The organism is Mesorhizobium sp. ISC11 (assembly GCF_037162595.1).
GTDB classification, from domain to species: Bacteria; Pseudomonadota; Alphaproteobacteria; order Rhizobiales; family Rhizobiaceae; genus Mesorhizobium; species Mesorhizobium ciceri.
In genome coordinates, this window is sequence record NZ_JAVSPW010000001.1 from 4855914 (window position 1) to 4966647 (window position 110734).

General features: G+C 64.0%; 113 protein-coding genes and 2 pseudogenes (2 of these 115 only partly in view). 69 read left to right on the plus strand and 46 right to left on the minus strand.

What is annotated here, in order from left to right; translation table 11 throughout:
- Both rimM and trmD read left to right on the plus strand, forming a co-directional pair.
- Positions 1–240, plus strand: the end of a protein-coding gene (rimM, locus tag RPF88_RS23575) for a ribosome maturation factor RimM (RefSeq protein ID WP_024504980.1). 360 nt of this gene lie to the left of the window's left edge; 240 of the gene's 600 nt are visible here — the last part of the coding sequence; its start codon lies beyond the left edge, outside the window; the stop codon is at positions 238–240.
- Positions 237–938 (plus strand): tRNA (guanosine(37)-N1)-methyltransferase TrmD, encoded by a 702-nt coding sequence (gene trmD, locus RPF88_RS23580; RefSeq protein ID WP_063173360.1) that lies wholly within the window; start codon positions 237–239, stop codon positions 936–938. Before rimM ends, trmD begins: the two co-directional genes overlap by 4 nt.
- Here the strand turns inward: trmD and RPF88_RS23585 are convergent.
- On the minus strand, positions 920–1672 hold the full coding sequence (locus RPF88_RS23585) for a sulfite exporter TauE/SafE family protein (RefSeq protein WP_027163293.1): 753 nt from the start codon (positions 1670–1672) through the stop codon (positions 920–922). The genes trmD and RPF88_RS23585 overlap by 19 nt on opposite strands.
- A 329-nt stretch (positions 1673–2001) precedes the next feature.
- Here RPF88_RS23585 and rplS point away from each other — a divergent pair, with 329 nt between their 5' ends.
- The 7 genes from rplS (at position 2002) to leuC (ending at position 8040) form a co-directional block, all read left to right on the plus strand.
- Positions 2002–2553, plus strand: coding sequence for a 50S ribosomal protein L19 (gene rplS, locus RPF88_RS23590; RefSeq protein WP_013528861.1), 552 nt, complete (start codon positions 2002–2004; stop codon positions 2551–2553).
- 154 nt (positions 2554–2707) lie between these two features.
- A complete protein-coding gene (locus RPF88_RS23595; RefSeq protein WP_013528862.1) occupies positions 2708–3121 on the plus strand; it encodes an organic hydroperoxide resistance protein in 414 nt (137 codons plus the stop codon).
- On the plus strand, positions 3118–3627 hold the full coding sequence (locus tag RPF88_RS23600; protein ID WP_013528863.1) for a MarR family winged helix-turn-helix transcriptional regulator: 510 nt from the start codon (positions 3118–3120) through the stop codon (positions 3625–3627). Before RPF88_RS23595 ends, RPF88_RS23600 begins: the two co-directional genes overlap by 4 nt.
- Before the next feature lie 177 nt (positions 3628–3804).
- Positions 3805–4602 (plus strand): transporter substrate-binding domain-containing protein, encoded by a 798-nt coding sequence (locus RPF88_RS23605; RefSeq protein WP_013528864.1) that lies wholly within the window; start codon positions 3805–3807, stop codon positions 4600–4602.
- A gap of 201 nt (positions 4603–4803) precedes the next feature.
- Complete coding sequence (locus RPF88_RS23610; RefSeq protein WP_027163295.1) at positions 4804–5613, plus strand: amino acid ABC transporter permease; 810 nt, start codon at positions 4804–4806, stop codon at positions 5611–5613.
- Between the two features lie 54 nt (positions 5614–5667).
- Positions 5668–6303: a class I SAM-dependent DNA methyltransferase gene (locus RPF88_RS23615; protein WP_063173356.1), complete on the plus strand. Its 636-nt coding sequence runs from the start codon at positions 5668–5670 to the stop codon at positions 6301–6303.
- A 327-nt stretch (positions 6304–6630) separates the two neighbouring features.
- Entirely contained in the window at positions 6631–8040 is a 1410-nt protein-coding gene (gene leuC, locus RPF88_RS23620) for a 3-isopropylmalate dehydratase large subunit (RefSeq protein ID WP_063169533.1), read from the plus strand.
- A gap of 38 nt (positions 8041–8078) precedes the next feature.
- Here the strand turns inward: leuC and RPF88_RS23625 are convergent, their stop codons facing one another.
- The gene (locus tag RPF88_RS23625) at positions 8079–8396 is read right to left on the minus strand and encodes a hypothetical protein (protein WP_013528869.1); all 318 of its coding nucleotides are present in this window, start codon (positions 8394–8396) and stop codon (positions 8079–8081) included.
- 159 nt (positions 8397–8555) lie between these two features.
- Between RPF88_RS23625 and RPF88_RS23630 the strand changes: the two genes are divergently transcribed.
- Both RPF88_RS23630 and RPF88_RS23635 read left to right on the plus strand, forming a co-directional pair.
- Positions 8556–9752 carry a GGDEF domain-containing protein gene (locus RPF88_RS23630; RefSeq protein WP_337123300.1) on the plus strand — a complete coding sequence of 399 codons (1197 nt, stop codon included), beginning with the start codon at positions 8556–8558 and terminating at the stop codon, positions 9750–9752.
- A gap of 73 nt (positions 9753–9825) precedes the next feature.
- On the plus strand, positions 9826–11034 hold the full coding sequence (locus RPF88_RS23635) for a GGDEF domain-containing protein (RefSeq protein ID WP_027163299.1): 1209 nt from the start codon (positions 9826–9828) through the stop codon (positions 11032–11034).
- Here RPF88_RS23635 and RPF88_RS23640 read toward each other — a convergent pair.
- A complete protein-coding gene (locus tag RPF88_RS23640) occupies positions 11018–11380 on the minus strand; it encodes a hypothetical protein (RefSeq protein WP_024504989.1) in 363 nt (120 codons plus the stop codon). The two genes, RPF88_RS23635 and RPF88_RS23640, sit on opposite strands and share 17 nt — an antisense overlap.
- A gap of 261 nt (positions 11381–11641) precedes the next feature.
- Between RPF88_RS23640 and RPF88_RS23645 the strand changes: the two genes are divergently transcribed.
- The 6 genes from RPF88_RS23645 to RPF88_RS23670 all read left to right on the plus strand — a co-directional run bounded on the left by RPF88_RS23645 (position 11642) and on the right by RPF88_RS23670 (position 16455).
- Positions 11642–12082, plus strand: coding sequence for a hypothetical protein (locus RPF88_RS23645; RefSeq protein ID WP_337123301.1), 441 nt, complete (start codon positions 11642–11644; stop codon positions 12080–12082).
- A gap of 261 nt (positions 12083–12343) precedes the next feature.
- The gene (gene sdhC, locus RPF88_RS23650; RefSeq protein WP_013528874.1) at positions 12344–12763 is read left to right on the plus strand and encodes a succinate dehydrogenase, cytochrome b556 subunit; all 420 of its coding nucleotides are present in this window, start codon (positions 12344–12346) and stop codon (positions 12761–12763) included.
- 2 nt (positions 12764–12765) lie between these two features.
- Positions 12766–13161 (plus strand): succinate dehydrogenase, hydrophobic membrane anchor protein, encoded by a 396-nt coding sequence (gene sdhD, locus RPF88_RS23655; protein ID WP_013528875.1) that lies wholly within the window; start codon positions 12766–12768, stop codon positions 13159–13161.
- A 1-nt stretch (position 13162) separates the two neighbouring features.
- Positions 13163–14998 (plus strand): succinate dehydrogenase flavoprotein subunit, encoded by a 1836-nt coding sequence (sdhA, locus tag RPF88_RS23660; protein ID WP_064992607.1) that lies wholly within the window; start codon positions 13163–13165, stop codon positions 14996–14998.
- Between the two features lie 9 nt (positions 14999–15007).
- Positions 15008–15787 carry a succinate dehydrogenase iron-sulfur subunit gene (locus RPF88_RS23665; RefSeq protein ID WP_013528877.1) on the plus strand — a complete coding sequence of 260 codons (780 nt, stop codon included), beginning with the start codon at positions 15008–15010 and terminating at the stop codon, positions 15785–15787.
- Between the two features lie 32 nt (positions 15788–15819).
- Positions 15820–16455, plus strand: coding sequence for a YceH family protein (locus tag RPF88_RS23670; RefSeq protein WP_024504993.1), 636 nt, complete (start codon positions 15820–15822; stop codon positions 16453–16455).
- 2 nt (positions 16456–16457) lie between these two features.
- On the opposite strand, the gene RPF88_RS23675 is transcribed toward RPF88_RS23670, so the two are convergent.
- Entirely contained in the window at positions 16458–16997 is a 540-nt protein-coding gene (locus tag RPF88_RS23675; RefSeq protein ID WP_013528879.1) for a hypothetical protein, read from the minus strand.
- Positions 16991–17344 carry a hypothetical protein gene (locus RPF88_RS23680; RefSeq protein ID WP_013528880.1) on the minus strand — a complete coding sequence of 118 codons (354 nt, stop codon included), beginning with the start codon at positions 17342–17344 and terminating at the stop codon, positions 16991–16993. Before RPF88_RS23680 ends, RPF88_RS23675 begins: the two co-directional genes overlap by 7 nt.
- Positions 17345–17668: 324 nt before the next feature.
- Between RPF88_RS23680 and RPF88_RS23685 the strand changes: the two genes are divergently transcribed.
- Entirely contained in the window at positions 17669–18646 is a 978-nt protein-coding gene (locus tag RPF88_RS23685; protein WP_337123302.1) for a helix-turn-helix transcriptional regulator, read from the plus strand.
- Between the two features lie 62 nt (positions 18647–18708).
- On the opposite strand, the gene RPF88_RS23690 is transcribed toward RPF88_RS23685, so the two are convergent.
- The gene (locus tag RPF88_RS23690; protein WP_013528883.1) at positions 18709–19134 is read right to left on the minus strand and encodes an OsmC family protein; all 426 of its coding nucleotides are present in this window, start codon (positions 19132–19134) and stop codon (positions 18709–18711) included.
- Positions 19135–19352: 218 nt separating this feature from the next.
- Between RPF88_RS23690 and RPF88_RS23695 the strand changes: the two genes are divergently transcribed.
- The 3 genes from RPF88_RS23695 to RPF88_RS23705 all read left to right on the plus strand — a co-directional run bounded on the left by RPF88_RS23695 (position 19353) and on the right by RPF88_RS23705 (position 20596).
- Positions 19353–19574, plus strand: coding sequence for a hypothetical protein (locus RPF88_RS23695; protein ID WP_013528884.1), 222 nt, complete (start codon positions 19353–19355; stop codon positions 19572–19574).
- Positions 19571–19927, plus strand: coding sequence for a YciI family protein (locus RPF88_RS23700; protein ID WP_013528885.1), 357 nt, complete (start codon positions 19571–19573; stop codon positions 19925–19927). Before RPF88_RS23695 ends, RPF88_RS23700 begins: the two co-directional genes overlap by 4 nt.
- A gap of 141 nt (positions 19928–20068) precedes the next feature.
- On the plus strand, positions 20069–20596 hold the full coding sequence (locus tag RPF88_RS23705; RefSeq protein WP_013528886.1) for a hypothetical protein: 528 nt from the start codon (positions 20069–20071) through the stop codon (positions 20594–20596).
- A gap of 10 nt (positions 20597–20606) precedes the next feature.
- Here the strand turns inward: RPF88_RS23705 and RPF88_RS23710 are convergent, their stop codons facing one another.
- Positions 20607–21866: a ubiquinone biosynthesis hydroxylase gene (locus RPF88_RS23710; protein ID WP_164920002.1), complete on the minus strand. Its 1260-nt coding sequence runs from the start codon at positions 21864–21866 to the stop codon at positions 20607–20609.
- Positions 21867–21962: 96 nt separating this feature from the next.
- Between RPF88_RS23710 and tesB the strand changes: the two genes are divergently transcribed.
- The 7 genes from tesB (at position 21963) to RPF88_RS23745 (ending at position 30131) form a co-directional block, all read left to right on the plus strand.
- Positions 21963–22838, plus strand: coding sequence for an acyl-CoA thioesterase II (gene tesB / locus RPF88_RS23715; RefSeq protein ID WP_013528888.1), 876 nt, complete (start codon positions 21963–21965; stop codon positions 22836–22838).
- A gap of 217 nt (positions 22839–23055) precedes the next feature.
- Positions 23056–23394 (plus strand): P-II family nitrogen regulator, encoded by a 339-nt coding sequence (locus RPF88_RS23720; protein WP_013528889.1) that lies wholly within the window; start codon positions 23056–23058, stop codon positions 23392–23394.
- A gap of 31 nt (positions 23395–23425) precedes the next feature.
- Positions 23426–24781 carry an ammonium transporter gene (locus tag RPF88_RS23725; RefSeq protein WP_013528890.1) on the plus strand — a complete coding sequence of 452 codons (1356 nt, stop codon included), beginning with the start codon at positions 23426–23428 and terminating at the stop codon, positions 24779–24781.
- A 325-nt stretch (positions 24782–25106) separates the two neighbouring features.
- A complete protein-coding gene (locus RPF88_RS23730) occupies positions 25107–25382 on the plus strand; it encodes a hypothetical protein (RefSeq protein ID WP_013528891.1) in 276 nt (91 codons plus the stop codon).
- A gap of 259 nt (positions 25383–25641) precedes the next feature.
- On the plus strand, positions 25642–28317 hold the full coding sequence (locus RPF88_RS23735; protein WP_337123303.1) for a DNA translocase FtsK: 2676 nt from the start codon (positions 25642–25644) through the stop codon (positions 28315–28317).
- Between the two features lie 151 nt (positions 28318–28468).
- Complete coding sequence (locus RPF88_RS23740) at positions 28469–29152, plus strand: outer-membrane lipoprotein carrier protein LolA (RefSeq protein ID WP_013528893.1); 684 nt, start codon at positions 28469–28471, stop codon at positions 29150–29152.
- 172 nt (positions 29153–29324) lie between these two features.
- A complete protein-coding gene (locus RPF88_RS23745) occupies positions 29325–30131 on the plus strand; it encodes an exodeoxyribonuclease III (protein ID WP_013528894.1) in 807 nt (268 codons plus the stop codon).
- A 28-nt stretch (positions 30132–30159) separates the two neighbouring features.
- On the opposite strand, the gene RPF88_RS23750 is transcribed toward RPF88_RS23745, so the two are convergent.
- The 5 genes from RPF88_RS23750 to RPF88_RS23770 form a co-directional block, all read right to left on the minus strand.
- Positions 30160–30834, minus strand: coding sequence for a hypothetical protein (locus RPF88_RS23750; RefSeq protein WP_063169523.1), 675 nt, complete (start codon positions 30832–30834; stop codon positions 30160–30162).
- A gap of 267 nt (positions 30835–31101) precedes the next feature.
- Positions 31102–32184, minus strand: a complete 1083-nt coding sequence (locus RPF88_RS23755; RefSeq protein WP_337123304.1) for a glycosyltransferase family 9 protein — start codon at positions 32182–32184, stop codon at positions 31102–31104.
- 104 nt (positions 32185–32288) lie between these two features.
- Entirely contained in the window at positions 32289–32801 is a 513-nt protein-coding gene (locus tag RPF88_RS23760; protein ID WP_337123305.1) for a GNAT family N-acetyltransferase, read from the minus strand.
- Between the two features lie 7 nt (positions 32802–32808).
- The gene (locus RPF88_RS23765) at positions 32809–33264 is read right to left on the minus strand and encodes a Crp/Fnr family transcriptional regulator (protein WP_337123306.1); all 456 of its coding nucleotides are present in this window, start codon (positions 33262–33264) and stop codon (positions 32809–32811) included.
- 121 nt (positions 33265–33385) lie between these two features.
- A complete protein-coding gene (locus RPF88_RS23770; protein ID WP_013528898.1) occupies positions 33386–34069 on the minus strand; it encodes a response regulator transcription factor in 684 nt (227 codons plus the stop codon).
- 144 nt (positions 34070–34213) lie between these two features.
- On the opposite strand from RPF88_RS23770, the gene RPF88_RS23775 reads away from it, so the two are divergent.
- Positions 34214–34750, plus strand: a complete 537-nt coding sequence (locus RPF88_RS23775; protein WP_174299076.1) for a L,D-transpeptidase family protein — start codon at positions 34214–34216, stop codon at positions 34748–34750.
- 72 nt (positions 34751–34822) lie between these two features.
- On the opposite strand, the gene RPF88_RS23780 is transcribed toward RPF88_RS23775, so the two are convergent.
- Positions 34823–35089, minus strand: coding sequence for a hypothetical protein (locus RPF88_RS23780; protein WP_013528900.1), 267 nt, complete (start codon positions 35087–35089; stop codon positions 34823–34825).
- 130 nt (positions 35090–35219) lie between these two features.
- Between RPF88_RS23780 and gcvA the strand changes: the two genes are divergently transcribed.
- Positions 35220–36155: a transcriptional regulator GcvA gene (gcvA, locus tag RPF88_RS23785; RefSeq protein ID WP_337123307.1), complete on the plus strand. Its 936-nt coding sequence runs from the start codon at positions 35220–35222 to the stop codon at positions 36153–36155.
- Between the two features lie 95 nt (positions 36156–36250).
- The gene (locus RPF88_RS23790; protein WP_337123308.1) at positions 36251–36556 is read left to right on the plus strand and encodes a hypothetical protein; all 306 of its coding nucleotides are present in this window, start codon (positions 36251–36253) and stop codon (positions 36554–36556) included.
- A gap of 17 nt (positions 36557–36573) precedes the next feature.
- Here the strand turns inward: RPF88_RS23790 and RPF88_RS23795 are convergent, their stop codons facing one another.
- Entirely contained in the window at positions 36574–37068 is a 495-nt protein-coding gene (locus tag RPF88_RS23795; protein ID WP_337123309.1) for a hypothetical protein, read from the minus strand.
- A gap of 468 nt (positions 37069–37536) precedes the next feature.
- Positions 37537–38486, minus strand: a pseudogene (locus tag RPF88_RS23800) (IS1595 family transposase).
- 103 nt (positions 38487–38589) lie between these two features.
- On the opposite strand from RPF88_RS23800, the gene RPF88_RS23805 reads away from it, so the two are divergent.
- Together RPF88_RS23805 and RPF88_RS23810 are read left to right on the plus strand one after the other, a co-directional pair.
- The gene (locus RPF88_RS23805) at positions 38590–38829 is read left to right on the plus strand and encodes a DUF6471 domain-containing protein (protein ID WP_337123310.1); all 240 of its coding nucleotides are present in this window, start codon (positions 38590–38592) and stop codon (positions 38827–38829) included.
- Positions 38787–39695 carry a hypothetical protein gene (locus RPF88_RS23810; protein WP_337123311.1) on the plus strand — a complete coding sequence of 303 codons (909 nt, stop codon included), beginning with the start codon at positions 38787–38789 and terminating at the stop codon, positions 39693–39695. The genes RPF88_RS23805 and RPF88_RS23810 overlap by 43 nt, the downstream gene beginning before the upstream one ends.
- A gap of 203 nt (positions 39696–39898) precedes the next feature.
- Here the strand turns inward: RPF88_RS23810 and RPF88_RS23815 are convergent, their stop codons facing one another.
- The 6 genes from RPF88_RS23815 to tsaD are packed head-to-tail and all read right to left on the minus strand — an operon-like array spanning position 39899 to position 43915.
- A complete protein-coding gene (locus RPF88_RS23815) occupies positions 39899–40315 on the minus strand; it encodes a DUF1761 domain-containing protein (protein WP_337123312.1) in 417 nt (138 codons plus the stop codon).
- A gap of 51 nt (positions 40316–40366) precedes the next feature.
- On the minus strand, positions 40367–41065 hold the full coding sequence (locus RPF88_RS23820) for a class I SAM-dependent methyltransferase (protein WP_174299057.1): 699 nt from the start codon (positions 41063–41065) through the stop codon (positions 40367–40369).
- Positions 41020–41445, minus strand: a complete 426-nt coding sequence (locus RPF88_RS23825; RefSeq protein WP_024503045.1) for an EVE domain-containing protein — start codon at positions 41443–41445, stop codon at positions 41020–41022. The genes RPF88_RS23820 and RPF88_RS23825 overlap by 46 nt, the downstream gene beginning before the upstream one ends.
- A 38-nt stretch (positions 41446–41483) precedes the next feature.
- Positions 41484–41780, minus strand: a complete 297-nt coding sequence (locus tag RPF88_RS23830; RefSeq protein WP_024503044.1) for a YciI-like protein — start codon at positions 41778–41780, stop codon at positions 41484–41486.
- Positions 41781–41810: 30 nt separating this feature from the next.
- On the minus strand, positions 41811–42833 hold the full coding sequence (locus RPF88_RS23835) for an NAD(P)H-dependent glycerol-3-phosphate dehydrogenase (RefSeq protein WP_337123313.1): 1023 nt from the start codon (positions 42831–42833) through the stop codon (positions 41811–41813).
- Positions 42830–43915 carry a tRNA (adenosine(37)-N6)-threonylcarbamoyltransferase complex transferase subunit TsaD gene (tsaD, locus tag RPF88_RS23840; RefSeq protein WP_198327618.1) on the minus strand — a complete coding sequence of 362 codons (1086 nt, stop codon included), beginning with the start codon at positions 43913–43915 and terminating at the stop codon, positions 42830–42832. The genes RPF88_RS23835 and tsaD overlap by 4 nt, the downstream gene beginning before the upstream one ends.
- Positions 43916–44016: 101 nt before the next feature.
- Between tsaD and hemC the strand changes: the two genes are divergently transcribed.
- The 6 genes from hemC (at position 44017) to RPF88_RS23870 (ending at position 50103) form a co-directional block, all read left to right on the plus strand.
- Positions 44017–44943 (plus strand): hydroxymethylbilane synthase, encoded by a 927-nt coding sequence (gene hemC / locus RPF88_RS23845; protein ID WP_337123314.1) that lies wholly within the window; start codon positions 44017–44019, stop codon positions 44941–44943.
- A 1-nt stretch (position 44944) separates the two neighbouring features.
- Positions 44945–45661, plus strand: coding sequence for a uroporphyrinogen-III synthase (locus RPF88_RS23850; protein WP_337123315.1), 717 nt, complete (start codon positions 44945–44947; stop codon positions 45659–45661).
- Between the two features lie 109 nt (positions 45662–45770).
- Complete coding sequence (locus tag RPF88_RS23855) at positions 45771–47243, plus strand: COG4223 family protein (protein ID WP_337123316.1); 1473 nt, start codon at positions 45771–45773, stop codon at positions 47241–47243.
- Between the two features lie 10 nt (positions 47244–47253).
- Complete coding sequence (locus tag RPF88_RS23860) at positions 47254–48858, plus strand: heme biosynthesis protein HemY (protein WP_337123317.1); 1605 nt, start codon at positions 47254–47256, stop codon at positions 48856–48858.
- A 36-nt stretch (positions 48859–48894) separates the two neighbouring features.
- Positions 48895–49374, plus strand: coding sequence for a tellurite resistance TerB family protein (locus RPF88_RS23865; protein WP_013528912.1), 480 nt, complete (start codon positions 48895–48897; stop codon positions 49372–49374).
- A gap of 15 nt (positions 49375–49389) precedes the next feature.
- Positions 49390–50103 carry a glutamine amidotransferase gene (locus RPF88_RS23870; RefSeq protein WP_013528913.1) on the plus strand — a complete coding sequence of 238 codons (714 nt, stop codon included), beginning with the start codon at positions 49390–49392 and terminating at the stop codon, positions 50101–50103.
- Positions 50104–50203: 100 nt separating this feature from the next.
- On the opposite strand, the gene RPF88_RS23875 is transcribed toward RPF88_RS23870, so the two are convergent.
- The 8 genes from RPF88_RS23875 to RPF88_RS23910 form a co-directional block, all read right to left on the minus strand.
- On the minus strand, positions 50204–50512 hold the full coding sequence (locus RPF88_RS23875) for an NIPSNAP family protein (RefSeq protein WP_013528914.1): 309 nt from the start codon (positions 50510–50512) through the stop codon (positions 50204–50206).
- 51 nt (positions 50513–50563) lie between these two features.
- Positions 50564–51802 carry an MFS transporter gene (locus RPF88_RS23880; protein WP_013528915.1) on the minus strand — a complete coding sequence of 413 codons (1239 nt, stop codon included), beginning with the start codon at positions 51800–51802 and terminating at the stop codon, positions 50564–50566.
- A gap of 162 nt (positions 51803–51964) precedes the next feature.
- Positions 51965–53065: a pyridoxal phosphate-dependent aminotransferase gene (locus RPF88_RS23885; protein WP_337123318.1), complete on the minus strand. Its 1101-nt coding sequence runs from the start codon at positions 53063–53065 to the stop codon at positions 51965–51967.
- Between the two features lie 222 nt (positions 53066–53287).
- On the minus strand, positions 53288–53749 hold the full coding sequence (locus RPF88_RS23890) for a MucR family transcriptional regulator (RefSeq protein ID WP_013528917.1): 462 nt from the start codon (positions 53747–53749) through the stop codon (positions 53288–53290).
- A 216-nt stretch (positions 53750–53965) separates the two neighbouring features.
- On the minus strand, positions 53966–54685 hold the full coding sequence (locus RPF88_RS23895; protein WP_013528918.1) for an ROK family protein: 720 nt from the start codon (positions 54683–54685) through the stop codon (positions 53966–53968).
- Between the two features lie 13 nt (positions 54686–54698).
- Positions 54699–56075 (minus strand): glucose-6-phosphate dehydrogenase, encoded by a 1377-nt coding sequence (zwf, locus tag RPF88_RS23900; protein WP_013528919.1) that lies wholly within the window; start codon positions 56073–56075, stop codon positions 54699–54701.
- Positions 56076–56097: 22 nt separating this feature from the next.
- Positions 56098–57111, minus strand: a complete 1014-nt coding sequence (gnd, locus tag RPF88_RS23905) for a phosphogluconate dehydrogenase (NAD(+)-dependent, decarboxylating) (protein ID WP_063169509.1) — start codon at positions 57109–57111, stop codon at positions 56098–56100.
- A 34-nt stretch (positions 57112–57145) separates the two neighbouring features.
- The gene (locus RPF88_RS23910) at positions 57146–59566 is read right to left on the minus strand and encodes a glucan 1,4-alpha-glucosidase (RefSeq protein WP_337123319.1); all 2421 of its coding nucleotides are present in this window, start codon (positions 59564–59566) and stop codon (positions 57146–57148) included.
- Between the two features lie 323 nt (positions 59567–59889).
- Here RPF88_RS23910 and RPF88_RS23915 point away from each other — a divergent pair, with 323 nt between their 5' ends.
- The 9 genes and pseudogenes from RPF88_RS23915 to RPF88_RS23955 all read left to right on the plus strand — a co-directional run bounded on the left by RPF88_RS23915 (position 59890) and on the right by RPF88_RS23955 (position 70823).
- Positions 59890–61170 (plus strand): sensor histidine kinase, encoded by a 1281-nt coding sequence (locus RPF88_RS23915; protein WP_013528922.1) that lies wholly within the window; start codon positions 59890–59892, stop codon positions 61168–61170.
- Positions 61170–61892 (plus strand): response regulator transcription factor, encoded by a 723-nt coding sequence (locus RPF88_RS23920; RefSeq protein WP_337123320.1) that lies wholly within the window; start codon positions 61170–61172, stop codon positions 61890–61892. The genes RPF88_RS23915 and RPF88_RS23920 overlap by 1 nt, the downstream gene beginning before the upstream one ends.
- A 114-nt stretch (positions 61893–62006) precedes the next feature.
- Positions 62007–62975 (plus strand): YihY/virulence factor BrkB family protein, encoded by a 969-nt coding sequence (locus RPF88_RS23925; RefSeq protein ID WP_245268590.1) that lies wholly within the window; start codon positions 62007–62009, stop codon positions 62973–62975.
- Positions 62976–63170: 195 nt separating this feature from the next.
- A complete protein-coding gene (locus RPF88_RS23930; RefSeq protein ID WP_127367201.1) occupies positions 63171–64061 on the plus strand; it encodes an SMP-30/gluconolactonase/LRE family protein in 891 nt (296 codons plus the stop codon).
- 93 nt (positions 64062–64154) lie between these two features.
- Entirely contained in the window at positions 64155–65168 is a 1014-nt protein-coding gene (locus tag RPF88_RS23935; RefSeq protein ID WP_127371241.1) for an ABC transporter substrate-binding protein, read from the plus strand.
- A gap of 49 nt (positions 65169–65217) precedes the next feature.
- The gene (locus RPF88_RS23940) at positions 65218–66687 is read left to right on the plus strand and encodes a sugar ABC transporter ATP-binding protein (protein WP_127371240.1); all 1470 of its coding nucleotides are present in this window, start codon (positions 65218–65220) and stop codon (positions 66685–66687) included.
- A 1-nt stretch (position 66688) separates the two neighbouring features.
- On the plus strand, positions 66689–67669 hold the full coding sequence (locus RPF88_RS23945) for an ABC transporter permease (protein WP_024504757.1): 981 nt from the start codon (positions 66689–66691) through the stop codon (positions 67667–67669).
- A gap of 3 nt (positions 67670–67672) precedes the next feature.
- On the plus strand, positions 67673–68620 hold the full coding sequence (locus RPF88_RS23950; RefSeq protein ID WP_337123321.1) for an ABC transporter permease: 948 nt from the start codon (positions 67673–67675) through the stop codon (positions 68618–68620).
- A 137-nt stretch (positions 68621–68757) separates the two neighbouring features.
- Positions 68758–70823, plus strand: a pseudogene (locus RPF88_RS23955) (3-hydroxyacyl-CoA dehydrogenase NAD-binding domain-containing protein).
- A 5-nt stretch (positions 70824–70828) separates the two neighbouring features.
- On the opposite strand, the gene RPF88_RS23960 reads toward RPF88_RS23955, so the two are convergent.
- Positions 70829–71635, minus strand: a complete 807-nt coding sequence (locus tag RPF88_RS23960) for a response regulator transcription factor (protein WP_024504754.1) — start codon at positions 71633–71635, stop codon at positions 70829–70831.
- A gap of 113 nt (positions 71636–71748) precedes the next feature.
- Here RPF88_RS23960 and RPF88_RS23965 point away from each other — a divergent pair, with 113 nt between their 5' ends.
- The 6 genes from RPF88_RS23965 to RPF88_RS23990 all read left to right on the plus strand — a co-directional run bounded on the left by RPF88_RS23965 (position 71749) and on the right by RPF88_RS23990 (position 77597).
- Positions 71749–72885 carry an ABC transporter ATP-binding protein gene (locus RPF88_RS23965; RefSeq protein ID WP_013528932.1) on the plus strand — a complete coding sequence of 379 codons (1137 nt, stop codon included), beginning with the start codon at positions 71749–71751 and terminating at the stop codon, positions 72883–72885.
- Positions 72866–74029 (plus strand): ABC transporter substrate-binding protein, encoded by a 1164-nt coding sequence (locus RPF88_RS23970; RefSeq protein ID WP_024504752.1) that lies wholly within the window; start codon positions 72866–72868, stop codon positions 74027–74029. The genes RPF88_RS23965 and RPF88_RS23970 overlap by 20 nt, the downstream gene beginning before the upstream one ends.
- A 75-nt stretch (positions 74030–74104) precedes the next feature.
- Positions 74105–74968, plus strand: coding sequence for an ABC transporter permease (locus RPF88_RS23975; protein ID WP_013528934.1), 864 nt, complete (start codon positions 74105–74107; stop codon positions 74966–74968).
- A complete protein-coding gene (locus RPF88_RS23980) occupies positions 74968–75780 on the plus strand; it encodes an ABC transporter permease (protein ID WP_024504751.1) in 813 nt (270 codons plus the stop codon). The genes RPF88_RS23975 and RPF88_RS23980 overlap by 1 nt, the downstream gene beginning before the upstream one ends.
- Positions 75781–75790: 10 nt before the next feature.
- Positions 75791–76552: an SDR family NAD(P)-dependent oxidoreductase gene (locus RPF88_RS23985; protein WP_024504750.1), complete on the plus strand. Its 762-nt coding sequence runs from the start codon at positions 75791–75793 to the stop codon at positions 76550–76552.
- A gap of 301 nt (positions 76553–76853) precedes the next feature.
- Positions 76854–77597, plus strand: a complete 744-nt coding sequence (locus RPF88_RS23990; RefSeq protein WP_024504749.1) for a hypothetical protein — start codon at positions 76854–76856, stop codon at positions 77595–77597.
- Between the two features lie 147 nt (positions 77598–77744).
- Here RPF88_RS23990 and RPF88_RS23995 read toward each other — a convergent pair whose 3' ends face one another.
- The 9 genes from RPF88_RS23995 to RPF88_RS24035 all read right to left on the minus strand — a co-directional run bounded on the left by RPF88_RS23995 (position 77745) and on the right by RPF88_RS24035 (position 85643).
- The gene (locus RPF88_RS23995) at positions 77745–79253 is read right to left on the minus strand and encodes an aldehyde dehydrogenase family protein (protein WP_337123322.1); all 1509 of its coding nucleotides are present in this window, start codon (positions 79251–79253) and stop codon (positions 77745–77747) included.
- Positions 79254–79413: 160 nt separating this feature from the next.
- A complete protein-coding gene (locus RPF88_RS24000) occupies positions 79414–79758 on the minus strand; it encodes a cupin domain-containing protein (protein WP_024504747.1) in 345 nt (114 codons plus the stop codon).
- 23 nt (positions 79759–79781) lie between these two features.
- A complete protein-coding gene (locus RPF88_RS24005) occupies positions 79782–80123 on the minus strand; it encodes a cupin domain-containing protein (protein ID WP_024504746.1) in 342 nt (113 codons plus the stop codon).
- A 17-nt stretch (positions 80124–80140) separates the two neighbouring features.
- The gene (locus RPF88_RS24010) at positions 80141–80491 is read right to left on the minus strand and encodes a cupin domain-containing protein (protein ID WP_024504745.1); all 351 of its coding nucleotides are present in this window, start codon (positions 80489–80491) and stop codon (positions 80141–80143) included.
- The gene (locus RPF88_RS24015) at positions 80488–81762 is read right to left on the minus strand and encodes a glycosyltransferase (protein WP_024504744.1); all 1275 of its coding nucleotides are present in this window, start codon (positions 81760–81762) and stop codon (positions 80488–80490) included. Before RPF88_RS24015 ends, RPF88_RS24010 begins: the two co-directional genes overlap by 4 nt.
- Positions 81763–81775: 13 nt before the next feature.
- Positions 81776–82849, minus strand: coding sequence for an ABC transporter ATP-binding protein (locus tag RPF88_RS24020; protein ID WP_337123323.1), 1074 nt, complete (start codon positions 82847–82849; stop codon positions 81776–81778).
- On the minus strand, positions 82846–83640 hold the full coding sequence (locus RPF88_RS24025; RefSeq protein ID WP_024504742.1) for an ABC transporter permease: 795 nt from the start codon (positions 83638–83640) through the stop codon (positions 82846–82848). The genes RPF88_RS24020 and RPF88_RS24025 overlap by 4 nt, the downstream gene beginning before the upstream one ends.
- Positions 83633–84475, minus strand: a complete 843-nt coding sequence (locus tag RPF88_RS24030; protein ID WP_032899498.1) for an ABC transporter permease — start codon at positions 84473–84475, stop codon at positions 83633–83635. The genes RPF88_RS24025 and RPF88_RS24030 overlap by 8 nt, the downstream gene beginning before the upstream one ends.
- A 103-nt stretch (positions 84476–84578) precedes the next feature.
- Entirely contained in the window at positions 84579–85643 is a 1065-nt protein-coding gene (locus tag RPF88_RS24035) for a polyamine ABC transporter substrate-binding protein (protein WP_024504740.1), read from the minus strand.
- Positions 85644–85881: 238 nt separating this feature from the next.
- On the opposite strand from RPF88_RS24035, the gene RPF88_RS24040 reads away from it, so the two are divergent.
- Genes RPF88_RS24040 through RPF88_RS24055 form a run of 4 tightly spaced genes read left to right on the plus strand, consistent with a single transcriptional unit; the run spans position 85882 to position 90803 of the window.
- Positions 85882–86820: a GntR family transcriptional regulator gene (locus RPF88_RS24040; protein WP_337123324.1), complete on the plus strand. Its 939-nt coding sequence runs from the start codon at positions 85882–85884 to the stop codon at positions 86818–86820.
- Positions 86821–86830: 10 nt separating this feature from the next.
- Positions 86831–88114: a glycosyltransferase gene (locus tag RPF88_RS24045; RefSeq protein ID WP_337123325.1), complete on the plus strand. Its 1284-nt coding sequence runs from the start codon at positions 86831–86833 to the stop codon at positions 88112–88114.
- A gap of 5 nt (positions 88115–88119) precedes the next feature.
- Entirely contained in the window at positions 88120–89499 is a 1380-nt protein-coding gene (locus RPF88_RS24050; RefSeq protein ID WP_337123326.1) for a glutamine synthetase family protein, read from the plus strand.
- Between the two features lie 2 nt (positions 89500–89501).
- The gene (locus RPF88_RS24055; RefSeq protein ID WP_337123327.1) at positions 89502–90803 is read left to right on the plus strand and encodes an NAD(P)/FAD-dependent oxidoreductase; all 1302 of its coding nucleotides are present in this window, start codon (positions 89502–89504) and stop codon (positions 90801–90803) included.
- A 241-nt stretch (positions 90804–91044) separates the two neighbouring features.
- Here the strand turns inward: RPF88_RS24055 and RPF88_RS24060 are convergent, their stop codons facing one another.
- Complete coding sequence (locus tag RPF88_RS24060) at positions 91045–91815, minus strand: IclR family transcriptional regulator domain-containing protein (RefSeq protein ID WP_013528951.1); 771 nt, start codon at positions 91813–91815, stop codon at positions 91045–91047.
- Positions 91816–91934: 119 nt separating this feature from the next.
- Here RPF88_RS24060 and RPF88_RS24065 point away from each other — a divergent pair, with 119 nt between their 5' ends.
- The 7 genes from RPF88_RS24065 to RPF88_RS24095 all read left to right on the plus strand — a co-directional run bounded on the left by RPF88_RS24065 (position 91935) and on the right by RPF88_RS24095 (position 99715).
- Positions 91935–92792 carry a CoA transferase subunit A gene (locus tag RPF88_RS24065; protein WP_337123328.1) on the plus strand — a complete coding sequence of 286 codons (858 nt, stop codon included), beginning with the start codon at positions 91935–91937 and terminating at the stop codon, positions 92790–92792.
- Positions 92789–93589 (plus strand): CoA-transferase subunit beta, encoded by an 801-nt coding sequence (locus tag RPF88_RS24070; RefSeq protein ID WP_275953466.1) that lies wholly within the window; start codon positions 92789–92791, stop codon positions 93587–93589. The genes RPF88_RS24065 and RPF88_RS24070 overlap by 4 nt, the downstream gene beginning before the upstream one ends.
- A gap of 1 nt (position 93590) precedes the next feature.
- On the plus strand, positions 93591–94796 hold the full coding sequence (pcaF, locus tag RPF88_RS24075) for a 3-oxoadipyl-CoA thiolase (RefSeq protein WP_337123909.1): 1206 nt from the start codon (positions 93591–93593) through the stop codon (positions 94794–94796).
- Between the two features lie 143 nt (positions 94797–94939).
- Positions 94940–95971 carry a BMP family protein gene (locus tag RPF88_RS24080; protein ID WP_275953468.1) on the plus strand — a complete coding sequence of 344 codons (1032 nt, stop codon included), beginning with the start codon at positions 94940–94942 and terminating at the stop codon, positions 95969–95971.
- Between the two features lie 236 nt (positions 95972–96207).
- Complete coding sequence (locus RPF88_RS24085) at positions 96208–97719, plus strand: ABC transporter ATP-binding protein (RefSeq protein WP_337123329.1); 1512 nt, start codon at positions 96208–96210, stop codon at positions 97717–97719.
- The gene (locus RPF88_RS24090; RefSeq protein ID WP_024504732.1) at positions 97719–98774 is read left to right on the plus strand and encodes an ABC transporter permease; all 1056 of its coding nucleotides are present in this window, start codon (positions 97719–97721) and stop codon (positions 98772–98774) included. Before RPF88_RS24085 ends, RPF88_RS24090 begins: the two co-directional genes overlap by 1 nt.
- Positions 98771–99715, plus strand: coding sequence for an ABC transporter permease (locus RPF88_RS24095; protein WP_013528958.1), 945 nt, complete (start codon positions 98771–98773; stop codon positions 99713–99715). The genes RPF88_RS24090 and RPF88_RS24095 overlap by 4 nt, the downstream gene beginning before the upstream one ends.
- A gap of 27 nt (positions 99716–99742) precedes the next feature.
- Here RPF88_RS24095 and RPF88_RS24100 read toward each other — a convergent pair whose 3' ends face one another.
- Complete coding sequence (locus RPF88_RS24100; RefSeq protein ID WP_064992581.1) at positions 99743–100510, minus strand: SDR family NAD(P)-dependent oxidoreductase; 768 nt, start codon at positions 100508–100510, stop codon at positions 99743–99745.
- A gap of 290 nt (positions 100511–100800) precedes the next feature.
- Here RPF88_RS24100 and RPF88_RS24105 point away from each other — a divergent pair, with 290 nt between their 5' ends.
- Both RPF88_RS24105 and RPF88_RS24110 read left to right on the plus strand, forming a co-directional pair.
- Positions 100801–100956 (plus strand): hypothetical protein, encoded by a 156-nt coding sequence (locus tag RPF88_RS24105; RefSeq protein WP_084015479.1) that lies wholly within the window; start codon positions 100801–100803, stop codon positions 100954–100956.
- A 110-nt stretch (positions 100957–101066) separates the two neighbouring features.
- The gene (locus RPF88_RS24110; protein WP_013528961.1) at positions 101067–102008 is read left to right on the plus strand and encodes an LLM class flavin-dependent oxidoreductase; all 942 of its coding nucleotides are present in this window, start codon (positions 101067–101069) and stop codon (positions 102006–102008) included.
- Between the two features lie 6 nt (positions 102009–102014).
- Here the strand turns inward: RPF88_RS24110 and RPF88_RS24115 are convergent, their stop codons facing one another.
- The 5 genes from RPF88_RS24115 to RPF88_RS24135 all read right to left on the minus strand — a co-directional run bounded on the left by RPF88_RS24115 (position 102015) and on the right by RPF88_RS24135 (position 109641).
- On the minus strand, positions 102015–102701 hold the full coding sequence (locus RPF88_RS24115; RefSeq protein WP_013528962.1) for a cysteine hydrolase family protein: 687 nt from the start codon (positions 102699–102701) through the stop codon (positions 102015–102017).
- A 36-nt stretch (positions 102702–102737) separates the two neighbouring features.
- Positions 102738–104462: an ABC transporter ATP-binding protein gene (locus RPF88_RS24120; RefSeq protein ID WP_337123331.1), complete on the minus strand. Its 1725-nt coding sequence runs from the start codon at positions 104460–104462 to the stop codon at positions 102738–102740.
- A gap of 109 nt (positions 104463–104571) precedes the next feature.
- Positions 104572–106575, minus strand: a complete 2004-nt coding sequence (gene fhuB / locus RPF88_RS24125; RefSeq protein WP_024504729.1) for a Fe(3+)-hydroxamate ABC transporter permease FhuB — start codon at positions 106573–106575, stop codon at positions 104572–104574.
- Positions 106572–107432, minus strand: coding sequence for an ABC transporter substrate-binding protein (locus RPF88_RS24130; protein WP_024504728.1), 861 nt, complete (start codon positions 107430–107432; stop codon positions 106572–106574). The genes fhuB and RPF88_RS24130 overlap by 4 nt, the downstream gene beginning before the upstream one ends.
- Positions 107433–107457: 25 nt before the next feature.
- The gene (locus RPF88_RS24135; RefSeq protein ID WP_337123332.1) at positions 107458–109641 is read right to left on the minus strand and encodes a TonB-dependent siderophore receptor; all 2184 of its coding nucleotides are present in this window, start codon (positions 109639–109641) and stop codon (positions 107458–107460) included.
- Positions 109642–109853: 212 nt separating this feature from the next.
- On the opposite strand from RPF88_RS24135, the gene RPF88_RS24140 reads away from it, so the two are divergent.
- Both RPF88_RS24140 and exbB read left to right on the plus strand, forming a co-directional pair.
- Complete coding sequence (locus RPF88_RS24140) at positions 109854–110645, plus strand: ATP-binding cassette domain-containing protein (RefSeq protein WP_024504726.1); 792 nt, start codon at positions 109854–109856, stop codon at positions 110643–110645.
- Positions 110646–110710: 65 nt separating this feature from the next.
- A protein-coding gene (gene exbB, locus RPF88_RS24145) for a tonB-system energizer ExbB (RefSeq protein WP_063173314.1) crosses the window boundary here: on the plus strand, positions 110711–110734 show its 5' end (the start). The gene runs 948 nt beyond the window's last position; the window shows 24 of its 972 coding nt (coding positions 1–24); its start codon is at positions 110711–110713; its stop codon lies off the right edge, out of view.

Here is a 110734-nt window from a genome sequence, read left to right on the forward strand (position 1 = left end):
GCGGTGCACAATTTCGGCGGCGGCGACATTCTCGACGTGACGCTGGGCGGGCGCAAGGGCGTGCTGATCCCGTTCACACAGGCTGCCGTACCGCAAGTGTCGATCGCCGAAGGTTTCGTCCGCGTCGATCCGGCGGCGGCCGGGCTGGTCGATGACGAGGATGGCGGTGGTCCGCGTGAGGAAGACTTCGATCCGAAGGGCAGGCCGCGCGGACCGAGCGATGCCGGGGGCAACCGGTGAGTTTTTCCGCTTCGGTGCTGACGCTTTACCCCGAGATGTTTCCCGGCGCGCTCGGCCTGTCGTTGGCCGGCCGGGCGCTCGAGGCCGGGACGTGGTCGCTGGAGACGATCCAGATCCGCGACTTCGCCACCGACCGCCACCGCACCGTCGACGACACGCCCGCCGGCGGCGGCGCCGGCATGGTGATGCGCGCCGACGTGCTGGCGAAAGCCATCGACCATGCTTCGCCGGAAGGCGATGCGCGGCCCCGGCTGCTGATGAGCCCGCGCGGCAAGCCGCTGACCCAGGCGCGTGTGCGCGAGCTGGCCGCTGGGCCGGGCGCCGTCATCCTGTGCGGCCGCTTCGAAGGCGTCGACCAGCGGGTGATCGACGCGCGGGAATTGGAGGAAGTCTCCATCGGCGATTTCATTCTCTCGGGTGGTGAGCCGGCCGCCCTTGTGCTGCTCGACGCGGTGGTGCGGCTGCTGCCCGGGGTCATGGGCAACGCGATGTCGGGCGAGGAAGAGAGTTTTGAAAACGGCCTGCTCGAACATCCGCACTATACGCGGCCGCAGGAGTTCGAAGGCCGTGACATTCCCGAGGTCCTGATTTCCGGCAATCACAAGAAGATCGCCGCCTGGCGGCGGGCGGAGTCAGAAAGACTGACAGCCGAGAGGCGTCCGGACCTGCTTGCCGCTGCTCAGCCCTTGGCAAAATAATAGAAGGCCAAAAACAGGCCGACGGCGACGACGAAGCCGCGCACCGCGTTTTGCGGCACCCGCTTGGCGATCCAGACGCCGGCATAGCCGCCGAGCGCGCCGCCCGGGATCATGATGATCGCCTGCGGCCAGGCGACGACGCCGCCCGAGACGAAGACGACGATCGCGACAGCGGCGATGACCATGGCCAGCATGTTCTTCAACGCGTTCAGCCGGTGATAGTCGCCGGCCTGGGTGAGGCCGAGCGTCGCCAGCATCATCACGCCCATGCCGGCGCCGAAGAAGCCGCCATAGATGGCGGTGAGAAATTGTGCGAGCGAGCCGGCCAGCGAGCCCACCGCCGCTTCATGGCCGGGCTTTGGCACTGGTTTCAGCCAGGGGCCGGCGGCGAACAGGGCCGTCGCGGCTAGCAGCAGCCACGGCACCAGAGCGCGAAACGAGGGATTGTCGAGCGCCAAAAGGATCAGAGCGCCGGCCAGTGCACCCACGGCCGAGATCAGGCACAGCAGCAGCGCGCCGCGCCAGAAGTGCCTGATATCGGCCGAGTAGGCGAGGGTCGAGGTGATGTAGCCTGGAAATTGCGTCACCGAGGAGGTGGCGTTGGCAACAATCGGCGGCAGGCCGACCAACGTCATGGCGCCGAAGGTGATGAAGGTGCCGCCACCGGCGACCGCATTGGCGGCGCCTGACAGAAAGCCCGCTAGAAACAGCAGGATGGCATCGAAGACAGACATGAATTGCGGCCGCTCAAAACTGTGTTGTTTCAGGCTTTAGAAAGCCTGAACGACCGGCGCAACCCGGCACGGCAGGATTACGATGGTGCCATGCGAGCAGAAAATGCGCGCCCAAGGCGTGACAAAGCGGCGAAATAGCTGTATGTGCCCGCCCGTACCGGCCAGAAAGAATCTGCCGGACCCGTCAACAATGACGGTGTAGTCGCCCCTGCCTGATGTTTCAAAGACAAATGTCTTGGAGACAAAAGGCATAGCCAAGCGGTCAATGGAACTGCAAGGCGAGTGTCGGACGCTCTGACTGTCGGAAGAACAAGAAGTGGACTTTTGAGATGGATATTCTCCGTCAGCTCGAGGCCGAACAGGCCGCCAAGATCGAAGCCAAGCGCAAGCTTCCCGAATTCCAGCCCGGCGACACCGTGCGCGTCCAGGTCCGCGTGACCGAAGGCACCCGCACCCGCGTCCAGGCCTATGAGGGCGTCGTCATCGCCCGCGCCGGCGCCGGCTTCCAGGAGAACTTCACGGTTCGCAAGATTTCCTACGGCGAAGGCGTCGAGCGCGTGTTCCCGGTCTACTCGCCGATGGTTGAAGGCGTCGAGATCGTTCGCCGCGGCAAGGTGCGTCGTGCCAAGCTCTACTACCTGCGCGATCGTCGCGGCAAATCGGCCCGTATTTCGGAAAACACCGGCGTGCGCGCCCGCAAGCTGAACGATGAGGAGCGCGATGCGCTGAACGCCGAGAAGGCCCGCATCGAAGCCGAGAAGGTGGCAGCAGCCGAGGCCCTGGCCGTCGAGAAGGCCGCCCAGGACGCCGCCGAGAAGAAGGCCGCCGCCGAGGCCGAAGCAGCAGCCAAGGCCGCCGCAGAAGCGACCCCTGCCGAATAAGGTTTTCGGAACTCATTCAAAAAGGCGGCTTCGGCCGCCTTTTTTCGTTTCACCAGACTGTGAACGCTTTCAGCGCCAGACACAGGATGCGGCTGTTGACGGCGTATTACTTTGTGCACTAAATAATCGCGCACAAAGTAATTGGAGATTTGATATGGCACTCTACACCACACAGGCTCACGTCACCGGCGGCCGCGCCGGCCATGGCGAGACCAGCGACGGTCTGCTCAAGGTCGATCTGGCAATGCCCAAGGAACTCGGCGGGCCGGGGGGCGCCACCAATCCCGAGCAACTGTTCGCTATCGGCTATGCCGCCTGCTTCGAAAGCGCCATCCGCTTTGTCGCGCGCAAACAGAAGCTGTCGCTGACGGATGCCGGGGTAACCTCCACCGTCAGCCTGCTTCCCGATGGCGAAGGCTTTAAGCTCGGCGTCGCGCTCGCGGCGGAAACGAAAGGCCTTGATCAGGCGGCGGCGGAAGCGCTTGTATCGGAGGCGCACAAGATCTGCCCCTATTCCAACGCCATCAGGGGCAATGTCGACGTAGCGCTTTCGGTAAAGGCGGCATGACGGAAAAGACGACAAAGAGCACCAGGGACGTCCCGGCGGAGGCCACCGGGACGTTTCACGTTCCGCGGCTCGACCAACAGCTCTGCTTCGCGCTCTATTCGGCAAGCGGGCTGATGACGAAGCTCTACCGCCCGCTGCTCGATCCGCTTGGTCTGACCTATCCGCAATATCTGGCCATGTTGGCGCTTTGGGAACGGGCTCCAAGCACGGTCGGCGAGCTTGGCGAAGCGCTCGGGCTGGATTCGGCGACGCTGACGCCGCTGCTCAAGCGGCTGGAGGCCGGTGGCCTGGTCACACGCCGGCGCGACCCCGCCGACGAGCGCCGGGTTCTGGTCGAGCCGACAGCGAAGGGACAAGCGTTGCGTGAGCAGGCCAAAAGCGTGCCGGCGGCGATGCTTTGCAACCTGCCGCTGGATGCCGACGAGTTGAAATCCCTGCACCGCACGCTGACGCGGTTCGTCTCCGGCTTGCGCAAGGCGGATGCCGGCATCGTGAAGCGGAGCTGATCGCTGCCGCGACACCGTTCATTCCTGAATCCCGGAAATGAAGGCATCGGAATCCCTTTTCGCGCGCGCTGACGCAGCGGACCGTCTTGCATGACGCTTGCGGAAAGCTAAAGTCGGCGCCGGATTTTCCTGCAAGCCCGGCCGTGCCCGGGTCCGTCAATTTCCGGGGAGTGTGTCATGACCAAATCGAAACTGCTGCTGGCAGGCCTGCTTGCCCTCGTCCTGGTACCCGTTGCCGCCTTTGCGCAGGCGCTGCCTGACCTCGGCGGCAAAAAGGTGGTGGTTGTGACCGAAAACGCCTATCCGCCGCTGCAGTTCATCGATGCCAAGACCGGCAAGCAGATCGGCTGGGAATATGATGCGATGAACGAGATCGCCAAGCGGCTGAATTTCGCCGTCGAGTACCAGAACACATCCTGGGACGCGATGATCCAGGCGGTTTCCGACAACCAGTACAACATCGGCATGACCGGCATCACCATCAAGGACGACCGCAAGGAGAAGGTCGATTTCTCCGACCCCTATATGCGCTCGGAACAGTTCATGCTGGTGCGCGGCGATGAAAGCCGTTTCACCGACGCCAAGACCTTCGGGGCCTTCAAGGATGGGCTGATCGGCGCGCAGGCCGGTACCACGCCCTTCTACACCGCCGTCTACAGCGTGCTCGACGGCAATGAGCAGAACCCGCGCATCAAGCTGTTCGAGACCTTCGGCGCCACGGTGCAGGCACTGAAATCCGGCGACGTTGACGTCGTCTTGACCGACGGCACCGCGGGGAAGGGCTATGTCGACGCCTCCGAGGGCAAGCTGAAGCTGATCGGCGGACCGCTCGGCACCGAGGATTTCGGCTTCATCTTCCCGAAGGGTTCCGACCTGGTGAAGCCGGTCAATGCGGCGATTGCGGCGTTGAAGGCGGACGGGACGTTCGATGCGCTGAACAAGAAGTGGTTTCTTGATTACAAGATGGGGCAGTGATTTCGCACTGACTTCGCGCTTGAACGCCCCCCTCTGCCCTGCCGGGCATCTCCCCCTCAAGAGGGGAGATTGGCTGTTTTTTCCGCTTTCGCCAATCACCAAAGTTGTAAAAAGAGTGCCGTCGACGAAGCTGCCAATCTCCCCTCTTGAGGGGGAGATGGCCGGCAGGCCAGAGGGGGCTGCCTTGGCGCAATCCTTTTGATGCCTCCCGCCTCTTCCTCCAAAGCCGACTTCCCCTGGTGGCTCGTCGTGGCCGTGACCATCGCGATCGCGGTGGCCGTCTTCGTCGCCACCAGCAATCTCTATGCCCAGGTGTTCGCCACGGTCGCCAAGGGTATCGGCGTCACCATCTTCGTCACCGTGATCGCCTTCGTGCTGGCGTCGGCCATCGGTCTCGGCATCGCGCTGATGGGAATGTCGGGTTCGCGCTGGCTGCGCCAGATCGCGCGCTTCTATGTCGAGATCATCCGCGGCGTGCCGATCCTGGTGCTGTTGTTCTGGATCGCCTTTGCCGGCGCGCCGGCCTTCGTCGCGGCCTGGAACGCGCTGACCGCGCCGCTGCAAAGCGCCGGCCTGTTCGGCGAGCTTTTGGTGCGCGACGTGTCGCTGTTGTGGCGCGCCATCATGGCGCTGACCATCGGCTATTCGGCTTTCATCTCGGAGGTTTTCCGGGCCGGCATCCAGGCGGTGGAGAAGGGCCAGATCGAGGCGGCGAAGGCGCTCGGGCTGACCCGCGCGCAGCGTTTCCGGCTGATCGTGTTCCCACAGGCGATCCGCACCATCCTGCCGCCGCTCGGCAATGATTTCGTCGCACTGGTCAAGGATTCCTCGCTGGTCTCGGTGCTCGGCGTTGCCGACATCACGCAGATGGGCAAGGTCTACGCCGCCGGCTCGTTCCGTTTCTTCGAGACCTATTCGATAACAGCCTACATCTATCTCATCCTGACCGTCGGCCTGTCGCTGGCGCTCAGGGCGCTGGAACGGCGGCTGCGCCGCCAGCACGAGGAATAGTCTTTCGGCCAAGGCAGCGCTACGATCCCCGAGCATTCCCGTTGAGGAGGTCCCATGATCGTCGACAAAGCCAATGCGGCGCTGGATTCCGTGTATACGGCCGACACGCCGGAAGCGCTTGAAGAGGCCTATGCCGCATGGGCCGCGACCTATGACAGCGAGACCGCCTCGCTCGGCTACCTCCTGCCTTTCCTGATCACCGCCTGGGTGGCGCGCCATGTGCCGGCGGGCGATGGCCCGTTGCTCGATGCCGGCTGCGGCACCGGCCTGTCGGGACCGTCGCTGAATGCGCTCGGCTACCGCGACATTGCGGGGCTCGACCTCTCGGACGATATGCTGAAGATCGCCGGCAGCCGCAATGCCTACAGCGAACTGAAGCAGGCAATGCTGGGCGGTCCGCTGCCGTGGCCGGACGGGTATTTCCGCGCCTTCTTCTCGACAGGCGTGTTCACCATCAGCCATGCGCCGGCGACAGGCCTGCACGAACTGGTGCGCATCACCCGCAAGGGCGGCCATGCGATCTTCACCGTGCGCGACCGGGTGTTCGAGAGCGGCGGCTTCCAGGCGGTGTTCGATGAGTTGGAGCAGACTGGGAAATGGCGGCCGGTCGAGGAAAGCCCGTGGTTCCGCTGCTATGCGATCGCCGAGCCGGATGCGCTGGTGAAGACGTTCGTGTTTGAAGTGATCTGAGCGGCGCGTTCTCCGATCTTGGCTTCCTTCCTCTCCCCCTGAAGGTGTGGAAGTGAGGACGAGGAACCCGAGTTCTGCGAAGGCAGCTTCCAATTGCCGAAAACCCAAAACATTGATATGAGCCACGCCATGGAAGAGCTTTTTGGCGATCCGGCCTACAAGGGGTTCGTGCTGCAGGACAGAAAACGCCTGCCGTCGCGCTTCTCCGCGCGCGTGTCCGGGGCGCTGACCAGCCGACTACCCTAGGCCGACCCATCGGGGTCGTTTCGCCGGGCCGGAGGTCCGGCACCTGCTCTTTCCCATTCTCATATCGACGGATTTACGCACATGAGCGCACCGCGCACCCTCTACGACAAGATTTTCGACGACCATGTCGTTGATCGCCAGGAAGACGGCACCTGCCTGCTCTACATCGACCGCCACCTGGTCCATGAAGTGACCAGTCCGCAGGCCTTCGAAGGCCTGCGCATGACCGGCCGTAAAGTCCGGCATCCGGAAAAGACGCTGGCCGTGGTCGATCACAATGTCTCGACTTCGCCCGAGCGCAAGTTCGGCATCAAGAACGAGGAAAGCCGCATCCAGGTCGAGGCGCTGGCCAAGAACGCCAGGGATTTCGGCGTCGAATATTATTCCGAGAACGATATCCGCCAGGGCATCGTCCACATCATCGGTCCGGAGCAGGGCTTTACACTGCCCGGCATGACCATCGTCTGCGGCGACAGCCACACCTCGACGCACGGCGCTTTCGGCGCGCTGGCGCATGGCATCGGCACATCCGAGGTCGAGCATGTTCTGGCGACGCAGACGCTGATCCAGCGCAAGGCCAAGAACATGCTGGTGCGTGTCGACGGCCAATTGCCGGAAGGTGTCACCGCCAAGGACATCATCCTGGCCATCATCGGCGAGATCGGCACTGCCGGTGGCACCGGCTATGTCATCGAATATGCCGGCGAGGCGATCCGTGCGCTGTCGATGGAGGGCCGCATGACGATCTGCAACATGTCGATCGAAGGCGGCGCGCGCGCCGGCCTGATCGCCGCGGACGAGACGACCTTCGCCTATGTCAAGGACAAGCCGCGCGCGCCGAAGGGCGCTGCCTGGGATGCGGCACTCGAATACTGGAAGACGCTACAGTCCGACGAGGGCGCGCATTTCGACAAGGTGATCGTGCTCGACGCGGCCAAGCTGCCGCCGATCGTCTCCTGGGGCTCCTCGCCCGAGGACGTCGTGTCGGTGCAAGGCATCGTGCCGAACCCGGACGACATCACCGATGAGAACAAGCGCACCTCCAAGCAGCGCGCGCTCGACTATATGGGTCTGACGCCGGGCACCAGGATCACCGACATCACGCTCGACCGCGTCTTCATCGGTTCCTGCACCAATGGCCGCATCGAGGATCTGCGCGCCGTCGCCAAGGTGGTCGAAGGCAAGACGGTCAGCCCGCATGTCGATGCGATGATCGTGCCGGGCTCCGGCCTGGTCAAGGAACAGGCGGAAGCCGAAGGCCTCGACAAGATCTTTGTCGCCGCCGGTTTCGATTGGCGCGAGCCGGGCTGCTCGATGTGCCTGGCCATGAACGACGACCGGCTGAAGCCGCATGAACGCTGCGCCTCGACTTCGAACCGCAATTTCGAGGGCCGGCAAGGCTTCAAGGGCCGCACCCATCTGGTGTCGCCGGCGATGGCGGCCGCGGCGGCGATCGCCGGCCACTTCGTCGACATCCGCGAGTGGAAGTAGTCCAGACTTGAACGGACCCGAGCCGCACCCGGCTCGGGTCAACGCTTCCCGTCGCGGCGGACGAGTTCGTGGAACTCCTCGCGGCGTCCGGGCTGTTCGGCCGCGACCACAAGCGCAAGCTGTTGTTCTTCGAAGAGCTTGAACCATTCGTCCCATTCGACGAGTTCATAGCCCCCCGCATTGAGCGGCCGTTCAGGCTGGTCCTGATCCTGATAGGCGTGCTGGCCGAAGACCAGCCTCAACATGGGCTGCGTCCCCGCTTCGGGCGAGATGTCGACGATTGCGGGAAAGCCGGCGCGCCCGGCAGCCCACGAGCGGATCGCATCGTGGTCGGTCAGTGTGATTGTGTCGGCCATCGGTCGCTCCAGATTGTCAACGAAGGAACGCTGACCGGAGACGGCGGTTCCCTGACATTATTTTGAGATGGCGGTCCTGCTTGCGGCGAGGCTTAACCGCTTGTTTGGGCTTGCCCTCTAAGCTCTTCCCCGACGTAAGCGAGGGGAAGTCATAGTCGTTTGGACACGGGTCTGCTCATAGCGCTGCTCAACCCGACGATCGCGCTGGCGCTCGGCGCGGCGTTCCTCGTGCTATGGTCCTATCAGCGCCACCGCCCCTATCTGGCCGTGCTGGCGCTCAGCTACAGTCTCTCGGCGGTGGGCTTCCTGCTTCAGTATTTCACCTTGCCGATTGGCATGCCGCTGACCAAGCTGGTGTCGAACATCTGCTTCAGCATCGCCGGCTGCTGCCTGGCCGGCGCCATCGTCCACCGCTATGGCCGCAAGGTGCCCTATGTGGGGATCGGCGCGCTGGCCTGCGGGGGACTGGCGTCGTTCTGCTGGTCCCTGTTCATCGCGCCGGATCTCACCTGGCGCATCCTGGCGATGAACTTCGCTTTCGGCGGTATCAGCCTTCTGGTTGCCGCCGAACTGCGCCCGGTGCGCAACAACGGCCCGACCGAGAAAATCCTGTTCGTGCTGTCGCTGCTGTCGGGCGTCAACTTCTTCGTGCGCACCCTTATCGTCGTCATCGCGCACGGGCCCTTCACGAGCTATGACGGGTTCTATGGCTCGTCCTACTGGACGACGGCGCTGCTGTCGCACGCGCTGCTCTCGCTGCTTATCGCGCTGTGCCTGTTTTCCGCCGCGGCACTCGACGTGTTGAAGGCGTTGAAGACCGAGACCTTTACCGACCCTCTGTCGGGCCTGCTCAACCGGCGTGGCTTCGAGGAGCGCGGCATGCTGCTCTTGCGGCACTGCGCCTCGGCGCGGTTCCCGGTCGCGCTGGTGCTGGCCGACCTCGACCATTTCAAGGCGCTCAACGATGTGCATGGGCATGGGGCGGGCGATCGCGTGATTGCCGATTTCGCCGCCAAGCTTCGGTCGGCGGCCGGCGCGCGCGGTGTTGCCGGGCGTATCGGCGGCGAGGAATTCGCCGTGCTGCTGCCACTCAGCGATCTTGCCGCGGCACGGCTGTTCGCCGAAGCGGTGCGCACGGTCTATTCGGCCGGCCATGTCGACGGGCTTCCCCAGGGAACGAAGGTGACGGCAAGCTTCGGCGTGGCGGCCCGCAGCGGTGACGAGGCGCTGGAGCCGCTGATGCGCCGTGCCGACGATGCGCTCTACAAGGCCAAGAAGAACGGCCGCGACAGTGTACGCCTGTCCTATGAGCGACCGGAAACGGCGTTCCTGCCGGAGCCGCTCAAGACCGGCTGAATCCTGCCCGGCCAGGACGTTAACGTCTTCTTCGCCCGTCGATGATTAGCTGTCGGCGCGGGTGCGGGAGAACATGAGCGGCGCCAACTTCATCCTGTTGATCAATCTGTCGGTTGCCGGCCTGCTGGCGGCCTGCTTCATGGCGGTCGCCTTCCACGATGTCGGCCGGGCGCCGGCGCGCTGGCTGGCATTTGGCTATCTGCTGGGCATGGCCTATTCGGCCATCGAATTCTCCATTCCCGCTTTTGCCGACGCGCGGCTCCCGGTCGTTGCCGCCTTCGCGGTCTTCCTTGCCGCCACCATTGCGTTCAATGGCGGGCTTGCCCGCAAATACGGCGTGGCACCGCCCTGGAAGGCGATGCTGTTTTTCCTGTTGGCCACCACCATAGCTGTGTATTTCGTACAGGACCTGCCCCGCCAGTCGCTGATCCGCATCATGGCCTATCAGCTTCCCTATGCGGTCATGCAGTTCATCGGGCTGGCCATCGTCTGGTCATCGAGGCAAAAGCTTGCCCGTCTCGATCGCATATTGATGGCCGTGCTGGCGGCGAGCGGCCTGCAGTTTGCCTCCAAGCCATTCATCGCCCATGCGCTCGGCGGCTGGGGCGCCAATCCGCAAGCCTATCTGCAAAGCAACTACGCGCTGGTGTCGCAATCGCTCGGCACTGTCTTTGCGCTGGCGCTGGCGCTGCTGATGCTGGCCATCCTGGTTCGCGACGTGCTTGCCGAAGTGACGTCGAAGTCGGAGACGGACACGCTTTCGCGCCTGCTCAATCGCGGCGGCTTCACCCGCCATGCCGAACTGGCGGTGCTTGGCGCCCTGCGGCAAGGCGTGCCGGTCGCGCTGGTCATAGCCGATCTCGATCATTTCAAGAGCGTCAACGACAGCTTCGGCCATGCGTCCGGCGACCGGGTGATCGAGACTTTTGCAGGCTTCCTGCGTGAAGCCGCCGCCGCGCATCACGTTGCCGGCCGCATTGGCGGCGAGGAGTTCGCCATCATCCTGCCGGGAACCAACCTTGCCGCGGCGCGGCTGTTCGCCGAGGGAACGCGCAGCGCCTTCGGCGCGCTGCCCATAGACGGACTGCCGGCTGACAACCGCTGCACCGCGAGCTTCGGCGTCGCCGAACTCCATGCGAGCGAAGACTTTGCCGATCTGATGCGGCGGGCCGACCAGGCGCTCTATCAGGCGAAGAATGCCGGGCGCGATTGCGTGCGCGTCTCCGTCGGGCCTGCCGGCAACTGGTCGTCAGCCGGAACGGAAGCTAGCGGCAGGGGCTGAGTTCGGGCATCTCGCCGTCGGAGAGGCCGTACATATAGGAGCGGCCCTTCACCAGCACCGGCGGCCGGTAGCAATCGCTATAACCGCCGATTTCGTCGGCTTCGTTCTCGTAGATCACCTTGGGCTGGCCGGCGCTGGTGTAGTCGGAGAGCTGCTTGGCCAGCCTGCCTTGGCCGACGATGATGCGCTTGTAGCCGGCGGCGCTGTCGACGACGAGGTTGCCGAAGGAATCGGCGTAGACGCGATCCTGATGCCGTGCGCCGGCAAGCGCTGGCGCTGCAAGGCCGGCGACCGAGGCTGCTACGACGAGCGCCGCAAGGCGCGATTTGCCCGAATTCGAACGCATGGCGTCCTCCGTGTCTTGAGGGAAAGCCTCCTCGAATCAGAAATTAACGGTTTCTTAACCTTTGTTAAGAGGCCGGCGCGTTTGGCGGCGATGTCTCGGTAAACATGGTTAATATCCGTTAATATCCGACTAGATGGAAAACCCGGTGGCCATCATTCGGCCATGCTTGGCCGCACCATCGCGGCGGCGTCCGCCTTGGCGTCGGGACGATCGTGATCTGGACAAAGCATCGTGGCCGCTTGCCGCGCGGGAGGACAGCATATGGCGCTACGCCGGCCGATTTGGGTGTCCGTTTTCCCGTTGCTCGGTGTCGTCGCTGCCTGTGTGCCGCAAGACAGCGCGCCGAAGGCAGCCAATACCGTCGTCGTCTCACCTGCGCCGGCCCAGCAGTCCGTCGCAGCCGCGGTGCCTCCGGCAGCTGCAACCAAGATTATCACCGACCTTACCGCGCCGCGACCAGGCACAGGCACAGGCACAGGCACAGGCACCTATAGATGCGGCAACAACGGTATGATTTCCATCCAAAATCTAGGCACGTCGTTGCGTGTGGTCGGGTCCGACGGCGCGACCGAGGAGTTTGCGGCGTCGCCTGCCAACCAGAGCAGCCGCTACCAGGCGGCCACGCATGACGCAATCGTGATCGACGGGCGCGAGGCGCTGGTGATGAAGAAGGGGTCGACGCCGCAGACCTGCAAACGCTGACGCCAGTCTCACCACCGCTGGGCCCTGGGGCCAGATATGTTGCACTGCAGCGATATCGAGCCGGCTTCAGGCCTTCCCGGCCTAATCGATTGAAGCCAAAGCCCGCCTTTTAGTCAGACTAAATTACGTTTTCGAAACGGTTTTCTGGCTTTGACGCGGTGCAAAAAGAGCATTAGAAACCGGCTGTCCGAAGTCGCAACCGGAAGCGGCAATGCCGCATTTCCACCTGAGGCTCCAGAGAGACGCCGAACTGGGGGAGCCATGAGCAAATCACCAGCCACCCGCGAATTTGCCAGACGTGAACGGCCGATTTCGCCGCACCTCACCGTGTACCGGCCGCCGATCACCATGACGATGTCGATCATTCACCGCATCACCGGCGGCGCGCTGTATTTCGGCACGCTGCTGGTCGCCCTGTGGCTGATGGCGGCGGCAAGCTCGCAGGCGACCTTCGATTGGGCCAATTGGGCCTTCGGCACCTGGCTCGGCCGGATCATCCTGTTCGGCTACACCTGGGCGCTGATGCATCATATGCTGGGCGGCGTACGGCACCTCATCTGGGACACGGGCGCGGGCCTGGAAAAGCATACCGCCTCGAAGATCGCCTGGGCGACGCTGGCCGGCTCGATCCTGCTCACGCTGCTGATATGGATCGCCGGCACCATGGCACGGGGAGCTTGATCATGAGCGGCAAAAACACCGACATGCGCACGCCGCTGGCGAGGGTCCGCGGCCTCGGCTCCGCCCGCGAGGGCACCGGGCATTTCTGGCGCCAGCGCCTGACCGCGATCGCCAACATCCCGCTGATCCTGTTCTTCGTCGGTTTCCTGATCGCGCTCAACGGCGCCGACCACGAGCATGTGCGGGCAGCCCTTGCCAACCCGTTCGTGGCGCTGGTGATGGCCCTGGTGCTCATCTCCGGTCTCACCCATATGCGGATCGGCATGCAGGTGATCATTGAGGATTACGTGCATGGCGAAGGCATGAAGCTGGCGCTGATTGCGCTCAATACATTTTTCACCATAGCGGTCGGCGTCGCCTCGATCTTCGCCCTGCTCAAGCTGGCATTCGGAGGCTGAGTTGGCCAAGGACGCGAAACAAGCCAACACGGCAGGCTATACCTTTGTCGACCACAAGTTCGACGTGGTGGTCGTTGGCGCCGGCGGCGCCGGCCTGCGCGCCACGCTCGGCATGGCCGAACAGGGGCTGCGCACCGCCTGCATCAGCAAGGTGTTCCCGACCCGCTCGCACACGGTGGCGGCGCAAGGCGGCATTGCCGCCTCGCTGTCCAACATGGGTCCCGATTCCTGGCAATGGCACATGTACGACACCGTCAAGGGCTCGGACTGGCTGGGCGATGTCGACGCCATGGAATATCTGGTGCGCGAGGCGCCGGCCGCGGTCTACGAGCTCGAACATTACGGCGTGCCGTTTTCGCGCACCGAAGAGGGCAAGATCTACCAGCGGCCGTTCGGCGGCCACATGATGAACTATGGCGAAGGTCCCCCGGTGCAGCGCACCTGTGCCGCCGCCGACCGCACCGGGCATGCCATCCTGCACACGCTTTACGGCCAGTCGCTGAAGAACAATGCGCAGTTCTTCATCGAGTATTTCGCGCTCGACCTGATCATGGAGCCGGACGGCACCTGCACCGGTGTCGTCGCCTGGAACCTGGATGACGGCACCATCCACCGCTTCTCGGCCAAGATGGTGGTGCTGGCGACCGGCGGCTATGGCCGCGCCTATTTCTCGGCCACCTCGGCGCACACCTGCACCGGCGACGGCGGCGGCATGGCCGCGCGTGCCGGCTTTCCGCTGCAGGACATGGAGTTCGTGCAATTCCACCCGACCGGCATCTATGGCGCCGGCTGCCTGATCACCGAGGGTGCGCGCGGCGAGGGCGGCTATCTCGTCAATTCCGAGGGCGAGCGCTTCATGGAGCGCTATGCGCCGTCAGCCAAGGACCTTGCCTCGCGCGACGTCGTCTCGCGCTGCATGACGCTGGAGATCCGCGAAGGCCGCGGCGTCGGCAAGAACAAGGACCACATCTTCCTGCATCTCGACCATCTCGATCCCGCCGTCCTGCATGAGCGGCTGCCGGGGATTTCGGAATCGGCCAAGATCTTTGCCGGTGTCGACCTGACCAAGGAGCCGATCCCGGTGCTGCCCACGGTCCACTACAATATGGGCGGCGTGCCGACCAATTACTGGGGCGAGGTGCTCAACCCGACGGCGCTCAATCCAGACCAGGTGTCGCCCGGATTGATGGCTGTCGGCGAAGCCGGCTGCGCCTCCGTGCACGGCGCCAATAGGCTCGGTTCGAATTCGCTGATCGATCTTGTGGTGTTCGGTCGCGCGGCGGCGATCCGCGCCGGCCAGGTCATCGACCGCAAGTCGGCGATCCCTTCGCCCAACGAAGCCTCGGTCGAAAAGATCATGGACCGCTTCGACAGGCTGCGCCACGCCAACGGCTCGACGCCGACGGCGGTGCTGCGTGAAAAGATGCAGAAGGCGATGCAGGAAGACGCGGCCGTATTCCGCACGCAGGAGTCGCTCGAAAACGGCTGTAAGCGCATTTCGCAGATCTGGGGCGAGTTGAAGGACATCAAAGTGTCCGACCGCTCGATGATCTGGAACTCCGATCTGGTCGAAACGCTGGAGCTGGAAAACCTGATGGCCAATGCCATCACCACGGTCTACAGCGCCGAGGCGCGCAAGGAGAGCCGTGGCGCGCACGCACGCGAGGACTTTTCGGCGCGCGACGACGCGGTCTGGCGCAAGCATACGCTGGCCAGGCTGAGCGAAGACGGCAAGGTGGCACTCTCCTACCGGCCGGTACACACCGAGCCGCAGCTGGCTGAAAAGGACGGCGGCATCAGCCTCGCCAAGATCGCGCCCAAGGCCAGAGTGTATTGAGGATCGAACATGGTTGAACTCACGCTCCCCAAGAATTCGCAGATCAAGCCGGGCAAGACCTGGCCGAAGCCGGAGGGCGCCACCAATCTGCGGGAATACCGCATCTATCGCTGGTCGCCGGACGACGACGAGAACCCGCGCATCGACACCTATTTCGTCGACATGGACGATTGCGGGCCGATGGTGCTCGACGCGCTGCTGTGGATCAAGAACAAGATCGACCCGACGCTGACCTTGCGGCGTTCCTGCCGCGAAGGCATTTGCGGCTCCTGCGCCATGAACATCGACGGTTCCAACACGCTCGCCTGTACCAAGGGCTGCGACGACATTTCCGGCGCGGTAAAAGTCTACCCGCTGCCGCATATGCAGGTGGTCAAGGACCTGGTGCCCGACCTCACCAATTTCTACGCCCAGCACGCGTCGATCCAGCCCTGGCTGAAGACGGTGTCGCCGGAGCCGGCCAAGGAGTGGCTGCAAAGCCATGAGGATCGCGAGAAGCTCGACGGGCTCTATGAATGCATATTGTGCGCCTGCTGCTCGACCTCGTGCCCGAGCTATTGGTGGAACGGCGACCGCTATCTCGGCCCGGCAACGCTTCTGCAGGCCTATCGCTGGCTGATCGATAGCCGCGACGAGGCCACCGGCGAGCGGCTCGACAATCTCGAAGACCCGTTCCGGCTCTATCGCTGCCACACCATCATGAACTGCGCGCAGACCTGCCCCAAAGGCCTCAACCCGGCCAAGGCGATCGCGGAGATCAAGAAGATGATGGTGGAGAGAAGGGTTTAGGCGGTTGGTTGGTTGCCGGCGAGAGTAATCCAATGAGCGATGACCTTCCCATCCTTTCCCCTGTGGAAGCTCGCATTCTCGGCTGCCTGATCGAGAAGAAGGAGCTGACGCCGGATGTCTATCCGCTGACGCTCAACGCGGCACTGGCCGCCGCCAACCAGAAGACGGCGCGCGAGCCGGTGATGGCGCTGGAGCAGAGCGAGGTGCACCGAGGGCTGAAGCTGCTCGAACAAAAGGGGCTGGTGCGGCAGATGTTCGGTTCGCGTGTCGAGCGCTACGAGCACCAGATGGCACAGCGCTTCTCGCTGACCACACCGCAGACCGCCTTGATCGGCTTGCTGTTGCTGCGCGGGCCGCAGACGGCCCATGAATTGTCGGCGCGCACCGAGCGCATGGCCCGGTTTTCGTCGATCGAAGATCTGCGCGCCGAGCTCGACATGCTGATCGGCCGCCGACCGCCACTCATCCAGGAAATCCCACGCGGACCGGGCCAGCGCGAGGAGCGTTACGTCCATCTGCTGAGCGGGACTCCGCAGATCGCCCCCATCGCCATGCAGGCTGCGTCGGCTGCTTCATCTGCCTCCGGCCTCGAGGAGCGCGTCAGCGCCCTCGAGGAGGAGATTGCAATGTTACGCGCCCGCATCGACGCGCTGACCGGCGAGCGCTAGGTTCACCTCCTCGAGTAAACGCCGCTCGCTTCGCCGTCGGGGTCGATCAGCCGCAACTGGTTGCCGTCCAGTTGCCAACGCAAGGAGACCGGCTTCAGGTCACCGGGCTTGAATTTCCAGAGGCCCGTGAGGTCGGGCCGGCAACCATTGACGGATTTGTAGGTTCCTGCCGTCGGCGTGAAAACCAGGGTCGAACCGCGCACGGAGGCCTTGCCGGTCTTCAGGGTCAGCGACCGGACCTGACCGCAGCCGTCGACCAGAGACGATTGGAACAGCGCGTAATAGGTGCGCCCGTCAGCCCCGAAGGTAAAGGTGACGCTGCCGCCGCTGCCTGGATCGCAGTTGCTGAATGTGTCGCAATAATTGCCGCTGGCAACTGCAAAACCCCACTTGCCGACAAGCGCTGCCGGCATCGCACCGAGGCGCGAGCGTGTCGTCGGTCCCTTGCCCTGGCCGTAAGCGCCGCCGGCGCTGAAGGCCAGCCAGCCGGCAAGCCCGACAAGTGCCGCCCGGCAGGCGTGGTGTGACGAGGCCCTCAACATCCTTTGCTCGCAACAAGCTGCCGGAGATAGACAAGCCGCGTGCCGATGACATTGTTGACGATCGCCGTCTTGCCGGCCGGCGCCATGCCGCCGTATTTCTTGACCGACGGCCCATGATTCTTCGCCTCTTCGTAACCTGCCATCAATTGCCGCAGATCCGCACAGGACATCGAGGCGTACTTCGCCTGCTCCTGCGGGCTGATGACGCTCGATTGCGCCATGCCGGCGGAGTTGGCCGCCGCCATGCCGGCCATGCCGACGACCGCAGAAACCGGGTTGATGCCGACGCAGCCCGATAGGCCGAGGCACAGGACCGGTGCCGCCAGGACTGTATGCCGGACGCTCATGGCCGACGCTCCCCACACGGCCGCTTCGGATCGCGATGGTCGGCGACGGTTCCGCCGAGAGCGATGGACAACAGATAGACGCGTGGATTGAAGCCTGCCGAGGCGAGCCCCGACAGTGTCCTGAACAATTGCAAATGATACATCGAACCCCCTTGTGGCTGTTTGCGATGCGCTTCCTGATCGGAAACGCGCTGCAAACTAGGTCCGGCAAAAGCGGGCAGCTTGGACGCAGCGGCCCTAAAAACGGCCCAAACGGCCCTGTATTGACGTTTTCGGAGGCGCGGCGCATATCACGCCGCTTCCAATTGACCTGAGGCATGGGGGATGCCGGTGACGGCGACGATGGGGCCAACCGCCTCGTTCCGACTGATGACGGACGCGCTTCCGGAGCGGGATCGCGTCGAGGTCATGCGCGAGGTCTATGGCCGCACGGTGCTCAAGGTCGATCTCGATCCACTCGGCCCGACGCATGTCGATATGCAGGTGCGCGCGTTGCCTGGCCTCGGCATCGCCACGGGCACGTGTTCGGAATTCCGCGTCCATCATTCGACGTCGCTGATCGACAGCGACGATCTCGTCCTCCTGGTCGCCCTCGATGGCGCAAGCGTGATGAAGCATCGCGGCCGCGAGGAGCCGGTCGGCAACGGCCAGGCGCTGATGATGAGCGGCGAGGAGGTCGGCCTCAATGTCATCCAGCCAGGCGGTCTTCGCTTCGTCAATATGAGCTTCTCGCTCAAGGCACTGTCACCGCTGATCGGCGACCCGGCCCCGGCGCTGATGCAGCCGCTGCCAACCTCCGGCGGGGCGATGCGGCTGCTGCTCGACTATGTCAGGTCGATCCAGGATGCCGGCGACGTGCTGACCCCGGAGGCCTGGCATCTGGCGACGACGCATATTTTCGATCTCGTCGCTCTGGCCATGGGTGCCACCCGAGACGCGGCAGAAATCGCCCGGGGCCGAGGCGTGCGCGTGGCGCGGCTGCGTGCCATCAAGGCCGAAATAACAGCCCATGGCGGCGACCTGTCGGCCGAAGACATCGCCCGCCGTCACCGCCTTTCGGCCCGCTACATCAGAAAACTGTTCGAGAGCGAAGGCACGTCGCTGTCGGATTTCATGCTGTGCCAGCGCCTGTTGCGCGCGCATCGGATGCTCATGCTCAGCAATCCTCGTCATGCCGGACGCAGCATCACGGCGATCGCCTTCGAGGCAGGCTTCAACGACCTCTCCTATTTCAACCGGGCGTTCCGGCGGCGCTACGGCGCGACGCCATCGGATGTGCGGGCGGCCGCGTTGAAGGGCTGACCGCAAACGAAAACGCCGGCCCAAGGGCCAGCGGTTTCTGGATGAATTTGCCGTTCGGGCCTTCAGCCGAGCTTGGCGTCGAGCGATACGTTTATGGCGCCGAGCGCCTTCGAGACCGGGCAGCCGGCCTTGGCCTTTTCGGCCAATTCCTTGAACTTCGCCGCGTCGATGCCCGGGACCTTGCCGACCACTGTGAGGGCGCTTCCGGTGATCCCGGTGCCGGGAACCAGCGTCACCACGGCCTTGGCGTCGAGTTCGGTGGCCGGCGTGCCGTTCTCGGCCAGGAAATGCGAAAACTGCATGGCAAAGCAGCCGGCGTGCGCCGCCGCGATCAGCTCTTCAGGGTTGGTGCCGGATTTGCCGCTCTCGTCCTCGAAGCGCGCTTTGAACGAATAGGGCGTGCCCTTCAGGGTTCCGCTCTGGGTGTCGAGCGTGCCCGTGCCCTCTTTCAGATTGCCTTTCCAGACGGCGTTTGCGGTGCGGTCCATGAATTCCTCCTTGTTACAGCGGTGGCGCCGGCCAGGCGGCGTTCCTCCCAACTATAGCGCGGGCGCGAGGGAAGGCCACCGCGCTGTTTGCGCGCGCATGCAGCACCGGCGAGCCGCACCGAATTTTTTTGAAAAATGTACGTGCAAGAATGTCGACTTGCATCGGCCCCGACCGTCCTGCGGGCGGCCACGGATTCTCGTGGCGGATGGAGGTTCGCATGAACAATCTGTTTTCTGCCCATTGGACAAGCACCTGCCGAACGGCCGATCCAGGGAAAAGCGACCCGCTGCATGTGCCGCCCTCCGGCTTCGGCCGGCTGCTTGCGGCAGTTGCAATCATCGGCGTTGCGGTCAGCCTTCTCGACCATGTCGCTGCCGGCAAGAACTCAACCGATACCGTGATCGCCTATGGTTCGTCACAGCAAGGGAGCTGGAAATGAAATATGTCTGTCTGGTCTATGGCGAGGAAAACGACCTCCATGCCATGACGCCGGAGCGTCTGGCCAAGCTCGATGCCGATTCGATGGCTCATGACCGGTCATTGGATCATCGTGGGGTGCTGATCGTCGCGCAGGCGCTGCAATCGGTGAAAACGTCGAAGACGGTGCGGCGACGCCAGGGCAAGCGGCTGATCACCGACGGCCCGTTCGCCGAAACCAAGGAGCAGTTGCTTGGCTTCGTCATGATCGAGGCCGACAATCTCGACCAGGCGCTGGAGATCGCCGGCGAGATCCCGCTGGCCGAAATCGGCACCATCGAGGTGCGGGCGATCTACGATGTGCCGGGGTCATAGCCCCCGCCATGTGCTACAGCCACGCGGAAACCAAGGCGTTCGATTGAACGATCGTCCTTGTTCATTTCGTGCGCAAGCTTTGCGTGTTGAAGCAATGCAAGAGTTCTCCTATCGTCGCCGGAATTCTTGGGGGATTTCGACATGCCTTTCCTGATTGCCGCACTTGGTGTGTTGGGAGCGGCGGCGTTCTGGTGGTACCGGATGAAGGCGATGAACGACGCGGCTCGCGAGGTTGCGGACGTTGTCGGGCGCGTGCAGGGCAACATCCGTCGCAAGAAGCTGCGCAAGCAGGCGGCTCTGTCGCCTCTGACGGCGATCGATGATCCGGTCGTAGCGGCGGCTACGCTGATCACATCAATCGTCTCCGAGGATGGGCCCATCCTGCCGCAGCGCGAGGCTGTCATCCGCGCGGTGATTTCCGAGATCGCCGACAAGAAGAAGACCGACGAGGCGGTGATCTACGCCAAATGGGCGGCGGCGCAGGTCGACGACACCACCGTCGTCATCGACAAGCTGGCGCCGTTCCTGCGCGAACGCCTCGATGTCGCCGAGCGAAACGATCTGCTGCAGATGGTCAACCGCGCCGCCCAGGGCGGGGAAAAACGCCTCGAAATATCCGACCAGAGGATATTGCGGCTGCGGCAGAAGCTGGGTTTCGAGGTCAACTGAGCGATAGCGCTCAGATCGCCTCGCCCTTCAACAATCGCGGCGTGCTGGCGGACAACCCCGACGCCTGCCGTATAAAAAAGTCCTTCAGGCGCGGCATGCGTTCGACAAGGCCGAGGCCGATGTCGCGGACGGTTCGCAGCGGGCCGATATCGTTGGAAAACAGCCGGTTCAGCGCGTCCGTGGTGATGCCCATCTGCACCGTGTCGAAGCGGCGCCATTGCTGGTAGCGTTCGAGGACGTCGAGCGCGCCGATGTCCTGGCCGAGCCGGTCGGCCTCGACGATCACCTCAGCCAAAGCCGCGACATCCTTGAAGCCGAGATTGAGGCCCTGGCCGGCGATAGGGTGGATGCCGTGGGCGGCGTCACCCGCGAGCGCGATGCGGGGTGCTATGAAGGCACGCGCAATGGTCAAGCCGAGTGGCCAGGCGCGCGGCTTGTCGGCGACGCGGATTTCGCCAAGCTTCAGGCCGAAACGCTGTTCGAGTTCGTGCTCGAAGACGAGATCGTCGCCTGTCACCAGCTTCTCTGCATCTTCCGCACGTTCGACCCAGACGATCGACGAGCGGTTGGTGCCGTCCTCGCCAGGCTTGAGCGGCAGCGTGGCGAAGGGTCCCGCCGGCAGGAAATGCTCTTCGGCGCGGCCGTTGTGCGGGCGTTCATGCGCTACCGTGCAGACGATGCCGGACTGGCCATACTCCCACTTCACCGTCTTGATGCCGGCCATGTCGCGCAGCTTGGAGTTGACGCCGTCGGCGGCGACCAGCAGCCGCGCCTTCAGCGTCGCACCGTCGGCAAGGTGCACGGTGATGCCACTGCCGTTGGTCTCGAAACCCTGCACCGCGACGCCTTCGATGATATCGATGCCGAGCTTTTCGGCGCTGGCCCGCAAGGCGCCGTTCAGCACCTTGTTGGCGACCATATGCGCAAAGGGCTCGCCCGGCGCCACTTCGCCGCCGAAGGTCAGGAAGACCGGACGCACCGGATCGGCGGTGCGCGAATCGGTGATGATCATCTCAGTGATCGCCTGCGCCTGGGGTGCGATCTCGGCCCACACGCCGAGCTGGTCGAGCATGCGGCAGGCGGCAGCGGCAATGGCCGAGGCGCGGCCATCCCTTTGCCAGGCGCCAGCAGGTGCCGCATCGACGAGAGCGATGGCGAGGCCCGGTCGCGCCTGTTTCAGCGATACGGCGGCGGCCAGGCCGACATAGCCGGCGCCGGCGACCAGGACATCGAGCCCGGATCTGTTTTTCGTGTCCGCCTTGCGTTCCATCATCTTCGCTCCTGCGCCGGCCGGGTCTTGCGCCCTTGACTGCCTGTCCGTCCTGTCGGAAACCGCCATAACACTTCTGCGGCGAGGGCGCGAAATATGACGGCAGCCATGGACGAGCTTCTCGGCATTCTCGACCTCGAGAAGCTGGAACACAATCTGTATCGTGGTCGCAGCCCGCTGCTCGACTGGCAGCGCGTGTTCGGCGGCCAGACCATCGCCCAGGCGCTGGTGGCGGCGCAGCGGACAGTGGATCCCGATCGGTACGTGCATTCGCTGCACGGCTATTTCATGCGGCCCGGCGACACCAAGGTGCCGATCGTCTACGAGGTCGACCGCATTCGCGACGGCGGCTCCTTCACCACGCGGCGCGTGGTGGCGGTCCAGCACGGCCAGGCGATCTTTTCGCTCGAAGCCTCGTTCCAGCAGGATGAGGTCGGCCTGGAGCACCAGGTGCCGATGCCGCAGGACGTTCCGGGGCCGGACACATTGCTGTCGCAACGCGAATTGCTGGGCAAATTCGGCGAGGCGGTGCCCGATGGCATCAAACGCTACTGGGAGCGCGACCGGCCGATCGAGATGAAGCCGGTGATGCTGAAGCATTACACCAGCCGCGAAAAGCTGGAGCCAAAGCAGAACATCTGGATCCGCACCACCGGTCCGGTGCCGGCGGACCGCGCCATCCAGGCAGCGGTGCTCGCCTATCTCTCCGACATGACGCTGCTCGACACATCGACCTTCGCGCATGGCCGCGCCATTTTCGATCGCGATATCCAGGCGGCGAGCCTCGACCACGCCATGTGGTTCCACCGCAGCCATGCGCTCGACGACTGGATGCTCTACACGCAGGACAGCCCGTCGACGCAGGGCTCGCGCGGCTTTACACGCGGCTCGCTGTTTGCCCGCGACGGTACGCTGATTGCCTCGGTTGCGCAGGAAGGGCTGATCCGGCTCAAGCGATCGCCTGCAGAGTAGGCATTTTTCAAAATTTGCCTAATTTTTAAGCAGGCGTATCGCCGCAGCTGTGGGCAGGTTGCGTCGGTGCACCCCCTAATCTCTTTGTTTACAGTGGGTTAACACCCTGCTTCGGCACTTGGCACGGAGCTTGAATCCTTGTGGGCACTCTCCGGCTCTTTGGGATCGGTGAAGGTGTACAAACGCGGGGGACCGCAACAGCAAAGGGTGAAACCTTATGAAAATCGTGATGGCAATCATCAAGCCGTTCAAGCTCGACGAGGTACGCGAAGCGCTCACCGCCGTCGGCATCCAGGGCCTGACCGTCACCGAAGTCAAAGGCTACGGGCGTCAGAAAGGGCATACGGAGATCTATCGCGGGGCGGAATACGCGGTCAGCTTCCTGCCGAAGATCAAGATCGAAGTCGCGGTCAGTGCCGACATGGTCGACAAGGCCGTCGAAGCCATCACCGCAGCCGCCAAGACCGGCCAGATCGGCGACGGCAAGATCTTCGTTTTCGGCATCGATCAGGCGGTGCGCATCCGCACCGGCGAAACAGACACCGACGCGCTCTGAGCGGCGATCACGTATTCCAATGGAGAGTTCAATGAATATTCCTTCCACCTTGAAGACGACGGGACGAGCTGCCCTTTTGGGTTCGCTTGCTCTCGCAGCATTGGGCACGGTCGCCGCCTTCGCACAGGAAGCGGCACCGGCCGCAGCCGCGGCCGCGCCGGCTGCTGCCCCGACCCCGGTGCTCGACACCGGCAACACCGCCTGGATGCTGACCTCGACGGCGCTGGTGCTGATGATGACCATTCCGGGCCTTGCGCTGTTCTACGGCGGCATGGTGCGCAAGAAGAACGTGCTCGCCACCGTCATGCAGAGCTTCGCCATCACCTGCCTGGTGACGGTGCTGTGGTTCATGTTCGGCTATTCGCTGGCCTTCTCGGACGGCGGCGGCGTGAACAGCTATATCGGCGGCACCTCGAAGTTCTTCCATCACGGCATCACCACGGCCTCGCTGTGGCTGCCGGGCGTCGCCAACATTCCTGAATTCGTGTTCTCGATGTTCCAGATGACGTTCGCCATCATCACGCCGGCGCTCATTGCCGGCGCCTTCGCCGAACGCATGAAGTTCTCGGCGCTGCTGATCTTCATGGCGTTGTGGCTGCTGGTCGTCTACGTGCCGATCGCGCATTGGGTCTGGGGTGGCGGCTTCCTCGGATCGGCGGGCGTGCTCGACTTTGCCGGCGGTACGGTCGTTCACATCAATGCCGGTGTCGCCGGTCTGGTCTGTGCGCTGGTTCTCGGCAAGCGCGAAGGCTATGGCACCACCAACATGGCGCCGCATAACCTGGTCTATTCGGTGATCGGCGCTTCGCTGCTGTGGGTTGGCTGGTTCGGCTTCAACGCCGGTTCGGAACTGGCAGCCGACGGTCTTGCCGGCGCTGCCATGCTCAACACCCAGGTTGCCACCGCGGCGGCGGCACTGGCCTGGATGTTCGCCGAATGGATCGTCGCCAAGAAGCCTTCCGTGCTCGGCATCATCTCGGGTGCGGTTGCCGGCCTGGTCGCAGTGACGCCGGCTTCCGGCTTCGTCAACCCGACCGGTGCCTTCATCGTCGGCATCGTCGCAGGCGTCGTCTGCTACCTCTCGGCGGTCAAGGTCAAGCACATGTTCGGCTATGACGACTCGCTCGACGCCTTCGGCGTGCATGGCGTCGGCGGTGTGGTCGGCGCTCTGCTCACCGGCGTGCTCGCCGACCCGGCGATCAACAGCCTCGGCGCAGGTGCTTCGCTCGGCAAGCAGATCTACGGCGTTGCCGTCACCATCGTGTGGACCGGCATTGCCACCTTCGTGCTCCTCTACATCGTCAAGGCGCTTGTCGGCCTGCGCCCGACGACCCAGGAAGAGGTCGAAGGCCTCGACATCTCCCAGCATGGCGAAGTGGTGCCGTAAGGCCAGCTTAGCCAAGGGGCCGGCGGAACCCTCCTCCCGCCGGCCCCATATCTCCACGCAATTCCGAATGGAAAGCGCTGCACAGTTCTCCTGGAATTGCTTTGAAAGATCCCGTCGTGACGCTCCCGAAAGGAGTTCACGCATTGAGGCCCGGATCGCATCCGGGCCTCTTTTTTTGGCAAGCCATTCCGGCAATGCCCGGCTTCACGCAATCACGTTCGCGTGATCATGTTTTTTGAGGAAACAACGACCGCTCTGGTTCCGAACCGTGGGGACGATCGTCGTTCTGACGCTCGTGCCAAACAACAGGGAAGGAAACCATCTCATGAACCTCAAGAACATCTGTCTCGGAGCGCTTGCTCTTTCCATGATCGGCGGCGTGGCATTTGCCGGTGCTCTGGACGAGCCCGACAACATGGCGCCGTTCTTCACGGATTCCGGCATGAAAACCATGAAGCCGATGGCGGACTTCAAGACAGCTTTCATGGCCATGCCGATGGAAAAGCAGGAAGCGATGAAGAAGGAATGCCAGGATGCGGCGATGAGCAAGCCGCATGCGGAATTCTGCGCCAATGTGCAGGCGCTCGGCGGCGCCAACTGATTTGCCGCGATCGGGCCGAGACCCGATCTCCGTTCAGACGACCAATGGCGGGCCGGCAGCCCGCCATTGTTTCATTCGATGGAGCTCCATCGGTCCGTCGTCCATCATTGCCTCATACGGCTCAACCGGCGGTAATGAGGTTTGAGCGTCTCAACCTCTTATAGTTAATGCGCCCTTAACCTTCCCACCGATAGTCTGAGACCCGAATCTGCCGGAGTGCGCCACGCACCCGGCGAGTCCACGACAGACGGGGAAGAGCATGCGTTCAGGGGCTTCAGCACCGCTCGCGCTGGCCGATACGGGGCACGGCATCCAGGCGTTCGCGCGGCGTCAGGTCGGGCGGCTGGTTGGCGTCGGCCTGTTCGCGCTGGCCGCCTTTGGCGTTGCCAGCCTTGCCACCTGGAATGTCGCCGATCCGAGTTTTTCCCACGCGACGAACAACACCGTCACCAACGCCATGGGCTATGCGGGTGCCGTGTTCTCCGACCTCGCCATGCAGTTCTTCGGCCTCGCCGCCGTCGCCGCCCTGGTTCCGACGGTCATCTGGGGCTTCCTGCTGTTTTCCGCGCGCGGCGTCGACAGGCTGCCCAAGCGCGGGTTGTCCTGGTTCGGCTTCGCGCTGCTGGCCGCGGCGATGGTCGGCTGCGTGGTGCCGCCCAAGACCTGGCCGCTGCCCACCGGCCTCGGCGGCGTGTTCGGCGACATGGTGCTGAAGATCCCCGGTGTCGTCATCGGCGGCTATCCGACCGGGCTGATCGCCAGCATCATCGCCATCCTGCTTTCGGCGCCCGCACTGTGGCTCTTTGCCCATGGCTCGGCGCTGATCGGACGCAAGAACGGCTTTGCGGTGATGGAGGACGAGCCCGCCGTCGATCCGCGCGAGGACGACCTTTTGTTCGACAATGACGAGGACGAAGGCGACGAGGGCATCCTGGCGCTCGGCGCCATCACCCATTGGTGGCTGTCGCTGCGCGCGTGGATGCACCGCCGCGCCGTGCGCCGCAGGCAAGAGCGGGACGAGTACGAGCCGGAGATGGAGCAGCGCTCCACCGCCTGGCGCCGCGCCGCCGAACGGGTCGAATCGGCCGAGTTCGCCGAGCAGCGGATGAGCCAGGATGGCCGCGCCCGCGTCGAGCCGGAATTCTTCGCCGCCATGGTCAATGACCGCAGCGCCTCGCTCGACCCCGACGATGCCGATATCTTCGACGACCGCTTCGACAATGCGGGCGAGGATGCCGATTTCGACGATGAGCCTGTCGTGCAACGCCGCGGCGCGCCGACCGCCAAGGTACAGCCGTTCCGTTCCGATGCCGCCACGCGCGTCGAGGCGCCGGCGGCGCGCCCCGTGCCAGGCGCCCGTGTGCAGCGCGAGGCGCAGACATCGCTGATCGGCTCTGAAAAATTTGAAATGCCGTCGCTGCACTTCCTCTCCGAGCCGAAGAACGTGGTGCGCGACGCCAGCCTGTCCAAGGACGCGCTGGAACAGAATGCTCGCCTGCTCGAAGGCGTGCTGGAGGATTTCGGCGTCAAGGGCGAGATCATCGCCGTCCGTCCGGGTCCGGTCGTCACGCTCTATGAGCTCGAACCGGCGCCCGGCATCAAATCGTCGCGCGTCATCGGCCTGTCCGACGACATCGCCCGCTCGATGAGCGCCATCGCCTGCCGCGTCGCGGTGGTGCCCGGCCGCAACGCCATCGGCATCGAACTGCCGAACGCCAAGCGCGAAACCGTCTATCTCAGGGAGATCCTGGCCAGCCGCGATTTCGAGACGACGAAGGCCAAGCTGGCACTGGCGCTGGGCAAGACCATCAATGGCGAGGCGGTCATCGTCGACATCGCCAAGATGCCGCACGTGCTGGTCGCCGGCACCACCGGCTCGGGCAAGTCGGTCGCCATCAACACCATGATCCTGTCGCTGCTCTACCGGCTGACGCCGCAGGATTGCCGGCTGATCATGATCGATCCGAAGATGCTGGAACTCTCGGTCTATGACGGCATCCCGCATCTGCTGACGCCCGTCGTCACCGATCCGAAGAAGGCGGTGGTGGCGCTGAAATGGACCGTGCGCGAGATGGAGGACCGCTACCGCAAGATGTCCAAGGTCGGCGTGCGCAACATCGACGGCTTCAACGCCCGCGTCAGCCAGGCGGACAAGAAGGGTGAGAAGATCTCGCGCACCGTTCAGACCGGCTTCGACCGCCAGACCGGCGAGGCGATCTACGAGACCGAGAACCTCGATCTCGAGCCGATGCCCTATATCGTCGTCATCATCGACGAGATGGCCGACCTGATGATGGTCGCCGGCAAGGACATCGAAGGTGCCGTGCAGCGCCTGGCTCAGATGGCGCGCGCCGCCGGCATCCATGTCATCATGGCAACGCAGCGGCCGTCGGTCGACGTCATCACCGGCACCATCAAGGCCAATTTCCCGACCCGCATCTCCTTCCAGGTGACGTCGAAGATCGACAGCCGCACCATTCTGGGCGAGCAGGGCGCCGAGCAGCTGCTCGGCATGGGCGACATGCTCTACATGGCCGGCGGCGGCCGTATCCAGCGCGTGCACGGCCCGTTCGTCGCCGATGAAGAGGTCGAGAAGATCGTCGCGCATCTGAAGCTGCAGGGCGTGCCGGAGTATCTCGACGCCATCACCGAGGATGATGGCGAGGATGACGACGAGCCGTCAGGCAAGGGTGGAGCGAGCGGCGGTGGCGGCAACAGCAATTTCGAGGATTCCGACGATCCTTACGATCAGGCGGTCTCCGTGGTGCTGCGCGATGGCAAGGCCTCGACCAGCTATATCCAGCGCCGGCTGAGCATCGGCTACAACCGCGCTGCCTCGATCATCGAGAAGATGGAGAAGGAAGGTATCGTCGGCCCGGCCAACCATGCCGGCAAGCGCGAGATCCTGGTGCCGACCGAAGAGGACAAGTTCTGACCAGAAAGCCTGACCCTTGTGACATCCCGGTCCGGCAACCTTGAACCTTTCAAGGCGTTGAAGCGACCAAGGGACGCCCGACCCGCCAAATTTCAGCCCAACTGGGGGTCCAAGCACAGAACAACTCAGGAATCAGACGAGAGTGACCGACATGAAAAACGATCTTTCAGAGCTCAGCACATTTGCTCCCTCCCGGCGTCAGTTGCTGGGCCTCGGCCTGGCGTTTGCAGGGGCGGCAGCCTTCAACGCGGTGCCCGGCTTCCAGCTGCTGGCCTCGGCGCAGGCGGCTGTGCCGGCCGCTGCGCAGAAGATCGCCGACCACTTTTCCTCGGTCAAATCGATGAGCGGCGAATTCGTGCAGTTCGGCCCCAAGGGCGAGCAGACCGGCGGCAAGTTCTTCCTCGAACGGCCAGGCAAGATCCGCTTCAACTACGACGGCTCTTCGAACTTCCGGGTGATTTCAGACGGCCAGTCGGTGGTCATCCTGAACAAGAGGCTCAACACGTCCGATCTCTATCCGCTGTCGAAGACACCCTTGAAGCTGCTGCTCGACAACAGGATCGACCTCTCCGGCGACCGCGTCAAAAGCGTCAAGCAGGAGGACGACCTCACAACCATCCAGCTCGCCGACAAATCGGTGTTCGGCAATTCGAAGATCACCATGATGTTCGATCCGAAAACCTTCGACTTGCGGCAGTGGACGATCACCGACGCGCAGGGCAAGGATACGACGGTGATGATCTTCAACACCAAGGAAGGCGTCAGCTTCGCGCCGGATACTTTCGCCATCGACTACACGGCGAACCGCGAGCTCAACACCAACAAGGCGCGCTAGCTTCAAACGCTTCAATAGCTGTGGAAAGCACCGGGCCGCGCCTCGTCGAGCGTTGCCCGGCTTGTCTTTGCGGCTTGCGGCTGGCAATTTCCCGGACCGACTCCGTCAAAAGGCGTCTTCCCCGCCGGGACCCATCGGTTCTGGCCGGTTGCACGCTGTCCTGGATTGCCAAATGCCCTTCTCCATCGCCACCTGGAACATCAACTCCGTTCGCCTTCGCATGCCGATCGTCGAGCGCCTGCTCGTCGAGCATGCGCCCGACGTGCTGTGCCTGCAGGAAACCAAGGTTCCCGACGAACTGTTCCCCGAGAAGGCTTTCCGCAAGCTCGGCTACGAGCACATCGCCTTCCATGGCCAGAAGGGCTACCACGGCGTAGCAACCGTGGCGCGGCGGCCGATCGAATTGGTCGAAAAGCGACGCTTTTGCGAAATCGAGGACAGCCGGCACCTCTCGGTGACGGTGCGGGCCGGCGGCAAGGCGATCCTGCTGCATAATTTCTACGTCCCGGCGGGCGGCGACGAACCGGATCCCGTCATCAACAGGAAGTTCAAGCACAAGCTCGATTTCGTTGCCGAGATGAATGCCATCCGGGCAGAACATGACGAGGTGTCCGGCTCGGTGCTGGTCGGCGACCTCAACATCGCCCCGCTCGAACATGACGTCTGGTCGCACAAGCAATTGCTCAACGTGGTCAGCCACACGCCGGTCGAGACGGAAAATTTCGAGGCGATGCGTCGCGCCGGCAACTGGGTCGACCTGATGCGGCTCAACGTGCCGGATGAGCAGAAGCTCTACACCTGGTGGAGCTATCGCGCGCAGGATTGGGAGCTGTCCAATCGCGGCCGCCGCCTCGACCACGTCTGGTCGTCGCCGAACCTTGTGCCCAGCTTTTCCGGCTACGAGATCCTGCGTCTGGCGCGCGGCTGGGAGCGCCCGTCGGACCATGTGCCGGTCATCGCGCGGTTCGATCTGGACTAGTCTGGTCGAAAATGCCCGCGTGCGGCAGTCAGTCTGTAGAGTTGGGACCGGCTGGATCCACCCACGGACGGCCCAATCGTGTCACCATCGCCGCGTACCCAACGGCACCTGCCGCCCAAAGGAAGATGCCAAGCTCTTTGACGACGTCCTCGGCGATGGCGGCCGCAGAACCGGGGGTAGGAAACAGCTCTCCGAGTTGGTCGATCGATGCTGACATCGCCAGCAGGAAGCCTGCGGCCACAAAGATGATCGTGCCGTCGAATGTTTTTCGTCGCAGCCGGAAGAACCAGAACAACCCGGCGGCGGCGTAGGCAATCATCGGAACGATCTCTGGTATCCCAACAATGGGCAGCACGTCCTCATGGATCAACAACAGGTCATCGAGGCCCAGGAGGAGGGTAAGGCCGCCGAGAAACGTGCAATCCCATCGGCGCGTGAGCAGGCCAGCAAACAGGGTCGCGGCGCCGGAGCCGATCCATAGCGAAGCACCCAGGGACGAAATCCACCCCGTATAGAAACCGACTCCGGCGGCTGCGGATGGATCTCGATAAAAGATCCACGCGTCCAGACCACGAATTTGCGCGACGGATAGCGCGGCCAAGAGCATCGCAACGTTGATCGCCGCCGCCGCCACCACGACCAAACGCCAGGCTATTGTCCATTCGCCGCCATGCTTTGTATTCGGCGCGCTGTTCTCTGGCATTAGCTATTCTCATTGAGGACTGAGAGGAACTCCATTGGGATCAAAGATCAAGAAGTGCTGACCTATGCCTAATCCAGTACGATGGCTGCCAGCTCTGCCGCGCCGAGAACTCCGCCTGCATTGTGCCGGTGGTCAGCATCGAACGGTTGCAGCGCTTCGCTCCACCGAACCCATTGTACCATGGCGCCGATGTTCAGAGGAGGCCGGCCTGCAAATGCCCGACCTGAATCCCAGCACGCTTCGAAGCGCGACCAAATGAATTCGAACTCAAACGGCGCGCTTCACGTCTTCACGCATGTCGTTGCCCCAGGGCTGCTGCGCTGACAGGCCTGCGAGATCCGGCAGATGGGGATGGTCGCGGCGGCGTGTCGCCAGCATCCGTTGCGCCGCTTCGATGATTGTCGGCGCCGGGACATCGGCGACCAGGCCGGTCGGGCTGGCATGGCGGGTCGCGATCACGTCCACGCAGTTCGAAAGCGGCCTCCAACGGGCCATGTTGGCGCCGCCATTGAGGATAACCATCGGCGTCATCACCGTTGCCATGAGATGTGCGGTACCGCCTTCGGCGCCGATGTAAAGATCGGCAAACTCGCCGAGCGCCAGCAAGATGTCACCGATATCGACACCTCCGATCGCGGCGGAATCGACAAGCCGCAGCTTCGGCACGCGCTGAGCCAGCTCAGCCATATCGGGACCGTCGCCGGGGGTTTTCACATAGAGAAGGTTCGCCCCGTCGGCGATCAGGCTGTCGGCGATTGCGGCAACCTGATCCGCCGACATGCGCTTGCTGGCGCTGCCATGCGCCGCGATAATGATCAAGGGAGCATGCTTGTCGTCCGCAAGGCTCCTGGCCGCCGCTCGTGCGGCCGGGCTAGGCTCCAGCCGATGATCGAAAGGCAGCCGCTTGCCGGCAAGGCGTTCGATGAGGCGATGGTAGCGCCAGGCATTGTGCCCGGGTCGTGCTTCAGGCCTGTGACCCAGGCGCCAGGAAAGGGCGAAAGCCGGAAAGTTTGCCTCATAGGCGATGCCGCGGCCGAGCAGTGATGCCGAGGCTTGAAGCAGCCAACGCGCCGAGATGCGGAAATCGACGACGGCCAATTGCCCCTTGCCCTTGCTGTGACCGGCGATCAGGCGCGCCAGGGGCGTCCGCACATTGATCGCATCGACCAAATGGCGGGCATGGCGATTGAGGCTATGTTCAAGGGACGACGACCGGGTGGTTCCGTAGACGATGAAACTGTCGGGGAATGCCGTTCTGGCGGCGCGCAAAGCCGGAATCCGGAACAACCCGTCGCCGAACGCGTCATTCCGCGAATACAAGATGATCGTCTCGTACCGAACTGGCAGCATGCCTCGCTCTCCCCAAGGAGCCTGGTGGTGATGGCGCCTGCTGCGCCGGCCGCCTTCGAGGCTCTGTAGGATTTCACCTCTAGCCTGTCAACGAAGCTCGCCGCTCAAGTTCGCGCCGCGGAATGGCCAAGCCGTCGGCGTTTTTCCCACTCCGGCCGCAGCTGCGCCATGACCAGCTCGTCGCGATGCACACCTTTGAAGAACGCGCTGCCGCGCGCGATACCTTCGGCGGTGAAACCGACAGCTTCGTAGGCGCGGCGGGCGCGATGATTGTCCGGGAAAAGGCCGATGCAGAGCCGATAGGCGTCGGTCTCGAGGAAAACCCGATCAACCGCGGCCGCCAGCAGCATCCTGCCGTGGCCCTGTCCTGGTGCGGTGACGGCGATGCGCTTGACCAGTGTCACGCGCTCGACCGAGGCCCATTGGCGAAGGATCACGAAGCCGATCGGCTCTGAACCGTCGACGCCGACAAAATAGGCATGAGCATCATCGAGAAGGGCTTGGCGATGACGCGCCTCGTCCCAGCGCCCGACCAAGGCGTCATAACCCTCGCGGCGTTCGGTCGCCATGATGAAGGGCAAGTCATTTTCGCCAGCGCGTACGAGCTGAAAGTTCATTCGCGCCTCAGCCGGAAAAGCGTGGCGCCAGTTCCTCGATGCGGCGGATCATCGCCTGAAATTCCTCGGAGATGCGCTGGTGCAGCTTGACCGCGACCTCGGGGTATTCCTCCAGGATGCGGTGGAACATCTTGCGGCTGAGGCGCATCACTTCCGAATCGATCTCGGCCGAGGCGCTGGTCAACCGGTTGGTGTCGGCGATCAATGCCAGTTCGCTCAGGATCGTGCCGGGGTCTGCCGTGCCAATCGGGATCCGTTCACCATTCTGCTCCCGGTAGAGCACGATGCGCCCGCTGACAACGATATAGGCGGAATCGGCCTCGTCGTCCTCGCGATAAAGCTTGTGGTTGGCAATCAGCCTGGTGTTCTCGGCGCCAAAGGCGAGCAGGCGCAGTTGTTCCTGCGTGAAGCCCTCGAAGAGCCTCACGGCGGACAGAACGCGGATGTCGTCATCCAGCGCCATCTAGCTATGTCCCCGAACCGACAGTCCGACTCCTCCTCTGCGAGTTCGATCCAAACCACCCTCCAACTGGATCGTACCCGAAAGCGGCCCCGCCCGGCCGCTCATTGGATAATGAAAATGTTTAAGGAACCAGCTTGTAGCCGCCGCTTTCTGTCACAAGAATTTCCGCATTGGAAGGATCGCGCTCGATCTTCTGGCGCAGCCGGTAGACATGGGTTTCCAGCGTGTGCGTGGTGACGCCGGAATTGTAGCCCCACACCTCCTCGAGTAGCACGTCGCGCGTCACCACCTTCTGGTCGGCGCGATAGAGATATTTGATGATCGAGGCCTCCTTCTCCGTCAGCCGCACCTTGCCGCCGCGCGGGTCGAGCAGCAGTTTCTGGCTGGGCTTGAAAGTATAGGGCCCGACCGAGAAGGTGGCATCCTCGCTCTGCTCATGCTGGCGCAACTGCGCCCGAATGCGCGCCAGCAGCACGGCGAAGCGGAACGGCTTCGTCACATAGTCGTTGGCGCCGGCCTCGAGACCAAGAATCGTATCCGAATCGGTGTCGTGACCGGTCAGCATGATGATGGGCGCCTTGTAGCCGCCCTTGCGCAGGATCTTCACCGCTTCGCGGCCATCCATGTCGGGCAGCCCGACATCCATGATGAGCAGATCGATGAGGCCGCCGCGCGCTGCGGCGACACCTTTTGCCGCAGTCGATTCCTGCAGCACGTCGAATTCCTCGTAAAGGGATAATTGCTCGACCAGCGTGCCGCGCAGGTCATCATCGTCGTCGACGATCAGTATGGTGCGTGAAGTCATGGATCAATCCGTTGTTTTGAAAAGAAAATTCAGTTGACCGCTGCCTGTTTATGCGGAAGCTGACCGGCGTAACAGCCGTTCACAGTGATTTGTTCCGTGGCACGATCATACAAGAAAAAACACGATCGCAATGCAGCCGGCGCAATTTTGCGAAAAGGGCTGCGTGTGCTGACCGTGCGGGCGAGGCCTGGGCATCCAAGCCAGGGCCTGCTGCAGGCCGGGAAAACGGTGTTTGCCTGTGCGCTGGGGCGCGGTGGCATCTCGGCCCACAAGCGCGAAGGCGATGGCGCCACGCCGCTGGCCGCGATGCGGATCCTGTCGGGGTATTTCCGGGGGGATCAGTTCTCCAGCGGCCGCAGGACCCGGCTGGCGATGACGCCGATCGGGCCCGATCTGGGCTGGTGCGAAGTGCCTGACGACCGCAACTACAACAGGCCGGTCAGGATTCCCTATGGCGCCAGCCACGAACGCATGCGGCGCGACGACAGGCTCTACGATGCCTGCCTGGTGCTCGACTGGAACCTGTCGCCGCGCCGGCGCGGGCGCGGCAGCGCCATCTTCTTCCATCTGGCGCGCCCCGGCTTCACGCCGACGCAAGGCTGCGTGGCTGTCACGGCGCAAACCATGGCGCGGCTGCTGCCGCTGCTGTCGGACCGGACGGTGGTGAGGGTGGTAAGATAGTAGGGGAGTAGGGACAAGCTCGGCGCGGCCTTAGTTTTTCCTATTCCCCTATTCCCCTATTCCCCTATTCCCCTATTCCCCTATTCCCCTACGGCCAGGTCTCTGCCAGCCGATGTCGAGCAGGCCCAGCCGGCCAAGCTCCTTGTCCATTGCGCGAGCGACATCACGGCGCGCGCCGCCGATATCGCGCAGTTGGCGGTCGGAGAGATCCTCGACGTTCTGGTAGGCAGTATCGCGGCGGGGGAGGCGTATCGCGACCCGGGCGTGACGCAACCAGTCGAGGGTTTCGGCCAGCCAGTTCGGACGATGTGCGGACGAATTCAAAACGATGATGGACATGGTGTGCTCCGTTCTCCCCGAATATCAAATCCGGCTTGATGATGTTTCGATGGACAGATCATGCCAGATTGAAATCTCTGTAGGAAACGAGTAGTTTTCTCTCGATCATCAAGTTTTCTTTGAGGATAGGATGGCTCGTCTTCTGCCTGGGACTCGTGCCTTGAGGACGCTGGAGGCGGCGGCCCGGCACCTCAATTTCACCCGTGCCGCCGACGAGCTTGGGCTGACACCGGCCGCCGTCAGCCATCAGATCAAGGAAATCGAGGATCAGCTCGGGCTGGTGCTGTTCACGCGCACCAGCCGCACCATCCGGCTCACCGAGGCGGGAACGGTGCTGTTCGACGCCTCGGCGGACGCGCTCGACCTGCTTGGCCGGGCCGTTTCGCGGGCGCAAAAGCTGACGCGCGGCACCGCTCTTTTGAAGGTAACGCTCGACGCGCAGTTCGCGTCAAAATGGCTGATGCGACGCGTCGACGATTTTCGCAAGCGTCACCCCGATATCGAGTTGCGATTCGACATTGCCTATGAAGTGCGGGATTTCGAACTTGACGACATCGATGTCGGCATCCGTTTTGGCGCTGGCAAATATCCGGGCCTTCGCACCCACCGGCTGTTCGACAACATCCTCATTCCGGTGTGCAGCCCGAGCCTTTTGACGTCCGGTCCGCCGCTGCGCGAGCCGCGCGATCTTTTCAACCATACGCTTGCGCATATCGAATGGTCGCGGCAAGGCGTGACGTGGCCGAACTGGCGGATGTGGATGGCGGCGGCCGGCATCAATGATTTCGACGACAGCCGGACAGTCGTGTTCGGAAATTCCACGGATGCCGTCCAGGCAGCGCTCGACGGCAATGCCGTTGCGCTCGCCGATTTCGCCATGGTGGCGAACGACCTTTCCCAGGGCAGGCTGGTGCAGCCTTTCGAACTCGGCCTGCGCGTGGCGCCCGAGTTCGCCTACTTCCTGGTCTATCCCGAAAATACCGCCGACGATCCGCGCATCGCCGCCTTTCGCGAATGGATGCTCGAGGAAGTCGCCAAGACGCGGACCACGGATAAAGGGCAGTAGGCAGTAGGGCAGTAGGGCAGTAGGGCGGTCTTATGTAGCAAACGCACCAACATTCCCATAGCCGCTACCTAGTGGGTTCCCATAAAATCCGATGCATGGGACAGCCAATTGTCATCTACGCATTGATCGCCAAGCGGGCAGAACTGTCGGGCCAGGTTCTCGAATTGGAACGGCAGAAAGCTGCCCTGGAAGACCAGCTAAGCCACATAGACCATGCGCTGGCGATCTTCGGCTGTGCCAAGCCGCCGCGCGACATCAAGCCCAAGGTCACGGCTGTCCGCCTATTCAAACGCAACAACCGTGAAATCGCCCTTCGGATCATGGTCTCGAAGGGCTTGGATAATGGCGATGGCGCGCTAGTCGCCAAGGTAACGGATAGCGTCAAGGGCGCGAAGAAATGAGCAGGGCGAAAGAGGCCTCAGTGAAAGGCCAACGTCGCGTCGTCGCCCGCTTCTGTCTTTTCCGTAGATTCCGAACCGGGGGGTTGATGACCGGCCGGAGCGTAGGGGCGTTCCGCCAGCCAATAGCCGAAACCCTTTAGATTTACGAAGCCGGGAGCGCGCGAAAGCGTGGTGCCAAGGATATTAGGCGGGTTGGTGCCGTGAATTTCGACGCCCTCCCTAGTCAACCTATCCAAAAGCTCGCCTCGCGACATTGGATGGGGCGAATTCAACAGCACGTCCTTTACTGCCTTTACGATTTGGGTCGGCTTTGCACCGGACCTGGTGCGAGCGCCGCCACCGCCCTCGCTTGGCTCGTCGCCATCATCGTCGGCCGATTTAATTTTGGCCGCCGCCTTCGCCACGTCCTTTTCGATTTTTTCGATGCCAGCCATCTCCTTTTTAAGCTCTCTGAGCAGCTTTTCGATTTCCTTTTTTCGCCGCTGAAGTTGGGCGAACTGGTTTCCGGCCATGGAACCCTCCTGTGATTGTTATGTGTTGCATAACACATTTTACAGCGCGCGAGAACACAAAACACACAAACGAGTTTGCGTGAGCATGACAAATCTGGTAGATCGACTTGTAGCGTTTGTGTTTCGAGTATGATGACCGCTTCTCAAACGCAAACGACCCGCCTTCCGAGGGGCGGGTCGTCAGCGGTAAGTGGTAAACCCGCGCCACTGGATGGCGGCGAGCGTGCACTTGGCGTCGCACCCAAGAATCGCATGTTCTGCCGCCGTTTACAAGGGGATTTTGCCAATCGGAGGCGCGCATGCGGCGACGCGTGTACGTCCGGGCCTATCGTAGGCGGCGGTTTGGTGTGCTCGAATTTGTCAGATCACACACCCGCAGCTGGCCCGGCCAACTCTCTTTCAACTTCATGAGGGCGGCTTAGTCCTCCCAAGCGCTCCCGCTGTGGGCGAGGGATTGCCCACAGCTATTCAGCTCGCTTTCCACACGCGCGACACGGAATGATTGAGCGCGCCGCCAAGGCAGGGCGAAGGCGTTGCCGCCATTCGGCCGGCGACGGTGATCTTCAAGCCATGCGGCGTGATTGGCGTACTGGTAGAGGTAGCGGTGCGAAACATGATGGTGCTGGCCGGCAACCATCCGGCGAAGGCGGCTGAAATAGCTCTCCACCATGTTGGTAATGCTTGCCGTGCCCGTCGCTGTAGCTTTCCGAGTGGTTGATGCGGGTCGAAGCGTAGTCAGCCTCCAGCACGTCCCAATGGCTCGCCTCATCGGCAAACAGCTTGGAACCGGCCAGGATCCGAGCGCGGGCGATATCGACGCCTTCCGCTTCGCGGTTACGGACGAACGTCAGGGTGCGGCCAGCGCGCTCGCGCAGGGCGATGACAACACGGCGACGGTCTGACTGGTTCTCCTTCATGCGGCGGTCTTTGCGGTCCTCTACGCGGTTCTCAGGGCGCACAACGCCGCCGAAGTAAGCGCCGTCAATCTCGACCTCGCCTTCAAGGGTTTCGTTCTTGGTTTCAGCCGACAGGGCTTCGCGCAGCTTGTGAGCCAGCGCGAAGGCGGTCTTGTATTGAACGTCCAGATCGCGGGAGAACTGGACCGCCGACATGCCCTTAGCACCGTTGATGAACAGGCAGATCGCGGCGAGCAGATCGACAAACGCCAGCTTGCGCGAGGCGAAGATAGAACCGGACGTAACGGAGAACTGCGCACCGCAAGCTGCGCACTTGAACTTGCGACGGGTCGGAATGTCGTAGTGATCCAGGCACCCGCATTTCGGGCAAACAGGCTCGCCTTGCGTCGAAGCCCAGCGAAGGCGCTTGAACGTGTCGTAAGCCTTTTCCTCGCCGCCCTTGTAAATCTCCTTAAGGGAGAGGGTGCGGCTTTCGGCGGAAAGGAGGAAGTGCTGGGCCATTGTCATCATACCCGGCGATATTATTCACCGTATATGCGGACTTGCATCCCTAAATTCAAGGGCCTATACCATCGAATGTGATGATATTTTTCGAGGCGAGGATATGGCACGCAAGGACGACCCACAGACCGTCGAATACGAGACGAAGGCCAAGAACCTTTTGAAGTCAGAGTTGAAGCGGAAGGGTGTCACCTACGCCCAGCTCGCGGAAAAGCTGGCGGCTATGGACATTCACGAAACCGAGCGTAACTTGAACAACAAAATAAGCCGGGGGGGCTTTAGTGCTGCGTTTTTACTTCAATGTCTCAGCGCGATAGGGTCGCAGACACTGCACTTGGGCTAGTTGTTGGGCTTGCCATCGCGCTTTTGATTCTTGTCTGGACCGTTCCGGGGTTTAGTGATCCGGCCGATAGTAAGAATCGACAGCAACACGCCGAACAGACAACCGGCGGGAACGAGAAGCCAGTCGAACCGCCCGGCTTCTGGGAAACCTACACTACGCCGTCTGATACGTACGCACAGTGGGTCGCAGCGTTCTCCGCTCTCTTCAGCGTAGGCGTTAGCACTTGGGCCGTGTGGCTGGTGAGAAACACCCTCGAATTGAACCGGCAAGCTACCGCCGCCGCCGTCGAGGCCAACCAGCTTTCCCGCCAAACGTTCATTGCTGACCAAAGGGCTTGGATCGAAATAGAGGGAGTTGAGATCGTTTCTCCACTCACTTGGGACCGCGAAGGGAGACAGGGGAAGCTGTCGGTAAAATTCACCGTAAGGAACATCGGCAGGACGTTGGCCAAAGGCGTATGGATAACTGCCAAATTTGTGGCTTTCCACGACCGCCGAGATACTCTTGTGGCCGAAATGTATGCCCAAAGTAAGAATATGTCGAAGAACCTCGGGGCCAGCATTTTCCCCGGCAAATACACCACCCAAGTCCACCATCTTACAATCGAGAAATCCATTACAGACGCCATCTCGAAAAATTTCCAGCGAGACGTCTGGGAAGATGAGACACCAACGCCTCTCAGGTTGGCAATCAGCGTCCATTATTGGCTGGTCGTATCCGATGAGCGCCATCAAACCGGCGGTGTTATCGATCTTGTCAGAGCGGATATGCCGGGCAACATGGCCTACGGCCCCGGATACGGAGATACACCGGCGAACAAACTCGGGTTCCAAAAGGGGATCGACGGAGACTTCAACGCCGATTGAAGCGCAAATCGCTGCTCCTAGAAAAGCGCCAACCATCATGGCGCACCTACCCGCCCATCGGGTTTGGTGCGTTTGCTACATAAGACCGCAGTAGGGCAGTAGGGCAGTAGGCAGTAGGCAGTAGGCAGTAGGCAGCAGGGATAGCAGTCGGTGCCGTTTGCCCCCTATTCCCCTACTGCCTTACTGCCCTACTCCCTTCTTGATCAGGTTGCCGCCGCGCCGAACCAGCCGATCACGGCGCCGATGATCAGCAGCACGCCGAGCCAGTGGCCGCCGTCGATGAGGGTCAGGTCCCAGCCGAAATTCTCGTAGCGATGGTTGACCGAGAGCGTCGTGGCGACGAAACCCAGCCAGAGCACGAAGCCGAAGACAAGTCCGGCGAGCCATGTCGGCTCGCCGCCGGTCATCGCGCCGACGACCAGCGCCATTATCGTGGCCATGACCAGTTCGGCGATGAAGCTGACGACGAAGGGCAGCGGCGACTTCTTCATCGTGGCCGGATCGAGCTTGGCGGCCTTCAGCCACGCCTTGCTCAGGCTCATGTACCAGGCGGCGCCGAACAGCCACGCCACGATTGCGGCAGCGACCACCGCCAGCCAGTTCACTGCTGAAAAATCCATGAGCTCCCCCCTCTGATTTGGATATGATGGAACGCCTGTTCGGCGATCGCGTCAAGCGAACCGCCAGACGGTCGTGCGCTTGACCAGCGCATCCTCCAGCGCCCGCGTGACGGCCACTTCATAGACCGCAAGCGGCTCCAGCCCTGTCTTCGGCAGATACGACCGGCCGGGATCGCCGACAAGGATTTCGGCGCCGCGCGCCTTCAGCGTTGCGAACCATGGCACCAGCCGGTCAGCGAAAGATTTGTCATAGAAAACATCACCGGCCAGGACCACGTCCCAACCTGCATCGGTGCCGATGCAATCCGTGCCGAGGAATTCGGTCCCGATACCGTTGATCTCGCTGTTGAGCCGGATCGCGGTGGCGCAGAACGGGTCGATGTCGGAGGCGATCACCTTGGCGGCACCGGCCTTGGCAGCGGCGATGGCGACAAGGCCGGAGCCGGAAGCGAAGTCGAGCACGTGCTTGCCACGCACCGTGCCGGAATTGTCCAGGACATAGCGGGCAAGGCCCTGGCCGCCGGCCCAGGCGAAAGCCCAGAAGGGCGGCGGCAGGCCGATTTCGACCAGCTCTTCCTCGGTCCGCTGCCACAGGTCATGCGCTTCGTCGGCAAGATGAAGCAGGATCTCCGGCACGTGCGGCGGCGCCATCAGCGCCGTGTTGTCGAGAATGAACTGTTTGGCACTGTTGGGCGTGAGCGCCGTCACGGAGCCGGCGTCAAGCCGCCCATGCGGCAGACTTCCTTCCATTCGGCCGGCGTCACCGGCTGCACGGAAAGCCGTCCGAGCCGCACCAGCGCCATGTCGGCAAGCCTGGGATTGGCCTTCACCTGTTCCAGCGTCGGCGGGTTCGGCACGTCCTGCACGGCGCGGATGTCGACGCATTCCCAGCGCGGATCGTCCGAGGTGGTGTCGGGATGGGCAAGCGCGCAGACTTCAGCGATGCCGACCACGTTCAGCCCCTCGTTGGAATGATAGAAGAAGCCGAGATCGCCGATCTGCATCGCCTTCATGTTGTTGCGCGCGGCGTAGTTGCGCACGCCGTCCCATTGCGTGCCGGCCTTGCCCTTGGCCTTCAGCATCTCGAAGGAGAACTTGAATGGCTCGGATTTGAACAGCCAGTAGTTCATGTCTTTCTCCTCCTTGGAATCGCGCGGGCGACCGGGATTTAACTAGCCGCCGGCTTGTTGAACGTCCAGTTCCACGGGCGGATTTCGACGCTTTCGAAGAGCCCGGCCTTGGCGTAGGGGTCGGCCGCCGACAGAGCCTGCGCACCTGCCAGGTCGGGTGCTTCGACGACCACAAGGCTGCCATTCGGCTTGCCTTCGGTGTCAAGGAACGGACCGGCGAATGCCAGCTTCTTGTCGCCGTTCAACCCCTCGAGAAAGGCAACATGCTCGGGCCGCGTGTCGAGGCGCACCTGCAGGCTTCCGGGCTTATCCTTGCAAATCACAGCAAACAGCATTTTTTCTCCTGATCGTTCAAAGTCGTGGGATCAATCGTTGGTTTCGGTCTTCAGCGGCCGGGTCATCAACGCCGTCACGGCCTGCCGGACGGTGATGGTGCCATCCAGTATGGCGGCGACGGCGGCAATGATCGGCGCGTCGATGTTGCGCTCGGTGGCAATGCGGGCTGCGATCGCCGCCGTCGGCACGCCTTCTGCCAGCGGCAATCCGGCAAGTGGCTTGCCTTGCCCGAGCGCCAACCCATAGGCGAAATTGCGCGACTGGGTGGACGAGCAGGTCAGCAGCAGGTCGCCAAGGCCGGAAAGCCCCATCAGCGTTTCGGGCCTGGCGCCGAAGGCAGCGCCGATGCGGCGCAATTCGACAAAGCCGCGCGTCACCATGGCGGCCTGGGCGCTGGCGCCGAGACCCGCCCCAGTGACGGCACCTGCGGCAATGGCAAAGACGTTCTTCAAGGCGCCGCCGATCTCGACGCCGATCAGGTCGTCATTCGAATAGCAGCGCAGGTTTTCGGCGGAAAAGCGGGCGGCGAGATCGGCGGCCAACGCCTCGTCGCGGGCGGCGACCACAACGGCCGTCGGCAGGCCGCGGGCGACGTCGTTGGCGAAGCTCGGGCCCGACAAAACGGCAACCGGATTGAGCGGCAGGATTTCTTCGACAATCGCCGATAGCAACGCGCCAGTCTCGCTTTCGATGCCCTTGGCGCACAGAACCAGCGGGATACCGGCCAGCATATGGTCCTTCGCGGCCGCCAGCGTCGCCCGCAGCGACTGCGCCGGCGTCACCGCCAGCACGCAATCGGCACCGTCGAGCGTGGCCTGGATGTTGCTCGTCGCCACGATGCCGGGCTGGAGCGTAATGCCCGGCAGGTAGCGTGGATTTTCGCCGCGGTCGATCGCGGCGACGGTCTCCGGATCGCGCGCGTAAAGGCGGACGAAATGGCCGGCGCGCAGCATGGCCAAGGCCAAGGCAGTGCCCCAGGCGCCGCCGCCGAGCACGGCAACGCGCCAGCCGCTTGGCGCGGTGACGTTGCCGCTCATTGCCACCTCGTTCATGCCTTGGCTCCGCGCCGGCCGGAGCCGACCATCGGCGCCGAGATGCTGTCCAGCGGCCAGCGCGAGCGCGGCACGAAATCGAAGCCGTTCTCTTGCGCCATGCCCTCGCGCAGCCGCTCGATGCCGGCCCAGGCGATCATCGCCGCATTGTCGGTGCAAAGTTTCAGTGGCGGCGCAATGAAGGTGAAGCCGGTCTCGGCGCAGAGCCGCTCCAGCATGGTCTTGATCGTGCGGTTGGCGGCGACACCGCCGGCAACGACGAGGGCTGGGTTCCTGGTGCCGGGAAATGTCTCGCGAAAGCGCGTCAGCGCGCGAGAAACACGGTCGGCCAGAGCATCGGCTACGGCCCCCTGGAACGAGGCGCAGATGTCGGCGACGTCCTGGTCGCTCAGCGGCGCAATGGCGCTCGCCGCCTGGCGCACGGCGGTCTTGAGGCCGGAGAAGGAGAAGTCGGGCTGGGCCGAGCCCTTCATCGGACGCGGAAAGGCAAAGCGCGAGGCGTTGCCGGCCTGTGCCGCCTTTTCGACATTCGGTCCGCCGGGATAGGGCAGGCCGAGCATCTTGGCCGTCTTGTCGAAGGCTTCGCCGAGCGCGTCGTCGATGGTCGTTGCCCAGCGCTGGTAATCGCCGACACCCCGCACGGCGACGATTTGCGTATGGCCGCCGGAGACCAGCAGCAAGAGATAGGGAAAGTCGAGCCCGTCGGTCAGCCTTGCGGTCAGCGCATGGCCTTCGAGGTGATTGATGGCGATCAGCGGCTTGTTCGCCGCCGCGGCGATTGCCTTGGCGGTCATCAGTCCGACGATCAGCCCGCCGACCAGGCCGGGGCCGGCGGTGGCGGCAATCGCGTCGATATCGGCTAGTGCCGTGCCCGAATCGGCAAGCGCCGCCTCGATGATGCCGTCCAGCGCCTCGACATGGGCGCGCGCGGCGATTTCCGGCACGACACCGCCGAAAGCGGCATGCTCCTCGATCTGGCTGAGCACGATGTTGGACAGGATTTTTGGCGCGGCGTCGCCGTCGATGGCCACCACGCTGGCGGCGGTCTCGTCACAACTCGTCTCAATGCCCAGCACGCGGATCAATTCGTCGCTGTCCCTAAAGATTGTATCATGGGGCTTTCCCCGTTAGGAGAACCCCGGAAAAGCCTCGCTTGCCGGGGGGTTATCACGGACTGCGCGCCATGCAAACAATCTTGAGAATCGGAACACGCGGCAGCCCGCTGGCGCTGGCGCAGGCGCATGAAACGCAGGCGCGGCTGATGGCCGCGCATGGCATGCCGGCGGAGGCGTTCGAGGTGGTCGTCATCTCGACCAGCGGCGACCGCATTCAGGACCGGCCGCTGTCGGAAGCCGGCGGCAAGGGCCTGTTCACCAAGGAGATCGAGGAGGCGCTGCTGGCCGGCCGGATCGACATCGCCGTGCATTCGTCGAAAGACATGCCGACGCAACTGCCCGACGGCCTCGAACTGTCGGCCTTCCTGCCGCGCGAGGACGCACGCGACGCCTTTGTCGGCAAGGTGGCGAAGACGATCGCCGAACTGCCGCGCGGGGCGAAAGTCGGCTCGTCGTCGCTGCGGCGGCAAGCGCTGATCCGCCGGATGCGGCCGGATCTCGACGTGGTGATGTTCCGCGGCAATGTGCAGACGCGGCTGCGCAAGCTCGACGAAGGCGTCGCCGCCGGCACGATCCTGGCCTATGCCGGGCTGAAGCGGCTTGGGCTCGAGCATGTCGTCACCGACCTGATACCGCTCGATGTCTTCCCGCCGGCGCCGGGGCAAGGCGCGATCGGCATCGAAACTCGTATCGGCGACCGCGATGTCGAAAAGATGCTGGCGGCCGTTCATGATGTGCCGACCGGCCAGGCGTTGGCCTGCGAGCGTGCCTTCCTGGCGGCGCTCGATGGCTCCTGCCGCACGCCGATCGCCGGCTATGCCGCGATCGAGGCCGGAAAGCTGTCTTTTGCCGGGCTGATCATCTCGCCCGACGGCACGCAGTCGCACACGGTCGAGCTGCAGGGATCGGCGCAAGACGCCGCCCGCATCGGCGGCGAAGCGGCCCGGAGCGTGCGCGCCAGGGCCGGCGAAAAGTTCTTCGACGGCTGGCTCTGAAATGCTTCGCGTCCTGGTGACCAGGCCGGAACCGGGTGCTTCGCGCACAGCGCATCGGCTGGAGGAGGCAGGTTTCCAGCCGGTTCTTTTGCCCCTGACCGAAACAAAGGCGTTGCCCGCCGCTGCCGGACTGATCCCGGACGATGCCGTCGCGGTGGCCGTCACAAGCGCCAATGCCATGCGCCATGCGCCGGAAGAAATCATCGCGACGCTCGCCCGCTTGCCTTGTCATGCGGTCGGCAAAAGGACGGCGCAGGCGGCGCGTGAAGCAGGGTTCTTATCGGTCAGTGAAGGCCCCGGCGATGCGGAGGCGCTGGCCGACGTTCTCGCTGCCGATTTTTCTGGAAAGACGATTGTCTACCTCTGTGGGCGCGTGCGGTTTCCGGCGTTCGAACAGAGGCTCGGGACGGTGGGCGTTCGGGTCCACGCCGTCGAGACCTATGACACGCTGACAGTGGGTTATCCGGACGAAGTCACCCTCGAACGCCTGTCCGGGCAACCTGCCGACGCGGTATTGCTCTATTCAGCCAAGGCGGCGGCGGCGATGCAAATCCTGGCAAGACGGCCCGCTCTGCGCGGTCTCTTCGAAAAAACATGGGTTTTTGCGCTTTCCACGCGGATCGCCGCAGCCTTCGACGATGCCGCCAGCGAAAGGATCCGCATTGCCGCGCAACCTGACGAGGAGGCATTGCTGGCGCTTTTGCAGGCGCCGCGCTGAGCCGCGTCATCACACCGCCCCTTTTCACCGCTTGGTGATGTGCTAGACCCTTTCTGAACCATCATGCGCCGCCAGGCGTTGAGACGAAGCGAATGTGCGGAGCCCAGGCATGGTCAAGACGCCGAAGATGCGACACTCGAAAAGCCGCCGCGAGCCGGTGACCATCGATCTCGAGCCGGGCGCCGTCTCACGCATCGCCGACGAGGACGCCGCCACGCAGGAGGCGCAGACAGACGAGGCGAAGGCCGAGGAAGCAGCGAACGCTTCGCAGCCCGAGGTTCCCGAAGAGCCGGTTCATGCCGACCAGACCGATCTCGAGCCGTGGGAACATGCCGATGGCGCCGCAGGTGCGGAAGGGCAAGCGCCGGCGGATGGCGGAGCCAAAGCCGCCGAGCCAGAGCTGCCTTATCCCGGTTCGGATGCGCCGCCCAACCGCGCCAAAACCTTCGACTACAGTTTCGACGACGCGTCGGCAGCGCAGACCGACGGCAACAAGGCAAAAGCCGAGACACGGGACGAGAAAATGGCGCCAGCCCCTGAAAAGCGTGGCGGCCTCAACGGCATCGCCGCCGGCATCATCGGCGGCGTCATCGCGCTGGTCGGCGCCGGCGGGCTGCAATTTGCCGGCCTGCTCGGCGCGCCGGGCTCCGGTGCCGGCGTCTCGCTCGATGGCGTCAATGGCGACATCGCCTCGCTGAAGACCGAAATCGCCGGCTTGAAGGACGCCGGCGGCAATGGCGATGCAGCGGCGAAGATGGTCGGGCTGTCCTCGGGCCTGGAGCAGGTCAAGGCCGATGTCGCGGCGCTGAAATCGGCTGTCGAGAAAGGTGGAGCAGGCGACGCGGCCGGCGTCACCGCACTGGGCGACAAGGTCGCGCAGATCGAGACGGCGGTCGCCGCCCTCGGCAAGGCGGGCAGCGCGGCGCCGGTCGATCTTGGTCCGCTCACCGAAAAACTGGCAGGCCTCGACGCGCAGGTGAAGTCGGCCGGCGAGGCGGCTACCGCGCAGGATGGCCGGCTGAAAGCGCTGGAGCAGTCTGTGTCGCAGCTGTCCGGCAAGGTCGAGGCGGCGGCGGGACAGCCGAAGATCGCGCTTGCCATCGCGGCGTCGGCCTTGAAGGCGGCGCTTGAGCGTGGCGGGCCGTTTTCGGCCGAACTCGAAACCCTCGCCGCGATTTCGCCTGATGCGCCGCAGCTTGCGGCACTGCGCCCCTATGCCGAAAAGGGCGTTCCAACCCGCGCCGAGATCGCATCGCAGGCTGATGCCGCCGCCAATGCCATGGTCACGGCGGCAACGCCTGTCGATGAGAATGCCGGCTTCGTTCAGAGCCTTCTGTCGAGCGCGCAATCGCTGGTCAAGGTCAGGCCGATCGGCGCCGTCGAAGGCGCCGGCGCACCGGAAACCGTCGCGCGCATGGAGGCGGCGGTCAACCAGGGCGACTACGCCAAGGCACTCAGCGAGTATGAAACGCTGCCCGAGGCCGCCAAGGCCGCGGGCGCCGACTTTGCCGGCAAGCTGAAGGCGCGCATCGAGGTCGAAACCCAGGTCGATGCGCTGATCTCGGGCGCGATGAAGGCATGAGGGCAACACAATGATCCGCCTGCTCGCCTTCCTCATCGTCGTTTTCGCGCTCGGGCTGGGCTTTGCCTGGCTGGCCGACCGGCCGGGCGACATGGTCGTCACTTTCAACGGCTATCAATACCAGGTCAGCCTGATGGTGGCGGCGGTGGCTGTCGTTGCCGTGGTCGCTGCGGTGATGATCCTGTGGTGGCTGCTCAAGGCGCTGTGGAACAGCCCTTACACCATCTCGCGCTATTTCCGTGTCCGCCGCCGCGATCGTGGCTATCAGGCGCTGTCGACCGGCATGATTGCCGCCGGCGCCGGTGATGGCGCACTGGCCCGCAAGAAGACCAAGGAAGCCGCCAAGCTGATCCGTTCCGACCAGGAGCCGCTGATCCACCTGCTCGAAGCGCAGGCGTCGCTGCTCGAAGGCGATCATGAAGGCGCGCGGCAGAAATTCGAGAGCATGCTCGACGATCCCGAAATGCGGCTGCTGGGTTTGCGCGGGCTTTATCTGGAAGCCGAACGGCTCGGCGACCGCAACGCCGCCAGGCATTATGCCGGCCGCGCCGCCGCTGTGGCGCCGCAACTGGCCTGGGCGGCGGAATCGACGCTGGAAGAGCTGACCGCGCGCGGCGACTGGGACGGCGCCCTGAAACTCGTCGACGCGCAGAAAGCGACACGGCAGATCGAACGCGATGCCGCCAACCGCCGCCGCGCCGTGCTGCTGACCGCCAAGGCGCAGGCGCTTGCCGACAGCGATCCCGCCGCCGCCAGGACGGCGGCGATCGAAGCCAACAAGCTCAGGCCCGATTTCGCGCCTGCCGCCGTGGCCGCCGCGGCCGCACTGTTCAAGCAGAACGATGTGCGCAAGGGCTCGAAGATCCTCGAGGCGGCGTGGAAGGCCGAGCCGCATCCGGAGATCGCCGAGCTCTATACCCATGCAAGGCCGGGCGACGCGGTGCTCGACCGCCTCAACCGGGCGAAGAAGCTGCAGGAGATGAAGAAGAACCACGCCGAATCGTCGATGACGGTGGCGCGCGCCGCGCTCGACGCGCAGGATTTCGCGACCGCCCGCCGCGAGGCCGAGGCGGCGATCCGGATGGACCGTCGCGAGGGCGCCTATCTGCTGCTCGCCGACATCGAGGAGGCCGAGACCGGCGATCAGGGCAAAGTTCGGCAGCTGCTGTCCAGGGCGGTGCGGGCGCCGCGCGATCCGGCCTGGGTCGCAGACGGCGTGGTATCGGAACGCTGGGCTCCGGTATCGCCGATCACCGGCCGGCTCGACGCCTTCGAGTGGCGCGCGCCGATGGAGCGGCTTGGCCAGTTGATCGACAGCCATGATGACGCGCCAGCGGGTGTGGCACCGGTTATTGAAGCATTGGCAAAGCCGACGAGCGAAAAAAGGCCGATCGAAGTGATCGACGACGCCGGTGGCGAGACGTCGGCGGGCAAGCAAGCTGAAAGTCGCGAAGAAGATCATGTCAGGCCGATCACGGCAGCGGCATTCGCCGCGGTGCCGAGCGATGCAGAAGGCGTCGAGCCGGCCGAGGAGCTTGCGCGGCTGCCGGACGATCCCGGCGTCGATCCGGACGAGGAAGCGGAGAAATCGCCGCGCCGGTTTCGGTTGTTTTGAGTTGGGCAGGCCGTCAGGCCGTTGGGGTATGGATCTATGTTTGAACGCGTTCTGTCGTTTCTCAGGGATTTGCCGGCCGGTGCCGGCACGCATGCCAGCACGGACGATCCGCGTGTCGCCGCCTCGGCGCTGCTCTACCATGTGATGAACGCCGATGGCGTGCGCCAGGATGTCGAGTGGGAGCGGTTCAAGGCGGTGCTGGCCGAGAGCTACTCGATCAGCGGCGCCGAACTCGAAGCGTTGGCCGCTGCCGGCGAGCGGGCCGACAATGAGGCGATCGATCTCTATGCCTTCACCAGCGTCCTGAAGCGCCATCTCGATGCCGATGCGCGCAAGGCCTTCATCGGCCTGATGTGGGAAATCGTCTATGCCGACGGCGAGTTGCACGAGCTCGAGGACAACACCGTCTGGCGCGTCGCCGAGCTGATCGGCGTCGAACGCCACGATCGCGTCGAGGCGCGCCGCAAGGCGGCGGCGCACGCGCCCGGCGCCACCGGAACATCGAGCGACGAATAGGATCTTCGCCTTCCCATGCCACGCCAGACGAGTTCGAAGCCAAAGATCCTGATCGTGCTGCATCAGGAGAGTTCGAGCCCGGGACGTGTCGGCCATATGCTGCTGGAAGAAGGTTTCGATCTCGACATCCGCCGGCCGCCGCTTGGCGACGCCTTGCCCGAAACACTGGACGACCACGCCGGCACGGTGGTGTTCGGCGGCCCGATGAGCGCCAATGACGACGACGAGTTCGTTCGTCGCGAGACCAACTGGCTGGAAATACCGCTGAGGGAGAACCGGCCATGTCTCGGCATCTGTCTCGGCGCGCAGATGCTGGTCAACTGTCTCGGCGGCAAGGTCGAGGGTCATGGTGAAGGGCTGGTCGAGGTTGGCTGGTATCCCCTGAAGGCGACCGAAGCCGGCAAGCAACTCATGCACTGGCCGGAGATGGTCTACCAGTTCCACCGCGAGGGTTTTTCGCTGCCCAGGGACGCGACGCTGCTGGCGACGGCCGAAACCTATCCCAACCAGGCCTTCCGCTACGGCGACAATGCCTGGGGCATCCAGTTCCATGGCGAACTGACCAGGGTGATGATGCAGCGCTGGGTGGTGCGCGGCGCGCATCGCTTCGAATTGCCCGGTGCCCAGCCCGGCCGCGATCATCTCGGTGGCCGGCTGATCTGGGACATGCATCTCAAGCGCTGGCTGGACGAGTTTTTGCGGATGATCTTCGGCAAGCCGAGCAGATAGCTAAACCGTCGTCTGAACGGATTTCAGGCGACCCGCTTTAGGTCTTTGTCTTCATGCATGTCGTTCTCCCAAAACCGGGGCCACTTTTGGGCGACATGCATTAAGGTTCGAGCACCGGCCGCAGGAAGCTGCGCTCGTAGCTGAGAATGCTGCGATTGCGTTTTTCCATTTCGAACACGTCCTGGCATTCCGGGTCGGCAGCCATCCGTTTGCGATAGTCCTCGTAGTCGGCAAGGCTCGGGAAGCTGAACATGGCATAGGCGATGTTGCTCGCCCCCTCGCTCGGAAGGAAATAGCCGTGATGGTTTCCGCCGAGGCGGTTGACCAGAGCTATCCAGCGGCGACCATAATCTTCGAACTCGGTAAGCTTGTAGGGGTCGATGACGTATTTCAGGTAGCAAGTGATCATGAGAGCTCCTGTGGCATGGGCTAGGCATGTCGGCTGTCAACCGTGGGAAGATCAGTTGCGCCCGTTGAGGTGGCGCACCTTGCGCAGTTGCGGGAACAGCACCACCCACAGGCCCGCGACGGCGATGGCGCCGATGCCGCCGATCACCACGGCCGGCACCGTGCCGATCAGCGCGGCCATCGTGCCGGCGCGGAATTCGCCGACCTCGTTGGAGGCGCCGACAAAGACCTGGTTGACGGCGTTGACGCGGCCGCGCACCTCGTCGGGCGTCCACAGCTGGATCAGCGTCTCCCTGATGTAGACGCTGAACATATCGGTGGCGCCAAGGAAGACCAATGCCACGATCGACAGCCAGGTGATGGTCGACAGGCCGAAAACCACGGTGAAGGCGCCGAACGAGGCTGCGGCGGCCAGCATGATCATGCCCGCGTGGTTGCGAAGTGGATGCCCGGCCAGCCAGATGGCGACGCAAATGGCGCCGATGCTGGGCGCCGAGCGCAGCAGGCCGAGGCCCCACGGGCCGAGCTGGAGGATGTCGCGCGCATAGACCGGCAGCAGCGCCGAGGCGCCGGACAGGAGCACGGCGAACAGATCGAGCGAGATGGCGCCGAGCACGATCTTCTCGCTCCAGATATAGCTGAACCCGCCGAGCAGGTGCTGCATCGTCGGCTTGTCCGACTCGGTGCGCTGCGACGGCTTCGGGATGGTGAAGATCAGCAGCCCGGACACAAGCATCAGGACAGCGGCGGTTCCGTAGGCCGCTTCCGGCGACACGCCGTAGAGCAGGCCGCCGGCGACGGGTCCGACGATGGTCGCCGTCTGCCAGGCCGATGAATTCCAGGCGATGGCGTTGGCGAAATCCTGAGGCGGCACCAGATTGGCGAACAATGAGGCGGAGGCCGGACCGAAGAAGGCGCGGGCGACGCCGAACATGGCAAGCACGCAGAAGATCGGCAGCGGCCCGCTGATGCCGCGCAGCGCCAGGAACAGCAGCGCCAGCGCGCACATCGCCTCCACCACGACCGCCAGCGCCATGATCAGGCGGCGGCCGAAGCGGTCGGCGACGACGCCGGTGACCAGCACCAGAAGCAGCGACGGCAGGAATTGGACGATGCCGACCAGGCCGAGATCGAGCGGGTCGCGGGTCAAATCGTACATCTGCCAGCCGACCGCGACGGACACGATCATGGTGGCGAATGTGGTGAGGAAACGCGCCGCCCAATAACTCAGGAAGGAGCGGTGGCGGAACGCGGCATAGCGCTGGTCCGGTGATATCTGTTCGGCGGTCATGATTTAAGAGGCCCCATTGCAGTGGCGTCAGCTGGCGGGGCACTTCCACGATGGGCGCTGGTCCGGCTGGCGGAACTTTTAGCTCAGTTCGCCGCGGATATGCGTCAGAATCAGTGCTGGATCAAGGAATTTTCAGCCTGCTCCATCGCCGGCACGCGGAAGTTACTGCCGCAGCGCGACGGAGATGGCGTCGAGGCCGCCGCGCAATTCGGCTTCCGTCGGCCAGCCGAAGCCGACGCGGAAGAAGCGTTTTTCCATCTCGAACCAGTGGCCGGGTCCGACATAGGTTCCATGGTTCTCCAGCAGGTTCGCATAGAACCGGTCGAGGTCGAAGCCGGGTTCGACATCGAGGCGCGGGAAGCCGACGACACCGCCTTCGGGCCTGATCCAGTCGACCAGCGGTTCGCGGTCGATCCAGGCCTGGACGATGTCGCGGCGCTTGGCCATTTCGGGCAGCAGGGTCGCCAGGAAGGCGTCCCGGCGCTCGAGCATGCCGCGGGCAATGCCTTCGTCGATGACGCTGCCGCAGATGCCGATCTGCTCCTTGGCGGCGAGGAATTTTTCCTGAAGCACCGCATCCCTGGTGATCAGCCAGTCGATGCGGATGCCGGGAATGCCGAAGGCCTTGGACAATGACGAGACGCTGATCGCCTTCGGGCTGAGCGAGGCAGCCGTCGGCAGCCGCCTGCCGTAGGAGAGGTCGCGATAGGTCTCGTCGACCAGCAGACGGCAGTTGCTGCTTTCGGCAAGCGCCACCAGCGCATCGAGCTCGGCTCGGCTCATCATCGTGCCGGTCGGGTTGTGCGGGCAGGTGACGCTGATCAGCTTCGTGTCCGGCCGAATCGCGGCCTTGACGCGTTCGACATCGATGGCGAAGCCTTCCTCGAAGGCCAGGTCGACAAAGCTGATGGCGCAGCCGATCGCCCTTGGGGTTTCGATGTTGGTGGCGTAGTTGGGCCTGATGACGACGAGATGGTCGTTGGCCGACAAAAGCGAGGTCGAGATGATGAACAGCGCGCCCGCGGCACCGGCGGTGACCAGCACATCATCCGGCGAAATGCCGGCATCCTGCGCCGATATCAGTGCACGCAACTGCTTGTCGCCGCGATGCTCGCCATAGAAAAGCGTGAGATCGGGCAGCGACAGGCCGATGTCGGAGAGCTTCTGGTCGGCGATCGAGCTTTCGGAAAGATTGAAGCGGATACGATCGTAGCCGTATTCTTCCGGTGCCTCTTTCTCGATCACCATCCTGGTGTAGTTCATGGCTCACTCCCCGAGAGCAGTTCACCGTTTCACGGAAACGGCGACCCGCTCTAACTCCTAGATTTTACGCATTCCGGACGGAAAACCGTTTCACACTTTTCCTGGAATTGCTCTAGGAACCCGTCCACCTATCCAAGCCATAAAAATAGGAAGCCTGCCAAGGCGAATTCGCCGGCAGGCTTCTGTTCCAGTCGTCCTAACTGTTGGCTCAGGACTGAATGTTCAGGCCGAGGCCTTGGCCTTCCTGCCCTTGGCGGGCGCCTTGACGGGGGCGGCCTTGCGGCCGAGGCCGATCGACTTCGCCAGCAGCGAACGCGAGGCCGCGTAGTTGGGAGCGACCATCGGATAGTCCGACGGCAAGCCCCATTTGGCGCGATAGGCGTCCGGCGTCAGGCCGAAATGCACACCGATGTGACGCTTCAGCGATTTGAACTTCTTGCCGTCTTCGAGGCAGATGATGAAATCGGGCGTCACCGACTTCTTGGGATTGACCGCCGGGACCAGTGGGGCAGCCACCGGGACCGCAGGCTTGCCGAGCCCGCTTATCGACGCGCTGACGCTGGCGATGAGGTCGGCCAGGCCGGAGGCAGGCAAGCGGTTCTTCTCGACGTAAGCGGACACGATGTGGGCGGTCAGCTCGAGCAGATCGATGTCTTTACGGGCACTGTTGCTATCGTCGGTCACTCTATTTCTCCGTCTACAGCGAATGACCTGAAAATCGGATTCGACTTCCGGAAAGGATCATGCGCGAAATCAAAATGCTATGGCGTCCTTCGTGCGTCCACGGGACGAATTGGCGTTGTTGTAGCGCGGAATTCCTAGTCGGCAAATCTGCGTATTGCAACGACTTGATGGCAGGTCACACGTTATTTTGAACAACTATATTAAACAATAACAGTATCAGACTATCAGCGCTTTGTCGCGCCACAAACGAAACCCGCCTTCGAAGGCGCGTGTGTTGTCGCCGCGCCTGGAGTCGGCGGGCAATTCATCGAGCTTGTCGACGTTGCCGCCGCCAATGACGACATAGTCAGGCTGCATGGCGGCACGGAGCCGGTCGACGACGTCGAAGACGTATTTGCGCCATTTCTTCTTGCCGCGCTTTTCCAGGCCGCGTTCGCCGACATAATCCTCGAAGCTCTTGCCCTTCTTGTAGGGCAGATGCGCGAGTTCCATCGGTTGGGCGACGTTGTCGGCAATCATCGCCGCACCGAGCCCGGTGCCGAGCCCGAGGAACAGCATGCGCCCGCCCTCGTAGCTGCCGATGGCCTGCATCAGCGCGTCATTGACCACTTTCACCGGTTTGCCGAACGCGCCCGCAAAGTCGAATCCAGCCCAGCCCTTGCCGAGATTGGCGGGGTCGGCGAGCGGCCTGTTGTGGTTGACCGGACCGGGATAGCCCATCGAGACGACGTCGTAGGACAGGCCTTCGGCGAGCTTCTTCACGGTATCGATCATCTGTTGCGGCGTCAGCCCCGGCCCCGAATCGGCGCGGCGCTCCGCGCCGCCGGCGCTGGTGAGGATCTTGACGTGCGAGCCGCCGATGTCGATCGTGAGCACGATCTTTTCAGCATCTGGCGTCTCGGTGCCCGATGCTGGTTGCTTCACTGCCTTGGCCATCGCGTGGTTCCTCTCACTTCACCGGATCGATCCAGCCATTGGGTGGCCCGAACCCGGCCATGACGTCCGCCGGTCCCCATGTGAGCGGCTCGTAGAGGTGCGGCGGCGTGGTGTCGCCAAGCACCGGGCCGACGATGCGCCAGGCCAGTTCGCTGGCGTCCTGGCGGGTGAACAGCTGGCCGTTGCCGTTCATGGCGTCGCCTATCAAGCGTTCATAGGGCGGCATGTCGCCCTTCGAGTCGTCGAGCGCCGTCAGTTCGACCTGCTCGCCGATCATGTCGTCGCCCGCCGCCTTGCGCTGTGCTCCGATGGCGATCACCACCTGTGGGTCGATGCGGAAGCGGACGTAGTTCTGGTCGGCGGGCTTGATCGGATCGAAGACATCGAGCGGTGGCCGCTTCAGCCGCACCACCACTTCGGTGACATGCACCGGCATGTTCTTGCCGGCGCGGATGAAAAACGGCACGTCCTGCCAGCGCCAGGTGTCGACGAAGAAACGCACCGCCGCGAAGGTCTCGACGGGCGAGTTCGGCGCCACGCCGGGTTCAGTGAGATAGCCGGTGAACTGGCCGCGCACGACATCGTCTTTGGTCAGCGTCCTGATCGCGCGCAGCACCTGCACCTTCTCGTCGATCAGATCGTCGGCGGAGCGGCCGACAGGCGGCTCCATGGCAAGCAGCAACAGGATGTTGAGCAGATGGTTCTCGATGACGTCCCTGATGCAGCCGACATCGTCATAGAAGCGGCCACGTCCCTCGACGCCGAAATCCTCGGCCATAGTGATCTGCACGCTCTCGACGTAATTGCGGTTCCAGATCGGCTCGAGGAGGGAATTGGCGAAGCGGAAATAGAGCAGGTTCTGGATCGCTTCCTTGCCCAGGTAGTGGTCGATGCGGAAGATCGACTGCTCGTCGAACACCAGATGCAGGACCCGGTTCAGCCAGCGCGCCGATTGCAGATCGTGACCGAAGGGCTTTTCCACCATCAGCCGCGCGCCATGCGCGGTGCCCGACTGCTCCAGCCCCTGGACGACGGTCTCGAACATGGTCGGCGGCACCGCCATGTAGTGCAGCGGCCGCTGTGCGGTGCCGAGCGCGCTCTTCAGCTTCTCGAACGTCGCTCCGTCACGGTAGTCGCCGCTGACGTAGCGCAGCAGCGAGGCAAATTTGGCGAACGCTTTTTCGTCGATCTTGCCGAGCGCATTGACGATGCCGTCACGTGCGCGCGCCTGCAATTGCTTGAGGTCCCAGGCATCGAAGGCGACGCCGATCACCGGTTCGGTAAGCGTGCCCTTGGCGACCATCTGGTAAAGGGCTGGAAATATCTTCTTGTGGGCGAGGTCGCCGGTGGCCCCGAAGAGCACCAGCGTGTCGGACCGTTCCTGGCTCATGCGCGTGTCTCCCCCGCTGTCCTCACTTGCCGGCCTTCGGCTTCTCGACATGGCCGCCAAAGGCATAGCGCATGGCGGAGAGCAGCTTGTCGGCGAATTCGGATTCGCCCTGCGAGGAGAAGCGGTCGAACAGCGCCGAGGACAGCACCGGAGCCGGCACGCCGGTGTCGATCGCCGCCTTCAGCGTCCAGCGGCCTTCGCCGGAATCCGAAACGCGGCCGCCGAAATTCACCAGGCCCGGATCGCTTTTCAAGGCGCCGGCCGTCAGGTCGAGCAGCCAGGAGCCGATAACGCTGCCATGCCGCCAGACCTCGGCCACCTGGGGAAGGTCGATGTCGAACTGATAGTATTGCGGGTTTTCCAGCGGGCTGGTCTCGGCGTCCGCCGTCCGTTGCCGCTTGCCTGCATTGGCCGATTTCAGGATGTTCATGCCTTCGGCATAGGCGGCCATGACGCCATACTCGATGCCGTTGTGCACCATCTTGACGAAGTGGCCGGCGCCGCTCGGTCCGCAATGCAGGTAGCCGAAGGGCGCGGTCCCGGCATCCCTGGACGGATTGGAGCCGGCATCGGCGCCCGGTGCCAGCGTGGCGAAGATCGAATCGAGGTGCTGCACCGCCACGTCGGGACCGCCGATCATCAGGCAGTAGCCACGCTCCAGGCCCCAGACGCCGCCGCTGGTGCCGACATCGACAAGATGGATGCCCTTGCCGGCCAGTTTCGCGGCCTGGTCGACGGCGTCGTGATAATAGGAATTGCCGCCGTCGATGACGATGTCGCCGGGCTCCATCAGGGCCGCCACCTGGTCGATGATCCTGCCGGTGATCGCCGCCGGCAGCATCAGCCACACACAGCGCGGCTTGGCCAGCTTGCCGATGAATTCTTCCATCGAGGCCGCCCCTGACGCGCCGTCGGTCACCAGGGCCGCGACGCTGGCCGGGTTGATGTCGTAGACGACGCATTCGTGGCCGTCGCGCATCAGGCGCCGGACCATGTTGGCGCCCATCCGGCCCAGTCCCATCATTCCGATCTGCATGGTTTCGTCCCTGTTTTCTAGGAGATTTGCGGGGTTATCGAGGGAAGGTCTGCTGGCTGTCCTGGTCGCCTGAGATGACGGAGAAGTCGACATTCTCCCAATCGCCGGCCCCGGGCCAGAAAAAAGTGAAGGTCAGCGTGCTTCCCTTAGGAAGGCCAGAGACGGGCAGATCTGCAAGATGGATGCCGAAATCGTTTTCTACCGTCTGGCTGTCGTGGGCGGTCGCCCAGTTGTCGGTGCTCCAATGGACTGTAGCCGGGGCCAGCAGTTCGACGCGCAGCGTCTTGCCGGCCGGGACCGTGCGGATCTTGTTGTTGAACCGCCATGTCCTGAACGGCGATACGGTCTTGTCCTCGATATAGCGCTTGACGCCTTGCGGCGGCATGTCGAAGACCGCGCCGTCGCGCAGCGAGCGCAACAGCTTGATATGCTCCGAATGCGCCCAGACCAGCGGCATGGCGCTGCCCGAGGGGCGGCCGTGCAGCAGTTCGCGCTCCGGCATATCGGCGCCGTCCCAGACCTGCTCCGGCAACAGGCCGCCCGGTCCGGCCGAGCCTTCCAGCGCTGCCAGCAGGCTGGCTGCCTTTTCCCTACGCCCGGCCGCCACCTCATAGTGGGCGCGTTCGCCGGCCAGCAGCGGCCAGGGGCGACCCTGGCCGGTGCCGTCGAAAGGTGCGCCATCTTCATGCTCGCCATAGCCGTCGCCGTTGTAGCGATACCAGAGCGGCCCTTGCGGCAGATCGCAGCGCAATTGCGCGTCGATGACCCTGACCGTGTCTATCATGCGCGGGTCGTCGGCCGCCCGCAGCCCGAAGCGGACAAGTGCAAGCGCATCCGGACTGACGATTTGCTCGGCCGGCCGGTTGGTGTCGCCGGGCGGCCGGTTCTTGATCGGGACATAGCCGTCCTTCGGCGAACCGGCCGAGGCGCTGTCGGGTGGTGCGATCCGGACATAGTAGCCTTCGACGCCGACTTGACCGCAGATCGCCGTGCCGGTGACGTAGGTCCAGCGCTCGACCTGGTCGTTCCAGACGTCTGATGTCTCGCGCAGATAGGTCGCCGCGTCCGGCTTGCCACAGGCGTCGAGCAGGTCGGCTGCGGCAAGCAGTGCGGCGATTTCGACGGCGAGCGTGAACGGGCTGTAGCCGGCATCCTCTTCCCAGCGGTCCTCGCCGGTGACCGGCCCGTTGCGCACGACGAACCCGGCAGCGCGCTCGATCATCGGCAGAAAGACTGCGAGCCTGGCGTGCGGCAAATGGCCGGCGCGGTGCAAAGCTTCGGCCAGCAGCAGCGGAAAGGCGCATTCGTCCATCTGGATGCCGGGCCAATAGGCCGATCCGTCGAGCCAGGCGTTCTGCGGCCAGTGGCCATCCGGCTGCTGGATGGAGCCGAGATAGTCGAGGATTTGCAACGCCGAGGCGGCGTCGCCGGCAGCAAGAAAGCCGCCGGCCGTCTCGACCAGATCGCGCGGCCAGACCAGATGGTAGCCGCCGAGGTCGTCGTCACCCTTGTTGAAGCCCCACGGGATCGACAGGCTGGCGACCGCGGCGCCTGGCATTGCGATCGACCGGTGCGTCGCCAGAACCGCCGTCGAGACGCGATAGAAGTTGATCCCGGGCACCGCGTGCCGGTCGAGCGGCAGCAGGCCCTTTTGCCAGTTGCGCCAGTTCTGGAGGTAGGATTTCGCCGCGGGTTCAAAACCCTGCTTCAGGCTGGCGAAAGCATGTTCCGCAGCCTCCTCGGGCGTCGCGCCAAATCCCAGCGCCAGCAAAGCCTTGTTCCTGGCCGCGGAAAAGCCGATCTCGCCGGTCAGCGCGACATTGCCGTCCTCGGCCCGCTGGTATGCAGCATCGAGCTCACCTGTGTTGTGCAGTTGCTGCCAACCGTCGGAAAAACCGACATAGCCGGCCGAACCGGTCCGCCAGGGCAGCGACGAGACCAGCGCCAGGCAGGAGCCGCGCCCCGAGGCGAACAGCACGGGCTTTCCCTCGTGCTCGCCGACCCAGGCGGTGTTGCCCATGCCGGCATTGACCAGATGCGGCGCCAGAAGCGCGTAGACGCGATAATCCCTCAGCGCCGTGAAGGTGATTTCCTGCAGCAGCGCCGGGCGCGCCGGATCGGCGAGGATGCGCTTTTCGATCCGCCAGGCGCCGTCGTTCGCCGTGTTGACCAGCCGGTAGGCGGGTACGCCGTCCTCGAACGGTTCGATGCTGTGCGTGGCATCGCGCTTCTCTTCCGAGAAATAGCCGGCGGCGCCGGTGACGATCAGGCCGAGGTCGCGGGTGCAGGCACTGTCGACGCGCGAATAGTAGATTTCGTTGAGGATGCCGTGGCTGATCGTGAACCAGATCCGGCCGGCCGGCGAAAGCGACGTTCCGACGCCGCTCTTGGCGCTTGACGTCCAGCGCGCCGGAATTCCCGGGGCGCCCGGAGCAACGTTTTGCGTCACTGGCATTCTGTTTCGGTCTCCTGGCCTCCTCCCTAGACCAGGACGCGAACCCTTTACAATCATTGCACCGCAAGTTGATCGGCGCCGACGGCAGAGCAACGAACTAGGGCTAACGGGTTTCTTCGGAGCTTTCGTCTGCGCTGACGGAGCAGCAAACGAAAAACCCGCCAGTGCGGCGGGTCACCGGCGCAAATCAGCACCATGGACAAAAATGTACCATAGCTGAGGTCACCGAGTCAAGAAAAAATTCCTATGACCAAAGGCGCCGTCGTTGACAGCGGCGGCGGCATGCGTCCACTATTTCCCGGCACGGGAGGATCGTGAAAGCAATGGCGGAAGTGTCCCTGGTCCTGATCGACCGGCTGCTGGCGATATCGCGGGCGCTTGCCGGCCATATCGATCCCGGCACGGCGTTCCGCGCGACAGCCATCGAGATCGGCTCGCTCATCCCGCACGACCACATGGATCTGGCGGTGCTGTCGCATGATGGGCGCCGGCACGCCTGTTACGAAGCCGGCTTCCACACCAGCTGGAGCGAGCTTGCCCAGCATCCGCTGCCGACCGAAGTCAGCCCGATCCGCTCGGTGCTGTGGGGCGAAGTCCCCTATCTGCTCGCCGACGACGCGCTGAGCGACGAGCGGTTCCATTTCGCCACCGCTATCGATGGTCCGATCTTCGCCGCCAGGCTGCGCAGCCGCATCGTCGTGCCGCTCAGGGCGCGCGGCGGCATCATCGGCGCGCTCAACATCAGCCGGCACGAGGTCGACTGCTACACGCTTGCCGACGTCGCGGTCGCGCAACAATGCGCCGACCTGATCGCGCCCTACATCTTCGCGCTGATCCAGACCGAGGAGGCGCGCCGCGCCATGCTGGCCGAGAGCGAGGCGCGAAACCGCGTCGAGCTGCTGCGCGTCGGCGCCTCGCAATTGACCGAAGGCATGGAGCGCGAACGCCGGCGCATGGCCATGGACCTGCACGACCAGACGCTTGCCGATCTCGCCCGGATCGCGCGCCAGCTCTCGGCCCTTCGCGGCCAGGGCGTGGCGCGGGCAGCACAGCTTGCCGATCTCGAGAAGGAGGTCGCCGGCTGCCTGACGGAACTGCGCCACATCGTCGACGACATGCGGCCGAGCGTGCTTGAACTGTTCGGCCTGCGCGATGCGGTCGAGGCGCATCTCAACCGCAGCGTCGCCAGGGCCAAGCCGCCGATCGCCGTGCGCATCGCCGACACCAGCGACGGCGGCGCCGACAGCCTGTCGGAGCCAGTGCGGACCGCGCTCTACCGGATCGTGCAGGAAGCGATCAACAATGCCGTTCGCCATGCCGCGCCGCACCGCATCGACGTGCTGCTGGCGTCGACCGCGAGCGTGCTGCGGGTGATCGTCACGGATGACGGCCAGGGCTGCGGCGCCGTTGACCCGGCCGCGTATGGCGGCATCGGCCATATGCACACGCGGGCAGCCCTTATCGGGGCGCGGCTGCGCATCGGCCAGGCCGGCCGCAAGAACGGCGGCACCCGTGTCGTCGTCGAGATCGACCGCCAGCCATCACGGGAACTGGCGGCGGCTGCAACAATGCCTGGCGAACTCGCCGTATCGGAGGCCATGTAATGCTTGTGATGATCGCCGAGAATGACGGGCTGCACCGTAGCTTCGCGCGGCGAACGGTGGAGCAATTGTGGCCCGGTGACGTCGAGGTGATCGAAGCGAGCGACGGCGAGGACGCCATCAACCTGGCGACTGAGCGCGAGCCACTGCATGTCGTGCTCGATTTGCAGATGCCGAAGGCGACGGGAATCGAAGTTGCCAGGGCGATCTGGAACCGCCGCGCCGGCACGCACATCCTGTTCTGGTCGAATTTCGCCGACGAAGCCTATGTGCGCGGCGTGGCGCGCATCGTCCCGCCCGGCTCTGTCTACGGTTATGTGCTGAAATCGGCAACGGAGGAAGGCATGCGGTCCGCCCTGCGCGGGGTTTTCCGCGAAGGCCACTGCATCATCGACCGCGAGATCCGCGGCATCCAGCATCGCGTTCAGGACAAGTTCGAGGGCATCACCGACGGCGAATATGAAAGCCTGATCGACATCGCGCTCGGCCTGACCGACCGGGCGATCGCGGCACGTCGCGGCCTGTCGATCCGTGGTGCGCAGAGCCGCATCAAGCACTGCTACGACAAGCTCGGCATCGTGCCGGCGGAGGACGGCACCGGCGATATTTCCGTGTTCAACTCGCGGACGCGGGCGATCTATCTCGCCATGGCGCGCGGCCTGATCAACATCGACGCACTGCGCCGCGAACAGGACCGGCTCGACGCCTGGCTGGCGGAGCACTGAAACAGCGGCGGCCACAAGCCGGAACATCGGAAGGTCCGGCGCATTGCTAGTGAACGCCAACTCAACGCCTGCGGATCCGAAGTGCGACCCTCATTTGCAGATTCATGGCACCTGGTGCGCGAAAGCGTCGTCGGTTTCATCGACGACAATGCGCTCAGCCATGGTGCGGCGATGGCCTTTTATGCCGCCACCTCGCTGGCGCCGATCTTGCTGATCGTGGTTGCGATTGCTGGTCTCGTCTTCGGCCACGATGCCGCACAATTGGCCTTGTCCGCGCAGATATCAGGGCTGATGGGACCGGAAAGCGCCGATCTCCTCAAGACTGCGCTGGAAAGTGCATCCGGCAGGCTGTACGGCACCTGGGCCGCGATCATAGGGCTGGTTACTTTGCTGGTGGCCGCGTCTGGCGTCTTCGGCGAAATGCAGCAGTCGTTGAACACAATCTGGAAGATCGAACCGCAAGGCAATTCCCTGTCGCGTCTGGTGAGGGCGCGGGCCGCCAGTCTGGGGTTGGTGGCCGCACTCGGGTTCCTGTTGCTGGTCTCTCTCATCGCAAGCGCTGCGATTTCGGCACTGGGCGCTTTCATCAACGCCCATCTGCCGTTTGGAACGATCATACTCAGCGGGATCAACGGCGTCGTTTCGTTTGCGCTTATCGCCGTGATGTTTGCCGCCATTTACAAGGTTTTGCCCGATCGAACCCTGGAATGGCGCGATGTGGCAATCGGCGCTGTCGGAACCGCGGCCCTGTTCACATTGGGAAAATCGCTTATAGGCTGGTATATCGGCACCAGCGCGATTGCGTCGTCGTATGGCGCCGCCGGCGGACTGCTCGTGATTTTGCTCTGGGTTTACTACTCGTCGGAGATTTTCCTCCTCGGCGCCGAGTTCACGCGCGCCTATTCCGTTCGGCACGGCAGCCGGTCCGATCTGAAGAGGTTGGTTCACAGCCCTCTGCCCGCGCAGCACGGCTCAGCTCGAACACAACAGGAGTCCAACTCTGCCGGCGTTGTCGTGCTCGTGGCGGTGGCGTGCGCGAGCGCAACCTTGACCGCGCTTTTGCGAAGTGTTCGCCGGCCCTGATCTGACGTCGCCGGTATTCTACGCTCGATAGGCACGGGCGACTGTGCAAATGCACAGTCGCCCGTGCGCTTTGACCCGTATCGGCTCGTCGGGACCGCGCCTACGCTCTGCCCCAACAAGAAGACTGTATCGGGAAGCGCTCATGCCATTCGTCACCATGCGGAGTAGCACGGCTGTTCGCGCCGGGAGCCGATGATGTCGGTGCCGGCGCGTGCGCGTCAGTCCGGCTTCGACGATGTCGTCGGCGATGCGCCGATCGAAATGCTGGCGAGCGGCTTCGGCTTCCTCGAAGGACCGGTCTGGCATCCCTATGAGAAATGGCTGGTCTTCTCCGACATTCCGGAAAGCCGGATGTATCGCCGCAGTGCCGAGGGCGAGATCGAGCTGTTCCGCGAGCCGAGCCACAAGGCCAATGGCAACACGCTGGACCGCCAGGGGCGGCTGGTCACCTGCGAGCACGCAACAAGCCGCGTGACCCGCGCCGAGCCCAACGGCAGCGCAACAGTGCTGGCCACGCATCATCAGGGCAAGCAGCTCAACAGCCCGAACGATATCGTCGTTGCCACCGGCGGATCGATCTACTTCACCGATCCGGGCTATGGCCGGAGGGAGTTCTATGGCGTGCCACGCCCGCAGGAGCTGCCGTTCCAGGGCGTCTACCGCATCGATGGCGACGGCGCCCGGCTGACATTGCTGGCCGACGATTTCGGGCAGCCGAACGGGCTGTGCTTTTCGCTGGACGAGTCGCGGCTGTTCATCAACGACACCGAACGCGGGCACATCAGGGTGTTCGGCGTCGAAGCCAATGGCGACCTCAATGGCGGCGCGGTGTGGGCAGTAACCGAGGGCGAGGGGCCGGGAGCGCCCGACGGCATGAAGATCGACAGCCGCGGCAATCTTTACTGCACCGGACCCGGCGGCATCCACATTTTCGACGCGTCGGGCACCATTCTTGGCGTCATCCGGACGCCCGAAGATTGCGCGAATTTCACCTTCGGCGACGACGATTTGCAAAGCCTCTACATTACCGCGTCGACGTCGCTGTACCGGCTCAGGGTGCGCGTGCCGGGATTGAGACTGTTTTGAGCTCGCGACAATCCGTGCTCAAATCAGAGTTGGGAGTGCCGGGGTCAAAGCCGGTGGGAATGCAGCAGTCAACACATCTGGGAGGATAACGACATGAAGAAACTGTTCGTTCTGGGCGCTCTGGCGGCAATGCTCGCTTCGGGCACGGCGCTGGCCGACACCAGTGGCAAGAAGATCGCCTTCTCCAACAATTATGCCGGCAATTCCTGGCGGCAGGCGATGCTCGACAGCTATGGCATCGTCACCAAAAAGGCAGTCGCCGACAAGGTGGTCGGCGCGGCCGACATCTTCACCACCGCCGACAAGGAGGTGCCGACGCAAGCGGCGCAGGTGCAGAACCTGATCCTGCAGGGCTATGACGCGATCGTCATCAACGCTGCCTCGCCGGATGCGCTCAACGGCGCCATCAAGCAGGCCTGCGATGCCGGCATCACCGTCGTCTCCTTCGACGGCACCGTGACCGAGCCTTGCGCCTACCGCGTCGTCGTCGACTTCAAGGACATGGGCAAGCAGGAAGTCGAGCAGATGGCCAAGTTCCAGCCCAAGGGCGGCAATCTGCTTGAAATCCGCGGCCTTGCCGGCACCTCGATCGATGATGCCATCCATGCCGGCATCCTCGAAGGCGTCGCCGCCCATCCCGAGTTCAAGATCGTCGGTTCGGTGACCGGCGACTGGGACCAGACGACGGCGCAAAAGGCGGTGGCGACCATCCTGCCGTCGCTGCCCGACATCGTCGGCGTCGTCGATCAGGGCGGCGACGGTTACGGCGCCGCACAGGCCTTCGCCGCCGCCGGCAAGCCGCGCCCGACCATCATCATGGGCAACCGCCAGGACGAGTTGCAGTGGTGGAAGGAACAGAAGGAGAAGGACGGCTACCAGACCTGGTCGGCATCGATCGCGCCCGGCGTGTCGTCGCTCGCCTTCTGGGTGGCGCAGCAGGTGCTCGACGGCCGCACCGACATCCCGCATGACCTGCTGGTGCCGTATCTGGCCTTCACGCAGGACGATTTCGAGGCCGAGCTGCCAAAGATCCCCAAGGGCGGCGTCGCCAGCCACGAATACACGCAGGAAGACGCGATCGCGGCCATCAAAGCCAACATCAAGTGAGTGTCGGCCAAGCGTTGCCGTCCGTATCGCCAAGCGAGTATCGTTGAGCATGCCCAGGGGTAACGCTGACATCATCAGACTGAACGGCGCCGAAAAGCATTTCGGCGCCGTTCGCGCGCTGGGTGGCGTGGATTTTCACGTCGGACCCGGCGAATGCGTCGGGCTCGTCGGCCACAATGGCGCCGGCAAATCGACGCTGATGCACATGGTGGCGGGCACGCTGGTGCCCGACAGCGGGCAGATCGGCGTGCATGGCGACATCGAGGACAACTACTCGGTGTCGCGCGCGCAGCAGCTCGGCATACGCTGCGTCTTCCAGGAGCTGTCGCTGTGCCCCAATCTCAGCGTCGCCGAGAACACACGCATCAACCACGCTTCGCTGCGTGGCTTCGGCTGGCGGCGCAAGGCGGCCGAGCTGATCGCCGCCAAGCTCGACGAGATCTTTCCGGGTCATAGCATCTCGGCGTCGGACATTGTCGGCGACCTGTCGATCGGCCGTCGCCAGATGGTCGAAGTGGCGCGCGCCTTCACCGTCACGCAGGATCGTCTCGACCTCGTCATCCTCGACGAGCCGACATCGTCGCTCGACGCGCATACGGCGGGCCAGTTGCTGGCCTTCGTGCGCCGCTTCGTTGCCGGCGGCAAAAGCTGCATCCTGATCTCGCATGTGCTGGGCGAGGTGCTGCGCAACGCCGACCGCATCGTGGTGATGCGCGACGGCAAGGTGGTTGTCGCCGATGCGGCGGATGCATTCGACCGCGACCGGCTGGTGACGGCGATGGGCGGCGCGGAGGCGCGCCAGAAGATCGCCGCTGAAATCGCTGCCGCCAAGCCCGCCGCCAGTCCGCTGCGGGTCCGGGCGCGGCCCGCCGCGCAGAAGGACGGCACCGACCTCGTCGCCTGCGCCGGTGAGATTATCGGCCTTGCCGGGCTTGCGGGACATGGCCAGACCGACCTGCTGCTGGCGATCTTTAGCGGGGCATCGCGCGCCCGGGCCAGCATCGAGGTGACCGCACCGGTGGCGCTGGTCGCCGGCGACCGCCAGTCGGACGGTATCTTTCCGCAATGGTCGATTGCTGAGAACATCGGCATCCGCTCGCTGGCGCGGCTGCGCAGCGGGCTGCTGATCTCGCCGCAGCGTGAGGCCGAGCTTGCTGCATTCTGGCAGAAGAAGATCGGCATCCGTACGCCTGATATGAACAACAACATTTTCTCGCTATCGGGCGGCAACCAGCAGAAGGCGCTGTTTGCGCGTGCGCTCGGCTCGGATGCACAGATCGTGCTGATGGACGACCCGATGCGTGGCGTCGACATCGGCACCAAGCTGGAGGTCTACGACCTCGTGCGCGAGGAGGCTGCCCGCGGCCGTACCTTCCTCTGGTACACCACGGAAACCGAAGAGCTCGACAATTGCGACCACATCTATGTCTTCAAGAACGGCCGCATCGTCGCCAATCTGCGTCGCGACGAGTTGACCGAAGAGAAGATCATCCAGTCCTCCTTCGGCGATGCGGCCTGAGATGACGGCCGCCAGCCTCGACACCGCTGCCAGGACTTCCGCCGAACGTGGCGCGCTGGCCCGTGCGCGCTTGCTGCGCGGGCTGCTGCCGGCGCTGTCGCTGGCGCTGGTGCTGCTCGCCATCGCTTGGCTCAACCCGCGCGCCATCAGCTATTTCGGCTTCAGCCTGATGCTGAACCTGGCGATCCCGATCGCGCTGGCGACGATCGCGCAGATGTTCGTCATTGCCGGAAACGAGCTCGACCTGTCGATCGGCACTTTCGTCGGCTTCGTCGGCTGTGTCACCGCGACCTGGCTGAAGGACGCGCCGCTCATCGGCGCCGCCATCCTGCTCGGATCGATCGGCGTCTATGCGCTGCTCGGCGCACTGATCCATCTGCGCAATTTGCCGTCCATCGTGGTGACGCTCGGCATGAGCTTCGTCTGGCAGGGGCTCGCGATTCTCGTCCTGCCCAAACCGGGCGGCAAGGCGCCGGACTGGCTGCTCGGGCTGATGGCGTTCAAGCCGCCTTTTGTGCCGTTCCCGATCATTGCGGCGCTGCTGATTGGCCTCATCGTCCATTTCGGCCTGATGCGCACCTCCTATGGCGTGATCTTGCGCGGCTCGGGCGGCAATCCGGCGGCACTCGGTCGCGCCGGCTGGTCGCTGCTCCGAACCAAGATCGTGCTGTTTGCGCTCGCCGGCCTGTTCGGCGTGCTGTCCGGCATGGCGCTGATCGGTATCACCACCTCGGCCGACGCCAATATCGGCAATGGCTACACGCTGCTGGCGATCGCCGGCGTAATCCTCGGCGGCGGCGAATTCGTCGGCGGCCGGGTGTCGCCGATCGGTGCGGTGATCGGCGCGCTGACGCTGGCGCTGGCCGCCTCGCCGCTGCTCACCTTCATGCACATCCCGCCCGACTGGCAGGTGGCCGCCAACGGCGCCATCCTGATCATCGTGCTGGCGGCGCGCGTGCTGATCAGCCGCAAGGAGAGGTGAGCGATGACATCGGTGAGATCGATGCTTACCAAACCCTGGATCTGGTCGTTCCTCGGCGCGCTGCTGGTGTGGCTGGCGACGATCGCCTTCACCGGCGGCTATGGCGGGGGTGGCATGGTGACGGCAGCCCTTTCGCTGGCGGTATTCACCGTCATTGTCGGCGTCGGCCAGATGTTCGTCATCACGCTGGGACCAGGCAATGTCGACCTGTCGCTGCCGGCCAATATCGGCCTTGCCAGCGCCGTCGCGATGAAGGTGATGGACGGCAACGATTCCATGATCGCGGTCGGGCTTTTGGCGGCACTTGCCTGCGGGGCGGCGATCGGCGCCGCCAACTACCTGCTGATCTGGGCGCTGCGCATCCCGCCGATCATCGCCACGCTATCGGCCAGCTTCATCATCCAGTCGATCGACATCAGCTATGGCCGCGGGCTGCAGATCAAGCCGCCGCCGGGCTTCGCCGATTTCGCCAACTGGCAGGTGCTGGGCATTCCGGTGCTGGCGATCCTCACGGTATTGTTCACCGTCGGCGCGGCCATCGCGCTGCAGCGTATGATCTATGGCCGCTCGGTGCTGGCGATCGGGCAGAACATCCGCGCCGCCTGGCTCGCCGGCGTCAATGTCGGCCGCATCCGCTTCCTCACCTACACGCTGTCGGGCGCGCTCGGCGGCATCGACGGCGCGCTGCTCGCCGGCTATTTCCGCGGCGCCAATGTCGACATCGGCAACGAATACCTGCTGGCCTCGATCGCCGTCGTCGTCATTGGCGGCACGTCGGTCGCCGGCGGCAAGGCCAATGTCCCCGGCGTCTGGGGCGCGGCTTTGTTCCTGGTGCTGCTTTTGACCATGCTCAACACGTTTGGGGTGAGCGCCGGGGTGCGGTTGCTGCTGACGGGGCTGATCATTGTCGGGGTGATCACGGCGGCGGGCGGGCAGAAGGCGCTGCGGTAGTCTCCGCCTTCGTCGTCCCAGACACCTTCAAGGCCTGTAATCATTGTGCCAGGCCGACATCCGGTTCCCTTCGACGTTATGGCGCTGTAAATCCCGTTCGCGTGGCCACGGCCGCTGAATAATGCTGGGAGGTTTGCGTGTCCGATTTTGTGAAGGTCAGCCGCGACGGCGACGTTGCCGTCGTCACCATCGACAATCCGCCGGTCAACGCGCTGAGCTTCCATGTCCGCGAACCGCTGATGCAGGCGCTGGTCGGATTGCGCGACGATGCGTCGGTTGCCGCCATCGTCATTGCATGCGCCGGCCGGACCTTTGTCGCCGGCGCCGACATCACCGAGTTCGGCAAGCCGATGCAGCAGCCCGAACTGCGCGCCATCGTGGCGACGCTGGAAACCATCGCCAAGCCGACGGTCGCAGCCATCCACGGCACCGCGCTCGGTGGCGGGCTGGAGCTGGCGCTGGGCTGCCATTTCCGTGTTGCCGATGCCGGCGCCAAGCTCGGCCTGCCGGAAGTCAAACTCGGCCTGCTGCCGGGTGGCGGTGGCACGGTACGGCTGCCGCGCCTTGTCGGCGCGGTGAAGGCGTTGAAGATGATCGTCTCAGGTGCGCCGATCGGCGCGACCGAGGCGCACGCCGCCGGTCTCGTCGATGCCGTCTTCGAGGCGATCTGACCACGCATGCCGTGAACTTCGCTGGGGAAATCGCCCGCAAGGGTGGTCCCTTCACGCCGGTGCGCGATCGCAATGATGGTCTCAAGCAGACTGATCTCGCGGCGTTCGACGCCGGGGCTGCGGATCTTGCCAGGAAAGCGCGCGGCCTCGAGGCGCCGATCGCTTGTGCGCAGTCGGTGCGCAATGCCGTCACGCTGCCCTTCGATGCGGCGCTGGCGGCAGAGCGTGCGCTGTTCGTCAAACTGGTCGCCAGCGACCAGTCGCGGGCGCAGCGCCATCTGTTCTTCGCCGAACGTGAGGCGGCAAAGCTTCCGAGCAAGGACATCGTCAAGCGCAGGATCGCCCGCGTCGGCGTCATCGGTGCCGGTACGATGGGCGGCGGCATTGCCATGGCCTTCGCCAATGGCGGCTATTCCGTGATTTTGCTGGAAACCAGCCACGAGGCCCTGCAACGCGGCTTGGCGACCATCGACAGGAACTACTCGGTGTCCGTCACGCGGGGTTCACTCAGCGAAGACGCCAAGCGGCAACGGCTCGCCCAGTTCAAGGGCTCCACCGACTATGCCGATCTCGCCGATTGCGACCTGATCGTCGAGGCGGTGTTCGAGGACATGGCGGTCAAGAAGGAAGTGTTCGGCAAGCTCGAAGCCGTGGCCAGGCCCGGCGCGATCCTGGCCACCAACACCTCCTATCTCGACATCAACGAAATCGCTGCCTCGACCTCGCGGCCGCAGGATGTGCTCGGCCTGCATTTCTTTTCGCCGGCCAATGTCATGAAGCTCTTGGAGATCGTGCGCGCCGAGAAGACCGCGCCCGATGCGCTGGCGACATCAGTCGACCTGGCGAGGCGCATCGGCAAGGTGGCCGTCGTGGTCGGCGTCTGCCACGGCTTCGTCGGCAACCGCATGCTTGCCGCGCGGGGCTCGGAATCGGAAGCGCTTCTTCTGGAAGGCGCAACGCCCAGCCAGATCGACCAGGTGTTCACCGATTTCGGCTGGCCGATGGGGCCGTTCCAAATGGGCGATCTCGCCGGCCTCGACATTGGCTGGCGCAACCGCAAGGCACGCGGCCAGAAAGCCGTGATCGCCGACACGCTGTGCGAACAAGGACGCTTCGGCCAGAAGACCGGCCGGGGTTTTTATCTCTATGAGGCTGGCGCGCGCACGCCAGTGCCGGATCCCGAGGTTGAAGCGCTGATCCGCGACAAGGCCGCCGAGAAGGGTCTCGCACCGCGTGCGATCAGTGCGGAGGAAATCGTAGAGCGCACGCTTTACCCCCTGATCAACGAGGGCGCCAAGATCCTGGAGGAAGGCATAGCGGCCCGTGCGTCCGACATCGATGTCGTCTGGGTCAATGGCTACGGCTTCCCCATCGGCAAGGGCGGACCGATGTTCTGGGTTGGCCTTGAAGGTCCGGCCAGGATCATCGAGCGGCTCGAATACTGGCATCAACGGACGGGCAAGGATGTGTTCAAGCCGGCGCCGTTGCTGAAGCGGATGGCCGAGACCGGGTCCTGGGAAGCCGGCGGTTAGAGAGCCTACCGGATCCGTGCATCGATGATCTCGACGAAGCGCGCGAACAGGCCGGCCTGCGACTTGATCTTGAGCTTGCGGTAGATGTTGCGGCGATGGACCTTCACGGTTCCCGGCACGATGCGCATGGCGCGGGCGATCGACTCCGTCGAATGCCCCTGCAACACCAGGTCGACGACATGCTTTTCGCGCGGCGTCAGCGACAGGCTCTGCCAGATATGGGCGCGGTCGAATTCGTTGACCATAGCGGCCGTCTCGTCCTGCTTCGCTTCCGCCGTTTCGTCGGCCGGAAGAGCAGGCCAGCGCAACCTGATGAAGCTGATCACCGCGGGAGCCATGTCGCGCAGCAATCTGGCATCGGCGGTGCCGAAAGGGCCTGAAGCGCGCAGCCGCATCAGCGACAACACCAGCGCATCCTTGCCCGGCAGCGGCACGAAGAAGCCGACCTCCTCGGCCAGCCTGGTCTGGCTGTAATAGGAGCGGAAATACTCGCTGGCATAGAAACGGTCCGGCGCCAGCTCGCGCATGCGCCAGAACCCTTCCTTGCGCTCGACCGCAGCGTGATGGAACGGATCGAGCAGATACGGCCCTTCCTGATAGAGCGCGACGAACACATGGCTCTCGGTGGGCGAGAAGGTCTCGAACAGCAGCGGCGGGCGCGAGGCGCCGCGATAGCCGAAGATCACGCAGTGATCGAATCTAACGTGCTGCCGCAGCCACTCGACCAGCGCCTGGCCAAAGAGATCGCCGCTGGTCTCCCGCGTCGTCGCGACGAGCGTGGCGAGCCGGCTGTATTCGTCGCTGCGGGACAATGCTACCCCCTTAAACGAGAAAATAGACCAGATATACCACCTGAGAGGTATATACTAGCCGCCATTGGCTCTGGTAGCGTTCCGATATTGCCCTGTTGCTGGAGCCATCAGCGTTGACCGCAGTGCCCGACATCGAGTTTCGCGGCGTCACCAAGCGCTATGGCGCGGTGACCGCGGTCAGCGGCATCGATCTCGCTGTCCCGCCCTCCGCCTTTGTCGCGCTGCTCGGTCCCTCCGGCTGCGGCAAGACCACCTGCCTGCGCATGATCGGCGGCTTCGAACAGCCGAGCGAAGGCCAGGTGTTCATTCGCGGCCAGGACATGGCCGGCACGCCGCCCTACCGGCGGCCGGTCAACATGGTGTTCCAGCAATACGCGCTGTTTCCGCATCTCGATGTCGAGGACAATGTCGCCTATGGGCTGCGCCAGGCGCGGCCAAGGCTGTCTTCGCGCGAGATCGCCTCGAGGGCGGGCGAGGCGCTCGAAATGGTGCGGCTCGCCGGCTATGGCCGCCGCAAGATCCACGAACTGTCGGGCGGCCAGCAGCAGCGTGTGGCGCTTGCCCGCGCCCTGGTCAACAAGCCGGCGGTGCTCTTGCTCGATGAGCCGCTGGCGGCGCTCGACAAGAAGCTGCGCACCGACATGCAGATCGAGCTGCAGAACCTGCAGCGCGAGATCGGCATCACCTTCGTGCTGGTCACGCACGACCAGGAGGAAGCGCTGTCGATGAGCGATTTCGTCTGCGTCATGAATGGCGGCCGCATCGTCCAGCTCGGGCAGCCGAGCGAGATCTATGACGAACCGGCCGACCTGTTTGTTGCCGATTTCGTCGGCAAGACCAATCTCTTGAGCGGTACTGTCGCCGGGCATTCGGGCGATCTGGTGGAGGTGGCGCTTGCCGACGGCACCGTCATTGCGGCGCGCAAACGGACCGCCCTGCAGCAGGGCGAGGTCGTTTCGGTCAGCCTGCGTCCTGAGTCGCTCAGTCTCGGCGCCCAGGCAAGCGGCCCATTCAAGGGCATCGTCCGCAACCGGATATTCCTGGGCTCGACGGCGGAATATGCGATCGAGGTCAAGGGCATCGGAACGCTGCTGGCCAAAGCCGATCACCTGATCGGTCACGGCAATCTCTTCAAGCCGGGTGAACCCGTCGCCATCGGCTTTGCCTCCGGAACGCCGCTGGCGTTTGCGGAGACCAAGAACAACGGGGCCAACCAGAGGGTAGATAAACATGTCGAAATCATATCGTGACGGACTGCCGATAAGCCCCGAGAATTTCGTCGACCAGCTGATGCGTTTGAAGCGCGGCTCGATCGGCCGCCGCGACTTTCTCGGTCTCACCGGCCTTGGCATTGCCACTGCGGTGATGGCGCGCGAGATCGGCATCATGCCGACACCGGCCTTTGCCGCGGAAAGCCTTGGCGATCGCATGTCGATCGCCACCTGGCCGAACTATCATGACCCGGCGACCTTCGAGAACTTCAAGAAGGACACCGGCGTCGCCGTCGAGGTCAACGTGTTCGGCTCCAATGAGGAGATGCTGGCCAAGCTGCAGGCCGGCGCCTCGGGCTGGAGCCTGTTCGTGCCGACCAATTACACGATCTCGACCTACAAGAAGCTCGGCATCATCGAGCCGCTGGAGATGGCGAAGCTGCCGAATTTCGACGGCTCGCAAGAGGATCCGCGCTTCACCTCGGAGGGCACGATCGATGGGACGATCTACGCCGTGCCGAAGAACTGGGGCACCACCGGCTTTGCCGTCAACACCAAGAAGCTGACCAAGCCGATGACGAGCTGGAAGGAGTTCTGGGACACCGCCATGGCGGAAGGCGACAGCCGTACCATGGTGCATGACTACCAGCTGACCACGATCGGCAATGCACTGAAATATTACGGCTACTCGTTCAATTCGCTCAAGCAGGACGAACTGGCCAAGGCGGAGGAACTGCTGCTGAAGGTCAAGCCGCATCTGTTCGCGGTCTCCTCCGACTACCAGCCGGGGATGCGCGCCGGCGACGCGTGGATGACCATGTGCTGGACGAATGACGGCGCGCAGCTGCATCGCGACATTCCCGAGATCGCCTATGTGCTGGGCAAGGAAGGCGGCGAGATCTGGACCGATTTCTATGCCATTCCGAAAGACGCGCCGAACAAGCCCGCCGGTTACGCGCTGCTCAACTACCTGATGAATCCGCAGGTGGCGGTGAAGGAGCATTTGGCCAATGGTGCGCCGTCGACCGATGCGCGCGTCAACAAGCTGCTGCCCAAGGAGGTGCTCGACAACCCGATCCTCTATCCGGCAGCCGACCTGTTGACGCCGCTGGAATTCGGCGCGGCGGCAACGTTGACCGACCCCGGCCGTGCCGAACTGATGGCGCGCTTCAAGTCGGCCTGAGCCAGGCGGCCTCAAATTCGACTCAGATAATTTGACCGGCGGGTTTATGCCCGCCGGCACCGGGGCAATCTTTCCATGCACGGCAGCCGTCTTCGCAGGAATTTTCTGACCGCCATGCTGCTCGGTCCGGCGACCGCGTGGCTGGTGGTGTTCCTGGTGCTGCCGTTCATCGCCATCGCCGTGTTCAGCGTCGGCGAACGCGCACCGGAAGGCGGCTATCAGGCCGCCTTTACGCTGGCGCAATATGCCAATCTTCCGGCGCGGGCGACCGCCTTCTGGAACACCATGGTGCTGGCGCCGGTGGGAGCGCTCGCCTGCCTGCTCGTCGCTTATCCCGTTGCCTACTATCTCGCCTTGCGCGCGCCGCAGCGCTGGCGGCTGATCCTGCTGGCGCTGGTCGTCATTCCGTTCTGGACCAGCCTGCTGATGCGGACCTATGCCTGGATGTACATTCTGGGCGGGCGCGGCATTCCGGCGCTGCTCGCCTTTGTCGGCATCGAGGATGTCAGGCTGATCAACACGCCGGGCGCGGTGCTGCTCGGCATCGTCTATGGCTACCTGCCGCTGATGATCCTGCCGATCTATGTCAGCCTCGAACGGCTTGACCGCAGGCTGCTGGAAGCCTCCGCCGATCTCGGCGCCACGCCATTATCGACTTTCCTGGGCGTGACCCTGAAACTGTCGTTGCCGGGCGTCATGACCGGCTTCTCGCTGGTCATGATCCTGCTGCTCGGCGAATATCTGATCCCGACGCTGCTTGGCGGCGGCAAGGTGTTCTTCATCGGCAATGCACTGGTCGACCTGTTCCTGCAATCGCGCAACTGGCCGTTCGGATCGGCCATCGCGATCACGCTGGTGCTGGTCTCGGTGGTGGTGCTGATTGCCGCCAACCGCATCTCGACCCGGGTTTCGGGCGCGCGCCGGGTGGATCTGATCTGATGCGGGCTTTCGTCATTGCGGTGTTCGCTTTCCTCTATCTGCCGATCGCGCTGGTGGTGCTGTTTTCTTTCAACGCCGGCCACCATGCCAGCGAGTTCACCGGCTTTTCGGTGCAATGGTACGGCAAGGCATTGGCGAACCCGTTCCTGGTCGAAGCGCTGAAGAACAGCCTGTTCATCGCCACCACCAGCGCCTTGCTGGCGGCGCTGTGCGGCACCGCGGCGGCACTCGGCCTGGCGCGCGTCGGCGTGCGGACCCGCGCGGTCTTCGACGCACTTCTGGGCGCCGCGATCGTCGTTCCGGGCGTCGTCATCGGCATTTCGACTCTGGTCGCGCTCGTCCAATTGTTCACCGTCGTCAATCCGTTCCTCGCCTCGATCTGGCCCGACGACCAGCCGCCGCGGCTAGCGCTCGGCTACGGTTCGATCATCGCGGCGCACGGGCTGTTCTCGATGGCGCTGGTGACGATGATCGTCGGCACGCGGCTCGGCAGCCTCGACCGCAATCTGGTCGAGGCGTCGAGCGATCTCTACGCGACGCCGTTGACGACGTTCCGCTCGATCGTGCTGCCGCAGATCATGCCGGCGGTCGTTGCCGGCTTCCTGCTCGCCTTCACCTTCTCCTTCGACGATTTCATCATCGCCTTCTTCGTCGCCGGCGCGCAGACGACGCTGCCGATCTATGTCTTCGCGTCGATCCGGCGCGGCGTGACGCCGGAGATCAACGCCATCGCGACGATCGTGCTCGTCGCTTCCGTGCTGCTCGTGGTGCTTGCCCAATGGCAGTTGCGCCAGCGCAAGCCGTCGAACTGAAAGCCGCATCATGATCCTCAAAGACCGCATCGCCGTGGTGACAGGCGCCGGCTCCGGCATCGGGCGCGCCGGCGCCATGATCATGGGCAGGGAAGGCGCGGTGGTCGTCATCGCCGACAGGGATCAGGCCGCCGGCGAAGCAACGGCTTCGGACATTCGGGCAGCGGGTGGACGGGCCGAGGCGATCAAGACCGATGTCGCTGATGATGCGGCGGTCGAACAGCTCATTGCCGGCACGCTCGACAGGCATGGGCGCATCGACATCCTGCACAATCACGCCGGCATCCAGGTCGGCGGCACGCTGACCGAAGTGGAGGTCGGCGGCATGGATGCCTCGTGGCGGGTCAATGTGCGGGCGCAGTTCCTGGCGGCCAGGATCGTCATGCCATCGATGATCGCACGAGGCGGCGGCGTCATCCTCAACACCGCCTCCAATTCGGGCGTGTTCTACGACCGCGAGATGATCGCCTACGCAACCTCCAAACATGCGGTGGTGGCGATGACACGGCAGATGTCGCTCGACTATGCCCGGCACAATGTGCGCGTCAACGCGCTCTGTCCGGGCTGGGTCGACACGCCGTTCAACGAACCGTTCATCGCCCAGATGGGCGGACGCGGGGCGATCGAAACCTATGTCCGCACCAAGATCCCGATGGGCCGCTGGGCCAGCGCCGATGAGATCGCCGAAGCGATCCTGTTCCTTGTCTCCGACCGTTCATCCTTCATGACCGGCCAGGCGCTGGTAATCGACGGCGGTGAAAGTATCGGCTGAGCCTTTTGCTTTCGCTATCAACTCCCCTGTTTTCAAAGCTTGTCCGATGTACCACGCAAAGACTTTCACCCATGCCGCTGCTTGCCGGCAGGACTATAGTCCTGCCGGCATGGGACTTCAGTGCCATGGCCGTCCAAGAGCGTGAATTTGTGTTTGATATCAGTCGGTTAAGTTTCTGGCCGGGTGCCAGATCGCGTATTGAGACGGCATTTGTCTAAAGTTTACTCTGCACTATTAGCAATTCCTCATAGGACGGTCGCTTAGCGGTCGGGCCAGGGCGACGATTCCCGAGGAGATTACCATGACAAACCGGAAAACTCTGCTGGCGGCGCTTGCCGCATTGGCGCTCCTGGCATCTCCGGCGCTCGCCGGCAATGGGCACGGCGGTGGCGGTGGCAATGCCGGAGGCAACGGGCACGGCAACGGCGGTAGCAATGCTGGCGGCAATGGCAATGGGGGCGGCAACGGCCACAACGGCAGCAATGGCAAGAGCGGCGCTTCGCACGGCAAATCTTCGTCGGCCCCGGGCCGGGCCAAGGCCAAAGCGGACGACACCACGGTCGACACAACCACAAAGGTTTCGTCGGTTCCCAAGGAGAAGAACATCCACGCCAAGCTTGGCCGGCTGAACTCACTGCAGCGCAACATCAATGCCTATATGAACTCGAAGAGCAAGAAATTCGCCGCCCTTCAGGCATTCGTGACGCAGTCCGCCAAAGCCAAGGTCGCTCAGGCCGCCGCCGACGCAGCACAGGCTAAGCTGGATGCGCTGACGTCCCTGACACCCGATCAGATTGCCGCGATGTCGCCCGAAGATCAGGCGGCCCTGCCTGGGAAGATAGCTGCTCTGCAGGCCGAGGTCGCTGCCGACAACGCTGCTGCTGCTGCGGCCGCGGTCGGCACCGATGATGCATCGCTCGACGCGGCATTGGCGGATATGGCCAACAAGCCCGTCGACGCTGCGGTCACGTCCTGGGCTCAAGACGTCCTTGCCGGCAAGATCGACCAGACGGCTGCCGCGATGCAGACGGAAACGACGCCGTAACGAACCGCCGCCGAAACGGTAGTGGTCAGTCAAAGGCAATGCCGCCGGGTTTCACTCGGCGGCATTGCCTTTTCCCGCTCATGGTCGGGCTGGCTATCCAGGGATAGCCACCGAGCTGGCGTCCAGGGATAGCCAGGCTCGAAACACTCAGACATGCTTGCGGCCGCCGGTCTCGCGAAACCAGCTGTCGGGGTAGGGGTACCACCAGTCCTGGATCGCAGGCTTGTGGTCAATGATCACCATCTTGGAGCGGCGGAAAGCGTCGAGGCCCTGGCGTCCGAGTTCGCGGCCGAGGCCGGAGGCCTTCCAGCCGCCGAACGGCAGGGCGTCATTGTCGATCAGCGGGTTGTTGACCCAGACCATGCCGGCTTCGAGCCGTTCCGCCGCCTCGTGGGCTTCGGCCAGATCCGATGTGAACACCGAAGCGCCGAGCCCGAACGGGCTGTCATTGGCAAGCCGGATCGCCTCGTCGAAATCCCTGACCCGGCAGATGGCGGCGACGGGTCCAAAACACTCTTCGCGCACGATCGCCATATCAGGGGTGACGCCGGTCAGGATCGTCGGTTCGTAGAACCAGCCGACATTGTACGCAGGCGGGATACGCCCGCCGGTGACTGCGACGGCGCCATGAGCGATCGCATCGTCGACAAGGCGCATGACTTTGGTCCGCGCGCTTTCGCTGACCAGCGGGCCGATCTCGGTCTTGTCCATGCCGTTGCCGATGCGCAGCGCCCGCGTCCTTTCGGCGAACAGCGCGACGAAGCGGTCATGCACGGAATCGACGACGAAGAAGCGCTCGGCCGAAGTGCAGACCTGGCCGGTGAGGTGGAAGGCGGCGGTGACGCTGCCGGCCGCCGCGATCTCGAGCGGGGCATGCTCGCTTATGATCAGCGGGTCGCTGCCGCCGGCCTCGATGACGCACGGCTTCATGCGTTCGGCGCAGGCCACCGCCACCGCCTTGCCTGCGGCGACCGAGCCGGTGAAGGCAACGGCATGGGTGCGGTCGGAGGCGATCAGCGCCTGCGCTGTGGCCGCTCCGCCGGGCAGGCAGGAGACCAGCCCCTCTGGCAGCGAGCGGAACACGGTCATGTAGTCCAGCGTCGACAGCGTCGTCGCCTCGGCCGGCTTGATGATGCAGGCATTGCCGGCGGCGAGCGATGCGGCGACCGTCCAGCACATCAGCAGGATCGGGAAATTGTAGGGCATGATGTGTACGGAGACGCCGTAAGGTTCGTAGCGCGCATACTGGAACGAACCGGCCTGCGTCGTGCCGGCGATCTTGCCGGCATCGTCGCGCGCCATCTCGGCATAGTAGCGGAAGATCGGCGCGCAATTGGCGATCTCGCCGATCGCTTCGGGGTAGGGTTTGCCCATCTCGCGCACCATCAGCTCGGCGCAACGCGTGAAGTCCGCCGCCTCGATGGCGTTGGCGACGGCATGCAGTTGCTTGGCCCGGCTCTTGGCGTCGAGCTTCTTCCAGGCGGCCTGCGCCCTGGTTGCCGCCGTGAGCACAGCGTCGATCTCGCCGTCGCCGGCGGCGGCAATGGCGCCGACGGTTTCCAGCGTCGCCGGATCGATCACCGGTTTTGCCGCGCCGGCCATCGACCGGTTGTCCGGATTGACGAAGAAGGTTGGCCGGTCAGGAGAGAAATCCATTTTGTCCTTCTCCATTTATGGAGCCTTTTTGAGAATTCGTCCTGCCGAGGCAGATGGCGTGGCTTTCGAGAACCGGAGCGCAGCGGACATTTAGTCCGTGAGCACCGGAAGCGCAGAAAGCCGCGTCAGGTGTCCGGCAGGGCAGAATTATCGAGAAGGCTCAGCGGATCATGTAGACCTTCTTGATTGTCTCATGGACGGTGCAGACGCCCTTCCAGTCCTGCGGGAAGAACGCTGCCGTATCCGGCTCGATCTCGATGACCTCGCCGGATTCATGCACATAGGTGCAGCGCCCTTCGAGGAAATGGCAGAACTCGTCGCGGGTGACATGGCAGTGCCATTTGCCCGGAGTGCATACCCAAAGCCCGCATTCGGAGCGGCCTTCCGGCCCCTTGTACAGCAGCTTGCCCGAGGTATGGGATTGGCCCTCGATCATGGTCGGGATGACGCCCCAGTCGACGAGGTCGGTAATGGTAAGCGGGGATTTCATGATGGGGGTTATCATATCGATTCCTTGGAAATGAGTGCTCAGCGGCACATGAAAGCCTTGATCAGCGTTTGCGTGATGATGGAGATGCCGGTCCAGCCGGCGGGGAAGAATACCAGCGTGCCGGCCTCGACCGCGATCTCCTCGCCGTCGTCATGGACATAGCTGCCGCGTCCCGACAGGAAGTGGCAGAATTCGTCGGCGCCAAAGGTGACCTTGCGCGTGCCCGGCGTGCACGTCCACAGGCCGCATTCGCTCGATCCGTCCGGGTTCTGCGCCAGGATCTTGCCCGAAGCGCGCGGCGAACGGGCGAGCGTGTTGCTGCCCGCGCCCCAGTCTTCCAATTCCACGGCCGAAGCCTTCGGCCAGTGCGGTGTCGACATGTCATCAAGCTCCGTGGTCACGCCAGCATGTAGACGTTGCGCATCGTCTCATGCACGGTGCATTCGCCTCTCCAGCCGGCAGGGAACATGACCACGGTGCCGGTGGAGACTTCTATCACCTCACCGACATCCGACCGGTAGGTCGCGCGGCCGGCGACGAAATGGCACAATTCGTCGCGCGGGATACTGAGGCGCCAGCGGCCTGGCGTGCAGACCCAGATGCCGGATTCCGGCTGGTTGTTCGGGCCTTTGTGCACGAGCCTGCCGGTCGAGTGCGAAGTGCCGCCGAGCGCATCCGGCTGGACGCCCCAGTCGACGAGATCGGTGCGGGTGGAGGCCTGGTGGAGGTGTGGGGCGGAGGAGGTCACAGCAACCCCTCCAGCAATCCTGCCGCCTTCTCCGGCCCATTCTGCGCGTGCATCTGCGCCGATGTCTTCGCCAGCTTGGCTTTCATCGCCGGGTCGGTCAGGCAGGTCTCGATCCTGGCAACCAGCTCGGCATCGGTCCAGTCGTAGCGCGGCATGCCGAAGCCGTGGCCGGTTTCCTCGACGCGGGTGGCGTTGTCGTGGCCGTCCCAGACATAAGGCATGATGATGGCCGGTTTGCCGAAATAGAGGCACTCGGTGAACGAGTTGTTGCCGCCATGGTGGATGACGGCATCGACCTGCGGGATGACCGAGGGCTGCGGAAACCAGCTGTCGACAATGACGTTACCGGGCACGTCCGTGTACTGGTCCTTGTAGCCGCCGACATTGACCAGAGCCCTGTAGCGCGTCTTGCCCAATGTCGCGATGATGCGCTTCAGCAGATCGACATCGCCGGCGCCCAGGCTGCCGAAGGAGACGTAGAGCAGCGGCCCGTCATTGTTCCTGGAGAAGGTCGGCACCGTGTACGGCTTTTCGTGCCGCACGCAGCCTTCGAGATACTGGAATTTTGCCGGGTCGAGCGGATGGCGGCGCTTGAATTTTGCCGCCTCGGGGTAGAGCAGCAGGTTCAAATAGGGCGAGGCTTCGAAGAACTGGCCGACCGGATAGGGCGCCTCGTGGTTGGCGGTGAGGAAGGCGTTGAAGTCGTCATGGATCGGCTTGATCACCGCATTGAAGTGGTCGCGGTAGCGCTGGTGGCCGGCATGGTCGTTCTCGCCGCAGCCGGAGAGATGGGGCGGGATGTCCTCGTCCTCGATCTCGTTTTCCGAACACGAGATGACGCGCACCCACGGCTTGCCGTACTGCTTGATGGCCGGGAACAGGATGACGTTGTCGACGCAGATCACATCCGGCTTGATGGCTGAGAGAACGCGCGGCAGATCCTTCTGCGCCCATTTGGCGCTGTCGACGATCGCCGTCCAGCAATCCTTGACGTAGTTGTCGACCTGGTCGTAGGGCGATTTGCGGAAGTTCGGGATATGGCCGTTGATGAAATCCTCCCAGAATTTCGCCATCTGCTCGGGCGGCATCGGCTCCGACAGGTTCACCGGATGCGCCTCGAAGCCGTAGCCCTTGTAGACATCGACGAAGCCGGGGTCGGACAGGAACACCGCCTTGTGGCCGCGCGCTTCGACTGCCTGGGCGATGCCGACGGAATTGAGCGCCGGGCCGTAGGCGGCTTCTGGAAAAAACGCGATCGTCTTCTGCGCCATCAGGCTTCTCCTGTCATTCTGCGAAAATTCTGACATCGGCGGCATCCCAGCCGAGTTCGACCTGGTCGCCCGACGAGACCGGCCGGCGGTCGGCGGCATCTGCGGTGACGCGCACCAGGAACGGTTTTGGCGACAGGGGCGTGCGGACATGCAGCTGCAGGTCCAGCCCCTGATAGGCCAGCGCCTCGACCGTGCCGGTGATGCGGTTGGCGGTTTCCGCCGATGGGAATAGCCGGATGCGCTCAGGGCGCACCGAAGCGACAGCGGATGCGCCGGGCGAGAGCGTTGCCGGAACCTTGCCTGATATGCGTGCGCCATTCGTGGCTACAACGCCATCGGCGGCGGCTTGGCCCGGCACGAAATTCATCACGCCGATGAAGTCGGCGACGAAGCGATCGGCGGGGTGTTCGTAGATCGCGTGCGGCGTGTCGCATTGCAGCAATCTGCCGTCTTTCAGCACCGCCATGCGGTCGGCCATGACAAGCGATTCCTCCTGGTCGTGGGTGACGATGACGAAGGTGATGCCGACCTCGTGCTGCAGGCGCTTCAGTTCCAGTTGCATGGCGCCGCGCAGCTTCTTGTCGAGTGCGCCGAGCGGCTCGTCGAGCAGCAGCAGCCGGGGCCGCTTGACCAGCGCGCGGGCGAGCGCGACGCGCTGCTTCTGGCCGCCGGACAATTGCTCCGGCTTGCGGTCGGCGAAGGGGACGAGCTCGGTCGTCGCCAGGATGGCATCGACGCGGGAGCGGATTTCAGCCGCCGGCAAACGTTCCATCTCCAGGCCGTAGGAGACATTGGCGCGAACGCTCATATGCGGAAACAGCGCGTAGGACTGGAACATCAGGTTGACCGGCCGCTTGTTGGGCGGGGTTTTGGCGATGTCGCGTCCGTCGAGCAGGATGCGCCCGTCATTGGGCGTCTCGAAACCGGCCAGCATGCGCAAGAGCGTGGTCTTGCCGCAGCCGGACGGGCCGAGCAAAGCGAAGAACTCGTTCTCGCGGATGTCGAGCGAGATGCCGTCGACAGCCGTCACCCTGCCGAAATTCTTCGACACATGATCGATGGCCAGCAGAGTGCGGGGTTCGCTCATTGGCCGATGATCCCACGGTTGAGCCGCTGCGACAGGGTCAGCGCGGTGATCGAGACCGCCATGACGATGGTCGCCAGCGCGTTGATCTCCGGCGTGATGCCGAAGCGGATCATGGCGTAGATCTGCATCGGCAGCGTCGTCGAGGCGCGGCCGGCGCCAGCGGTGAAGAAGGCGATGATGAACTCGTCGACCGAGAGCGTGAAGGCGAGCAGCGCCCCTGCAATCACCGCCGGCGCGATGACCGGCAATGTCACCCGCCGGAAGGTGGTGAGCGCGGAGGCGCCGAGATCGGCGGAGGCCTCGACGATCGACCAGTCGAAACTCTTCAGCCGCGCGCGCACCACCGAGCAGACGAAGGCGAGGTTGAAGACGACATGGGCGAGGATGATGGTGTGCAGGCCCATCGTCAGGTTGAGCATGGAGAAGAACGAGAGCAGCGCGATCGCCAGCACGATGTCGGGAATGATCATCGGTGCGAAAATCAGCGCTTCGAGAGCCTTGCCGTATTGCCGGCGCATCTCGATGCCGATCGCCAGCAGCGTGCCGAGCAGAGTGGCGATCGCGGTCGAGACCAGCGCCACGATCAGCGTGTTGAGGGCCGCGGACAGGATCGCCGAATTGCCGGCCAGCGAGGCGTACCATTTCAGGGAGAAGCCCGACCACGCCGTCGGCAGCCCGCCTTCGTTGAAGGACAGCGCCACCAGCACGGCGATCGGGATGTAGAGGAAAGCGAAGACCAGGCTGAGCACGAGCCAGAGCGTGCGCCGCGTGGCAGGGGAGCGCTCAGCCATCGGTGTCTCCGCCGGCTTGCGTGACGTGACCCGAGGCGCGATTGGCGGCCAGCGCTTGCGCCATCAGTACCAGAAGCATGATGGCAATCAGCGCCATCGCCAGTGCCGCCCCGAAAGGCCAGTCGTTGGCGGTCAGGAACTGGTCGTAGACGAGGTTGCCGATCATCTGGAAGCGGCCGCCGCCGAGCAGCGCGGGCGTGACGAAATTACCGATCGACAGCACGAAGACGAAGACCGCGCCGGCGGCGATGCCCGGTACGGTCAGCGGCAGGATGACACGACGGAACGTGGTGGCTGCCGAAGCGCCGAGATCACGCGAGGCCTCGGCGAGTTCCGGGTTGAGCCGCGACAGCGGCGCGTAGCAGGCGAGGATGACGAAGGGCAGGTAGTTATAGACCAGGCCGGCGATAACCGCGCCTTCGGTGTAGAGCATCGACGGCGGCTCGCCGGTGTAGCCGAACCAGCGCAGCAGCTGGGTAATCAGGCCTTCGCGGTTGAGCAGCACGATCCAGGCATAGGTGCGGATCAGATAGTTGGACCAGAACGGCAGCACGGCGACGAACAGGAACACTGGCTGCCACCGGCGCGGTGCCGCCGATATCGCGTAGGCGGCGGCATAGCCGATCACCACAGCGATTAGGGTCGCGGTGCCGGCGATGCGCGCCGAATTGAGGAAGATGCCGGCATAGAGCGGGTCGAAGACCAGGCCGAAATTCTCCAGCGTGAAGGTGTATTCGATGCCGCCATAGATGCCACGCCGGAAGAAGGCGAGCGCCAGTACCAGCGCGCACGGCACCACCATCAAGGCCGCGAGCCAGGCCAGCGCCGGGGCCATCAGCAAGGAGGAACGAAGTCTGGTTGAGGACACGATTGGGTACCGCATTCAGCGGCCGACGGCGGAAACCCGCCGTCGGCCGTGGTCTCTGATGTGCCGCCGCTTACTGCGCAGCCTTGATCTCGCTGACGATCTTCGAATAGTCGCGCTGGGCGTCGCCGACGTCACGCAACTGCTCGAACTTGACGAGATCGGCCACCGGCATCGCCATGTTGGGGAATTTTGCCAGGAAATCGGCCGGCAGGCTTTCCATCGCCGGCTTGTTCGGCACCTTGTAGTCGATGTTCTGCGCCGCCCAGGCGTGGTTCTTGGCGTCGAGCATGAAGTTGATGAACTGGAAGGCGGCGTCCTTGTTGGCGGAGGCCTTCATCACCACCATCGTGTCGACCCAGAGGTCCGAACCTTCCTTGGGAATGACGTATTTGATCTCCGGCTTTTCGGCGATGCCGTAATTGCACCAGCCGTCCCAGGCCTGCACCATCAGTGCCTCGCCGGACACCAGCTTGGAATAGAAGGTGGTGTCGTCATAGGCGAGCAGGGTCTTCTTGGCCGAGATCAGCAGATCCTTGACCTCGGCCATCTTGGCCGGATCGGTTTCGTTGACCGAATAGCCCTTGTCGAGCTGGCCGGCGGCCAGCAGCCAGCGGTCGGTCGCCAGCATGGTGGTCTTGCCCTTCAATTCGTCGGAGGGCGCGAGCAGGTCGCTCCAGCTGGCCGGTGCGACCTTCATCAGATCCGAGCGATAGCAGAGGCCGGTGGTGCCCCAGGTGTAGGGCACCGAGAAGGCATTGCCGACATCGTGCGGCAGCTTGGCTGCTTCCGGATAGAGGTTGGCGAGGTTGGGGATCTTGGCGTGGTCGATCGGCTCGGTCAGGCCGAGCTTGTTCAGCACCTCGGCGAAGGGTGAGGAGACAAAGACCACGTCATAGCCTTTGCCGCCGGCGGCGATCAGCTTGCCCATGATCTCTTCATTGGTGGCATGCACCACCACTTCGCCCGAAACGCCGGTTGCGGTCTTGAAGGTGGCCATGGCGTCGGGTGCCATGTAGCCGTCCCAGTTCGAAATGACGAGGTCGGCAGCCGTTGCCGGCGCGGACAGCGCCAAGGCCAGGCCAAGTGCGATCGAAGATGTTTTCAGCGCACGGCGCCGCAGGCTGGTAGCGGTCATGACAGACTCCCATTCGGTTGATCGTCGAATTTCATTCGCCGGACCAACGCTTGCGACCCTTGCCGCTGCCTCGATCCTGTTCCCTCGGTCTTTTTCTCGCCGATTGTGTTGACAGTACTATTGCAGAAAAAAGTACGTCAATCCATAATTTGCCAAACGACCGAGGAAACTGGCCGATTGCGTCCGTTCGGGCGATCGGTCAAATCAATGCGGTCATCCGTTTTCCGCTGGACCAGCCATGCAAGCCGCAGCCAGACGACCCCGCACCAACCATCTTGATCTGGCGCAGCGCATCCTGGATGTGGCGCGCCAGCGCGGCTTCGAGCCCGGTACACGCTTGCCCGAGCAGCAGATCGCGTCGCTGTGCAATGTCTCGCGCACGCCGGTGCGGGCGGCACTCGGCCTGCTCGCGGAACGGGGCGTCGTGCGCTGGGAGGCGGAGTCCGGTTATCATCTGGCCATCGACCTCACCGCGCAGGCTTCGGTCGCCACGGAATTGCCCGCTGCCGAGGAGGACGAGTTGGCCGAGGCGATCCTGCGCGACCGCTCGGCGCGGCGACTGGACCAGACGGTGACCGTCGCGGGATTGATGCGGCGCTACAGTGCCGAGCGCAAGACGGTACTAAAAGCGTTGAACAAACTGACCGAAGAGAATCTGCTGGATCGTGCGCCTGGCCAGTCCTGGCTGTTTCGGCGCACGCCCGACGATCCGGAAGCGCAAGGCGACAGCTACGAGTTCCGCTTGCTGCTCGAGCCCGCGGCCATCCTGACGCCCGGCTTCAGGCTGGACGGCGCGCGGGCGGCGACGTTGCGCCAGGCTATGGAAGCGCTGGTGACGCTGCCGGACGCCGCCTTCGACACACGCGAGTTCCAGCGGCTGGACATCGATTTTCACGGCATGCTCGCCGAGGGCAGCGCCAACCGCTTCATCGCCGACGCGCTCGCCGATCACCTCAGGCTGCGCCGGCTGCCGGGCATCTATGCCGGCGTCAACGTCTTCCGATTGCGGCAATCGCTGCGCGAACACTTTGTCATACTCGACCATCTTGAAAGCCTGCAGTATGAGGTGGCTGCCGATCTGCTTCGCATTCATCTGCGGCTCTCCCGCAACCAGCGACCGCAAGCGGCCAGCCGCGGGGCTCCCGCGCTGTTCGGCACGATCAGCCGGCCGGAATGACGAGGATTAATTGACGCGTAAAGCCAGCCCGACCATCGCGCTGTTTCCCGAAGCAAGCTTCGGCGCGGCGTTGAATTGCGTCGGCATCGCGCAGGCTCTGCGTGCGAAAGGCGCCCGGCCCGTCTTCATCTGCCATGCCGGTTTCTCCGGCGTCTTTGCCGATTATGGTTTCCAGGAATACCAGCTGCCAACCGACGAGCCGCTGAGCGAGAGCCAACGCCAGAGCTACTGGCAGGCTTTCGTGCGCCGGCACCTGCCGCATTTCAGGCTGAGCCCGATCGACCAGCTTGAGACCTATGTCGCTCCGACCTGGCAGGCCATCGTCGACACCGCGGTCAATGCCGAGGCGCCGCTGCGCCAATTGCTGGCACGGCTCAAGCCGGATGCCGTGGTGCTCGACAATGTCATCATGTTCCCGGCGATCGCCGCCGCCGGCTGTCCGTGGGTGCGCGTCGTCTCCTGCGCCGAGACCGAGCTGCCGGACGCCAATGTGCCGCCCTATCTGTCGGGGCTTGGCGTGGACGACCCGCAACGCGCGGCGTTCGAGGCCAGGTATCTGGCGGCTTGCGCGCCGGCGCATGACCGCTTCAACCGCTTCCGGGCGGATGCCGGACTGGGGCCGCTGCCGAAGGGTCAGTTCCTCGAGACGTCGCCCGATCTCAACCTGCTGCTGACGCCGACGATCGTGCGCCGCGAGCGTGCCGAGCCGCTCGACCCCGCGCGCTTCGTCTATCTCGAGGGCTGCGTGCGTTCTGAAGGGCCGTTCGAGGTGCCGGTGTTCCCGCGCAATGGCGGGCCGCTGGTCTATGTCAGCTTCGGCAGCCTGGGTGCCATGGATGTCGGCCTGATCGAGCGCATGCTGGTGGTGTTCGACAGGCTGCCGGCGCGCTTCATCGTCAATGCCGGCGGCCTGCGCGACGCTTACCGCGCGGTGCCGGACAATGTCTATCTCGACGCCTGGTTTCCGCAGCCCTCGGTGGTGGCGAAGTCGGATCTGTTCATCCATCACGGCGGCAACAACAGTTTTTGCGAAGCGCTGCGCTTCGGCGTGCCGTCGCTGATCATGCCCTATTGCTGGGACGGTCACGACAATGCGCGCCGTGCCGAAGAGACCGGCACCGGCGACCATATCGGCCGTGACGGCTGGACCGAAGGAGTGTTGGAGAAAGCCATTCTCGGCCTGCTGGCCGACGATGCCATGCGTGCCCGCCTCAAGGACAATGCAGCCCATATGGCGCTGAAGCCCGGAACGGATGCGGCCGCGCAAGCCATACTCTCTCTGATACGGATTTGAACGAAATGCCTGACAACAACACGAACATCTCGCTCTCCAGCGACACCGATGCCAAAGCCTGGCTGACCCGGCACGGCATCAACGAAGTCGAGTGCCTGGTGCCCGACATGAACGGCGTCCTGCGCGGCAAGGCCTTGCCGACGGCCAAATTCCTCCAGGCGCTTGAAGACCGCGCGCTCTATCTGCCGAGCAGCGCTTTCCTGGTCAGCATCGACGGCCGCTATTCCGGCTCGATCGACGAGGGTTTTGCCTATTCGGATCCGGACATGCGCATGGTGCCCGATGTATCGACGCTCTGCCTGGCGCCGGGTGCCGCTCCCGGCAAGGCCTATGTCTTTGCCGATGCCTTCCATATGGACGACCGGCCCTGGATGGCCTCGCCGCGCCATGTGCTGCGCGCCGTGCTCGATCTCTACGCCAAGCGCGGCTGGCGGGCGGTGGTGGCGCCCGAGGTGGAATTCTATCTCACCGCGCCCAATCCGGATCCGGACCGTCCGCTGACCGCCCCGGTCGGCGCCAATGGCCGCGCCGAGACCGTGCAGCATCCCTACGATATGGCCGGGCTCGAGGAGTTCGAGCCGGTGATCCGCCGCATTTACGATTATGCGGCGGCGGCCGGCCTGCCGCTCGACACGCTGATCCATGAGTCGGGAACCGCGCAGTTGGAGATCAACTTCCTGCATGGCGATGCGCTGCCGCTGGCCGACAAGGTGCTGCTGTTCAAGCGGCTGACGCGCCAGGCCGCGCAGCAAAGCGGCATGCACGCCACCTTCATGGCCAAGCCGATCGCCGCACAGGCCGGCAGCTCCATGCATCTGCACATGTCGGTCATCGACGAGGCCGGCAGGACTTTGTTTGCCGGCAGCGACGATGCCGACACCGCAATGTTTGGCCACTTCATCGGCGGCCTGCAGAAATATGTCCCCGAAATCATGCCGCTGTTCGCGCCCAACGTGAACTCGTTCCGCCGCATCAGGCCGAACCACAGCGCGCCGGCCAACATCGAATGGTCGCATGACAACCGCTCCTGCGGCCTGCGCGTGCCGGCCGGCGGCCGCGCCGCGCGGCGGGTGGAGAACCGGCTTCCGGGCGCGGATTCCAATCCTTACCTGGCGATCGCCGGCTCGCTGCTTGCCGGCTATCTCGGCGTCGAGCAGAAACTGGCGCGCTCGCCCGAGGCGTCGGGCAATGCCTACAAGATCAAGAGCACGCTGCCGAAGACGATGGAGGAGGCGCTCGATCGTTTCGAGGCTTGCGGCCCGGTGCGGGAACTGCTCGGCGAGGATTTCTTCCAGACTTATCTGCGCGTAAAGAGCGTCGAGCTCGACCTGTTCCAGGGCGTGGTGACGAGCTGGGAACGCGACCACCTTCTGCTGAAGGTGTGATCATGGCTTCCAGTTCAACGGGCTTCAATTCGGGCCTCGATATCGCAAAATCCTATTATGTCGCCACCGCCAATCCGGCGCCGGACCATCCGGCGCTGGTCGGCGACGTCGACACCGACCTGGTTGTCGTCGGCGGCGGCTGCACCGGCCTGTCGGCCGCCCTTCACGCCGCCGAGCGCGGGTTGAAGGTGGTCCTGCTCGAAGGCGGCAAGATCGGCTGGGGGGCGTCGGGCCGCAATGGCGGCCAGATGATCCCCGGCCTGCGCAAGGGCGCCAAGGGACTGGTCAAGCTCTACGGGCCTGAGCGGGCAAAGGTGCTGTTCGATCTTGCCTTCGAGGCGCGCGGGCTGGTGCTCGACATCATCGAGCGCCATGCCATCGATTGCGATCTCAGGCTGACCGGCCATCTGGTCGGCGCGGTCAACGGTTCCGACCTCAAGGATCTCGAGGAAGAGGTCGAGTGCCTGGCCACGGTGATGAAGTTCCCGCACGCCGAAATCCTGTCGGCGGCGGAAGCCCGAGCCAAGGTCGACACACCCTATCATGGCGCGATGTATGAGCCGCTCGGCGGCCACATGCATCCGCTGAACTACACGCTCGGCCTTGCCCGCGCGGCGATTGCTGCCGGCGTCGTCATCCATGAGAATTCGGTGGCGGTGAAGCTGGAGCGTGAGCCTTCGATCCGGATCTCGACGGCAAAGGGATCGGTGCATGCAAAACATGTCGTGCTGGCCGGTGACGCTCTGCTCGATGGGCTGGAGCCGCGCGTCAACAGCCGCATCATGCCGGTTGGCAACTACATCGTCGCCACCGAGCCGCTGGAGGGCAAGCGCAATGTCATCCCGGCCAATGTCGCGGTGTCCGACACACGCTTCGTCGTCAACTATTACCGGATGTCGGCGGACGGCCGGCTGCTGTTCGGCGGCGGCGAGCGCTACACGCCGTCACCGCCGGCCGATATCGCCGGCTTCGTGCGGCCGCATATGGAAGCCACCTTCCCGCAACTTCAGGGCTGCCGCATCGATCACGCCTGGGGCGGGCTGGTGTCGGTGACGACATCCAGGCTGCCGCATGTCGGGCACTATGGCGAGGTCTATTTCGCGCATGGCTATTCCGGCAAGGGCGTCATCCTGTCGACGCTGTCGGGCAAGCTCCTGGCCGAGGCGATCGCCGGCGACGCCTCGCGGCTCGATCTGTTCTCGACGCTCACCCCGATGCCATTCCCCGGCGGCACGGCGTTGCGCGGTCCGCTCTATGTGCTGGGCATGCTGTGGTATGCCATGCGGGATCGCATCAAGCATTGAGGGTCGGCGGGGCGGCGGCGAATTGCAAAACGCCGCGATCCTTCGCGCCCCCCTCAGTCCTGCCGGACATCTCCCCCTCAAGGGGGGAGATTGGCAGATTGGTGGCTTCGCCCATTCCTGCGTCGTTGGAGATTGGCGAAAGCCGGCGTGACGTCCGATCTCCCCCCAAGAGGGGGAGATGCCCGGCAGGGCAGAGGGGGGCGCTGTCCCGCCGACGGTGAAGGTTGTTGGAGAAGGCCTCTTAAACCACAAAAAAATCTTCAATCCGCTGCCTGGCCTCCAGCAGCGCCGGCAGAATCTCCCGCTCCATCTCCGCGACGGAGAACCGCGCCGATTGCGTCGAGACGTTGATGGCCGCGACCGTGCGTTCTGCGCGGTCGCGGATCGGCACGGCGATCGAGCGCAGGCCGAGTTCCAGTTCCTCGTCGACGATGGCAAAGCCGTCCGCTTTCGCCTTGCCGATGGCGTTGGCTAACAAACGCCTGTCGGTGATCGTCTTCGGCGTCCGTCTCTCGATCGTCGCCTGGCCGAGGAATGCGTCCAATTCCTGAGGCGTCAGACCGGCAAGCAGGATGCGTCCCATCGAGGTGCAATAGGCCGGCAGCCTGGTGCCGACATCGAGCGACACGCTGAGGATGCGGCGGCCGGGAATACGGGCGACATAGACGACATCGGCACCCGACAGGATCGCCGCCGAACAGGCCTCGTTCAGCTGTGCGGCGACAGCGCGCATGATGGGTGCGGCGAAGGCCCAGAGCGAGGCGCCGCCGAGCCAGGTGCGGGCGATCGTCAGCAAGCGTGGCGACAGCGAGAACACGCGGCCGGCTTGCGTTGCATAGCCGGTGGCGGTGAGCGTCAGCAGAAAGCGGCGGGCGCCGGCGCGGGTCAGGCCCGCTTCCTCGGCCATTTCGGTCAGCGTCATGCCCGAGGGATGCCGAGCCAGGATCTCCATGACGGCAAGGCCGCGCTCGAGCGAGCCGACATGATCACGGGAAGCGGCTTCTTCGTCCATCTCAACTCCGCGGAACGACATCGACGCCAGGATTGACTCCGCGCCCTCGCCCAGCGTAGAGAGTATCGCATACAAAACATATGTTCGCAATACGAACTTTTGAACCCGGAGCCGATGCGATGGTCAAGTTCCTGCCGCTCAAACAGGCCGTTGCGGAGAATTTGAACGATGATGACACGGTCGCCTTCGAGGGTTTCACCCATCTTATCCCGACGGCGGCGGCGCATGAGGCGATCCGTCAGGGTTTTCGCGAGCTGACCCTGGTCCGCATGACGCCGGACCTGATCTACGACCAGATGATCGGTATGGGCATGGCGAAGAAAATCGTCTTCTCCTATGTCGGCAATCCCGGCGTCGGCCTGCTGCGGCGCGCCCGCGACGCCATCGAGAACGGTTTCCCCAGATCGATCGAGATCGAGGAGCACAGCCATGCCGGCATGGCCAATGCCTATGAGGCGGGCGCGGCCGGTCTGCCCTGCGCGGTGTTTCGCGGCTATCGCGGTGCTGGCCTCGCGGCGGTCAATCCGAACATCAAGTCTGTCACCTGTCCGTTCACCGGCGAGGTGCTGGCGGCTGTTCCTTCGATCAGGCCTGACGTCACCTTCATCCATGCGCAGAAGGCCGACAGACAAGGCAATGTGCTGGTCGAAGGCATCATCGGCATCCAGAAGGAAGCGGTGCTGGCGGCCAAGCGAGCGGTGGTGACGGTGGAGGAAGTGGTCGATAATTTCGACGATCTGCACCCCAATCTGACCGTGCTGCCGCGCTGGACGATCGCGGCGATATCCGTCGTGCCAGGCGGCTCGCACCCGTCCTACGCACATGGCTATTATGCGCGTGACAATGCCGCCTATCTCGAATGGGACCAGATCGCCGCCGACCGCGAGAAATTCCAGGCGTGGATGCAGGCCAACGTCATCGAGAAGAGCGCCGGCGATTTCGCGGCCCGGGTCGAGCATTTGAGGAAAGCGGCATGAGCGACAATCCATTGGGTTTCACCCCCAACGAGATGATGACGATCGCCGCCAGCAGGGCGCTCAGGAATGACGATGTCTGCTTCGTCGGCATCGGCGCACCGTCCGCGGCCTGCAATGTGGCGCGGCTGACACATGCGCCTGACATCACGCTGATCTACGAGAGCGGCACGATCGGCACCGCGCCCGATGTGCTGCCGCTGTCGATCGGCGACGGCGAATTGTGCGAGACCGCCGTCACCACCGTCGCGGTGCCGGAGATGTTCCGCTACTGGCTGCAGGGCGGCCGCATCTCGATCGGTTTTTTGGGGGCGGCGCAGCTCGACAAGTTCGGCAACATCAACACCACGGTCATCGGCGACTATTTCCATCCCAAGACCAGGCTGCCCGGCGGCGGCGGCGCGCCGGAGATCGCGACCTCGTCGAAGCAGATCTACATCACAATGGCGCAGACCAAGCGCGGCATGGTCGAGAAGATCGACTTCTTCACCTCCTTCGGCCATGGCGAGGGTGGCGATCATCGCAAGCGGCTTGGCATCGACACATCAGGTCCGACCTTGCTGATCACCGATCTCGCCATCTGGAAGCCGGATCCGGTGACCAAGGAATTCACCGTCGTGTCGTTGCATCCGGGCGTCACCCGCCAGCAGGTGCAGGAGAGCTGTGGCTGGGTGGTAAAGTTCGCGGAGGCGCTTGACGAAACACCGGCGCCAAGCGAACTCGAATTGAAGACATTGCGCGACCTGCAGGCCCGCACCAAGGCGGCGCATGAGGGAACCGGAAAAGCAAAGGCTGCATGACATGGCCGAGGCCTATATCTGCGACTACATCCGCACGCCGATCGGCCGCTTCGGTGGCTCGCTGTCTTCGGTGCGATCGGACGATCTTGGCGCGATACCGCTGAGGGCGCTGGCCGAGCGCAATCCGGGCATCGACTGGCAGGCGATCGACGATGTCGTCTATGGCTGCGCCAACCAGGCCGGCGAGGACAATCGCAACGTAGCGCGCATGGCGCTGCTGCTGGCCGGGCTGCCAAAGGAGGTCCCGGGCTCGACCGTCAATCGCCTGTGCGGCTCCGGCATGGATGCGCTGACCATTGCCGCCCGAGCCATCAAGGCCGGCGAGGCGGAGCTGATGATCGCGGGCGGCGTCGAATCGATGAGCCGGGCACCCTTCGTCATGCCCAAGGCCGACACGGCGTTCTCGCGCAATGCCGAGATTTACGACACCACCATCGGCTGGCGCTTCGTCAACCCGCTGATGAAGAAGCAGTATGGCGTCGATTCCATGCCGGAAACCGGCGAGAACGTTGCCGAGGATTTTTCGGTGTCGCGGGCCGACCAGGACGCCTTCGCAGTGCGCAGCCAGAACAAGGCCGTCGCCGCACAAGCCAATGGAAGATTGGCGAAGGAGATCACCCCAGTGACCATCCTGCAGCGCAAGGGCGATGCGCTCATTGTCAGCAAGGATGAACACCCCCGCGCGGGCTCGACGGTCGAGGCGCTGGCCAAGCTGCCGACGCCGTTCCGGCAGGGCGGCACGGTGACGGCCGGCAACGCCTCCGGCGTCAATGACGGCGCGGCGGCGCTGATCGTTGCCTCCGAGGCGGCGGTGAAAAAGTATGGGCTGACGCCGATCGCCCGCATCGTCGGCGGAGCCGCCGCCGGCGTGGCGCCGCGCATCATGGGCATCGGCCCGGTGCCGGCGACGCAAAAACTCTGCGCGCGGCTTGGCCTGACACCAAAACAGTTCGATGTCATCGAGCTCAACGAAGCCTTTGCCTCGCAAGGCATCGCCGTGCTGCGCCAGCTCGGCATTGCCGAGGACGCCGAACACGTCAACCCGAATGGCGGCGCCATCGCGCTCGGCCATCCCCTGGGCATGTCGGGCGCCCGCATATCCGGCACGGCGGCGCTGGAGCTTCGCGAGCGCGGCGGCCGGTATGCGCTTGCCACCATGTGCATCGGCGTCGGCCAGGGCATCGCGATCGCGCTGGAACGGGTCTGATCGGCAAGTCTCTCCGGCTGACTTCGAGAATCCGGTGCGGTCAAATTTGACCACGTGGACAAAAGTCCGGACCCGTTCCATAGTTCCTCGTCTGATTTTTAGAACAGCCGGCTCGACACGGCTGTCGAACAGAGGGGAATACAATGGAAAACCGAAAGAACAGATTTCAATCCGCACGCGAAGGGCTTTCGCGACGCAATGTGCTGGAGTTGGGCGCGCTTGGCCTGGCTGCGGCAGTGCTGCCGGGTGCAGCCTTCGGCAAGGACAAGAAACTGAAGGTGGCGGCGATCTTCGCCACGCCGATCGAGGAGCCATGGGACAACCAGATCCATGTCGCCCTGCAGAAAGCCGAGAAGGAACTCGGCATCGAATACAAATGGTCGGAGAAGGTGCAGACCGCCGATTTCAGCCGCGTCATGCGCGAATACGCGCAAGGCGGCTACCAGCTGGTGCTGGGTGATGCCTTCGCCGCCGAGCGTGAATCGCGCCGCACCGCCAAGCAGTTCCCGAAGACCGCCTGGCTGTTCGGCTCCGGTGCTGGGCCGGCGGAACCGAATTTTGGCGTGTTCGACAACTGGATCCACGAGCCCGCCTATCTCTCCGGTATGATCGCCGGCAAGATGTCGAAGTCGGGCACGATCGGCGCCGTCGCGGCGATGGGCATTCCGGAAGTGAACCGGCTGGTCAACGCCTTCTTCGCCGGCGCCAAGGAGGTCAACCCGAACATCAAGAAGAAGGTCGCCTTCATCGGCTCTTTCTTCGATCCGCCCAAGGCCAAGGAAGCGGCGGTCGCGCAGATCGACGCCGGTGTCGACGTCATCTATGCCGAGCGCTTCGGTGTCATCGAAGCGGCGGTCGACAAGAAGATCCTTGCCATCTCCAACATGTCCGACCAGTCGAGCCTCGGCCCGGATACGGTCATTACCGGCCCGGTCTGGGACATGTATCCGACGGTCGAACAGGCGATCAAGCTGGTCAAGGCCGGCGTCTTCACCGCGCAGGACTATGGCGACTTCTCGCGCATGGCCAAGGGCGGCTCGCATCTGGCGCCTTACCACAAGTTCGACAAGACGCTGCCGGCTGACGTGAAGGAGCTGGTCGAAAAGAAGAAAGCCGAGATCCTCGAAGGCAATTTCCGCGTCGACGTGGACGAGAACACGCCGGTTTCGGATTGAGTTCTGGTTTGAGGGGCTGGCGCTAGGCGCCCCCCTCTGTCCTGCCGGACATCTCCCCCTCAAGGAGGGAGATTAGCAGTTTCGGCGACGCGCTGTTCTTTCAAGAAAATTGGCGAAAGCCGATATGACATCCAATCTCCCCCTTGAGGGGGAGATTGCCGGCAGGCCAGAGGGGGGTGCAGCGCATTCCTCTCAATCAAAGTTGAATCGCAAAGCCCGTCCGTTCAGGAGCCCCCTTGTCCGCCCCCCTCATCGAAATGCGCGGCATCACCAAGAGCTTCGGCGCCGTCAAGGCGAACGAGGCCGTTGATCTCAGCGTCGCGCCCGGCGAAATCCTCGGGTTGCTGGGCGAGAACGGCGCCGGCAAGACGACGCTGATGAATGTGCTGTTCGGCGCCTATGCGCCCGACGCCGGCGAGATTCTCATCCAGGGCAGGCCGGTGCGGATCACAAGTTCCGCCGATGCGCTAGCCGCCGGCATCGGCATGGTGCACCAGCATTTTCATCTGGCGCCAAGGCTGACGGTGCTGGAGAACCTGCTGATAGGCATTCCCGGCAAGACAGGGCGGATCGACCGCGCCGGCGGGCTGGCGCGGCTGGCCGAGATCGGCCGCCAGCATGGGCTGACGCTTGATCCCGATCTTCCGGTCTCGGCGCTGTCGGTCGGCGAGCAGCAGCGGCTCGAAATCGTCAAGGCACTGTTTCGCGGCGCCAGGCTCTTGATCCTCGACGAGCCGACGGCGGTGCTGGCGCCGAGCGAGGTCGACGGGCTGTTTTCGGCGTTGCGGTCGATGGCGGCGCAAGGGCTCGGCATCATCTTCATCTCGCACAAGCTCAACGAGGTGCGGGCACTGACGCATCGCTGCACCGTGCTGCGGCATGGGCGCGTCGCCGGCCGCGTCGACGATCCCGCCAACACGGCATCGTCCGCAATGGCGCAACTGATGTGCGGCCATGAGATCGTGCCGCCGGCGCGGGGACCATCGACGCCGGGTGCCGCTGTGCTCACCCTCAATGGCATTTCCACCTCGCGTCATTCGGGTACGGCGCTGCGCGACGTGTCGCTTGCCGTGCGTGCAGGCGAAATCCTCGGCATTGCCGGCGTGTCGGGCAATGGCCAGCGCGCGCTGGCGGAGGTCATCTCCGGCGTGCGCGTACCTGACGCCGGCCGGATGACGATCGCCGGCCAGAAAGTCTCACGCTTTTCGCTCCGCGAGGTGCAGGCGCTCGGTCTCGGCCGTATCCCGGAAGACCGTATGACGACGGGGCTGGTTACCAACCTGCCGCTCGCGGATTCGATGGTGTTGCCGCGCATCGGCACCGCCGCGTTCAGCAGCAGAGGCCTGCTCAAGCCGGATGCGATCCGCGCCTTCGCGGAAGAGCAGATCAAGGCCTATGATATCAGGTGCCCTGGGCCGATGACCCGCGCGGGAGCGCTGTCCGGCGGCAATCTGCAGAAGGCCCTTCTGGCGCGCGAACTCGCTTTCGACCCGAAGGTTCTGATCGTCTCGCAACCGACGCGCGGGCTCGATATCGGCGCGGCGCGTTTCATCCACGAAAAGTTCCTCGACATGCGGGCCAAGGGCTGCGGCATCATCGTCATCGGCGAGGATCTGGAAGAGCTGCTGGTGCTCTGCGATAGCATCGCGGTGATGTATGAGGGCCGCATTGTCGGCACGCTCGACAGCGCCGATGCAACGATCGCACAGCTCGGCCTGATGATGACCGGGGCGGAGGGGCACAGCTGATGTTTCGCCTGGAAGTCCGCACCTCTACGCCGGCCTGGTTCAACCTCGCTTTGCCGCTGCTGGCTATCGGCGCGACGCTTGTCCTGTGCAGTGGCCTGATCGCGCTGGCCGGCGCCGGCGTGCTCAATGCGTATGGCGTGATGTTCACGGCCTCGCTGGGCGACAGCTATGCGATCACCGAAACGATGGTGCGCGCCGCGCCGATGATCTTCACCGGACTGGCGGTGGCGGTCGCCTTCCGGGCAAAATTCTGGAACATCGGCGCCGAGGGTCAATTGCTGGCCGGCGCGGTGGCCAGCTGCTTTGTCGGCGCCATCCCGATGCCGGGACCGCTCGCCATGGTGTTGATGGCGGTCGCAGGCGCTGCGGCCGGGGCCGCGGTCGCGCTGGTGCCGGCGACCCTCAGGGTAAAATTCAAGGTCGACGATGTCGTCAGTTCGCTGCTGCTCAACTCGGTCATCTACTACGCGCTGATGGCGCTGATCGAAGGACCGTGGAAGGACTCCTTCAGCGGCTATCCGATCTCGCCGCCGATAGAGGATTCGGCCAATTTCCCTGTGCTGATCGAAGGTACAAGGCTGCATCTCGGCGTTATCGTGGCGCTGCTGGCGGCACCGCTGATCTGGTTCCTGATCGTGCGCACCACGCTCGGCTTCAGGATAAGGGTCACCGGCGAAAACCCGGAAGCGGCCAGATATGGCGGCATCCATGTCGAGCGCGTGCTGATCTCGACAGCGCTGCTGTCCGGCGCGCTGGCCGGACTGGCCGGCGTCGGCGAGGTCGGCGGCGTGCATTTCCAGGTGATGAGCGACATCTCGCCGGGCTACGGCTATTCCGGCATCGTCGTGGCCATGCTGGCGCGGCTCAACCCGCTCGGCGTCGTGCCGGCGGCGATCTTCCTTGCCGCCGTGATGACCGGCGCCGAGGCGATGTCGCGGGCGACCGGCGTGCCGGCCTTCCTCAGCGATGTCATCCAGGGCACCGCACTGCTCGCCATGCTGGTGGCGCTGCTGTTCACCGCTTATCGCATCCGCCGCGTCGGGGTTGCCCGATGAGCGCGGTGTTCGAACAGATCTTCCAGGTCGGCTTTCTGGCCGCGATCATCCGCATCGCCACGCCGCTGGCTTTTGCAACGCTGGGCGAAATGTTCTCGGAACGGGCAGGCGTGCTCAATCTCGGCATCGAAGGCATCATGCTTTTGTCCGCGATGACAGGCTTCACCGCTGCCAGCCTCAGCGGCAGCCTGTGGCTCGGCGTGCTGGCGGCGGTGCTGACCGGCATGCTGATGGGCGCGCTGCATGCGTTGTTCACGGTGGTGCTCGGCCTCAGCCAGCATGTCTGCGGCATCGGCGTGACGCTGTTCTCGTCGGGCCTTGCCTATTTCCTCTACCGGCTGATCTTCGGCCAGCAGTCTGTGCCGCCCAACATCAATGGTTTTCAGACGCTGCCGATCCCGATCCTGTCCGACATTCCGGTGCTCGGGCCGGCGGTGTTCAACCAGTTCGCGCTGGTCTACATGGCGATCCTGGCCATTCCCTTGGCCGCTTTCATACTCTACCGCACGCCATGGGGCCTGTCGGTGCGCATGGTCGGTGAAAATCCGCGCGCCGCGGATTCGGCCGGTGTCAGTGTCATCGCCACACGCTTCCAGGCGGTTGTCCTCGGCGGCGCGCTGATGGGGCTGGCCGGCGCCTTCCTGTCGATGGCGCAGTTCAACGCCTTCACCTTCGGCGTGGTGTCGGGGCGCGGCTGGGTGGCGATCGCGCTGGTCGTCTTCGGCCGCTGGGATCCATGGCGCTCGGCGGGTGCGGCACTTCTGTTCGCCTTCGTCGATGCCTTGCAGCTGCGCATGCAGGCGAGCGGGCTCGGACACATCCCCTACGAGGCGTTCCTGATGCTGCCGTTCATCTTCACCATCGTCGCCATGGCTGTGATGTCGCGCAACGCGGTGGCGCCGTCGGCGCTGCTCAAGCCATTTAGACGGGAAGAGCGCTGACAGCCGGGCGGCTGTCGGCGTAGCTGTTCACATCGCGGTAAAACCGTTGTCGACGAACAGATGCGTGCCGTTGACGAAGCTCGACTCGTCGCTGGCGAGGTAAAGCGCCGCCCTCGCCACCTCTTCCGGCTCGCCGATGCGGCCCTGCTGCGCGGCCAGCGCTGCGTCCGAGACATCGATGCCGAGCCTGCCGAGGTCGGCAACCTCGCGCAGGCCGTGCGGCGTGCGGATGAAGCCCGGGCAGACGGCGTTGCAGCGGATGTTGCGGTCGCGGAACTCGACGGCGATGGCGCGGGCGAACATGTGGCAGGCGCCCTTGGTGGTGTCATAGAGCACTTCGTTGGGAGTAGCCGCCACCGCCGAGATCGACGAGGTGCAGACGATCGAGCCGCCGCCCGCCGCAATCATGCCGGGCAAAACGGCGCGCGTCATCAGGAACATCGAGCGCACATTGACGGCATGCAGCCAATCCCATTCCTGCACCGTGGTCTCCAGGAAGGGCTTTATCACGATGGTGCCGGCGTGGTTGAACAGCACGGTGATGGGCCCGAGTTTTTCGATAGCACCCTTCACGGCGGCTTCGACCTGTGCCTCGTCGGAGACGTCGGCGACAAAATGCTCGGCGACATGGCCGCGTGCCCTGATTGTCGCTGCGGTTGCGGCGGCCGCCTCGCCGTTGCGGTCGATGATCGCCACCTTGGCGCCTTCGGCGGCGAACAGCTCCGAGGTTGCTCCACCCATTCCCGTCGCGCCGCCCGAAATGATGGCGACCTTGCCGGCCAGTCTTGTGCCCATTTTTTCTGCCCCTATGTGACGATTTCGCGTTGCTGGTTGGGCGATGCTACCGCGCCGGCGCCGGGCGGCCAATCCACGAATTGAGTGCAGCGAGGGCAAGGCCATAGGTCCATTCGGACGCAGACCCGAAAACGGACGCGCCATACGGATCGGCCGCCCGAGTGCGCCTTGTAAGCAAGTGACTACCAACCTCCCATCACATAAGAGAAAATTATTCTAGATTTGACCGAAAAATAGCAATCGACAAAGTCTACAAGTTTTATAGATTAACCGGCGAGACGGAGGTCGATATGTCCTATATCCAGAACGCCCAGGCGGATCGCAGTGGCCAGCGGGCGGCCAATGCCCAGACCTTCCGCCCGGCCTATGCCGGGGCTTTCGCCTATCTCGTCTTTGCCCTTGCGTTCGTGTTCACCGGGGCCGTTGTTCTGGGTCTTATTCCCTGAGTCGTCAGATCGACCGGGGTTAGCTGCCCCACCACTTACAGGCAATTGGAGTTGAATGAACCGAATCCTCGGCGTGCTTTCGCGCGCCCGACACCACGGAGGACATGGCAATGCCGATCGAGTTCACGCATATTCCCGGCAAGACCGCCGATGCCGCGGTTCCCTTTTTCTACGACTTTGCCGAGACCGCGACCAAGCTCGGGCTGATCGAGGACGGCGGCTTCCGCAAGATCGTCGTCGACGATTCGGCCGGACTGCTGACCAACATGGATCTTGCGGCCCAGGTGCTCGATCGCACCTCGTCGCTGGAAGTCGTGCTCACCCATTGGGCGGGCGTGGTCGAACCGACCGTGGCGGCCCGCCAACTGGCGTCGATCGACAGGCAAAGCGGCGGACGCCTGGCGCTGAGAATGATCAGCGAGCCGCTGAGCGATGCCGACGCCGAAACACGGCCGGTCGGGCACACCGTCATCTGGCAGCGAATAGACGAATATCTGGTGCTGCTGAAGCGGCTGTGGTCGAACGACCGGCCCTTCGACCACGAAGGAACGTTCTACAGCATCAAGGGCGGCTACGTGCCGCGCAAGGGACCGCACGGCGCCGACCTGGTCATCCGCATGGGCGGGCAGTCCGGAACGGCGCTCAAGGTGGCCGGCCGACATGCCGATGTCTTTGAACTGGCGCCGGGCTCGATCGACGAGATCCGGCAATTGATGGAGCGGGTGCGCCGCTCCGCCGCCGAACATGGCCGGGCCGGCAAGCTGCGCTTCGCGCTTCCGGTCGGGATTCACCAAGGTGCTTCCGCCTCCGGTCACAAGGCGGTCGATGTTGCCGGGCCGCCAGCCCAGGCCGCCCTGTCGCTGCTTGCCTATGCAGCCCTCGGGATCGATGAATTCATGATTGTCGGTGTCGACACGCCACGCGAGATCGCAACGCTCGGCCGGGAAACGATCGCCCTGCTGCGCAATTCGCTGGCGCGTCGCGAACACGAGGCATTCCAGCCTGGGGCATATGCGTCTCGTGCAGGATTGGAGACGCGCGCAACGGGCTGAAGTCCTTCAGCCTTTTGTTGCCTCTGGCCTGTCGCCAAGCCGCGACAGGCCTTCAATGACAGCGCCCGAATCCGCCAGCGCGCCGAAGACGCCATCTTCGACCGTCACCATATGAAGCGCGGCCTCGTGGGCTTGTTTGTCGCCGCTGGCGCAGGCGTCGGAAATCGTCAGGCATTGAAAGTTGCGGTCGCAGGCTTCGCGCAGCGTGGTGTGGACGCAGACATCCGTCGTGCATCCGGAAAACATGAGATGCGTGATGCCTTGCGCGCGGAGCACAAGCTCGAAATCCGTATAAATGAAGGCGCTGTTGCAGGTCTTGTCGACGATGATGTCGTGCGGTGCCACGTCGATCTCCGGAACGATCTGGAACCCCGTGCCCGAGCGCAGCAGGATATCGGTGCCGTCGAGACCGGAGCGCTTGCGGCGCCATTTTTCGTAAGGCGTCATATCGGCCATGTCGGCCCTATAGCCCTGCCTGGTATGGATGACCCTGACGCCGGCCTTGCGCGCGGCCGCGATCAGCCGGCTCACCGTCGGCAGGATCGCCCTCAGAGGCGACGGGTCATAGCCCTGCCTGGCGAAGTAGCCCGTCGTCGACAGGAAATCCTGCTGCAGGTCGATGACGATCAGCGCGGTGTTTTCGGCCACCAGCCTGCCGTCAAAGGGAAAGTCGAAGGGCGTTGCCTTGATCATCCGGGCGCTCCCTGCTTTGGCCGCTACCATAGTGAATCAACGCGATGACACCAGATGCTGGGCGTCGTGCAGGCGTCGATAGATGCCGCCGGCACGGATCAGTTCGCTGTGCGACCCCTGCTCGACGACGCCCGACTCCGAGACGACGACGATGCGGTCGGCGCCGCGGATCGTTGCCAGCCGGTGTGCGATGACCAGCGTGGTTCGGCCTTCGGCAAGTTCGGCCAGCGACTTCTGGATTTCGCGCTCGGTCTCGGTGTCGAGCGCCGACGTCGCCTCGTCGAGGATCAGGATCGGCGGGTTCTTCAAGAACATACGGGCAATCGCCAGCCGCTGCTTCTGGCCGCCGGACAGTTTTACGCCGCGCTCGCCGATGATCGTGTCATAACCGGCCGGCAGGCCTGATATCATGCCGTCGAGCTGCGCCCGCCGCGCGGCATCGGCGATGGCGTCGTCGGAGGCGCCGAGACGGCCATAGGCAATGTTTTCGCGGATCGAGCCGCCGAACAGGAAGACATCCTGCTGGACGATGCCGATCTGGCCGCGCAGCGAAGCGAGCGTCATGTCCCTGATATCGATGCCGTCGATGCTGATCCGCCCGGCGCTGACTTCGTAGAACCGCGGCAGCAGCGAGCATATGGTGGTCTTGCCGGCACCTGACGGCCCGACGAAGGCGATGGTTTCGCCGGCGCGGATGGTGAGATCGATATCCTTCAGCACCGGCTTGCCGTCGCCGTAGCCGAAGCTCACACCGCGATATTCGATGGAGCCCTTGAGGCCGCTGGCGGTAACGGCACCGGGCCGGTCGGCGATGTCGGGTTCGGTGTCGAGCAACTCTGTGTAGCGGCGGAAGCCGGCAATGCCTTTTGGATAGGTCTCGATCACCGAATTGATCTTCTCGATCGGCCGCACGAAGACGCCGACCAAAAGCAGGAAGCCGACGAAGCCGCCATTGCTCAGGCCTCCCGTGATGACGAGGTAGCTGCCGGCAATCATGACCACGAGCTGGATCAGCCTTATGCCCATGTAGTTCAGCGAATTGCTGGCCGACATGATGCGGTAGGCGTCGAGCTTGGTCTGGCGGTAGCGCTGGTTGTCATGCGCGAACAGCGTGCGCTCATGCTCCTCGTTGGCGAAGGCCTGGACGACGCGCATGCCGCCGACATTCTCCTCGATGCGGACGTTGAAATCGCCGACACGCCGGTAGAGCGCCTGCCAGTTGCGCTCCATGCGGTCGCCGTAGCGCATCGTCACCCAGGCGATCAGAGGCACGATCACCGCCGTGATCAGCGCCAGATGCATGTTGACCGTGAACATCAGCACGAAGGCGCCGGCGAACGTCATGATGGCGATGAACAGGTCCTCGGGGCCATGATGCGCGATCTCGCCGATCTCCTCGAGATCCTTGGTGACGCGACCGACGAGATGGCCGGTCTTGTGGTTGTCGTAGAAGCGGAACGACAGTTTCTGCAGATGATCGAAGCTCTTGCGCCGCATCTCGGTCTCGATGTTGATGCCAAGCATGTGGCCCCAATAGGTGACGACCGCCATCAGCACCGTGTTGAGTAGATAGATTACCAGCAGCCCTGCCGAGGCGATGATGATCAGCGTCCAGTCCTGCCGTGGCAGGAGCTGGTCGACGAAGGTGCGGACCGCCATGGGAAAGCCGAGTTCGAGCAGGCCGGCCAGCACCGCGCAGGAGAAGTCGAGCGCGAACAGCCCCTTCCAGGGCGCGTAATAGGACAGGAAACGTCTGATCATCGAGGTGAACCGCAAGCTGTCTTGATGGACGCGGCGAGGGCACCGGCCGCCATCGATGGGCGCTGCTTACAATCGGCAGGGCAGGGTCGGCAATATGCCAGGGCCGACTTCATTGCCTGCCTTTCCACATCAGCGCCATGAAATAGGGGCCGCCGACGAAGGCGGCGATGAGCCCGGCCGGCACCTGCCAGGGAAAGATCAGCGTCCGGCCTGCCCAGTCGGCGGCAACGAGGATCAGCCCGCCTGTCATGGCCGAGGCCAGAAGCTGCGGCACGGCACGGCGGAAGCCGAGCATGCGCGCGAGATGCGGCGCCATCAGGCCGACGAAGCTCAGCGGGCCGATGACCAATGTCGCGGTTGCGGTGGCCAGCGCGGTAAGTGCCAGCAGAATGGCGCGAACCCGTCCAAGCCGCAGGCCAAGGCCACGCGCGGCAGTTTCGCCGAGCGGCACTATATCGAGCCAGCGCGCCGTCAGCGGCGCCAGCGCGAGGACGGCGACCGCGACCGCAGCGGCAGTGAAGGCATCATTGGGCGTTGCGCGATAGGTCGATCCCGATAGCCAGGCGAGCAGGAAGCCCGTGCGCGGATCGCCGCTGGCCAGAAGCAGCGCGGCGAAGGCCGACGCGACCGTCGCCACGGCGACGCCGGCAAGCAGCAGCCGCGCCGGCGACAGTGCATTGCGCCGCCCGACCAGCACGACGATCGTCAGCGCCAGCAAGGCGCCCGCGAGTGCGGCGCCGAGCATTGCCGCGCGGTCGAAGCCGTCGCTGAGCAACAGCAGCGCCAGCACGCCGAAAGAGGCGCCGCCGGAAATGCCGAGCACTTCGGGTGCTGCCATCGGGTTGCCGGTCATGCGCTGCATCAGCGTGCCGGCGACCGCGAGCAGGACGCCCGCCGACAGGGCGACGACGACGCGAGGCGCGCGCAGGGCAAGCAGCTCGGTCAAATCCTCGGATGCGATCCAGTGCCAACCGCCTGCGCCACGGCCAAAGCCCATTGCGACGACAACCGCGAGGATGAGCGCCAGCAGGCCGGCGATCAACGGCAGGCCGTTTGTCGGCAGGCGTACGGACGACATCATATCGGCCTGCCTTTCGGGGGTGGTTCGCATTCGCGGCAACAGGAACAGCAGCAGCGGCGCGCCGAGCAAAGCGGTCGCGGTGCCGGCGGGGATTTCGCCGGCGAACGGCAGATGCTGCACCAGACGGTCGGTGAGCCAGAGCAGGGCGCCGCCGACCAGCGGCGACCAGACCAGGCGGCGGCCAAGCGTGCGCGCTCCGGCCAGCCGCGCCAGCGCCGGGGCAGCGAGCGCCACGAACCCGATGACGCCGACCTCGGCGACGACCAACGCGCCAAGCGAGACGGCGACAGCCATGCCGGCAAGGCGGATGACGGCCGGGCGGGTGCCGAGCGATGCCGCGCCGTCGTCGCTGAGATCGAGCAGGCGTAGCGGTCGCCAGAGCAGGAACGCGGCGCAGATGCCGGCCAGCAGCCACGGCGCCAGAGCAACGACGGCCGCATCGCCATTCTGCACCAGCGAGCCGCTCTGCCAGATGAACAGCTCCTCGGTGTATTCGCGGTTGAGCGCCATCAGCAGCGCGCCGGCCGAACCGAAAGTGAGGCTGACGACGAGGCCGGCGATGATGATCGACACTGGCGAAAAGCTGCGCCCGCGCGCCAGTGCGAAAACGGCTGATGTGGCGAGAGCGCCGCCAGCCAGCGCCACCCCTTCACGGCCGCCTTCCAGCAGCCATGGTGCGTAGAGGGTGGCGGCCGCCAAAGCGAGGCTTGCTCCGGCATTGGTGCCGATCGTGGTCGGCTCGGCCAGCGGGTTGCGCAGCACATGCTGCATGACGACACCGGCGAGACCGAGCGCCGCGCCGGCCAGCACGCTGACGGCGACACGTGGCAGGAAAGCATAGCGATACAGCAACTGCACTGGATCGGATGTGTCGGGGGCGGTGAGCGCCTGCCACCACAGGTGCGCCGGCAGAAGGTGGATGAGATCGATGACGCTCAGCACCAGCGCCAGACCCGCGGGCACGGCCACCAGCAGGATGAGCGCGCCGATGCCGTCGCGCTGTCGCGGCAGGGACATTGCCTGAGCGATCATGCCGCTGCCACGAATTCGGCGAAACGCGCGGCGGCAGTAAGACCGCCGAACGGCCAGACCGGCGGAATGGTCCGCACCTGGCCGTTCCGGACGCAGGGCAGATTGGCCCAGAGCGAGTTGCGGGCGATCCTGATCCTGACGTGCGGCGGGATCGGATCGAGCGAGATCAGTTGCGCCTCGCCGACGGCGACCAGTTCCTCGATGCCGACCGTCGAAAAACCCCATTCATTGGTGGCGCCAGTCCAGGCATTGACGAGGCCGAGCCGGTCGAGGACGTCCTGCAGCAGGCTGCCGGCGCCGTAGACGCGGACATGGCGATCGTCGAACATGCTGACGACGCAGACCGGTTTTTGCGCCGCCCGCTCCAGCCTGGCACGCGCTTGGGCGATCGAGGCTTCGGTGCGCCCGACAAGGTTTTCTGCTTCCGTCCCACGGCCAAGCATGTCGCCAAGCTGCAGCGTCACCTGCTGCGCCTGCGCGTAAGGTGGAGCCTTGCCGCTGTAGAACGGCACATTGAAGGTCGGCGCCAATCTGGTGAAGCTGTTCTCGTCCAAGCCATAGCCATAGGCGCCGACGATCAGGTCGGGCCGCAATTCCCGAAGCAGTTCGAGATTGGGCTCGCTGCGCGATCCCAGGTCGATGGTGGCCTGCGGCAGCGCCGGGCCCTGGACCCAGTCGCCATAACCCCTGGTGTCGCCGACGGCGAGCGGCGACACGCCGAGCGAGACCACCATTTCGGCCGATGTCCATTCCAGGCAGACGACGCGGGCAGGTGCCGCGCGTGCCGTGCCGCCCGGCAAAGCGAGGCCGGTCGCGGCGAGGCCGGCAAGATACTGGCGCCGTGTCAGCGCCGCCATTTTGGGCCGGCCCGCCACATTGCTTCTACCATGTGTATTTCACCGAACCGTTGATCCTGCGGCCCTCGCCGTAGAAGCAGCCGAAGCCCGAGGAGAAGCAGGAGGCGACGTAGCGTTTGTCGAACAGATTGCTGGCATTGAGGCTGAGCGTGGCGTTCTGCCAGGCGTAATGCACCGCCGCGTCGGCGAGCACGACCGACGGAACCTTGAAGCTGTTGGCGTCGTCGCCATAGGTCGAGCCGACATAGCGGACACCGGCGCCCAGGCCGAGACCTTCGAGCTTGCCGCTCATGAAGGTGTAATTGGCCCAAAGCGATGCGGAATGGGCCGGCACGCCGAAGGGCGTGTTGCCCTCGTTGCTGACCCAGACGCCGTTGACGTCTTCGACAGCGGTCGCCCTGGTGATCTTCGTGTCGAGATAGGTGTAGGCCGCTCTCAGGTCGAAGCCGGAATCGAGGCTGGCAACGGCCTCGAATTCCACGCCGCGCGAACGGATCTCACCGGTCTGGAACAGATCGTTGGGTGAGCCCTCATTACCGGAACGCACGACATTCTGTCGGGTCAGGTCGAAAACCGATGCCGTAATGAAGGAATTCCAGCCAGTCGGCTGGTACTTCAGGCCGATCTCGTACTGCCTGCCGGTCTCGGGCACGAACAGATTGCCGTCGCTATCGGCGCCGGCCACCGGCTGGAACGACTCGGAATAGCTGACATAGGGTGCCAGGCCGTTGTCTGCGAGATAGACCAGGCCGGCGCGGCTGGTGAAGGCGTTGTCCTTCTGCTCGGGAATGTAGCCGCCGGCCAGATTGTCGTAGACCTTGGCATCCGACCAATCCTGGCGGCCGCCAAGGGTCAGCCGCCAGTTGCCGAACTTGACCTGGTCCTGGGCATAGAGACCGACCTGCTGCTGGGTGGTGTCGGTATCGGTGTAGGGCGTCAGATCGGTGATCGGGTACCCGTAAACCGGATCGAAGATGTTGAAACCGTCCTCGACGGTCCCTTCCGAGGCATAGTCGCGGTAAGTGTAGCGTTTGTAGTCGAGGCCGACGAGCAGCGTGTGGGCAAGCGGCCCGGTGTCGAAATCGGCTTGTGCCTGGTTGTCGATGGTGACGCCGCTGAGTTTGGTGCCGCCGGCATCTGCGTAACGGTAGTAGTCGCCGCTTGAAGGTTCCAGGCCGTTCGAGTCCGTCAGTCCGCCACCAAAGACGCCCTCCTCGGTGTGGGTGAGGTGGACGTAGCGGGCATGCTGTCGCACCTGCCAAGTTTCGTTGAAACGGTGATCGAATTCGTAGCCGATCGAGGCCTGGTCGTTGTTGTAGGAATCGAAGCCGGGTTCGCCGACGAACATGCTGTTCGGCAGGTACTTGCCGTCCTTGCCCGGTATGACCGTGCCGTAGGCAGGCAGGTACTGCATCGCCCATCCCGAGCGGTCGCGCTGATAGTTGGCGAGGATGGTCAGGCTGGTGTCGGCATCGGGCTGCCAGGTGATCGCCGGCGCGATGAAGATGCGATCGTCCTTGACGAAATCGGTCTGCGTGTCGCCCATGTGAGCGGCACCGGTGAGGCGAAACAGCAGCGACTTGTCGGCGTTCACGGCACCGCTGAAATCGAACTTGCCTTCATAGCGATTGAAGCTGCCGCCACCGAGTTCGATCTCGCGCAGGTTTTCCTCGGTCGGCCGCTTGCTGACATAGTTGATGATGCCGCCGGGGCTTGCCTGGCCATAAAGCACCGAGGCTGGTCCGCGCAGCACTTCGTAACGTTCCGCCCCGTAGGAATCGAGCGCGGTGAACAGGGTGAAATTGCTCTCCTTGAGCTGCAGCCCGTCCTTGTAGAAGACGCCGTTGGCGTTCGAAATGCCGCGCAATTGCAGGCCGAGGCCGCGATTGTCGGTGCCGTAGAGATCGCCAGTGGCGCCGGGCGTGTAGCGCAGAACGCCGCCGAGATTGTCGATCGCCTGTGCTTCCATCTGGCCCTTGGTGATCACCGATATCGACTGTGGCGTCTCGATCAGCGGCGTGTCGGTCTTGGTGCCGGTGGAGCCCTTGGTGGCCACGTAGCCCTTGACCGGCCCGAAGGCGCTTTTGACACGTTCCTGGACGTTGATCGGGTCCAGGGTGGTGGTGACCGTCTCCTGGGCCAGTGCATGGCCGCAGCCAAGCAGGGCCGGCACCGACACCGCTGCGATCAGCAGGCGCTTTCGCGCCATCCGGTCCTGCCAAATCAGTCCACGTCCCGAGATCATCCTGCGCCCCCTTTTCCAAATTTCATGTCGATATTGCCGGTCGCGACGATTTGTTGATCGTTGCAGTCATCTTCAATGTTGACTAGTAAGGTCATGTTTCATAGTCAACCGGGCATGAGCCGTCGAAAGCCGGAATCTGGAAATGCGGGCGGCCGCACTGGAGAAAAGCCATGAGCATGGCTGGAATTGATGCCCAGACTGCCTTCCATATCGACGCGGTGCGCTTTGCCGTCGGCGAGCGGACGCTGCTCGGTCCGGTCTCGCTCGAACTGGAGCGCTCGCGCGTCTATGGGCTGATCGGCCACAATGGTTCGGGCAAGTCGACGCTGATCAAGCTCATGGCGCGCCAACAGCCGGCGAGTTCAGGCGCCATCACTTTCGCCAGGCGTCCGTTGCCGCAATGGGGCGCCCGCGAATTTGCCCGCGCGCTTGCCTATCTGCCGCAGACGACACCGGCGGCGACCGGCCTGACCGTGCGCGAACTGGCGACGTTGGGACGCTATCCCTGGCATGGCGCGCTTGGCCGCTTCCGCGCGCAGGACAGGCAGCATGTCGACGAGGCGCTGGCCCTGACCGACATGGACGGGTTCGCGGATCGGCTGGTGGACGAATTGTCGGGCGGCGAGCGCCAGCGCGCCTGGCTCGCCATGCTGGTGGCGCAGAACGCCGGCGTCATGCTGCTCGACGAGCCGATCTCGGCACTCGACATCGCCCATCAGGTCGAGGTGCTCGGGCTGGTCAAGGAACTCAGCCGCAAACGCGACCTGTGCGTCGTCGTCGTGCTGCACGATCCCAACATGGCGGCGCGCTACTGCGACGAGCTGATCGCGCTCAAGGACGGCAAGCTGCTGACGCGCGGCACACCAGCCGAGATCATGCGCAGCGATGTGCTGAAAGGCATTTTCGGCGTGGAGATGGGCGTGTTCGCGCACCCCGTCACCGGCCAGCCTGTCGGCTATGTGCAGTGACGAGATCTGGTGCGGCGGCGGGAAATAGAAGGCGGCTGGCCGCTGTGAGAACAAGGAAGAAGCTGTTGTCGAGAAGTGGTTTGTTGGCG

Bases quoted from the DNA above. Each gene is read 5' to 3' on its own strand.
- RPF88_RS24030 (WP_032899498.1), bottom strand. From the start codon at position 84,475: ATGGCCCCGGCGCTGGCCTGGCTCGCGGCCTTGATGGTGGTGCCGTGC.
- RPF88_RS23740 (WP_013528893.1), top strand. From the start codon at position 28,469: ATGAAAAACGATCTTTCAGAGCTCAGCACATTTGCTCCCTCCCGGCGT.
- RPF88_RS23995 (WP_337123322.1), bottom strand. From the start codon at position 79,253: ATGGATTTCTCTCCTGACCGGCCAACCTTCTTCGTCAATCCGGACAAC.
- RPF88_RS23645 (WP_337123301.1), top strand. From the start codon at position 11,642: ATGGCGCTACGCCGGCCGATTTGGGTGTCCGTTTTCCCGTTGCTCGGT.
- RPF88_RS24055 (WP_337123327.1), top strand. From the start codon at position 89,502: ATGGCTTCCAGTTCAACGGGCTTCAATTCGGGCCTCGATATCGCAAAA.
- leuC (WP_063169533.1), top strand. From the start codon at position 6,631: ATGAGCGCACCGCGCACCCTCTACGACAAGATTTTCGACGACCATGTC.
- RPF88_RS23935 (WP_127371241.1), top strand. From the start codon at position 64,155: ATGAAGAAACTGTTCGTTCTGGGCGCTCTGGCGGCAATGCTCGCTTCG.
- RPF88_RS23605 (WP_013528864.1), top strand. From the start codon at position 3,805: ATGACCAAATCGAAACTGCTGCTGGCAGGCCTGCTTGCCCTCGTCCTG.
- RPF88_RS23915 (WP_013528922.1), top strand. From the start codon at position 59,890: ATGGCGGAAGTGTCCCTGGTCCTGATCGACCGGCTGCTGGCGATATCG.
- RPF88_RS23695 (WP_013528884.1), top strand. From the start codon at position 19,353: ATGAACAATCTGTTTTCTGCCCATTGGACAAGCACCTGCCGAACGGCC.
- RPF88_RS23950 (WP_337123321.1), top strand. From the start codon at position 67,673: ATGACATCGGTGAGATCGATGCTTACCAAACCCTGGATCTGGTCGTTC.
- hemC (WP_337123314.1), top strand. From the start codon at position 44,017: ATGCAAACAATCTTGAGAATCGGAACACGCGGCAGCCCGCTGGCGCTG.
- RPF88_RS23665 (WP_013528877.1), top strand. From the start codon at position 15,008: ATGGTTGAACTCACGCTCCCCAAGAATTCGCAGATCAAGCCGGGCAAG.
- RPF88_RS24025 (WP_024504742.1), bottom strand. From the start codon at position 83,640: ATGGCTGAGCGCTCCCCTGCCACGCGGCGCACGCTCTGGCTCGTGCTC.
- RPF88_RS23745 (WP_013528894.1), top strand. From the start codon at position 29,325: ATGCCCTTCTCCATCGCCACCTGGAACATCAACTCCGTTCGCCTTCGC.
- tesB (WP_013528888.1), top strand. From the start codon at position 21,963: ATGACGGCAGCCATGGACGAGCTTCTCGGCATTCTCGACCTCGAGAAG.
- RPF88_RS24060 (WP_013528951.1), bottom strand. From the start codon at position 91,815: ATGGACGAAGAAGCCGCTTCCCGTGATCATGTCGGCTCGCTCGAGCGC.
- RPF88_RS23855 (WP_337123316.1), top strand. From the start codon at position 45,771: ATGGTCAAGACGCCGAAGATGCGACACTCGAAAAGCCGCCGCGAGCCG.
- RPF88_RS24015 (WP_024504744.1), bottom strand. From the start codon at position 81,762: ATGGCGCAGAAGACGATCGCGTTTTTTCCAGAAGCCGCCTACGGCCCG.
- RPF88_RS24080 (WP_275953468.1), top strand. From the start codon at position 94,940: ATGGAAAACCGAAAGAACAGATTTCAATCCGCACGCGAAGGGCTTTCG.
- RPF88_RS23980 (WP_024504751.1), top strand. From the start codon at position 74,968: ATGCGGGCTTTCGTCATTGCGGTGTTCGCTTTCCTCTATCTGCCGATC.
- RPF88_RS23610 (WP_027163295.1), top strand. From the start codon at position 4,804: ATGCCTCCCGCCTCTTCCTCCAAAGCCGACTTCCCCTGGTGGCTCGTC.
- RPF88_RS24070 (WP_275953466.1), top strand. From the start codon at position 92,789: ATGAGCGACAATCCATTGGGTTTCACCCCCAACGAGATGATGACGATC.
- RPF88_RS23685 (WP_337123302.1), top strand. From the start codon at position 17,669: ATGCCGGTGACGGCGACGATGGGGCCAACCGCCTCGTTCCGACTGATG.
- RPF88_RS23765 (WP_337123306.1), bottom strand. From the start codon at position 33,264: ATGGCGCTGGATGACGACATCCGCGTTCTGTCCGCCGTGAGGCTCTTC.
- RPF88_RS24040 (WP_337123324.1), top strand. From the start codon at position 85,882: ATGCAAGCCGCAGCCAGACGACCCCGCACCAACCATCTTGATCTGGCG.
- RPF88_RS23720 (WP_013528889.1), top strand. From the start codon at position 23,056: ATGAAAATCGTGATGGCAATCATCAAGCCGTTCAAGCTCGACGAGGTA.
- RPF88_RS23865 (WP_013528912.1), top strand. From the start codon at position 48,895: ATGTTTGAACGCGTTCTGTCGTTTCTCAGGGATTTGCCGGCCGGTGCC.
- RPF88_RS23735 (WP_337123303.1), top strand. From the start codon at position 25,642: ATGCGTTCAGGGGCTTCAGCACCGCTCGCGCTGGCCGATACGGGGCAC.
- RPF88_RS23860 (WP_337123317.1), top strand. From the start codon at position 47,254: ATGATCCGCCTGCTCGCCTTCCTCATCGTCGTTTTCGCGCTCGGGCTG.
- RPF88_RS23760 (WP_337123305.1), bottom strand. From the start codon at position 32,801: ATGAACTTTCAGCTCGTACGCGCTGGCGAAAATGACTTGCCCTTCATC.
- RPF88_RS23810 (WP_337123311.1), top strand. From the start codon at position 38,787: ATGTCTCAGCGCGATAGGGTCGCAGACACTGCACTTGGGCTAGTTGTT.
- RPF88_RS24105 (WP_084015479.1), top strand. From the start codon at position 100,801: ATGTCCTATATCCAGAACGCCCAGGCGGATCGCAGTGGCCAGCGGGCG.
- sdhD (WP_013528875.1), top strand. From the start codon at position 12,766: ATGAGCGGCAAAAACACCGACATGCGCACGCCGCTGGCGAGGGTCCGC.
- RPF88_RS24020 (WP_337123323.1), bottom strand. From the start codon at position 82,849: ATGAGCGAACCCCGCACTCTGCTGGCCATCGATCATGTGTCGAAGAAT.
- RPF88_RS23880 (WP_013528915.1), bottom strand. From the start codon at position 51,802: ATGACCGCCGAACAGATATCACCGGACCAGCGCTATGCCGCGTTCCGC.
- RPF88_RS23730 (WP_013528891.1), top strand. From the start codon at position 25,107: ATGAACCTCAAGAACATCTGTCTCGGAGCGCTTGCTCTTTCCATGATC.
- RPF88_RS24050 (WP_337123326.1), top strand. From the start codon at position 88,120: ATGCCTGACAACAACACGAACATCTCGCTCTCCAGCGACACCGATGCC.
- RPF88_RS23940 (WP_127371240.1), top strand. From the start codon at position 65,218: ATGCCCAGGGGTAACGCTGACATCATCAGACTGAACGGCGCCGAAAAG.
- RPF88_RS23885 (WP_337123318.1), bottom strand. From the start codon at position 53,065: ATGAACTACACCAGGATGGTGATCGAGAAAGAGGCACCGGAAGAATAC.
- RPF88_RS23725 (WP_013528890.1), top strand. From the start codon at position 23,426: ATGAATATTCCTTCCACCTTGAAGACGACGGGACGAGCTGCCCTTTTG.
- RPF88_RS23585 (WP_027163293.1), bottom strand. From the start codon at position 1,672: ATGTCTGTCTTCGATGCCATCCTGCTGTTTCTAGCGGGCTTTCTGTCA.
- RPF88_RS23985 (WP_024504750.1), top strand. From the start codon at position 75,791: ATGATCCTCAAAGACCGCATCGCCGTGGTGACAGGCGCCGGCTCCGGC.
- RPF88_RS23910 (WP_337123319.1), bottom strand. From the start codon at position 59,566: ATGCCAGTGACGCAAAACGTTGCTCCGGGCGCCCCGGGAATTCCGGCG.
- RPF88_RS23805 (WP_337123310.1), top strand. From the start codon at position 38,590: ATGGCACGCAAGGACGACCCACAGACCGTCGAATACGAGACGAAGGCC.
- RPF88_RS23895 (WP_013528918.1), bottom strand. From the start codon at position 54,685: ATGGCCAAGGCAGTGAAGCAACCAGCATCGGGCACCGAGACGCCAGAT.
- RPF88_RS23830 (WP_024503044.1), bottom strand. From the start codon at position 41,780: ATGCTGTTTGCTGTGATTTGCAAGGATAAGCCCGGAAGCCTGCAGGTG.
- RPF88_RS23675 (WP_013528879.1), bottom strand. From the start codon at position 16,997: ATGTTGAGGGCCTCGTCACACCACGCCTGCCGGGCGGCACTTGTCGGG.
- RPF88_RS23990 (WP_024504749.1), top strand. From the start codon at position 76,854: ATGACAAACCGGAAAACTCTGCTGGCGGCGCTTGCCGCATTGGCGCTC.
- RPF88_RS23750 (WP_063169523.1), bottom strand. From the start codon at position 30,834: ATGCCAGAGAACAGCGCGCCGAATACAAAGCATGGCGGCGAATGGACA.
- RPF88_RS24115 (WP_013528962.1), bottom strand. From the start codon at position 102,701: ATGATCAAGGCAACGCCCTTCGACTTTCCCTTTGACGGCAGGCTGGTG.
- RPF88_RS23700 (WP_013528885.1), top strand. From the start codon at position 19,571: ATGAAATATGTCTGTCTGGTCTATGGCGAGGAAAACGACCTCCATGCC.
- RPF88_RS23870 (WP_013528913.1), top strand. From the start codon at position 49,390: ATGCCACGCCAGACGAGTTCGAAGCCAAAGATCCTGATCGTGCTGCAT.
- RPF88_RS23920 (WP_337123320.1), top strand. From the start codon at position 61,170: ATGCTTGTGATGATCGCCGAGAATGACGGGCTGCACCGTAGCTTCGCG.
- RPF88_RS24000 (WP_024504747.1), bottom strand. From the start codon at position 79,758: ATGATAACCCCCATCATGAAATCCCCGCTTACCATTACCGACCTCGTC.
- RPF88_RS23640 (WP_024504989.1), bottom strand. From the start codon at position 11,380: ATGCGTTCGAATTCGGGCAAATCGCGCCTTGCGGCGCTCGTCGTAGCA.
- RPF88_RS23975 (WP_013528934.1), top strand. From the start codon at position 74,105: ATGCACGGCAGCCGTCTTCGCAGGAATTTTCTGACCGCCATGCTGCTC.
- RPF88_RS24090 (WP_024504732.1), top strand. From the start codon at position 97,719: ATGTTTCGCCTGGAAGTCCGCACCTCTACGCCGGCCTGGTTCAACCTC.
- RPF88_RS23850 (WP_337123315.1), top strand. From the start codon at position 44,945: ATGCTTCGCGTCCTGGTGACCAGGCCGGAACCGGGTGCTTCGCGCACA.
- RPF88_RS23820 (WP_174299057.1), bottom strand. From the start codon at position 41,065: ATGGAAGGAAGTCTGCCGCATGGGCGGCTTGACGCCGGCTCCGTGACG.
- pcaF (WP_337123909.1), top strand. From the start codon at position 93,591: ATGGCCGAGGCCTATATCTGCGACTACATCCGCACGCCGATCGGCCGC.
- RPF88_RS24005 (WP_024504746.1), bottom strand. From the start codon at position 80,123: ATGTCGACACCGCACTGGCCGAAGGCTTCGGCCGTGGAATTGGAAGAC.
- RPF88_RS23635 (WP_027163299.1), top strand. From the start codon at position 9,826: ATGAGCGGCGCCAACTTCATCCTGTTGATCAATCTGTCGGTTGCCGGC.
- RPF88_RS23625 (WP_013528869.1), bottom strand. From the start codon at position 8,396: ATGGCCGACACAATCACACTGACCGACCACGATGCGATCCGCTCGTGG.
- sdhC (WP_013528874.1), top strand. From the start codon at position 12,344: ATGAGCAAATCACCAGCCACCCGCGAATTTGCCAGACGTGAACGGCCG.
- RPF88_RS23875 (WP_013528914.1), bottom strand. From the start codon at position 50,512: ATGATCACTTGCTACCTGAAATACGTCATCGACCCCTACAAGCTTACC.
- RPF88_RS24140 (WP_024504726.1), top strand. From the start codon at position 109,854: ATGGCTGGAATTGATGCCCAGACTGCCTTCCATATCGACGCGGTGCGC.
- RPF88_RS23795 (WP_337123309.1), bottom strand. From the start codon at position 37,068: ATGGCCGGAAACCAGTTCGCCCAACTTCAGCGGCGAAAAAAGGAAATC.
- RPF88_RS23945 (WP_024504757.1), top strand. From the start codon at position 66,689: ATGACGGCCGCCAGCCTCGACACCGCTGCCAGGACTTCCGCCGAACGT.
- RPF88_RS24100 (WP_064992581.1), bottom strand. From the start codon at position 100,510: ATGGGCACAAGACTGGCCGGCAAGGTCGCCATCATTTCGGGCGGCGCG.
- RPF88_RS23930 (WP_127367201.1), top strand. From the start codon at position 63,171: ATGTCGGTGCCGGCGCGTGCGCGTCAGTCCGGCTTCGACGATGTCGTC.
- RPF88_RS24120 (WP_337123331.1), bottom strand. From the start codon at position 104,462: ATGATCAGACGTTTCCTGTCCTATTACGCGCCCTGGAAGGGGCTGTTC.
- RPF88_RS23970 (WP_024504752.1), top strand. From the start codon at position 72,866: ATGTCGAAATCATATCGTGACGGACTGCCGATAAGCCCCGAGAATTTC.
- RPF88_RS24065 (WP_337123328.1), top strand. From the start codon at position 91,935: ATGGTCAAGTTCCTGCCGCTCAAACAGGCCGTTGCGGAGAATTTGAAC.
- RPF88_RS23600 (WP_013528863.1), top strand. From the start codon at position 3,118: ATGACGGAAAAGACGACAAAGAGCACCAGGGACGTCCCGGCGGAGGCC.
- RPF88_RS23705 (WP_013528886.1), top strand. From the start codon at position 20,069: ATGCCTTTCCTGATTGCCGCACTTGGTGTGTTGGGAGCGGCGGCGTTC.
- fhuB (WP_024504729.1), bottom strand. From the start codon at position 106,575: ATGATCGCTCAGGCAATGTCCCTGCCGCGACAGCGCGACGGCATCGGC.
- RPF88_RS23780 (WP_013528900.1), bottom strand. From the start codon at position 35,089: ATGTCCATCATCGTTTTGAATTCGTCCGCACATCGTCCGAACTGGCTG.
- RPF88_RS23615 (WP_063173356.1), top strand. From the start codon at position 5,668: ATGATCGTCGACAAAGCCAATGCGGCGCTGGATTCCGTGTATACGGCC.
- RPF88_RS23755 (WP_337123304.1), bottom strand. From the start codon at position 32,184: ATGCTGCCAGTTCGGTACGAGACGATCATCTTGTATTCGCGGAATGAC.
- RPF88_RS23770 (WP_013528898.1), bottom strand. From the start codon at position 34,069: ATGACTTCACGCACCATACTGATCGTCGACGACGATGATGACCTGCGC.
- RPF88_RS24110 (WP_013528961.1), top strand. From the start codon at position 101,067: ATGCCGATCGAGTTCACGCATATTCCCGGCAAGACCGCCGATGCCGCG.
- RPF88_RS24035 (WP_024504740.1), bottom strand. From the start codon at position 85,643: ATGACCGCTACCAGCCTGCGGCGCCGTGCGCTGAAAACATCTTCGATC.
- RPF88_RS23790 (WP_337123308.1), top strand. From the start codon at position 36,251: ATGGGACAGCCAATTGTCATCTACGCATTGATCGCCAAGCGGGCAGAA.
- RPF88_RS23680 (WP_013528880.1), bottom strand. From the start codon at position 17,344: ATGAGCGTCCGGCATACAGTCCTGGCGGCACCGGTCCTGTGCCTCGGC.
- RPF88_RS24130 (WP_024504728.1), bottom strand. From the start codon at position 107,432: ATGGCGGCGCTGACACGGCGCCAGTATCTTGCCGGCCTCGCCGCGACC.
- RPF88_RS23690 (WP_013528883.1), bottom strand. From the start codon at position 19,134: ATGGACCGCACCGCAAACGCCGTCTGGAAAGGCAATCTGAAAGAGGGC.
- gcvA (WP_337123307.1), top strand. From the start codon at position 35,220: ATGGCTCGTCTTCTGCCTGGGACTCGTGCCTTGAGGACGCTGGAGGCG.
- RPF88_RS23595 (WP_013528862.1), top strand. From the start codon at position 2,708: ATGGCACTCTACACCACACAGGCTCACGTCACCGGCGGCCGCGCCGGC.
- RPF88_RS23670 (WP_024504993.1), top strand. From the start codon at position 15,820: ATGAGCGATGACCTTCCCATCCTTTCCCCTGTGGAAGCTCGCATTCTC.
- RPF88_RS23825 (WP_024503045.1), bottom strand. From the start codon at position 41,445: ATGAACTACTGGCTGTTCAAATCCGAGCCATTCAAGTTCTCCTTCGAG.
- RPF88_RS24095 (WP_013528958.1), top strand. From the start codon at position 98,771: ATGAGCGCGGTGTTCGAACAGATCTTCCAGGTCGGCTTTCTGGCCGCG.
- zwf (WP_013528919.1), bottom strand. From the start codon at position 56,075: ATGAGCCAGGAACGGTCCGACACGCTGGTGCTCTTCGGGGCCACCGGC.
- RPF88_RS24135 (WP_337123332.1), bottom strand. From the start codon at position 109,641: ATGGCGCGAAAGCGCCTGCTGATCGCAGCGGTGTCGGTGCCGGCCCTG.
- RPF88_RS23835 (WP_337123313.1), bottom strand. From the start codon at position 42,833: ATGAACGAGGTGGCAATGAGCGGCAACGTCACCGCGCCAAGCGGCTGG.
- RPF88_RS23815 (WP_337123312.1), bottom strand. From the start codon at position 40,315: ATGGATTTTTCAGCAGTGAACTGGCTGGCGGTGGTCGCTGCCGCAATC.
- RPF88_RS23710 (WP_164920002.1), bottom strand. From the start codon at position 21,866: ATGGAACGCAAGGCGGACACGAAAAACAGATCCGGGCTCGATGTCCTG.
- gnd (WP_063169509.1), bottom strand. From the start codon at position 57,111: ATGCAGATCGGAATGATGGGACTGGGCCGGATGGGCGCCAACATGGTC.
- rplS (WP_013528861.1), top strand. From the start codon at position 2,002: ATGGATATTCTCCGTCAGCTCGAGGCCGAACAGGCCGCCAAGATCGAA.